The sequence below is a fragment of the Methylomonas sp. LL1 genome (assembly GCF_015711015.1).
Classification (GTDB): domain Bacteria; phylum Pseudomonadota; class Gammaproteobacteria; order Methylococcales; family Methylomonadaceae; genus Methylomonas.
Map to the genome: position 1 here is coordinate 2,188,901 of NZ_CP064653.1, position 115,343 is coordinate 2,304,243.

The 115,343-nt window shown below is 50.9% G+C and carries 105 protein-coding genes and 1 tRNA gene (2 of these 106 running past the window's edge); 52 read left to right on the plus strand and 54 right to left on the minus strand.

What is annotated here, in order from left to right; all coding sequences use genetic code 11:
- Positions 1–460, plus strand: the final stretch of a protein-coding gene (gene recG, locus IVG45_RS10225; protein WP_196437704.1) for an ATP-dependent DNA helicase RecG. The gene continues 1,652 nt to the left of window position 1, outside the view; 460 of the gene's 2,112 nt are visible here — the last part of the coding sequence; its start codon lies beyond the left edge, outside the window; it ends in the stop codon at positions 458–460.
- A 5-nt stretch (positions 461–465) separates the two neighbouring features.
- Here the strand turns inward: recG and IVG45_RS10230 are convergent, their stop codons facing one another.
- Together IVG45_RS10230 and IVG45_RS10235 are read right to left on the minus strand one after the other, a co-directional pair.
- The gene (locus IVG45_RS10230) at positions 466–1,830 is read right to left on the minus strand and encodes a hypothetical protein (protein WP_196437705.1); all 1,365 of its coding nucleotides are present in this window, start codon (positions 1,828–1,830) and stop codon (positions 466–468) included.
- Positions 1,827–4,367, minus strand: a complete 2,541-nt coding sequence (locus tag IVG45_RS10235; RefSeq protein ID WP_196437706.1) for a DUF2339 domain-containing protein — start codon at positions 4,365–4,367, stop codon at positions 1,827–1,829. The genes IVG45_RS10230 and IVG45_RS10235 overlap by 4 nt, the downstream gene beginning before the upstream one ends.
- Positions 4,368–4,565: 198 nt before the next feature.
- Between IVG45_RS10235 and IVG45_RS10240 the strand changes: the two genes are divergently transcribed.
- The 5 genes from IVG45_RS10240 to IVG45_RS10260 all read left to right on the plus strand — a co-directional run bounded on the left by IVG45_RS10240 (position 4,566) and on the right by IVG45_RS10260 (position 14,284).
- Positions 4,566–6,101 (plus strand): DUF1175 family protein, encoded by a 1,536-nt coding sequence (locus tag IVG45_RS10240; protein ID WP_196437707.1) that lies wholly within the window; start codon positions 4,566–4,568, stop codon positions 6,099–6,101.
- On the plus strand, positions 6,071–7,759 hold the full coding sequence (locus tag IVG45_RS10245) for a hypothetical protein (protein ID WP_196437708.1): 1,689 nt from the start codon (positions 6,071–6,073) through the stop codon (positions 7,757–7,759). Before IVG45_RS10240 ends, IVG45_RS10245 begins: the two co-directional genes overlap by 31 nt.
- 872 nt (positions 7,760–8,631) lie before the next feature.
- A complete protein-coding gene (locus IVG45_RS10250) occupies positions 8,632–13,437 on the plus strand; it encodes an alpha-2-macroglobulin family protein (protein WP_196437709.1) in 4,806 nt (1,601 codons plus the stop codon).
- A gap of 96 nt (positions 13,438–13,533) precedes the next feature.
- Positions 13,534–13,971: a hypothetical protein gene (locus tag IVG45_RS10255; protein ID WP_196437710.1), complete on the plus strand. Its 438-nt coding sequence runs from the start codon at positions 13,534–13,536 to the stop codon at positions 13,969–13,971.
- Between the two features lie 76 nt (positions 13,972–14,047).
- On the plus strand, positions 14,048–14,284 hold the full coding sequence (locus IVG45_RS10260) for a toxin-antitoxin system HicB family antitoxin (RefSeq protein WP_196437711.1): 237 nt from the start codon (positions 14,048–14,050) through the stop codon (positions 14,282–14,284).
- A 238-nt stretch (positions 14,285–14,522) separates the two neighbouring features.
- On the opposite strand, the gene IVG45_RS10265 is transcribed toward IVG45_RS10260, so the two are convergent.
- Positions 14,523–15,371, minus strand: coding sequence for an IS3 family transposase (locus IVG45_RS10265; protein ID WP_230874777.1), 849 nt, complete (start codon positions 15,369–15,371; stop codon positions 14,523–14,525).
- Between the two features lie 17 nt (positions 15,372–15,388).
- On the minus strand, positions 15,389–15,703 hold the full coding sequence (locus tag IVG45_RS10270) for a transposase (protein ID WP_196437050.1): 315 nt from the start codon (positions 15,701–15,703) through the stop codon (positions 15,389–15,391).
- 52 nt (positions 15,704–15,755) lie between these two features.
- Here IVG45_RS10270 and IVG45_RS10275 point away from each other — a divergent pair, with 52 nt between their 5' ends.
- The gene (locus tag IVG45_RS10275) at positions 15,756–16,886 is read left to right on the plus strand and encodes a DUF3732 domain-containing protein (RefSeq protein ID WP_196437712.1); all 1,131 of its coding nucleotides are present in this window, start codon (positions 15,756–15,758) and stop codon (positions 16,884–16,886) included.
- A gap of 101 nt (positions 16,887–16,987) precedes the next feature.
- On the opposite strand, the gene IVG45_RS10280 is transcribed toward IVG45_RS10275, so the two are convergent.
- Positions 16,988–17,176 (minus strand): Rho-binding antiterminator, encoded by a 189-nt coding sequence (locus IVG45_RS10280; RefSeq protein WP_196437713.1) that lies wholly within the window; start codon positions 17,174–17,176, stop codon positions 16,988–16,990.
- Positions 17,177–17,279: 103 nt separating this feature from the next.
- Positions 17,280–17,356: transfer RNA gene (locus IVG45_RS10285), tRNA-Pro, on the minus strand.
- 188 nt (positions 17,357–17,544) lie between these two features.
- Between IVG45_RS10285 and IVG45_RS10290 the strand changes: the two genes are divergently transcribed.
- Positions 17,545–19,659 (plus strand): hypothetical protein, encoded by a 2,115-nt coding sequence (locus IVG45_RS10290; RefSeq protein WP_230874830.1) that lies wholly within the window; start codon positions 17,545–17,547, stop codon positions 19,657–19,659.
- Positions 19,660–19,673: 14 nt separating this feature from the next.
- On the opposite strand, the gene IVG45_RS10295 is transcribed toward IVG45_RS10290, so the two are convergent.
- The 3 genes from IVG45_RS10295 to IVG45_RS10305 form a co-directional block, all read right to left on the minus strand.
- A complete protein-coding gene (locus IVG45_RS10295) occupies positions 19,674–20,183 on the minus strand; it encodes a hypothetical protein (RefSeq protein WP_196437714.1) in 510 nt (169 codons plus the stop codon).
- A 251-nt stretch (positions 20,184–20,434) separates the two neighbouring features.
- Positions 20,435–22,144, minus strand: a complete 1,710-nt coding sequence (locus tag IVG45_RS10300) for an AAA family ATPase (RefSeq protein WP_196437715.1) — start codon at positions 22,142–22,144, stop codon at positions 20,435–20,437.
- A 4-nt stretch (positions 22,145–22,148) separates the two neighbouring features.
- Complete coding sequence (locus tag IVG45_RS10305) at positions 22,149–23,504, minus strand: (Fe-S)-binding protein (protein WP_196437716.1); 1,356 nt, start codon at positions 23,502–23,504, stop codon at positions 22,149–22,151.
- A 238-nt stretch (positions 23,505–23,742) separates the two neighbouring features.
- Between IVG45_RS10305 and IVG45_RS10310 the strand changes: the two genes are divergently transcribed.
- The gene (locus tag IVG45_RS10310; protein WP_196437717.1) at positions 23,743–24,042 is read left to right on the plus strand and encodes a DUF6156 family protein; all 300 of its coding nucleotides are present in this window, start codon (positions 23,743–23,745) and stop codon (positions 24,040–24,042) included.
- Positions 24,043–24,129: 87 nt separating this feature from the next.
- On the opposite strand, the gene IVG45_RS10315 is transcribed toward IVG45_RS10310, so the two are convergent.
- From IVG45_RS10315 to fur, 5 genes are all read right to left on the minus strand, one after another.
- Positions 24,130–24,999 carry a transglutaminase family protein gene (locus IVG45_RS10315; RefSeq protein WP_196437718.1) on the minus strand — a complete coding sequence of 290 codons (870 nt, stop codon included), beginning with the start codon at positions 24,997–24,999 and terminating at the stop codon, positions 24,130–24,132.
- 5 nt (positions 25,000–25,004) lie between these two features.
- Complete coding sequence (locus IVG45_RS10320; RefSeq protein WP_230874831.1) at positions 25,005–25,778, minus strand: transglutaminase family protein; 774 nt, start codon at positions 25,776–25,778, stop codon at positions 25,005–25,007.
- 159 nt (positions 25,779–25,937) lie between these two features.
- Positions 25,938–26,615 (minus strand): lipoprotein-releasing ABC transporter ATP-binding protein LolD, encoded by a 678-nt coding sequence (gene lolD / locus IVG45_RS10325; RefSeq protein ID WP_196437720.1) that lies wholly within the window; start codon positions 26,613–26,615, stop codon positions 25,938–25,940.
- Complete coding sequence (locus tag IVG45_RS10330; RefSeq protein WP_196437721.1) at positions 26,608–27,855, minus strand: lipoprotein-releasing ABC transporter permease subunit; 1,248 nt, start codon at positions 27,853–27,855, stop codon at positions 26,608–26,610. The genes lolD and IVG45_RS10330 overlap by 8 nt, the downstream gene beginning before the upstream one ends.
- A gap of 11 nt (positions 27,856–27,866) precedes the next feature.
- Positions 27,867–28,283: a ferric iron uptake transcriptional regulator gene (fur, locus tag IVG45_RS10335; RefSeq protein ID WP_196437722.1), complete on the minus strand. Its 417-nt coding sequence runs from the start codon at positions 28,281–28,283 to the stop codon at positions 27,867–27,869.
- 114 nt (positions 28,284–28,397) lie between these two features.
- On the opposite strand from fur, the gene IVG45_RS10340 reads away from it, so the two are divergent.
- The 5 genes from IVG45_RS10340 (at position 28,398) to IVG45_RS10360 (ending at position 34,513) form a co-directional block, all read left to right on the plus strand.
- Positions 28,398–28,943 carry an outer membrane protein assembly factor BamE gene (locus IVG45_RS10340; protein WP_196437723.1) on the plus strand — a complete coding sequence of 182 codons (546 nt, stop codon included), beginning with the start codon at positions 28,398–28,400 and terminating at the stop codon, positions 28,941–28,943.
- Positions 28,944–29,009: 66 nt separating this feature from the next.
- Positions 29,010–30,440: a two-component system sensor histidine kinase NtrB gene (locus tag IVG45_RS10345; RefSeq protein ID WP_196437724.1), complete on the plus strand. Its 1,431-nt coding sequence runs from the start codon at positions 29,010–29,012 to the stop codon at positions 30,438–30,440.
- Between the two features lie 14 nt (positions 30,441–30,454).
- Positions 30,455–31,678 carry a response regulator gene (locus IVG45_RS10350; RefSeq protein ID WP_196437725.1) on the plus strand — a complete coding sequence of 408 codons (1,224 nt, stop codon included), beginning with the start codon at positions 30,455–30,457 and terminating at the stop codon, positions 31,676–31,678.
- 10 nt (positions 31,679–31,688) lie between these two features.
- Positions 31,689–32,909 (plus strand): SpoIIE family protein phosphatase, encoded by a 1,221-nt coding sequence (locus IVG45_RS10355; RefSeq protein ID WP_196437726.1) that lies wholly within the window; start codon positions 31,689–31,691, stop codon positions 32,907–32,909.
- Positions 32,906–34,513: an HD domain-containing phosphohydrolase gene (locus IVG45_RS10360; RefSeq protein WP_196437727.1), complete on the plus strand. Its 1,608-nt coding sequence runs from the start codon at positions 32,906–32,908 to the stop codon at positions 34,511–34,513. The genes IVG45_RS10355 and IVG45_RS10360 overlap by 4 nt, the downstream gene beginning before the upstream one ends.
- A gap of 177 nt (positions 34,514–34,690) precedes the next feature.
- On the opposite strand, the gene IVG45_RS22995 is transcribed toward IVG45_RS10360, so the two are convergent.
- Positions 34,691–34,798: a DUF6924 domain-containing protein gene (locus IVG45_RS22995; protein ID WP_442923357.1), complete on the minus strand. Its 108-nt coding sequence runs from the start codon at positions 34,796–34,798 to the stop codon at positions 34,691–34,693.
- 169 nt (positions 34,799–34,967) lie between these two features.
- Here IVG45_RS22995 and IVG45_RS10365 point away from each other — a divergent pair, with 169 nt between their 5' ends.
- Positions 34,968–35,225, plus strand: a complete 258-nt coding sequence (locus tag IVG45_RS10365; RefSeq protein WP_196437728.1) for a DUF2934 domain-containing protein — start codon at positions 34,968–34,970, stop codon at positions 35,223–35,225.
- A gap of 99 nt (positions 35,226–35,324) precedes the next feature.
- Here the strand turns inward: IVG45_RS10365 and IVG45_RS10370 are convergent, their stop codons facing one another.
- From IVG45_RS10370 to IVG45_RS10410, 9 genes are all read right to left on the minus strand, one after another.
- Positions 35,325–36,362, minus strand: a complete 1,038-nt coding sequence (locus IVG45_RS10370) for an IS110 family transposase (protein ID WP_196434802.1) — start codon at positions 36,360–36,362, stop codon at positions 35,325–35,327.
- Positions 36,363–36,798: 436 nt separating this feature from the next.
- A complete protein-coding gene (locus IVG45_RS10375; RefSeq protein ID WP_196437729.1) occupies positions 36,799–38,397 on the minus strand; it encodes a DUF3592 domain-containing protein in 1,599 nt (532 codons plus the stop codon).
- Between the two features lie 164 nt (positions 38,398–38,561).
- The gene (locus IVG45_RS10380) at positions 38,562–40,985 is read right to left on the minus strand and encodes an exo-beta-N-acetylmuramidase NamZ domain-containing protein (RefSeq protein ID WP_196437730.1); all 2,424 of its coding nucleotides are present in this window, start codon (positions 40,983–40,985) and stop codon (positions 38,562–38,564) included.
- A gap of 42 nt (positions 40,986–41,027) precedes the next feature.
- A complete protein-coding gene (locus IVG45_RS10385) occupies positions 41,028–42,290 on the minus strand; it encodes a putative glycoside hydrolase (protein ID WP_196437731.1) in 1,263 nt (420 codons plus the stop codon).
- Positions 42,291–42,348: 58 nt separating this feature from the next.
- Positions 42,349–43,140: a polysaccharide deacetylase family protein gene (locus tag IVG45_RS10390; RefSeq protein WP_196437732.1), complete on the minus strand. Its 792-nt coding sequence runs from the start codon at positions 43,138–43,140 to the stop codon at positions 42,349–42,351.
- 282 nt (positions 43,141–43,422) lie between these two features.
- Positions 43,423–43,734 carry a YdhR family protein gene (locus IVG45_RS10395; protein ID WP_196437733.1) on the minus strand — a complete coding sequence of 104 codons (312 nt, stop codon included), beginning with the start codon at positions 43,732–43,734 and terminating at the stop codon, positions 43,423–43,425.
- A gap of 43 nt (positions 43,735–43,777) precedes the next feature.
- The gene (locus IVG45_RS10400) at positions 43,778–44,512 is read right to left on the minus strand and encodes an SDR family NAD(P)-dependent oxidoreductase (RefSeq protein WP_196437734.1); all 735 of its coding nucleotides are present in this window, start codon (positions 44,510–44,512) and stop codon (positions 43,778–43,780) included.
- The gene (locus tag IVG45_RS10405; RefSeq protein ID WP_196437735.1) at positions 44,512–45,090 is read right to left on the minus strand and encodes a beta-class carbonic anhydrase; all 579 of its coding nucleotides are present in this window, start codon (positions 45,088–45,090) and stop codon (positions 44,512–44,514) included. Before IVG45_RS10405 ends, IVG45_RS10400 begins: the two co-directional genes overlap by 1 nt.
- Positions 45,091–45,101: 11 nt before the next feature.
- Entirely contained in the window at positions 45,102–45,755 is a 654-nt protein-coding gene (locus tag IVG45_RS10410) for a DUF938 domain-containing protein (protein WP_196437736.1), read from the minus strand.
- A 225-nt stretch (positions 45,756–45,980) separates the two neighbouring features.
- Between IVG45_RS10410 and IVG45_RS10415 the strand changes: the two genes are divergently transcribed.
- A complete protein-coding gene (locus IVG45_RS10415; protein ID WP_196437737.1) occupies positions 45,981–47,531 on the plus strand; it encodes a sigma 54-interacting transcriptional regulator in 1,551 nt (516 codons plus the stop codon).
- Positions 47,532–47,670: 139 nt separating this feature from the next.
- Here the strand turns inward: IVG45_RS10415 and IVG45_RS10420 are convergent, their stop codons facing one another.
- Positions 47,671–47,964: an inner membrane CreD family protein gene (locus tag IVG45_RS10420; RefSeq protein ID WP_196437738.1), complete on the minus strand. Its 294-nt coding sequence runs from the start codon at positions 47,962–47,964 to the stop codon at positions 47,671–47,673.
- 315 nt (positions 47,965–48,279) lie between these two features.
- On the opposite strand from IVG45_RS10420, the gene IVG45_RS10425 reads away from it, so the two are divergent.
- Positions 48,280–49,902, plus strand: coding sequence for a methyl-accepting chemotaxis protein (locus IVG45_RS10425; RefSeq protein ID WP_196437739.1), 1,623 nt, complete (start codon positions 48,280–48,282; stop codon positions 49,900–49,902).
- Positions 49,903–50,079: 177 nt separating this feature from the next.
- Here the strand turns inward: IVG45_RS10425 and xrtA are convergent, their stop codons facing one another.
- The gene (gene xrtA / locus IVG45_RS10430) at positions 50,080–51,576 is read right to left on the minus strand and encodes an exosortase A (protein WP_196437740.1); all 1,497 of its coding nucleotides are present in this window, start codon (positions 51,574–51,576) and stop codon (positions 50,080–50,082) included.
- An 87-nt stretch (positions 51,577–51,663) separates the two neighbouring features.
- On the opposite strand from xrtA, the gene IVG45_RS10435 reads away from it, so the two are divergent.
- The 19 genes from IVG45_RS10435 (at position 51,664) to IVG45_RS10525 (ending at position 72,112) form a co-directional block, all read left to right on the plus strand.
- Entirely contained in the window at positions 51,664–52,611 is a 948-nt protein-coding gene (locus IVG45_RS10435; protein ID WP_196437741.1) for a glycosyltransferase family 2 protein, read from the plus strand.
- A gap of 62 nt (positions 52,612–52,673) precedes the next feature.
- Positions 52,674–53,909 (plus strand): glycosyltransferase family 4 protein, encoded by a 1,236-nt coding sequence (locus IVG45_RS10440; protein ID WP_196437742.1) that lies wholly within the window; start codon positions 52,674–52,676, stop codon positions 53,907–53,909.
- A gap of 18 nt (positions 53,910–53,927) precedes the next feature.
- On the plus strand, positions 53,928–54,737 hold the full coding sequence (locus IVG45_RS10445; RefSeq protein WP_196437743.1) for a hypothetical protein: 810 nt from the start codon (positions 53,928–53,930) through the stop codon (positions 54,735–54,737).
- 78 nt (positions 54,738–54,815) lie between these two features.
- The gene (locus tag IVG45_RS10450) at positions 54,816–55,634 is read left to right on the plus strand and encodes an ABC transporter permease (RefSeq protein ID WP_196437744.1); all 819 of its coding nucleotides are present in this window, start codon (positions 54,816–54,818) and stop codon (positions 55,632–55,634) included.
- A 111-nt stretch (positions 55,635–55,745) separates the two neighbouring features.
- On the plus strand, positions 55,746–56,963 hold the full coding sequence (locus tag IVG45_RS10455; protein WP_230874832.1) for an ABC transporter ATP-binding protein: 1,218 nt from the start codon (positions 55,746–55,748) through the stop codon (positions 56,961–56,963).
- Positions 56,964–56,972: 9 nt separating this feature from the next.
- Entirely contained in the window at positions 56,973–57,755 is a 783-nt protein-coding gene (locus tag IVG45_RS10460; protein WP_196437746.1) for a class I SAM-dependent methyltransferase, read from the plus strand.
- A 99-nt stretch (positions 57,756–57,854) separates the two neighbouring features.
- A complete protein-coding gene (locus IVG45_RS10465) occupies positions 57,855–58,841 on the plus strand; it encodes a glycosyltransferase family 2 protein (RefSeq protein WP_196437747.1) in 987 nt (328 codons plus the stop codon).
- A gap of 158 nt (positions 58,842–58,999) precedes the next feature.
- The gene (locus IVG45_RS10470) at positions 59,000–60,184 is read left to right on the plus strand and encodes a glycosyltransferase family 4 protein (RefSeq protein ID WP_196437748.1); all 1,185 of its coding nucleotides are present in this window, start codon (positions 59,000–59,002) and stop codon (positions 60,182–60,184) included.
- Positions 60,185–60,250: 66 nt separating this feature from the next.
- Complete coding sequence (locus IVG45_RS10475; RefSeq protein WP_196437749.1) at positions 60,251–61,279, plus strand: glycosyltransferase; 1,029 nt, start codon at positions 60,251–60,253, stop codon at positions 61,277–61,279.
- Positions 61,276–62,307 (plus strand): glycosyltransferase family 2 protein, encoded by a 1,032-nt coding sequence (locus tag IVG45_RS10480; protein ID WP_196437750.1) that lies wholly within the window; start codon positions 61,276–61,278, stop codon positions 62,305–62,307. The genes IVG45_RS10475 and IVG45_RS10480 overlap by 4 nt, the downstream gene beginning before the upstream one ends.
- A 274-nt stretch (positions 62,308–62,581) precedes the next feature.
- A complete protein-coding gene (locus tag IVG45_RS10485; protein ID WP_196437751.1) occupies positions 62,582–63,181 on the plus strand; it encodes a tetratricopeptide repeat protein in 600 nt (199 codons plus the stop codon).
- A gap of 149 nt (positions 63,182–63,330) precedes the next feature.
- The gene (locus IVG45_RS10490) at positions 63,331–64,137 is read left to right on the plus strand and encodes a polysaccharide deacetylase family protein (protein ID WP_196437752.1); all 807 of its coding nucleotides are present in this window, start codon (positions 63,331–63,333) and stop codon (positions 64,135–64,137) included.
- Complete coding sequence (locus IVG45_RS10495) at positions 64,134–65,066, plus strand: glycosyltransferase family 2 protein (RefSeq protein ID WP_196437753.1); 933 nt, start codon at positions 64,134–64,136, stop codon at positions 65,064–65,066. Before IVG45_RS10490 ends, IVG45_RS10495 begins: the two co-directional genes overlap by 4 nt.
- Positions 65,067–65,140: 74 nt before the next feature.
- A complete protein-coding gene (locus IVG45_RS10500) occupies positions 65,141–66,001 on the plus strand; it encodes a glycosyltransferase family 2 protein (protein WP_230874845.1) in 861 nt (286 codons plus the stop codon).
- Positions 66,002–66,016: 15 nt separating this feature from the next.
- Positions 66,017–66,931 carry a DUF6492 family protein gene (locus IVG45_RS10505; RefSeq protein WP_196437755.1) on the plus strand — a complete coding sequence of 305 codons (915 nt, stop codon included), beginning with the start codon at positions 66,017–66,019 and terminating at the stop codon, positions 66,929–66,931.
- Positions 66,910–67,896 carry a glycosyltransferase gene (locus IVG45_RS10510; protein ID WP_196437756.1) on the plus strand — a complete coding sequence of 329 codons (987 nt, stop codon included), beginning with the start codon at positions 66,910–66,912 and terminating at the stop codon, positions 67,894–67,896. The genes IVG45_RS10505 and IVG45_RS10510 overlap by 22 nt, the downstream gene beginning before the upstream one ends.
- Entirely contained in the window at positions 67,896–68,759 is an 864-nt protein-coding gene (locus tag IVG45_RS10515) for a sulfotransferase family protein (RefSeq protein WP_196437757.1), read from the plus strand. The genes IVG45_RS10510 and IVG45_RS10515 overlap by 1 nt, the downstream gene beginning before the upstream one ends.
- An 18-nt stretch (positions 68,760–68,777) precedes the next feature.
- Positions 68,778–70,040, plus strand: a complete 1,263-nt coding sequence (locus IVG45_RS10520) for a putative O-glycosylation ligase, exosortase A system-associated (protein ID WP_196437758.1) — start codon at positions 68,778–68,780, stop codon at positions 70,038–70,040.
- 2 nt (positions 70,041–70,042) lie between these two features.
- On the plus strand, positions 70,043–72,112 hold the full coding sequence (locus IVG45_RS10525) for a sulfatase-like hydrolase/transferase (RefSeq protein ID WP_196437759.1): 2,070 nt from the start codon (positions 70,043–70,045) through the stop codon (positions 72,110–72,112).
- Here the strand turns inward: IVG45_RS10525 and IVG45_RS10530 are convergent.
- The 7 genes from IVG45_RS10530 to IVG45_RS10560 are packed head-to-tail and all read right to left on the minus strand — an operon-like array spanning position 72,093 to position 78,327.
- Positions 72,093–72,521, minus strand: coding sequence for a YcgN family cysteine cluster protein (locus IVG45_RS10530; RefSeq protein WP_196437760.1), 429 nt, complete (start codon positions 72,519–72,521; stop codon positions 72,093–72,095). The genes IVG45_RS10525 and IVG45_RS10530 overlap by 20 nt on opposite strands.
- Position 72,522: 1 nt before the next feature.
- Complete coding sequence (gene ftsX, locus IVG45_RS10535; RefSeq protein WP_196437761.1) at positions 72,523–73,485, minus strand: permease-like cell division protein FtsX; 963 nt, start codon at positions 73,483–73,485, stop codon at positions 72,523–72,525.
- A gap of 2 nt (positions 73,486–73,487) precedes the next feature.
- Entirely contained in the window at positions 73,488–74,144 is a 657-nt protein-coding gene (gene ftsE, locus IVG45_RS10540) for a cell division ATP-binding protein FtsE (protein WP_196437762.1), read from the minus strand.
- 45 nt (positions 74,145–74,189) lie between these two features.
- Positions 74,190–75,008, minus strand: coding sequence for a hypothetical protein (locus IVG45_RS10545; protein WP_196437763.1), 819 nt, complete (start codon positions 75,006–75,008; stop codon positions 74,190–74,192).
- 26 nt (positions 75,009–75,034) lie between these two features.
- On the minus strand, positions 75,035–77,002 hold the full coding sequence (ftsY, locus tag IVG45_RS10550; RefSeq protein ID WP_196437764.1) for a signal recognition particle-docking protein FtsY: 1,968 nt from the start codon (positions 77,000–77,002) through the stop codon (positions 75,035–75,037).
- Positions 77,003–77,006: 4 nt separating this feature from the next.
- Positions 77,007–77,597, minus strand: coding sequence for a hypothetical protein (locus tag IVG45_RS10555; RefSeq protein ID WP_196437765.1), 591 nt, complete (start codon positions 77,595–77,597; stop codon positions 77,007–77,009).
- Positions 77,581–78,327: an SURF1 family protein gene (locus tag IVG45_RS10560; RefSeq protein WP_196437766.1), complete on the minus strand. Its 747-nt coding sequence runs from the start codon at positions 78,325–78,327 to the stop codon at positions 77,581–77,583. The genes IVG45_RS10555 and IVG45_RS10560 overlap by 17 nt, the downstream gene beginning before the upstream one ends.
- Before the next feature lie 85 nt (positions 78,328–78,412).
- On the opposite strand from IVG45_RS10560, the gene IVG45_RS10565 reads away from it, so the two are divergent.
- The gene (locus IVG45_RS10565) at positions 78,413–78,682 is read left to right on the plus strand and encodes a twin transmembrane helix small protein (RefSeq protein ID WP_196437767.1); all 270 of its coding nucleotides are present in this window, start codon (positions 78,413–78,415) and stop codon (positions 78,680–78,682) included.
- Positions 78,683–78,741: 59 nt separating this feature from the next.
- On the opposite strand, the gene IVG45_RS10570 is transcribed toward IVG45_RS10565, so the two are convergent.
- The 10 genes from IVG45_RS10570 to bioB all read right to left on the minus strand — a co-directional run bounded on the left by IVG45_RS10570 (position 78,742) and on the right by bioB (position 88,212).
- Entirely contained in the window at positions 78,742–79,617 is an 876-nt protein-coding gene (locus IVG45_RS10570) for a cytochrome c oxidase subunit 3 (RefSeq protein ID WP_196437768.1), read from the minus strand.
- Positions 79,618–79,631: 14 nt separating this feature from the next.
- Positions 79,632–80,174 (minus strand): cytochrome c oxidase assembly protein, encoded by a 543-nt coding sequence (locus tag IVG45_RS10575; RefSeq protein ID WP_196437769.1) that lies wholly within the window; start codon positions 80,172–80,174, stop codon positions 79,632–79,634.
- 152 nt (positions 80,175–80,326) lie between these two features.
- Positions 80,327–81,943 (minus strand): cytochrome c oxidase subunit I, encoded by a 1,617-nt coding sequence (gene ctaD / locus IVG45_RS10580; protein ID WP_196437770.1) that lies wholly within the window; start codon positions 81,941–81,943, stop codon positions 80,327–80,329.
- Positions 81,944–81,996: 53 nt separating this feature from the next.
- Positions 81,997–82,995, minus strand: a complete 999-nt coding sequence (gene coxB / locus IVG45_RS10585; protein ID WP_230874833.1) for a cytochrome c oxidase subunit II — start codon at positions 82,993–82,995, stop codon at positions 81,997–81,999.
- Positions 82,996–83,369: 374 nt separating this feature from the next.
- Positions 83,370–83,765, minus strand: coding sequence for a bacteriohemerythrin (locus IVG45_RS10590; protein ID WP_196437772.1), 396 nt, complete (start codon positions 83,763–83,765; stop codon positions 83,370–83,372).
- Positions 83,766–83,854: 89 nt separating this feature from the next.
- Positions 83,855–84,514, minus strand: a complete 660-nt coding sequence (gene bioD, locus IVG45_RS10595; RefSeq protein ID WP_196437773.1) for a dethiobiotin synthase — start codon at positions 84,512–84,514, stop codon at positions 83,855–83,857.
- A gap of 2 nt (positions 84,515–84,516) precedes the next feature.
- Positions 84,517–85,308 carry a malonyl-ACP O-methyltransferase BioC gene (gene bioC, locus IVG45_RS10600; RefSeq protein ID WP_196437774.1) on the minus strand — a complete coding sequence of 264 codons (792 nt, stop codon included), beginning with the start codon at positions 85,306–85,308 and terminating at the stop codon, positions 84,517–84,519.
- Complete coding sequence (gene bioH / locus IVG45_RS10605) at positions 85,305–86,066, minus strand: pimeloyl-ACP methyl ester esterase BioH (protein ID WP_196437775.1); 762 nt, start codon at positions 86,064–86,066, stop codon at positions 85,305–85,307. Before bioH ends, bioC begins: the two co-directional genes overlap by 4 nt.
- Positions 86,063–87,223 carry an 8-amino-7-oxononanoate synthase gene (bioF, locus tag IVG45_RS10610; protein WP_196437776.1) on the minus strand — a complete coding sequence of 387 codons (1,161 nt, stop codon included), beginning with the start codon at positions 87,221–87,223 and terminating at the stop codon, positions 86,063–86,065. Before bioF ends, bioH begins: the two co-directional genes overlap by 4 nt.
- Positions 87,223–88,212, minus strand: coding sequence for a biotin synthase BioB (bioB, locus tag IVG45_RS10615; RefSeq protein WP_196437777.1), 990 nt, complete (start codon positions 88,210–88,212; stop codon positions 87,223–87,225). Before bioB ends, bioF begins: the two co-directional genes overlap by 1 nt.
- Positions 88,213–88,284: 72 nt before the next feature.
- On the opposite strand from bioB, the gene IVG45_RS10620 reads away from it, so the two are divergent.
- A complete protein-coding gene (locus IVG45_RS10620) occupies positions 88,285–88,983 on the plus strand; it encodes a ComF family protein (RefSeq protein WP_196437778.1) in 699 nt (232 codons plus the stop codon).
- Between the two features lie 116 nt (positions 88,984–89,099).
- On the opposite strand, the gene IVG45_RS10625 is transcribed toward IVG45_RS10620, so the two are convergent.
- The gene (locus IVG45_RS10625; RefSeq protein WP_196437779.1) at positions 89,100–89,261 is read right to left on the minus strand and encodes a hypothetical protein; all 162 of its coding nucleotides are present in this window, start codon (positions 89,259–89,261) and stop codon (positions 89,100–89,102) included.
- Between the two features lie 241 nt (positions 89,262–89,502).
- Here IVG45_RS10625 and IVG45_RS10630 point away from each other — a divergent pair, with 241 nt between their 5' ends.
- A complete protein-coding gene (locus IVG45_RS10630) occupies positions 89,503–90,318 on the plus strand; it encodes a DODA-type extradiol aromatic ring-opening family dioxygenase (protein WP_196437780.1) in 816 nt (271 codons plus the stop codon).
- 63 nt (positions 90,319–90,381) lie between these two features.
- Here the strand turns inward: IVG45_RS10630 and lnt are convergent, their stop codons facing one another.
- The 8 genes from lnt to IVG45_RS10670 all read right to left on the minus strand — a co-directional run bounded on the left by lnt (position 90,382) and on the right by IVG45_RS10670 (position 98,900).
- Positions 90,382–91,953 carry an apolipoprotein N-acyltransferase gene (gene lnt, locus IVG45_RS10635; protein ID WP_196437781.1) on the minus strand — a complete coding sequence of 524 codons (1,572 nt, stop codon included), beginning with the start codon at positions 91,951–91,953 and terminating at the stop codon, positions 90,382–90,384.
- A 132-nt stretch (positions 91,954–92,085) separates the two neighbouring features.
- On the minus strand, positions 92,086–94,437 hold the full coding sequence (locus IVG45_RS22890) for an oxidoreductase (protein WP_196437782.1): 2,352 nt from the start codon (positions 94,435–94,437) through the stop codon (positions 92,086–92,088).
- Between the two features lie 15 nt (positions 94,438–94,452).
- A complete protein-coding gene (locus IVG45_RS10645) occupies positions 94,453–95,004 on the minus strand; it encodes a hypothetical protein (protein ID WP_196437783.1) in 552 nt (183 codons plus the stop codon).
- Between the two features lie 2 nt (positions 95,005–95,006).
- Positions 95,007–95,510, minus strand: coding sequence for a GNAT family N-acetyltransferase (locus tag IVG45_RS10650; protein ID WP_230874834.1), 504 nt, complete (start codon positions 95,508–95,510; stop codon positions 95,007–95,009).
- 107 nt (positions 95,511–95,617) lie between these two features.
- Positions 95,618–96,253, minus strand: coding sequence for a DUF6928 family protein (locus IVG45_RS10655; protein ID WP_196437784.1), 636 nt, complete (start codon positions 96,251–96,253; stop codon positions 95,618–95,620).
- A gap of 168 nt (positions 96,254–96,421) precedes the next feature.
- On the minus strand, positions 96,422–96,913 hold the full coding sequence (locus IVG45_RS10660) for a DUF4240 domain-containing protein (protein WP_196437785.1): 492 nt from the start codon (positions 96,911–96,913) through the stop codon (positions 96,422–96,424).
- A 136-nt stretch (positions 96,914–97,049) separates the two neighbouring features.
- Entirely contained in the window at positions 97,050–97,508 is a 459-nt protein-coding gene (locus IVG45_RS10665) for a single-stranded DNA-binding protein (RefSeq protein ID WP_196437786.1), read from the minus strand.
- 36 nt (positions 97,509–97,544) lie between these two features.
- Positions 97,545–98,900 carry an MFS transporter gene (locus IVG45_RS10670; protein WP_196437787.1) on the minus strand — a complete coding sequence of 452 codons (1,356 nt, stop codon included), beginning with the start codon at positions 98,898–98,900 and terminating at the stop codon, positions 97,545–97,547.
- A 182-nt stretch (positions 98,901–99,082) separates the two neighbouring features.
- On the opposite strand from IVG45_RS10670, the gene IVG45_RS10675 reads away from it, so the two are divergent.
- The 9 genes from IVG45_RS10675 (at position 99,083) to IVG45_RS10715 (ending at position 108,630) form a co-directional block, all read left to right on the plus strand.
- Positions 99,083–99,424 carry a coiled-coil domain-containing protein gene (locus tag IVG45_RS10675; RefSeq protein WP_196437788.1) on the plus strand — a complete coding sequence of 114 codons (342 nt, stop codon included), beginning with the start codon at positions 99,083–99,085 and terminating at the stop codon, positions 99,422–99,424.
- A 106-nt stretch (positions 99,425–99,530) separates the two neighbouring features.
- Positions 99,531–100,028, plus strand: a complete 498-nt coding sequence (locus IVG45_RS10680) for a hypothetical protein (RefSeq protein WP_196437789.1) — start codon at positions 99,531–99,533, stop codon at positions 100,026–100,028.
- 111 nt (positions 100,029–100,139) lie between these two features.
- Positions 100,140–102,956: an excinuclease ABC subunit UvrA gene (gene uvrA / locus IVG45_RS10685; RefSeq protein WP_196437790.1), complete on the plus strand. Its 2,817-nt coding sequence runs from the start codon at positions 100,140–100,142 to the stop codon at positions 102,954–102,956.
- A 167-nt stretch (positions 102,957–103,123) separates the two neighbouring features.
- Positions 103,124–103,477, plus strand: coding sequence for a helix-turn-helix domain-containing protein (locus tag IVG45_RS10690; RefSeq protein WP_196437791.1), 354 nt, complete (start codon positions 103,124–103,126; stop codon positions 103,475–103,477).
- A 95-nt stretch (positions 103,478–103,572) separates the two neighbouring features.
- Positions 103,573–103,800: a CopG family transcriptional regulator gene (locus tag IVG45_RS10695; RefSeq protein WP_196437792.1), complete on the plus strand. Its 228-nt coding sequence runs from the start codon at positions 103,573–103,575 to the stop codon at positions 103,798–103,800.
- A gap of 468 nt (positions 103,801–104,268) precedes the next feature.
- Positions 104,269–104,634: a hypothetical protein gene (locus tag IVG45_RS10700; protein WP_196437793.1), complete on the plus strand. Its 366-nt coding sequence runs from the start codon at positions 104,269–104,271 to the stop codon at positions 104,632–104,634.
- Between the two features lie 21 nt (positions 104,635–104,655).
- Complete coding sequence (locus tag IVG45_RS10705) at positions 104,656–105,804, plus strand: hypothetical protein (protein ID WP_196437794.1); 1,149 nt, start codon at positions 104,656–104,658, stop codon at positions 105,802–105,804.
- A gap of 292 nt (positions 105,805–106,096) precedes the next feature.
- The gene (locus tag IVG45_RS10710) at positions 106,097–107,068 is read left to right on the plus strand and encodes a hypothetical protein (protein WP_196437795.1); all 972 of its coding nucleotides are present in this window, start codon (positions 106,097–106,099) and stop codon (positions 107,066–107,068) included.
- A gap of 62 nt (positions 107,069–107,130) precedes the next feature.
- Entirely contained in the window at positions 107,131–108,630 is a 1,500-nt protein-coding gene (locus IVG45_RS10715) for a hypothetical protein (RefSeq protein ID WP_196437796.1), read from the plus strand.
- Positions 108,631–108,860: 230 nt separating this feature from the next.
- Here the strand turns inward: IVG45_RS10715 and IVG45_RS10720 are convergent, their stop codons facing one another.
- Positions 108,861–109,001, minus strand: a complete 141-nt coding sequence (locus IVG45_RS10720; RefSeq protein WP_196437797.1) for a hypothetical protein — start codon at positions 108,999–109,001, stop codon at positions 108,861–108,863.
- Between the two features lie 426 nt (positions 109,002–109,427).
- On the opposite strand from IVG45_RS10720, the gene IVG45_RS10725 reads away from it, so the two are divergent.
- From IVG45_RS10725 to IVG45_RS10740, 4 genes are read left to right on the plus strand one after another with little or no spacing between them, the layout of a single operon-like run.
- Positions 109,428–110,792 (plus strand): hypothetical protein, encoded by a 1,365-nt coding sequence (locus IVG45_RS10725; RefSeq protein ID WP_196437798.1) that lies wholly within the window; start codon positions 109,428–109,430, stop codon positions 110,790–110,792.
- On the plus strand, positions 110,789–112,264 hold the full coding sequence (locus tag IVG45_RS10730; RefSeq protein WP_196437799.1) for a hypothetical protein: 1,476 nt from the start codon (positions 110,789–110,791) through the stop codon (positions 112,262–112,264). Before IVG45_RS10725 ends, IVG45_RS10730 begins: the two co-directional genes overlap by 4 nt.
- Positions 112,264–113,634 (plus strand): CHAT domain-containing protein, encoded by a 1,371-nt coding sequence (locus IVG45_RS10735; RefSeq protein WP_196437800.1) that lies wholly within the window; start codon positions 112,264–112,266, stop codon positions 113,632–113,634. Before IVG45_RS10730 ends, IVG45_RS10735 begins: the two co-directional genes overlap by 1 nt.
- Before the next feature lie 34 nt (positions 113,635–113,668).
- Positions 113,669–115,081, plus strand: a complete 1,413-nt coding sequence (locus IVG45_RS10740) for a hypothetical protein (protein WP_196437801.1) — start codon at positions 113,669–113,671, stop codon at positions 115,079–115,081.
- An 86-nt stretch (positions 115,082–115,167) separates the two neighbouring features.
- Here IVG45_RS10740 and IVG45_RS10745 read toward each other — a convergent pair whose 3' ends face one another.
- Positions 115,168–115,343 carry the 3' portion of a M15 family metallopeptidase gene (locus IVG45_RS10745; RefSeq protein WP_196437802.1) on the minus strand. Its footprint extends 886 nt past the window's final position, so only the last 176 of its 1,062 coding nucleotides appear in the window; its start codon lies beyond the right edge, outside the window — the gene reads right to left on this strand; its stop codon occupies positions 115,168–115,170.

Consider the following 115,343-nt stretch of genomic DNA (forward strand, 5'->3'; position numbering starts at 1 on the left):
CACCACCGTGATAGAAGTCGGGGTCGATGTAGCCAACGCCGGTTTGATGGTGATCGAAAACCCGGAACGCCTGGGACTATCGCAGTTGCACCAGCTGCGCGGCCGGGTGGGACGCGGCAGCCTGGAAAGCTACTGCCTGTTGCTGTATCAATCACCGCTATCGTTGAGCGGTAAACAACGATTGGGGATTTTGCGCGAGAGCAGCGACGGCTTCGTCATCGCCGAAAAAGACCTGGAATTGCGCGGACCCGGCGAAATCATCGGCAACCGTCAAACCGGCCAAATTCAATTCAAGATCGCCGATTTGAGCCGCGACCGCGAGTTGCTGGATCAGGTGCAAACCGCCGCGCAACTGATCTGCCGCCAACATCCGCAAGCGATCGAGCCGCTGGTCCGGCGCTGGACCGGCGGTTCGCTGCAAAATCTGGACGACTTGTTTGCCACCGTTTACAGCCCCTAACACTATCACCTAGGCAAGTCTCCTACCTGCTTGCCGACCCGATACAAGCTCCAACCCAGCACCAATACCATCAAGCCTATCGCTACGCCCAAAAACCATTTGCTGTTCAGCAACGTGCCGAAATCCGGTTTGTCTTCGGCAGGCGCTACGGCGGTTTCCGGGCCCAGTCCGGCGGCGGTACTTTGGTAACCGCGGCGCAACAGCTCCCGAATCGGCACGGTGTCGTAGCGTGAAGGTTCGGCCTGGTCCGAACCGTAGCGCAATTGGTAATCCTGGCCGGCTTGCGGCAGGAATAACAGCCGATAGCCGGAGCCGGTGCCGATCACGCCGTCGATCGCCAGCGGCGGATTGTCCTGATTGTGGATAATAATTTGATATTTCGGTTGGCGTTGTTCCGGGAAAGTCACGCCGGTTTGTTCGCGGTTGATGTCCTGAAAATGCAGTGCTTCCAGCGTAGCACGGCCCAAGGTTAGCATGCGGGTTTCCAGGCCTTGCTGCAACGGGATTTGCACTTCGGCCAAGCGGCTGAAGTTGGGCGTGGCGGTTTTCAGGGTAAGGCCGGTTAAGGGTTGGCGCAGGGTTTCGATGGCTATCAGCGTGGTTTTATGCTCCGCATCCTGACTGACTTTGAAACCGGCGACCGGGTATTCGAAGCTTTGTTCGGCTTCCGGCAACGTTTCGGATTGTTTGTGCCAGAAATCGATGCGTTCGATGTGCAGCGGCTCGTTATGCAATTCGGTTTTTTCGTTGCGTTGCAGCTCTTCCGCGCCGTGTAGCGTTCGGGTCAGTTCCAGCAATTCCGCAGTGCGGGTCTGGCTGGCCTTGGCGACCACGATCTTGAATTGGCGGTAGTTATTAGCGGGCAATTCTATGTCGCGCTTGCCCACCGCCATGTAACGCGAATAATCGTAAATGGCGCTATTGTTGACCAGTTTCTGCCAATTCTCGCCGTCGTTTGAACCGTGAATCTGCAGGTTGTACTCGAAATCGCGCTGCGAGGTGACCACGCTCAAACCGTCGGCGTTGGCGGCGTCTTTGTCCAAATCGACCGTGATGACGATGCCGTCTTCGTCGATTTTTTCCAAGCCTTTAGTTTCGCTGCGGCTGGGCAAACGCCGAATTTCGGTTTTGCTGCCGGCAATTTTTTGCAACAGATACGGTATCTCGACGCCATTCCGATCGGTCAGGCGCAAGTCGCGAAAATCGGTGGCACTACTGGCATAGACGGCAGTGTCCAAGGGCACCGCCAGCAAGCTTTGCTGTCCGCCATCTTGCCAGACAACCGGCCGGCTAAACCGATAAGCGGGGGATTCTGCGGCGATGGCTTGGCTTAAAAACAAGCCCGCGATCAGGGCGATTTTAGCGATCATGAAGTTTTCTCGTCGGCATTATTGCCCATAAAAGTTTGTTGATAGCGCATATAGAAAAACGCGCCGCCCAGGGCCAGCATACCCAGCACGATGAAGGCAACGATACGGTAAATCTGTTCCAGCCGTGCCAGATCGATGAAAAACACCTTCCAGGCCACCAGCGCAAACAGCGCCAGACCGGTCAAGCGGAAGGCCGAAACTTGGTGCTTGATACCGGCAAACACCAGACTCAACGCAAAAATCGACCACAGAATCGACACGCCGCCGGAACGCAGACCGGGCACGTATTGATACAGCAGCGAGTTGATCTCCAAGCTGAGGAAGGCGAACAGCAACACCAAGGCCGCGCCGCCCAGCCATTGCCGAATGTTGCCTGCCTCTTCGCCGATAGACGCCAAGCGGCGAAACGCGAACAGCAAAAAGCCTATGATCGCCGCAAAATCCAGCAAGCGCATCAGCGCCATCTGGAAGGAATAGGCGCCGCCATAGCGCAAAGTCCAGACGCTATCGTCATAAGCTATCTGTCCCAAATCGATGTCCCAGGACGGCAGGTCAAACAGCAGCAACTTGATAGCCACGCCGATCAAAAATAGCCGCAAGGCTTGCAACAACCATGCACTGGGGCCGGACAGATAGCGCAGCAACAACAGCATACTCATCGCCAGCCACACCAGCGTCAACACCGGCAGTTGCAGCGGCGGATACAGATAGCCGAAACTGCGGTAAAGCTCCAGTTGCAGCACCACGAACAGCATGCCGGCGACGATGATCAGTGTCGCCTGCAACAACCAGTTATCCTTCAGCCACAACGGCACATCGTTGCCGGCTTCGCAGGCCAGCTCGGAAGCAGGCGCCGGCTTTTCGATCAAGGTGTACGCCAGTGCCAGCGAAGCAATCGGAATGCCGAAACTGATCACCCGCTCCAGCAAACTCAGCAAAAATTCGCCGAACGCCTGATCGCCGTCCATCGCCACGCCGTATTGTCCGGGCAAATCAATGAAACACAAGCGAACCACCACGATCAGGTACAGCAGGTAGGCCACCTGCCGTAAAAACGCGCTGCGCAATTTGCCGGCCATCCATAGCATCACCAATGCCTGCAACGACCAGCTGACGGTGATCCATTGGTTCGACAGCAGCAGCGGCAAGGTAATGGTGACGAAAAACGCCGCCAGACCGATGAAACTGACCAGCAACTCGCGGTCAGCCACCCGCCGCGCCAGGCAATAATAGACATGGACTACATAAAACGCCGCCAGCGCCACGGTCAGCATCGCCGTCCAGATTTGTCCGTACGCATCCTCGATCAAATCGTAGGCGGTCATGAAGAAAATCGCGGCATTGACGATCAGCGCCAGCAAATCCAGCAGCGTCGATTTAGTCCGGCTGACCAGGCAGAACAGAAACACCGTAGTCGAATACAACACAAAAAAGCCGCTCAAGAACGGCAACACCTGCCAAAAATAGCCGATTTCGTATTTCTGCATCGAACCGAAAAACAGCAGGTAGTTGAAGAAAAAGCCCAGAAAATTCAGCAAATGCCACTGCTTGTACCAATTGACCGCCAGGATGCCGACACCGAGCAGCAGCATGTAGCTGAACAAACCGGGGAAATTAACCTGGCCGGTGGACAGCAATATCGGCGTGCAATAGCCGCCGATGATGGCGAATATCGCCACCAGCATCGAATCCAGGCGTATCGCCAATACGGCGGCGCAGGCGGTGACCAGGATCATCAAGGCAAAGGTCGGATAGGCCTCTATTAAATGATAAAAACTATGGGCGGCAAACACGCTGAAATACAGCACCGCGATGCCGCCACCCAGCAAGCCCTGACTGAACAGATGATACTTGCCGCCAACCAGTCTTACCCCGCCGATGATCATGCCGACGCCGGCCAGCACGGTCAACGCCACCCTGGCCTGCTCGCCGAGCAGACCGTTATCTATCGAATATTTCAGGAAAAAACCGATGCCGGTGACCAGAATCAAAACGCCGATCCGCAACAGCCAGTTGCTGGCCACCGCGTATTCCATGGCCACGCCTTCCGGCCTATGGCCTTCGCCGACGATGATCCAGTTCCAGATTTCCTTCAATATTTTCTGAGCGGCCAGCTCGAAGCGGCTGGGTTCGGCGGGTTGCCAATCGGCTTGGCTCCAGGAATTTTCGGGCACTACTGCCGGTTCGGCGGCGGTTTCCATCATGGTTTCGGCTAAAGTTTCCGTGGCGAATTCCGTAGTCGGCGGAGCCGGTTCGATAGCGGCAGCCGGCATTTCGGCCAGCACTCGCTCAATCGACTGTGTGTGCGACTCGAATACCGCCGGCCTCGATGTTTCCGCGACCGGCGCGGCAACCCGCTGCGACAACTCGCGCAGCAATTTAGCGTTCTCGCTTAACGACTGCTCGATCTTGCGTAGCGCCTGCCCTATCTCATCGCGATAGCGATTCTGTCGCGACATGATCACCGCCAACATCACGACCAGCGCCACCGGCACAATAATCAGTAAAAACACGATAAAACCCCAAAAATCGTCCACGGCAAAACTCCCAGGCTAAGCATCAGAAGATGGCTTTCATGCCCAAGCATAGCCGCTCGCCGGCAAGATTACCACGTAGGGCATCCGGCGAGACGCTAGCCTTGGTTGATTCTAAGTCCGACAGATTTGCCGTTAGCTCGTTTCATTGTTACATTTCGGTATTCGATAAAATCCTGATAGCCGAATACGGAGGCCTTGATGCGGATTTTTAACTTTTCTTTAGTCCGAACGCTCGGCCTGTTTATGCTGCTGTGTGTCACGCACAATCAGGCCTCCGCCACACCCAGCGACGACCCGGACATCCTGGCCCGGCGCGGCCAGCAAAAGCCGCCGCAAACCGCGTCCGAACCGCCGACCTTAACATTGGATAAACCGGCCGGCGGCTGGACCAGCGCGATGCAAATCACGGTGGCGGGCACTTGTTCCGACCCGGCGGCCGATCCGATCGTGGTCAACATCAACGGCGTCCGCTACTACGTGCGTAACGCCAACGGCGGTTTTTCCCGCGCCTTTCCGGCCGCCAAGGGCAAGAATAGCGTGATCGCCGAATGCAGCAACAGCTCCGGTGTCGCCAAGGCCTCCACGGTAGTGGATGCGGTGATTTCACCTATTCCGTTGAAAGTGGTGCTGACCAGCGACAGCGATGGCGTGTATACCGATCTGCATATTTACGAACCGGATAAAAGCCATGTTTATTGGGCAGATACCAACTCGGACAGCGGCGGCATCTTCTTTTTGAATCAAAACGGCGACAGTTTCGATCAGGCCGGCTACGGCCCTTATCTATACGTGCATCCGGCCCCGCCCGTCGGCGTATTCAGGATAGACGCCAACTATTGGCCGGGTGGCGCGGTACAACATACTCTAGCCAACTTGGACATCATCCTCGACGAAGGCCTGCCGACCGAAAGCCGGCGCCAGATACAAAAACCGTTGGCCAGGCCCGGCGAAACCAAGACTTTGGCCTACGTGGCAATCCAGGGCAACCGCCAGCCGGCGAAAATCTATGTGCCCGGCCAGGACGCCGAGCGCGACATGCCGGCCGAAATACGGGATTACATCAGCCACGAACCCAAACGCGAGGGCGAGGATAACGGCGAGGCAGCAGGAGAATTAGGTTACTTGCTACCAGAAGACGAAAGCGCGCTGAGGCAGGTCGTCACCAACGTTGCGCTACTGCAGGCGCGCAAGCTCAGCCCGCTATGGGAACCCAAGCAACGCGATTGCGCGGGCCTGGTGCGTTTTGCTTACCGCACCGCTCTGGAACAACGCGACGCCAAACGCACCGCCAAATTAGGCATCCCGGCCAAGCTGAATCTGCCGCCCTTGTCCGAGCAGGCCCGGCAATTATTGCCCCAGTATCCTCGAATCTGGCAAACCGGCCTGGATAACGGCAATCCGCGCTACGGCCATTTTGCCGATGCGGAAACCCTGATCGGCTACAACTTTCGGCTGAAATCGCGGGAATTGGCGTCGGCCCGTAGCGGCGACCTGCTGGTATACCAAAAACCGCTGATCAACGATGAACCTTATCATTTGATGCTGTTCGCCGCCGGCCGCGCCGAAAATCTGGCCGTTTACCATAACGGCGCCCAGGGCGACGAGGCCCAGGTGCGAGTGGTGCGGGTCAGTGAATTGCTGGAATCGCCCGATCCGGTGTGGATACCCCGCGCCGAAAACCCCTACTTCCTTGGAGTATACGAATGGAACCGCTTACGCCCTCAAAACGCCTGATTGCCATCTCGTTGGCGGTTACGTTGACCGCGACCGCCGGCATCGTCGCTTACTTCCAACTCTCGAAAAAGCCGCTAAGCCAGATGACGCGGCCCGATCTGCCGATGCTGGATCTGACGGTGAAGCTGCTCAATGTCGATGATCAGGAACTGGATGCCGCCGGCTCGCGAATCGGCGATATTGAGGAAGTACCGGCCGGCGACGAACGCTGTCCGGCCTTGAGCGGCGGCGATATTAGTTCCGCCACTGTAGTTTCGTCCGACCTGCGGCGCCCGGCCGACTGTCCACGCAAGGCCACCTGGACCATCAAAAAACATCCAGTAGCTTTTACGCTGTATTTCAATCAGGGCCAGACCTTTCTGAACTGGTGGGATAGCCAGCCGCAAATCAAAACACTGCTCGACAACCGTTTCTCGCGCGGCCTATTTTTCGGCTTGCTGCAAAGCCTGAAAGTCAAAGCCGAACAGCTCAACCTACAAGGCCTGCAAGGCGAGTTTCTGGCCCACCTGTTGCGCGACGCCATCGCCGCCAATGCCGAATTGCATTACGACATGGCCCACGGCAATCGGGGCTGGGTATTGAGTTATCTGCGCCACGACAGCGCTTTTGCCGAACAGGCCTTGCCGGCGATGGCCGGATTGCTGGCCGGCAGCGGTTACAGGGTACCCAAACTACCCGAACCCATCCTGGAAATGAAAATCGGTTTTCAGCAATTTTTCCTGACCGAATACCAGCACCGGATTTATCTGGCGCAAAGCCTGGAAGCCATGTTGAACGTGATCGACAGCGTGCTGCCAATGTATGACCACGACCCGGCCCCGCTGAACCTGACGGTTCGCACCGAGGCCTTCATCAACCATCTGTTGCCGGTGCTGACCGGCTCGCCGACCTGGAATGCGCAATTCAATTTCGATCTGAAGGACGGCAAGTTGGGCGGATTGGTGCTGCCGGCCGGCCCATGGACCCGGCAACTACACGGCACGCTGTTCGAAGGCGTGCTGGCCAGCATCCCGCATGACGCCTTCGCCGCCGTTGCAGCCAGTTTGCGCTTGCCACCGACATTGACCGTTGACGACTGGCGCAAAGTCGCTAGCGAAGGTCCCTCGACGACGACGCCCGGTCCCGAACCGGGTGGCTTGGCGCTGGTCTGGGACTTCGACGCCGACAATCCGCGCGGCGCCATCGGCGTGATCGTCGCCAACCCCGCCGAGCCGCAAGCCAGCCAGGCTTATCAACAATATCTGCGCAACGCCGAACTTAGCGCCGAATGCGCCGGCGGTAGTGTATTCCTGGCCGCCACCTCGCAAGGTTTACTGACCCGAATGAAGGAAGCTTGCGCCCGCCAATCCTTGAGTATTCTGGATTGGCAACGCGGCAGCGACAAACAACGTTTTTCGTCCGCGCAATTGATGACCTTCGTCAACCCCGGCGCCGGCATCCGCGAACTGTTCCTGGCCGGCGGTGCCGGCAATGCCCAGGACGCCAACGAGTTTTCCCCGCGCTGGCAACAGGATTACGAAAAAGCCAAGGCGGCGATGCGGCAGGATGGGGATAAATTGTTTGATAGTTTGCCGATTTTTAGTTATGCGGGGAAAGTTTCCGGCGATTCGGAAGTGAGTTTGGAGGGGAAATGGGTGGCGCGGGAGGTGGTGAAATGAACTTGATTTTAGGATGGTTTATAGTTGTTAATCGGCTGTTTGTAGAAGGTTTCGCTGCCGCGACAGCTATTTTAAAGTCGGTTCTCGCACCGACAAGCGAGATACTTTTCTTTGCTTGTCCAAAGAAAAGTATCCAAAAGAAACGACACCCGGATGCCGCTTTGATCCTACGCTCCTCGCTTTTGACGAGGGTCGGCAGAAGGGGCTCCTGCCCCTCCGCCGACGAGCGGCCTCCCTGCCGCTCCCCTTTCGGGCAGTTCTCGCCAAAAGCTCCGGTGCTCGGCGCGGCATACGGGAGCAACCCCAATCTACTCCACCGCTGGCAATGCCGTATTAATAGCCTCTATATCCGAAGTCCGAATAACCAGAAACAAAAAACAGGTTGGGCTGAATGCAATGAAGCCCAACGATTTGGTTTTGTTGGGTTACGCTACGCTTTTATGCCCTTAAGGGTAAACCCAACCTACATTTTCGATTTTTTCCAACAAATCGGATTCTCAAGTTCTCGGCGCAATAAAAATAATAAACACAATTTTGTTCGCACCCTTGGAGTAGGCGAGGGTTTTCTCCCGTTTGCCGCGCCGAGCACCGAAGCTTTTGAATGGAATTGCCCGACAGGGGCGAGGCAAGGATGCATCGCGTTGGCGGAGGGGCAGGGAAGCCCCTTCCGTCAACCCCGTTCAAAAGCTTCGGCGCGCAGGATCAAAGCGGCATTCGGGTCGCCTTTTCTTTGGATACTTTCTTTTGGCGACGCAAAAGAAAGTATCGCGACTGTCGGTCCGCGAACCGACTTCAAAAACACTTTCGCGACAGCGACACATTATTCAAACATCCGAATACAAACCATCTGTTTATTGCTCACGACACTGCTAATGCCGCTAAGCACCTGGGCCGGCAGCCCTTTCTATCTCACCGCCGAACGCAGCTTCAACAACACAGAATCTCCCAGCATCCGCCTCGACTACACCGTCACCGATCAACCGATGCTGATTCGGGTGCTGAAAGCCAACAACCTGGAAACCTTCCTGGACGGCCAGTTCAACGTCAGCCGCAGCTACGAGCAACCGGTCAGCGAGCTAAATCCCGGCCATTATTTCGCCAAAGGCCTCAACGCCGCGCAATCACCGCTGAAACTGTTTCGCGGCATGCTGGATGTGGAGTTTCGTAAATCCTTGAAGGAAACCAACTTCGGCGGCTCGGTGATGACCGTCACCGAAAAGCCGCTGGTGTTGGTGCCGCAGCAAATTCTGGTCGCTCCACCCGGCGGTTTTCAGGTGGTCAAGGAAAGTTATCTGGATTTGCAACACAACGGTCAAGCCACCCAAGACTTGGGCTGGTGGTTCGATCAAGATGCCTGGAGCGAAAATCGTTACAAAATCCGGCAACTCACGCTCGACCCGCTACCCGACGGGATTTATCTGTTGCAGGCCGTGCAAGGCAAGACCGAGGCCCAATGCCTGATTCAGGTCAGTAGTCTGTCGGTACAGGTCAAGCAATCCAGCGAACAATTGCTGGTGCGGGCGATGAACCGCGACCTGCAACCGGTCGCCAACGCCAAGGTCAGCTACCGCGACGGACGCGGCCGCTGGCAAGCCGTGCCGGAAGCCACCAACGCCGCCGGCGAACTGAGTTTCAACAATCCCGAAGGCGTATTGGACGGCAAATTGCTGGTACGGGTCGATGCACCCGCCGCCAAGCCCGGCGAAGCGGTGCGCACCGCGCTGACCGCCACCGATTTCCTGCCGACCCAAGCCAAGGACGACTCGGTATTCGTCCTGACCGACCGGCCCATCTTCAAGCCCGGCGAGACTTTTTATTACAAGGGCATCGTCCGCAATTTGCAGGACGGCCAGTTGAAAATACCGGCCTTCCAATCCAAACAGACCGGCGTCTCGCTGATCCGCGCCGACGGTAACGCCACCGGTTTGCAAGGCCAAACCACATTGACCGATTTCGGCTCGTTTTCCGGCAGCTTCGATCTCGATCCCGGCCAGACACCCGGCCTGTACCGCTTGCTGGCCGAGATTGACCACAAGGCTTACGGCGGCGAATTTAGAGTGCGCGATTACATCAAGCCGACTTTTTACCTGGAATGGCTGGATAGAAGCCCGGTCGTGCAAGCCGGCCAACCGTTCAAGCTGAAATTCCGCGCCAAGCGTTACAGCGGCGGCACGCCGCAAAACGTCAAGTTCGAAGTGTTTTTGTACCGGAAAAAATTCGAGGCGCCGCAGTTCGTCGCCGAAGCCGGCGCCGGCTTGGCGGCCGGAAACGACTATTTCGGCCAAGTCAAATCCGCCGCGCCCTTGACCCAACCCAAGCGCCTGTATAGCTCCATCGAGGAACGCCAGGCCGTCGAACTGAGCAATCCCTGGGAAACCGCAGCCAAGTTGGATGAAAGCGGCGACGGCAGTTTCGAATTTACCGTTCCGGCCGGCGATAAGGAAAAAGCCGATCAGGAATGGATTTATACGCTGATGGTACGCGCCCAGGATCAAAGCGGCGGCACGGCAGTATTAACCGATAACCTCTACGCTACCCTTTCGGAAGCCCAGCCGGCGCTGAGCTTCAATAAAACCGTGGCGGCGGTCGGCGATCAGGATTTGCAGTTGCTGCTGCAATCCAGTTATGCCGACGGCAAGCCTGCGCCTAAGGCCGGCGGCGTAATCGATGTGTTAATCGAGCAGCCGGGCACGGCCAAACATAGTTTAGTGAAACTGGATTTTGCCACCGACGAGCACGGCCGGCAGAAATTGACGATCCCGGCCTTGAAGGAATTCGGCCGCCTTACCGCCGTGGCCCGCCTGGAAACCCTGGACGGCCGCAGCCTAAATCATCCGGCCAGTTCTCAGCCCAGCACCTTGATCGTGGCCGGCAACGGCGGCGAAGCGGTGGCCGATAATCCGGAACTGGAGCTGTACACGCCGACCACCATCCTCAGCCCTGGCGAGCAAGCCAAGGTCTTCGCCCTGCTACCCAAATCCTGGGGTAACAACGAGAGCGGCCCGGTCTGGGAAACCGTGGGCGGCTCCCGCTTGTTCGACAGCCGAGGCACCCAAATGCAAGGCCGCAGCCGCTGGTTCGAAATCACCGCCAAACCCGAATACGGCACCGGCTTCTACCACACCGTCACGGTGCCGGTGGCCGGCGGCAAATACAAGGAGCAAACCCTGGGATTTAGAATCGTACCCAAGGAGAAGCGCCTGCAGATCGCGATCCAACCGGAAAAGACCGAAACCGAACCCTTGAAACCCACCAAAGTCAGGCTGGAAGTGAAACGCGCCGACGGCAGCCCGTCAGCCAATACCGAACTGGCGGTCTCCATCGTCGACCGCGCCGTGTATGCGGTGCAAGCTGAATTTCGCCCCGGCATCTTCGACTTTTTCTATCCGCTGCAACGCAGCAACCTGTCGACTTACTATTCCGACGACCTGCAAGGCTACGGTTACGCCGACTTGCTGCGTAAACCCAACTTCGCGCTCAGCGCCCTGAAAAGCCAGAGCAAGCTGGCGAAGAAAGCCATGCGCGACACCGCCGGCTGGTTTCCGCATGTGATCACCGATGCCAACGGCGTCGCCACTATCGACGTCGACATGCCGGCCAACATCACCGAATGGCTGGTCACAGCGGTCGCCAGCGACAAGGACGGCCGGATCGGCGAAACCACCGGCCAGTTCCGCAGCGTCACCGACGTGGCGGTGGACATGGTCGGCCCGCAGTTTCTGCGGCAAGGCGACGAGGTGGAATTGGCGGTGAAGCTGACCAACCATCTGACCGAGCCGGTTAAGGTTTCGGGCAACATTGGTGTACCGCAAACCCTGCAACTGCAAAGCGGCGACACTGCCCCGCAAACCGAGCTGGCCGGCAAGGCCGAACAGTTATGGCCGTTGCGTTTGACCGCTAACGACCATAACAACGCGGCGGCACTGCAAATTGGCTTGACCGCGCCCACTGGCGTCCGGGTTGGAGGAACCGAGGAATTCGAGATCCCATTAAAAGCCGCCGCATTGCCGCAAGTCTATAGCAGCAGCCAGCAGGACAATCTGTTGCGTATAGATTTGCCAGCCCAGGCCGAACCGCGCCAAGTCAGCGTCCGGGTTAATTCCGGCCTACTCGGCGCCTCACTGCAAGCGGCGGCAATGCTGGTGCAATACCCCTACGGCTGCACCGAGCAACTGGCGCACAGCACGGTGCCAAATATGGTGCTGATGGATCTGATCGAGCGTGCCGGGCTGAAACCCGAACAATTAGGGCCTCTGGAAAACATCTTGAAACGCGCCAAGCAAAACGCGGCGCTGGGTATCCGCAAACTGATCCAGAACCAAAAAGCCGACGGCGGTTTCAGTTTGTGGCCCGGCGACGGCGAAGCCAGCGTGCCAGTGAGTTTGATCGCGATGCAGGCCTTGAAATACGCCAACGACTTGCAACTGGAAGGCGTTAACAACGCCTATTACAAAGGCATGGAATGGCTGGCGACCCAAGCCGAAAGCAACGCTCCGGTCGACGGCTTCCTGCTGGCCGGTTTTGCCCAGGCCGGCACCATCTATCGCTCGCCCTGGCAACAACAGGCCGACTTCGTCGCCAAGACCGCCGCCGACGCGAATGCCGGCGCGGCCGACCTGGTCGCCGCGTTACGCCTGATAACGGCCTACCAAGCTCAGAACTGGCACAGTTTCAACCAGCAATTCAAGGATCAACCGGAGCTAAAAAACGAGTTGGTCAAACGTCTGCAGCTAGCCTTGGAATCCATCGACCCCGCCAATTATCAGCAAAATCGTGGCGAGCTGTATCAACAGCTAGGCTTCGGTTTCGGCCTACCCAGCCTGATTTCCTCCGGTTTGGGCGCGCTGTACGATGCCCAAGCCTTGCCGCCGACATTGGAAGCCAAGCTGAAAAAGCTATTGTTGCAAATCCAGAAAAACGGCTACTGGACCTCGACCTACGACACCGCCCAGGTGATCTTCAACAGCCGTGAACTACTCAGCAAGGAAGCGGCAACGGCCGCTAAACAAAAAGCCCGCACGATAAGCGCAAGCACCAAGAACGGCTTTGCGCTGGGCAATTTGGAACGTATTCCGGGCGGTTATTTGGGCAACTTCAGCCAATTCGGCGACAGTCCCGACCTGACCGAAATCCGCGTCGCCGAACTGAATACCGACGAAATCGCCAGCGCCACGGTTGCGGTCGAAGTGCCCTATCAGGCCTTGGCGGCCCGCGCCGCCGGTTTGGAGGTGCAACGCAGCTTCCGCCGCATCACCGCCAACGGCAGCGAACTGTTCGACATGAGCCAGGACCTGAAACCCGGCGATGCAGTGGTCAGCGAAGTGCGCGTCAAACGCAATGCAGACGCTGGCCGGCCTATGCCAGGCAGCGAGTTCGTGGTAATCGAGGACGGTATTCCAAGCTTGGCGGAAGGCCAGGAAAATGACCAAACCTACCTGGCCGACGCCAAAATCCAGCCCAAGGAAGACAGTTACTGGGCCAACATCAAGGAAACCCAACGCTTCCCGGACCGCATCGTCCGCGTCGCCAAACTACAGTCCGGCGGCGAATTGACCTTGTATCAGGTCTGGCGGGTGGCCCGTCCCGGCAACGCCGCAATTCCTCCGGCTACAGGGTTTGATATGTATAACGAGGCGGTGCAGGGGAATAGTTTGGCGGGGAGGGTGAGTGTCAGGTAAGGGAGATAGCTAGATTAGGCGTGGCCGCTAAGGTCGAACCCTACCAAATAAAACACCATACAGATGACAATACTTTCGTGATTTTGAGCTTAGCCGGTGAAACAGTTTTTAATTTTAATTATCTTTATTTACTCGACTGCTTCTTGGGCGGAAGGTTTTTGTCTATCAGGGAAAACTCTCTCAGGTTCTTACATTTTGGATAAAGGCAAAGGCTTTCTACCAAGCAAACTAGATATACACCAAGCAAGCGCCAACCCAACAGCTTATTCATTTGATCTTGAGTCCTACTGGTCGCCGCGGGCAAACGACGACGGATCGTCCACGACACAAGCAATTTTTAAAGGCAACATGAAAATTGATGGCTGTATTGCTACTTATTTTTCAGCTGAAGATGAATGCACTCTAAATTTTGCCATCTCTAAAAATACTATTAAAGTTACTCACACTGGTGCCTGTATGTATATTGGTCACAATGCTTCTCCTGAGGGAATTTACGTTAAAAAACGGAAAATAAAACAAGCCAAGGAACGATGAATTTCAAAGATTTGACCTACGTCGAGAACCTCGGCGTCGACGCCATCACGCCAAAAACCCTGCTGGAGCGATTAGTATGAGTGCATTAAGTCTACGTTTGCCGGATTCCGTTCACCGCCATATTAAAGAACTGGCGAGTAAAGAAGGCGTGTCCATTAACCAATTCATTGCTAGTGCTGTTGCTGAAAAAGTGTCGGCAATAGCCGCCGAAGAATACTTGCAAAGTCGAGCGGAACGTGCCGACAAATCAGCCTTTCAGGCTATTTTGGCCAAAGTGCCAAAGCGTGAACCGTTGCAAGGGGATGAGTTGTAATCTTTATTTGTAAAATGTCAGGATTAGAGGCATAACGTAAAAACGAGCAGATAGAATTATGGTAACCGTCGGTGCTGGCCCCAAAATCGCTGGCTACACTTTCCAGTTTCAACGAGCATTATATCGTTTGTTTTCGAGTGAATCGGAGGCCACAACCATAGGCATCGAAACGGATGATGATGTAGTGGAAGTGAAGCGTGATGCATATTGTAATGGTCAACAAAAACCGGACACCTGTTTAGGCAGCGTCTCTCGAAAATTCCCGCTCGAATTCGATCGGGGATTGATAACCCAATGTTGAGTGGGATCGACGGCCATTGTAAAAAGCTAAGTAGTCGATCACGCTCAGTTTCGCCGCCTCTTGGGTTTTGAATTTTTCGTAGTTGAGCTGTTCATGCTTCAAACTACGGAAAAAGCGTTCCGTCGGCGAATTATCCCAACAATTGCCTTTCCGGCTCATGCTCTGCTCCATGCGCATCACCGCCAGATGTTGCCGATATTCCCGACTGGCATACTGGCTGCCTCGATCCGAGTGATGTAGCAGACTAGGCGGCGGTTTGCGGCGCCAGAAGGCCATTTGTAATGCCTTGATACAGAGCGAGGTCCGCATATGGTCGTCAATGGCCCAGCCCACCACTTGGCGGGAGAACAGATCGATAACGACCGCGACATACAGCCAGCCCTGTAACGTCCAGACATAGGTAATATCCGTGGTCCAGACTTGGTTCGGCTGAGCGACCTTGAATTGGCGATCCAGCCGGTTGGGGGATATGGTCTCGCTGTGGTTGCTGTCCGTGGTCACTTTAAAGCGTTTGGGGTAGCGAACCTTCAGCTTTAAGTCTCGCATGATCCGCCGCGTTTTAAAGCGGCCGACGGCAAAACCTTGTTTCTGCAAGTGATTCGCTAAACGACGCGAACCAAAGCACTGCTTGTTGTCGGTAAAAATCTGCCTCACTTTTTCGGCAAGTTTTTGATCTTGGCGTTTGTTGTCGTCATCTTGCAGAGCCTTGAGCCATGCGTAGTAGGCACTGGTGCTCACCTGCATGACTCGACACAGCACGGTCGCTGGGTACGTCTTCTGTTGCACCTGAATAAACCCGTACTTTATTCGGCTTCTTTCGCAAAGAAGACGGCGGCCTTTTTTAATATCTCGCGCTCCATCCGCAGCTGTTCGTTTTCCTTGCGCAATCGGATCAATTCGTCATGATCCCCCAGGTTCAGGCAGGACTTTTTTACCGCCGATTCGTTGGCCGAAGGTTTGCGTTCCGCTCGTACCCAGCGTCCCAGGGCGCTTTGCGAGATACCCAAATGATCGGCAGCCTGCTGTTGGGTATAGCCTTTTTCCAGAACCAGTCTGGCGGCATCTTGTTTGAATTCCAGGCTGTATTTTGGTCGATTGTGTTTTTTGTCGTTACTCATGGTCACCTCTGCTAGCAGTATAAATTCTGCCTTTAGAAGTGTCCGGAGTTATTTGACCATTTCAAAGGAAACTCAAGCGTTGGAAGAGACGCTTCAGGCAAAAGCCGATACGCTTCGCCGAGAAATTCGAAATTATGAGCGAATGGCCCAGCGGGCTATCGATTTTACCGATGCAGTCCAACTCGAACAAAGAAGCGTTGTCAACTTGGATTGGTTGAAGGGGTGCCTAGGCAGTGAGAACGAATGTATTGTCTGTGGCTCTCATACAAATCAATTAAATGCGGTTGTGTCGCGGCTCGAAGCTGAGGTTGCTCGTGTTAATGGGTTATCTCAAGCGCTATTTGAAAATCCAATTGTTGACAAGGAAATCGAGGCAGCTAAGAACCGTCTCTTCGAGGTGCAGAGCCAACTTCATGCCACTCGTATGGATAGACTGAAACTTCAACAGATAGAGTCCGCGACTAAGGACTCGCTGAGTCAGGTCTATGTTCTGATTGGAAGGATACAGGCTTTGCTTATCACGTTTGCGGCAATGAACAATGTCGACGACATGGGTAGCAGGATTGAAGAAATTGCAGCGGAACTCCGTAAATTGGACGCCTACTTTAGAAATTCTGGCAAAGCGGTACGAGAAGCCATGGTCGATAAGGAATTGAGCGGATTAATCGAAGAGTACGCAGAAAATTTCAAGTTAGAGCGCCGAGGAATCATCAGCTTGGACAAAAACGAATTGACTCTCAGTTTTCGGAGGGACGATAAAAAGGAATATTTGTGGGAAGTTGGAAGTGGAGCTAACTGGATGGGCTATCACATAGCTACGTTTCTGGCATTGCACCAGTTCCTGTCGAAAGATGAACTGTCTCATTCCCCTGTATTTAGCTTCATAGTGATCGATCAACCGAGCCAAGTGTATTTTCCCAGTGCTGCATCAGGGGCCAACCAACTCGACGCTGACGCAGAAGGCCTGAAAAAGCTAAGAGTTGAAAGAGATGTAGATGTGCGAGCAACCAAGAGAATCTTTGAGATGCTTGAGGCCGGTCTCAGAGCCGCCAGTTATCGATACCAGATTATCGTGCTAGAGCATGCTGATAACTCAATCTGGGGTGAAATTCCAAACACAGTAGAAGTTGAAAATTGGAAAGCAGATGGGCAGGGATTAATTCCTAGTTCTTGGCAACGATGAAAGAAGCACTAGAGCCGAATAGCCACTTAAAAAGCAGACATTTCCGGCAAATTTATCCCGCCGGAAACGCCTGTCTGCATATTCCGGCCTACCCTTCTGTCTCAAAATACGACCTCGCTAAATTTGGCATTGGGCGTCAACACCTGTAGTTTTTTGATCCAGTTTAGCTCGATTTGCTGATGGTCGATAAACAGATATTCGGCGTTTTTCGGCGGTAGTGATGGTATCGATCGCCTTGCCTTCCAGGGTTTGAGGTCTGTTAGGGTTAACTTGACCCGATAACCGTACATACAGGCAATTTCAAGGTAATCGTGGAGTTCGCGGGAAATGCGGCAGGCGTTGCGTCATTTTTGATTGGTCAAACGGCTTGGAAGCATCCCCAAGACAGCGAAGTGGTCGGAGTGAGAGGATTCGAACCTCCGGCCCCTGCCTCCCGAAGGCAGTGCTCTACCAAGCTGAGCTACACTCCGATAAATGATCGGTAACGGCGTTTATTTTAACAAAGCCGATAACGGAAATACAATGTGGCAGGCGCTCGCTTGAACACAAATCACATTGGTTCATCGTTCGCATTTGCCGAAAGCGCTGACGGTGGACTACGCTTAGGGCCATCTTAATTCATCCCTGCTGGACCACAAACACCTGGATTACCATCGCCTTGAACATTTTCCAATCAACATGTGGGCGCAGACTTCGCGCCGGACTTTTTTTCGAAGCCGGCGCCGCAATTCTGTTTTTCGGCGCCCTCGCCCAGCAAGCCGATTTGCGGCAAACTGGCAGCAGTGCGCTCGCGGAACTCGCGGCCATGGGTTATCACATACCCAGCGAGAACAATCCGGTACGGGTATTTGCGGCGTTGACCGGCGGCAATTTCAGTGGCGGGCATGCCGGCGGCTGGCGACCGGGCGGCATTTATCTGCGCCGGCAGCCGCAAGGCGGCTTGAATGAAGCGGTTTACCTGCGCCACGAACTTTTCCACGAAGCCAGCTATCGCAGCTGCGGCGACCGCTTACCTGCCTGGGCGGAGGAAGCGGCGGCGATGCATTTCAGCGGCGAACTAGCCGGGCAGGAAGCCGGGATATGGCCGACGGAAACCGAGCTACAAGGGCTTAAAGCCCGTATCCAACAGGGGGCGGAGTTGAACGGCAACGACCGAACCTTGTTGAGCCGACTGGTAATCAATGCCGGCTGGCCAGCCGAGCCGTGCGCGCTGTCACCGAAGCTGGGCGAACTGTTGGGTTCGGCGTTTAACGAAGCCGGCACCAGCGGCTACTTGCTGATGAGTCTCGTATCCGGGCGGATACTGGAAAGTGGCGGTGATATAGATAGCCCGTTACCACCCGGCTCCTTGCTGAAAATCCCTTACGCGGCGGCACTGAGTCAGGCCAATCCCGAGGTATTGGCCGCCGAACTGGCCGCCAGCGATACCGATAAATTGCTGCAGCGCCGCGAGCAGCTCCGGCCCGAGCGTTACCGCTTGCTGCTGTCGGCGATCAACGAACAAGGCTTGATTCAAGCGCCTGCCCAAGTTCAGGATTGGCGGTCTTATCTGGGCGAACGCGATACGGCCGGCAATTTTGCTTTGCAAACAAGCTTGCCGGAACTAGCGCTGGCGATGCGGGCGGCGCTGCTGTCTCAACCTGAGTATTTCCGAGGCTTGACGCAAAACGGCGTAGCGCCGAACTCGACCCTGGCCGGGCAATGCGAGGCGGATAAAAAACTGCTGCGGCAACTGCTGGCGCTGGCGAAGACCGGCACGGTATCGAGCGCCGACGGCCAGCCCTTGGCCGGGCATTTGCTGGTGGCATGGCCGGCTGATCATCCGGTTTTTCTGGCGCTATTCAGGCAACGCGGCGTTAACGGCGCGGCGGTGTTAGCGAAAGCCGCCGCCTTGTTGAAAAACTGGCGAAAAACCCACCCTATCCGCTTCGCCGCCGTCCGCGTCCACTTATTAGCGCCGACCGACCGCGCCAGTTGGGAAGCCCAAACCGATTGCCCGGAAGTCACCTGGCAGAACAGCCGTTTCACCACCTGCGGACAATTCCGCATCGTGTCCTCCGCCCGCGGCAGCCGTTCCGAGCGTTCGGTCAGCGGCATTCTGCATCAATCCGGCGCAGGACCTACGGTACTGGAAACCGATGTCGACAGTTATGCCGACGCCGTGCTGGCCGCCGAAGCCCAAACCCTGACCGGCAGTGCCCGCGAGGCAATGCGGGCGGTGATTGCCTGGAACGGTAGCCACGGCAGTCATCGCCACGCCGATTCCGAATCGCTGTGCGACACCACGCATTGCATGGTGTTTCTAGGCCAATTGCCCGATGCCAAGCCGCGCCGTGGCGGGCAGGTCGATATTGAATTACTGCAATGGCTGGATAAGCTGGCGTCGGAAAATGGCTTGAACTGGCTGCCGTTCGCCAACGGCGGTGATCAGCGCTGGCAGCGGCAAATCGCCGCTGGCGATATGAATTTGCTATTTGCGGAAAACCGGATTCTGGACATACGCCGGGAGCGCCGCAAAGACGGCGAGTTATTCATCCATCTGTATTACCCAGACAACGAGGAAAGCATCAGCTGCGAGATTTTCCGCAACACGCTGAAACTGCCGTCCTGCCCGGATACGATTAGCGCCCACCCCCAATACGAGACCTGGGAGTTTCGCGGTATCGGCGCGGGGCATGGCCAGGGATTGGCGCTCGCGCAGGCTCAGGCCTTGGCCGAAGCCGGCCGCAATGCGAAGCAAATATTGCTGGATGCTTACGGCAAGGACGAGTAAGCGCGGATCACGAACTACACGACACTCTTAATCGATTGAAGGAATTTACCCAGCACGATTTTGCTATTGTTGAACCCTTCAATCAGGTTGCGGCCGTCAAGCGCGCTTGCCGATCCGATAACAGCCGACAAGCGCGATTCGAGCCATCGCGCCAGTCTCGCGACATTTTCAGGCAAGGCACTAATCGATTGTCCGGCTTGATTCTTGACCCAATCAAGTGGCGGCACACAGGGTGACTGAGTATTCCCGCCCCCATCAGCCAGCGCCTCAATGACTAGAAAATCCCTGATTTTTTGAATGACCCGCCGCAGTATCCGTTCGGCGGCGACGGTAACCACGGCTCTAGCGTCGATTCGGTTGGCGGCTATCGCGACAAAATATAAGGTCATCAACAACAACGCCGTGACATACGCCATCCCGGCCGAATTTGCCAATGATAGGATGACGCCGGCGCTCACCGTTCCGGTCAAGACCGGTATCCAGCCTTGCTGCATTAACCTCAGCATCGTGATACGTTCTTTCATAGAGCCCCCCCTAAGGCAAGGTTTCCCGATAACCTATCGCCCTAACAATCAACTTGATCGGCTAATGGACGAATCGGATTCTCTGCCATACTACCTAGGAAGTAAAGAACGATTTTATTGCCGGCAGTTAATTTAGCCGCTATTGCAGGCTGGAAACCTGTCGATGGCAGAGCAAAACTAGGCTTCGGCTACTTCGGCTTCGCTCAGCACAAGTCCGCTCAGCCGTCGGCATGATGCTGATAGACGGCATATTAACTTACCCGCGCCTCGACAATTTCCAAGCCTCTAAAAACCGAGCAGCGCTTGAATACCTCGATCTCCGGCAATAATTGTTTTTGCTGGCAAAACTTGGCCACCAGCTTGGTCAGGCCCTTGATGTCTCGGCCGCTGGCTCCGGGAAACAATGCCGCCAACTGCTCGACCACGCCATCGGCCACCGGTAGCGCAAACTGTTCGGTCATCACCCGCCAGATTTTGCAGCGGTCGGCATGATCGGGCGAGTGATAGCGGATCATCGCGATGCAGCGGGAAATAATGGCTTCATCAATATCGTCGACCCGGTTGGTGGTCATGAACAGCAGGCCGTTGAAATATTCCAACACCCGCAAAAACACCCCGACTACCGCATTCGAAGCCAGATTGTCGGCCCGTTTCTTGATATAGACATCGGCCTCGTCGATCAGCATCACCGCGCCCCAGCGCTGAGCCCGGATCAGAGTCTCCTTTAACGTCTTTTCCATTTCGGCTACATTCAAGCCCAATTGCCCTGAATGCACCCGGTATAGCGGCCGTTTGATGATTTCGGAATAGACTTCCGCGGTCAGGGTCTTGCCCACGCCGGCCGGCCCGGCGCATAACACGGTAGTCCCGCCCGATTTTCCTTCCACGATGTCGTCGGTCAACATATCCATTTCGGCGGTCAGAATGTCGATCAAATCGGTCTGCTCCGGCGGCAAGATCAGCTTCTGTTTCAATTCCGGTTGATAAACATAAGGCTGCATATCGTCGACGTGCACCCAGACATGATGATGCAATTCCAGATGAAAGGTCAGGATATAGCCGTGTACCGGCAACTCGGTGAACAAACCGGGCGGAATCTCGTCCTTGAATGCCTCCACCGCCGACTCGGTCTTGCTGTCGTAGCGCATGCTCTTGCCGGCCTTGCGTAGATAATTGCCCAAAATATCGCCCGAGGCATCCAGGCTCAAGGCCCGTTCGCTCAGAATGTTTTCGTCGTTGACCAGCCGGCAGGCACCGCCGCCGGACGACAGCACCACGGTATTCTTGCGGGTCCAGTCGCTGCTGCGATGGCTGGCGGTCGGGTCGTCGGCATAAACCCCGGTGCCCCAGCCGGAAAATTGTTCGCCATAGCGCGCCCGCCAATCAAAGTAGCGGCCGGCGGCTTCGTCATAACCGGCAATCAAGTCCTGAGTTTCCTTCAGATAACCCTTGCCGGCAAAAATTTCGGGTATGGTCTTACCGGCCAAATCCTTGCTGCGTATGATCAGGGTTTCATTGACGATCTTACCCTTGCTGTTGGCTTTCAGCTCGATCAAAATCCGTCCGGCTTCTTCCTCGCCCGGCGGCGTGTAATCCAGACGCGTGATCAGATAAGCCAGGGTTCTACCGGAAGCTTCGACATGAAACAACCAGCCGCGTATTGCCCCTGTTAACAAATACCGGGCAATATCGGGCAGCAGAATTTCCAATTGCTCGGCGCCGTAACGGGTGCTGTTATCGGCTAACGCGCCGATCAGGGCGTTGATCAAGGCCGCCTTCTGCTGAAACGCTTCACCGGCATGCAGATACATTCCCGCCAGACTGGCCAGTTCGGCTTCGCTGAGCTGATCAAAGGAAACCTGAGCCTTGCCGCCGAAACGCAATTGCTCGTTCAAGGCATTCAAACGCGGATGCGCCGCCAACAAGGGTTCCAGATAGGATTTTTCGATATGTAATTTCATGACATCACTCCGATGACGGTAAGGCCAGGCACAAAACTTCGGCAAGATGCAACGGCTTGCCGAAGCCGCCGTTTTCGATTTGTTGCTGGCAGGAAAATCCGTTGCTGACTAACAGCGCGCCGGGTTCGGCGCGCAGAGCCGGAAACAAAGCCAACTCGGCCATGGCTTGGGAATGGGCGTAATGCTCGGCTTCGACGCCGAAATTGCCGGCCATGCCGCAGCAGGACGCTTCGATCAATTCAAAATCCAGACCCGGCACTTGCTTCAGCAGCTTACGGACCGATTTGATCGCGCCGACCGCTTTTTGATGGCAATGGCCATGCAGCAGCAGGCGCGGCACGCCGCTCAAGGTTTGAAACTTTAAAGTCCAACGCTGGGCGGTTTGCTCCTTGACAATGAACTCTTCCAGCAGAAACACTTTTGCCGCCAGCTTTTGCGCCGGCTCGCCCAAACCCAGTTTCAGGTATTCATCGCGCAAACTCAGTATGCAGGATGGCTCCAATCCCACTATGCTGTAGCCGGCTTGCACATGAGGCTCCAAGACCTTCAACAATCGCCGAGCTTCATCCCTGGCCCTGTCTAGCCTGCCATTGGAAAAATAGGTACGCCCGCAGCATAAAGGCCGCTCGGGTTCATCGTCGGCGGACGGCATCGCGACATGCACTTGATAGCCGGCGGCGGTTAACAGCTTTTGCGCAGCCTCGGCCGCTTCCGGATTGAAATAATGATTGAAGGTATCGACAAACAGCACCACTTGCTTATCGATGTTTTCGGTTTTAAGTGCCTGTTTGAAACCGGCGGGATACTGAAACGGCCGTTTCGCCGGCACCGGCAGGCGAACTTTGGCGCTGATGCCCAAACCCGCTTCCAGCAATTTCGCCAACCAAGGTGAACGGTTACGCCATGACAGCGCCGGCTTCAACACAGGCCAGCGCAGCCACTTCGGCAAATCCGCCCATAAGCGCCGCCGCAGCGACAGGCCTTGTTTCGCCGCCTGTTGCGCCAGAAACTCGGCCTTGATCAAGGCCATGTCCACTTCGTTTTCGCACTCGCGCTTACAGCCCTTACAGGACACGCATAGCGCCATCGCATCGGCCAAGGCCGGATTGAAAAACGCCGCCTCGTCATCGGAATTCAGCGCGGCTTTCAACAATTTTACCCGTCCACCCGGCGATAAAACCGGATTATTGCTGATCCGAAAGCTGGGGCACATGACGCCTTTTCCGGCTTGTTCGCACTGTTTGCTGCCGATGCAGACCGCCACGGCCTTGGCGTAATCCCCGCCCTTTTTGGGGATGTCGGCATAAGCATCGCCCATGCCGGCATTTTCATAAGACGACCAATCCAAAAACAGTTTCATAAGCGCCGATCAGGTTGAAAACCCTGATCAAGCAAAATCGGCGCCAGAAATTAAGCAACGCTATTCCAGGGCTTCGCAACCGTTCACCGGCATCGGCTATGTCGCAAAGCCGACAATAGCCGATGCCGGCGCGCAATTTATGACAGGCCATGCCAGGCCCAAGGCCCGCCGATTCAGGCCCTATACAGCCGGCATAAACCTTGCTTTTTGTAAGTTTTAATTTGGATAAATCAACACCATGAACTTAGAACAATGCGAAAGCCGTTATTTCGTCAGCTATAGCGGCGTGAAACTCCCCTTGAAACTGGTCAACGAATTGCAAGACAGCGACCGGGAAAACCGCAATACTTTTTTTCGGGGCTATTTTGACGCGGAACAACGCTTGCTTCGTTGCGAGAAACTGGTGTATGGCGAAATCGAACTGCTGCACGATTACCAATACCACGACAACGGCGTACTCAGCCAGGCCGACATCACCGACGCCGACGGCGAATTGACCTCATTACGGTTTGATGCGGAGGGTAAACCGCTGGGTTAATGCCATTTCGTCGAATACACTTGACCCTGCACGGCATGCGGCTTGCCGAAACTGTCCTCACTCGACCGAAATGCAGTAGTACCGTCGTTACAAGAGTCGATCCAGCAGATTGACCTGCACATTGACCAACATGGTCGGCATGGTCGGTCCCGGACCGATGAAACTGCCCGATACCGGCGGTATGGCTTCGGGGTTACGGGCGACGGCCACCGCGATGTGCCGGTTGCCGGTCAATTCGCCCACGGTCGGGTCGAAGCCTTGCCAACCTCTACCGGGCAGATAGACTTCCGCCCAGGCATGAGTCGAGGCATTGCCGATTTCGGTGGCCGGCGCATGCAGATAACCGCTGACGAAGCGGCTAGCCAATCCCAGGCAACGGCAGGCTTCTATAAACAAGGTGGCATAGTCCCGGCAGGAACCGCTACCGATGCGCAAGGTCTGCTCGGGCGACTGAACCCCGGCTTCCTCGCGCATTTGATAGCGAAACTGACTATGAATCGCCTGATTGAGCATCGATTGCAATTCAAGCGTTTCCATGCTGCGCGTGCGCAAACCAATATCGTTTAACCAGCTTACGATCGCCGGCTGATCGTGAATGAATACCGATTGTTGGTATGCCGCCAGGTCGGTGCGCTCCCCTTCCTTGTAGACAAAGGGATAATTCAGCGCATATTCCTCCACCGAAAAATTCAACGGCGAATCCTCGTAATGCTGAATCACTACAGTGCTGGCTATATTCAGCCTATCGGCCGGTTTCAGAAAGTTAACCACGGCCAGGGAATTATCGAAGACATCCCGATACCATTTGATAATGTATTCAGGACTGATCTCCAATTGGGAGGATTCGATACGCACATCATGGCCTTCGCGCGGCCGCAACAATAATTGATGCTGGTTCAGCGTGACGGGCCTGGAAAAGATGTATTCGGTAACATGCCGTATGCGTATGCGTTGCATCGGCTTTACTCCGGCGGACCGTTCAGCCGTTCAACGCTGACCGACATCTGCAAGGGATGCAGCGCCGGACCAAACTGGGTGAAAATAGCGACATCGGCGGCATCATGGCCATAGGCGACGATCACTCTGCCGCCGCGCGGCTCGGTCTGAGTCGGATCGAAGGTGTACCAGCGCCCGCCCACATAAGCTTCAAACCAGGCATGAAAGTCCATCGGTTTCAAACCGTACAAATAACCCACCACCATGCGGGCGGGGATGCACAGGGCTCGGCACAAGGCGATGCCCAAGTGCGCCAATTCGCGGCAAACCCCTTCTCCCGCTTGGTTGACTTCCACGGCCGACATTTGAAAATAAGGCGAATCGGGATTGAAACGGATATTATCCCGCAACCATTGGTTGACGGTCACCACCTGATCATAACCGGGCTTTACACCCTCGACGATCTCCTGGGCAAGTTCGATGAAGCGGTCCGATTCGCAATAGCGGGTCGGCAACAAATAGGTCAAGACCGAATTCGGCAGATTTTGCACTTCATCAAACCGCGCCCCTGGGCAAACATCGATCTGTTCGCTGGTATGAATATCGGCGCTGGTACGCACGAAAAACTGACCCGGCTGGGCAATCAAACGCTGGCACAGATTGCCATAATCGTCGGTATATTCAAACACCGGCACGGTCGGCTTTAAGGTATACGACTCCCTTGCCACCCATTGATTCGCGCCGTTTCGGGGGCGCAACATCAAAATAAACGGCGTGGGAACAATGACATCAAAGGTCATTTCACAGCTTGTACGCAGCCACATCACAATAATCTCCCCTCGCCCGATTAAGGACAGCTTCGGTTTAGCCGACTATCGACAAGCAATGCCTGCCGTTACCGCGGGCATAAACAACAAAGGTAACAACTGATCAGGCGTTTTCGCCTGTCGCCTGTTGTTTTAAACAATCAAACCATCTTCCATATGCAGCACATGATCCATGCGCCCCGCCAGATCGGGGTCGTGCGTCACCACCAAAAAGCTGACCTGTAATTCCTGATTCAACTCCAACATCAATTGATAAATCTGGTCGGCGGTTTTACTGTCCAGATTGCCGGTCGGCTCATCGGCCAACACACATTTGGGTTTGTTGATCAAGGCTCTGGCCACCGCCGCGCGTTGACGCTCGCCACCCGACAATTCGCCCGGTTTATGCTCGATCCGATGACCCAAGCCTACCCTTTTCAACAAATCGGTCGCCTGCTCCCGCGCCTGTTTGATCGACTGCCTGCCGATCAGCAACGGCATCGCCACGTTTTCCAAAATGGTGAACTCGCCCAGCAGGTGATGAAACTGGTAGATAAAACCCAGGGACTGGTTGCGCAACTGGCTGAGTTTGCCGGCGCCGACCTTGTTCAAATCGTAACCATCCAGCACCACATCGCCGGAAGTCGGTTTTTCCAAGCCGCCCAGCAAATGCAGCAAGGTGCTCTTGCCGGAACCGGAGGCGCCCATGATGGCGACGCGTTGTCCGGCATGAACCGACAGGTCGACGCCCTTCAACACCTCGACATTCAAATCGCCTTGGACAAAGCGCTTGGTCAGTTGCCGGCATTCTAAAATCACGGGCTTACTCATAACGCAGCACCTCCGCCGGATTGATGCGGGAAGCCTGCCAGGCCGGATACAAGGTAGCCAGCAAGGACAAGAAAAAAGCCATGGCGGCAATCCAGTAAACGTCGAGCCAGATCAATTTGGACGGCACTTCGCTGATGTAATAGACATCGGCGGCCATGAATTGCACGCCAAAGGCTTTTTCGATGGCCGGCACGATGGTTTCCACATTGAGAGCTAGCGCCACGCCGCCCAAGGTACCGAGTAGGGTGCCTATGCTGCCGATTACGCAGCCCAGCACGATGAAGATACCCATCACCGACAGATTGGTCAGGCCCTGGGTTTTTAATATGGCGATATCACCGCGCTTGTCGGTCACCACCATCACCAAGGTCGAGACGATGTTGAATGCGGCCACCGCCACAATCAGCAGCAAAATAATGAACATGGCCCGTTTTTCGGTTTGGACGGCGCGGAAGAAATTGCTGTGCGCCAGGGTCCAGTCGCTCACCCGATAGTCGGAGCCTAATGCGTCGGCCATGCTCTGGGTAATCATCGGCGCGTTGAACAAGTCATCCAGCTTCAAGCGCAAGCCCGAGACCGCCGGTTCTATCCGGAACAATTTGCCGGCGTCATCCATGTGTATCATCGCCATGTTGCGGTCGTATTCGTACATACCGACCTTAAATACACCGACCACGGTAAAGCGTTTCAGGCGTGGCAAGATGCCGGCCGGGGTGGAATTGACCTGCGGCGTGATGATGGTGACTTTATCCCCCATGAACACACCCAAATGATTCGCCAGTTCCGCGCCCAAAATGATGCCGAACTCGCCGGACTTGAGGCTATCGAGACTGCCGTATGTCATTTTACCGGCCACTTCCGACACCTTGGGTTCGTAGTCCGGCAGGATGCCTTGCACCAAGGTGCCGCTGACCTGCCTATCGGCATTGACCATCACCTGGCCTTGAATGAACGGAGCCGCGCCTTCCACATGCGGCATGCCGAGGGTGCGTTCCGCCAGGCTTTGCCAATCATCCAGCTGGCCGGAGCGACCGCTGATGGTGGTATGGGCGGTCATGCCCAGTATGCGTTCGCGCAATTCGGCTTCGAAGCCGTTCATCACCGACAATACCGTAATCAAGGCCGTCACGCCCAGCGCAATGCCAAGGACCGATGTCAGGGTAATGAAGGAAATAAATTGAGTACGGCGTTTGGCGCGCGTATAGCGCAGCCCTATATAAAGTATAAGAGGTTTAAACATGCGGAATCAGATTAAGAGCTCTTGCAATTAGCGCAATAGCCGTAAAGATAAAGACTGTGCTCGACCAGTGTGTAGCCCAGCCGGTCGGCGATTTCCAGTTGGCGTTTTTCAATCTCTTCGTCGGTAAATTCGTCGACCTTGCCACATTTCATGCACACCACATGATCGTGATGGCTTCCGCTATTCAGTTCGAAAATGGAGTTGCCGCCCTCGAAATGGTGGCGGTTAACCAAGCCGGCGGCTTCAAACTGGGTCAAAACCCGGTAAACCGTGGCCAAACCGATTTCCTCGCCTTCCGCCAGTAGAATTTTGTAGACTTTTTCAGCCGATAAATGCCGGTCATCCTGTTGTTTTTCAAGAATCTCCAGAATTTTGACTCTGGGCAAGGTGACTTTTAAGCCGGCGTTGCGTAATTCCTGTGTTTCCATAAGCTTATACTCGTCAATCGAAGTAGCGGGCCATTGTAGCGTTTTTTGCCCCGAGCCGCTGCCGGAATTATGGGATAATGCCGATTCGTTTTTCATCAGGATTGACCTCAACTCATGAAAAGAACCGTTTTTCTGCTGGCCGTTGCCGCCCCGCTGGCGCTGACCGCTTGCGAAACCATTCTGACCAACCTGCCGGGCGTCTATACCATCGACATCGAACAAGGCAACATGATCGATCAATCCATGGTCGACCAGTTACGCCCCAACATGACCAAGCGTCAGGTGCTGTACATCATGGGTTCACCGATGTTGACCGACACGTTCCACGAACAACGTTGGGATTATTTGTATTCCGATCAACCGGGTGGCGGAGACCGGATGCAAAAACGCCTGTCGCTTTATTTTAACGGCGACAATCTGGCCGGCGTCCAAGGTGATTTTCACCCCAGCGCCCTGCCGGTGATCAAGGAATCGGCGGAAACCACGGTAGACATACCCAAGCGCGATCTTGACACCACCATGTGGGAAAAAATCACCAGCCTGTTTAGCGACGATACCCCGCCTACCCGTCCGGTCAAACCCGACACCCCAAGCGCCGAGCAACCTTCCGAAGCCGATCCAAAACCGGCCGAACCGACGGCAAACACGGACACCCAATAGCCGTATACCCTTTTCCGGATTTTGACTACACTGGGCGTTTGAGTTCCTTCGCCAGCCGCCCAGTCCATGATCAATCTGATACAGCGCAATCCCTATTGTTTCCCGACCCTTGTTGCCGCGCTGATTGGCCTGCTATTCCCGCTATGCGCAATAGGATTATTGGTTTGGCATCAAAATCTCAGCCTCGGCTGGCATGACATTTCAAGCCTGCATCGAAACAATTATGCCTTATTGATTATCTGGAGCGCTCCGCTGGTACTCGGCGTGTTTGGTTTTCTGGTCGGAAAATTCAACGGGCTGTTAAATCAGAAAATGGATAGTCTGAAACACCAGACCACCCAACTAAACACCATACTGGATACCGCGCCCAGCGCCATCATCACTATCGATCAGCACGGCATCGTGACTAGTTTCAATAAGGCCGCCGAAAAGATTTTCGGTTACAGCCAAGTTGAAATAATAGGTAAAAATGTCAGCTGCCTGATGCCGGACACTATCGCCCCCCAACACGACGGCTATATCCAACGCTACCTTCAAACCGGCCAAGCCACCATCATCGGCAAACGCAGGGAGGTGGAAGCGCGACGCAAAAACGGCCAGTTTTTCCCCGCCCTGTTGCGAGTCAAGCCCATGCGGATAGACAACGAGACCTTTTTTTCCGGCGTCATAGACGACATCAGCGATACCAAGGCACTGCAAACCCAGCTGGTCCAGGCCCAAAAACTGGAAGCCATCGGTCAACTGGCGGCCGGCGTTGCCCATGAAATCAATACACCGATTCAATACATCGGCGATAATTTGTCCGCATTGAAGCAAAACTTTAGCGACCTCCTAGCCTATCATCAGGCCTTGAATGCATTGGCCGACGATACGTTAAAACCCCGGCTTGCGGAGTTGGACCAGCAATACGATATAGACTACATTCTGGAAGACAGCCCCAATGCGATTCGGCAATCGCTGGAAGGCATCGACAGGGTGGCGGAAATCGTCAAGGCCATGAAGACCTTTTCGCATATCGACCAAGGTCAAAACAAACAGATCATCAACCTGCATGAAGCACTGAAGGGAGCGCTGACCATCAGCCGCAACAGCTATAAATATCTGGCTAACGTGGAGACCGACTTCGCCGATGACGTGGGCGGCATTGAATGTTACGCCAGCCAACTCAACCAGGTTTTTTTGAACTTGATCATCAATGCCGCGCACGCCATCGAGGAAAAGCAAGCCGGAACCGGCCTGATACGGATCGTAACCCGTAATCTCGGCGACAGTGTCGAAATCCTGATCCAGGACAATGGCGCCGGCATCCCGGAACCGATCCGGGAAAAAGTGTTCAACTTGTTTTTCACCACCAAACCGGTAGGCAAAGGCACCGGCCAGGGACTCAGCCTGGCCCACAGCATCATCGTCGAAACCCATCGGGGCAAATTGTTTTTTGAATCGGAAGCCGGCCACGGCACCACCTTCCACATCCAGTTGCCGATCAAGCTTGCCTAACGCGAGTAAAAACCATGAACAAGAAAAACATTCTGTTTGTCGACGACAACGAACAAGTCATTAACGGCATCCAACGCCAATTGCGCCCGTATCGCGAACAATGGACCCTGTTTTTTGCCCATGGCGGCGCCGAGGCCCTGCAACTGATGGCTCAACAACCGATCGATTTGATCGTCAGTGATATGCTGATGCCGGAGATGCGCGGCGATGAACTGTTAAAAAAAGTCAGCGAGCTCTACCCAGGCACCGTCCGTATGATACTCAGCGGCTATGCCGACGAAGAAACCCTGAAAAGCGGCCTGGAAGTCGCTCACCAACATATAAGCAAACCCTGCGGCGCGGAAACGTTGCGCGAAGTCATCTCCCAGATATTCAAAATTCAGGCCTGCGTCAGCAACCCGCGCATCATAGACGGTATCGGCGACCCTAACAAATTACCTAGTTTGCCGAAAATCTATCGAGAACTGAACGCTGCGATGGCTGACGAAAACACGACTTGCGGCGACTTGGCCAACATATTCGCCCGCGACATGGTGCTGTCGGCTAAATTGCTGCAACTGGTCAATTCACCGTATTTCGGGTTGAAACGGGTGGTTTCCAACTTGACCGAAGCCATCAATTTAATCGGTATCAAAAAACTAAATAATCTGGTGCTGTCGGTGCATGTCAAAGCGGCGTTTCCGGTCAATTCGCCGGAAACGGAACGCTATATGCAATATATCTGGCAGGATGCCGGCCGCACCGCCGAACTCGCCCGCCTTATCGCATTGTCCGAAAATCAGCTGGAAGACCGTCCCGATCAAGCCTATCTGGGCGGTCTACTGCACAACATGGGGCTGTTGATTTTTCTATCGCGCGGCGGCGATCAGCTTAAAACCCTTATGGAACAAGTAAAGAACACCGACACCGCGCTTGAACAACTGGAAATGGCCATCTTCGGCTTTACCCGCTCGGAAGCCGCCGCTTATTTGCTGAGCCTGTGGAAAATTCCACCGCGCATCATCGAAGCCATACTGCTACAAAACACTCCGAACGATACCGCTTACGACGGCGTCAACGCACTGACAGCGGTACATGTCGCCGCCTGCTTACTGAAACCTCCGGTGACCGAGGGCTACGACCGCCTGTTCGATATGAAGCTGGATACCGACTATCTGCAACGCATCGGCAAAATCGAGCGCCTACCGGACTGGGAGACCTTAGCCGACAAGATCATCAACCAATTCGCCACCCCATAAGGCTATCCGCATGACTGCCACGGACAAGATTCTCTGCGTGGATGATGAAGCCAATATCCTGCACATGTTTCAGCGCACGCTGGGCCGCAAACATCAGCTGTTGACCGCCGGTTCCGCGCTGGCCGGGCTGGATTTGCTACGCGAACATAGCGATATTGCCATCATCATCTCCGATTACAACATGCCGGATATCGACGGCGTTGAGTTCCTGAAACAGGCGCATGCGCTATCGCCCGACAGCGTCCAGATCATGCTGACCGGCAATATCGACCTCGGCGTTTCGATCAGAGCCATCAATGAAACCCATATTTTCCGCTACCTGCCCAAACCCTGCCCAAGCGATGTGTTGCATAAAGTAGTGCTCGATGCGCTCGACCAACATCATCTATTACTCGACAAGCGGCGCCTGAGCCTGGAACTGGCACAAAAAAACCAGGAATTGGCCGACCAAAACGCCAGATTATCGAAAAAGAAATACCTGCTGGAATATGAGCTGGAAATGGCCAAGGCGGTGTACTGCAACGTGGCCTCCTGTGAAAACAGTAGAATGACCGGGCTGGATTACCGGGTTCATGCCAAGGACGCCGTCGGCGGCGATTTTTTATTGACTCATATCAGCCCGGACAGGCGAGCGTTTTATCTGATCATGGGTGATTTAACCGGCCACGGATTGGAATCGGCGCTGGCGGTATTGCTGGTGGCCGAGAGTTTCGACCTGCTGTGCGGGGAACAACCCTCCATCGAGCATCTGGCGCAAGCCATCAATGACAAAATGTGCGGAAAATTACCAACCGGCTTGTTCTGCGCCGCCTTCCTGATCAAACTGGATTTAATCCAACAGTGCCTGCATATCTGGCAAGGCGGCATGCCGGATGGCTATTTTTTGGACGCCCAAGGCGGTATCGTCAAAACCCTGCATTCCAACAACCTGGCGCTGGGCGTACTGGCCGGACAGGATTATTCCGGCACCGCCAGCCGTCACGCCATTACCGACGCCCAATCCCTGTTTTTTTACAGCGATGGCGTTATCGAACAACTCGGCGTCGATCAAACACTGTTTGGCGATGACCGTCTAAAACAGGCGCTACTCGACACACCGACCGATTGCCGGCGGATTGATTTTGTGATGACGGCCCTCGATCGTCACCGGCAACAAAATGCGCAAACGGATGACATTTCCCTACTTGAACTCAAACTGCCCGACATTTGCAAAACCTTGGAGCGCGCATGACCAAATCGTCTAGCGGTATCAGCCAAAAAATCCTGTTCGTTGACGATGAAACCTTGTTGTTGGAAGGAATCAAGCGCCAACTGCGACGCCAATTCGAGGTCTCGGTTGCCGACGGCGGCGAGACGGCGCTGGCGTTATTAGCCGAGCAAGGGCCTTTTGCGGTGGTAGTCTCCGACTTCAACATGCCGGGCATGGACGGCATTGCTTTTCTGAATACGGTCCACCAGCAGCATCCGCATACCGTATTGATGATGTTGACCGGACGGGCCGAACTGGACCTGGCCGTCAACGCCCTGCACAAGGCTCACATCGCCCGATTTTTGAACAAACCCTGCCCCCAGGAAATATTACGGGAAACCCTGCTCGATGGTTTGGAACAATATCGGCTGCGAATGTCCGAGCAATTGCTGCAAGCGCAATTGCAGCAAGCCAATCAAGAGCTCAACCTACTGAACAACCAATTGGAACTGCTGGTAGCACAAAAAACCAAGGCACTGGCCTTGCAATATCGGCATGTGGCCGGCATGGCGCAAATGACCAACTCGCAAGCGGTCATCGCTGGCTTGATCGATGCGGTCCGGGAACTGACCGATGTGCCGGACGTTGCTTTATGGCTCAGTCCGCAACAGGACGGGCAATTTAGCCGCCACTATCCGCCGGAGCAAGACCAACCTGGCTTCGACGCCAAACACTGCCCGGACGGCATAATCGCCACTATCATCACCGGCAAACAAATCTGGCTGCACGATCCGGCGGCCGAAACCGCGCTCGGCGCTTTCGATGCCTCGCTGTTCCCAGGCCAACCGATGCTATCGCTACCTTTACGGAGCAAACACAGCTTGATCGGGCTACTCAATCTTGCCGGTGATGCGGTCAAACTTGAATCCCATATTTTGGATGCATTAAACGCCATCGTCGACGTCACCGCCACCGCCCTGCAAAGCCATTGGCACCGGGAAGCCTTCGAAGAAGCGCAGGACGCCATTATCAGCGCGCTGGCAAAATTATCCGAATACCGCGATCCCGAGACCGGCGCGCATTTGCTCAGATTGAAAAAATACTGCGGCTTGATCTGTCGGGCATTGGCCGAAACCGAACGTTATCGAGGGTTGATCACACCGGAATTCAGCGCAGACTTGGTACGCTCCTCGCCGTTACACGACATCGGCAAGGTCGGTATTCCCGATGCCATTTTGAAAAAACCGGGCCGATTGAACGCCGACGAATTCGAAATCATGAAAAACCACGCCCGGATCGGCGGCGACACTCTGCGCACGGTTTACGACCAATATCCCTCGCAAAGTTTCATCAAATGCGGCATGCAGGTAGCCTACGGCCATCACGAAAAATGGGACGGCAGCGGCTACCCGTTAGGATTGCAGGGCGAGGCAATTCCGCTGGCAGCCCGGATTCTGGCGTTGGTGGATGTTTACGACGCCCTCACCTGCCGCCGCATCTACAAACCGCCCTTCCCACGCGAACAGGCCAAAGCCATGATTGTCGAAGGCAGCGGCGTGCATTTCGACCCCGCCATCGTCGCCGGCTTTTTAAGTATCGAAGCCGAATTTCACCAGATCGCCGAACAGTTTGCCGATTTGGTGTAAGGGCGAGTAACACTCGGCTGATCAAAAGGCCAGAAGAGCAAGGGCCATAATTGCGGGCATTTGCCGGCTATGAATTACACCTTATCGCGTTGTTTTTGATTTGTAAGTTCTCATGAGCTTTATGGGCCCCGCGCTTTTGCGCAGTCCCGATTCAGCGTAGGAGTTGGCGCCGCCGAATCATTCCGGCTGATCAGGAAAGCCCCGAATAATGCCGTCGTCCAGCGCAATAGCAAACTCCTCGAAGATCATATTCATAAGCGAGAGATTGTTTTCGATGGCCCACATCGGTAGCGGACCGGTGCATAATGGCGTAAGACACCAATATCCGTGAAAATGACCACTGTAGTCTTTGTTACCATTGACAACGCAGACTAGGAACACAAAGTAGCCAACCCCGGCGTAACGCCACACCGTCGTTTTTTATCAAGGGCCGTATTCAAGTGAGGATATACAAATGGCTGAATTTAATTTTGAATTTGATTTCGATGAAGAGATATTCACTCCCGTATCCTTTCACGACAAGATCGAAAAACAAAAGCTGAAAGAATTTGAACAAGAAATGCAGACGAAAAACGTTTCCGAACGCCACTGTTGGATTTCCGAATGCGCCTACTATAAAGCCGAGCACCGGGGATTTGAGTCCGGCTTGGAACTCGATGACTGGCTTGCGGCGGAAGCGGAGTTTATGAAGCGGAATAATAAGCAGAGCTAAAGGGTGTAATCGGCGTTTGGATTGCATCAAAAATAAGTTCCAGATATTCGAATGTCTCGTAGATACTCTGTTCCAAGTCAACAAAATTCCATCACTTTTTCACTCAGCGATGATGGGTGTCGGAATGACATAAAACCGTGTGTTATCGAACGGCTGGTCGTGCTTTAGCATGCCATGGATCGCATGCAGTAATTTACGCATCACTGCGCAGACGGCCTGTAAAGGTTTCTTGCCGTTGTCGACCAAGTGCTGGAAATAAGCGCTGACATGGGGATCATGCTGTTTGGCGCTCAAGGCCGGCATATACAATGCCGAGCGAATATGCCGGTTACCCGCCTTGGACAGCCGCATTTTCTTATGTACGCTTTTGCCGGATTCAAAGGCTTTGGGATCGAGCCCGGCAAACTTGACCCATTCGCGATGCGACAGGTTGGGTGGCAATAACAGCAGTTCGCCCATCAAAGCAATGGCGCTGGTTTGGGCAATGCCTTTGATGCCGGTCAGCAACTCAAAAACACGCTTGAGTTCCGGGTGCTGGTTGATCAAGGTCATCGCTTCGGCGGCCAAGGTATCGATGCGTTTTTCCAATTGACTGATCGCCAGCTTGGCATCGCGCAGCAACGCCTTTGGAGTTTCCTGAGTCGCACTCAGTGCATGCAGATGGTTTTTCGCGGCAGCTTTCTGACCGGTCAGCGCATCAATGCGGCGGGCAAACCCGCGCAAAGCCAGGGTCTGATTCGATGGCCGGGTCCAGGCGACAAAGTCCATGCGCTCGACGTATTCGGCCAGGGTATTGGCATCAACGGCATCGGTTTTGCTGTTTCTCATCAACACCTTGGCGAAGTTATGCGAGGCCTTGGGATTGACGACCATCACGGGAATACCGGCGTCATGCAACGCAATTGCCAGGTCGAAATGGTAAATGCCGGTGGCTTCCAGGCAGACTTTGATGCCCGGCAGCTTGATCAGCTTGTTGACCAAGCGGGCACGGTCAGAGCGGGTATTGGCATATTTTTGTGGATCGAACGACTTGCCGTTCTTGCGGATCACCAGCACCAATTCATCGGCTCCGACATCCACGCCGGCAAACAGGCGGTGGATAGATTCAGCGATGGCATTGATTGGGAGGTTCGTCATAATCGTTTTTTAATTCAGTTAAAGGTTAAGTACACTATTCACCGGTTCCCGACCCTGCGCATGCACCTACCTTCCTTGTGTATGCAGGCTCTAAGCCTCGGATACTCCACGGTATGGGTGAATAGGGCGGGGGCCAATCTACAGCACAGGCTCTGGTATTTACCAGTCCTCAGGGGCGAACGGCCTCCCAATGAACGATGACAGCTTAATCGGTTCTTCTAGGCTATCGGTTGTTAAAATTCATCATACAAGGGGCGAATTCATTCGCCTTGGGCGATTAAAATCGCCCCAATCAATTCAGACAAATTATTTGCAACCAAATCATTAGCTCCGGATGATGATGCAAACCCATCGCTATTCCCCGCATGACTCTTCCATACCAATGATGTCCGCCGTGAACGTAACGTAATATTAACGTCCAAACTAGCCCAAACAGCTATAACTTGGGCATCGGCGCGGTCAAGCCTCGGCCAATGAGCACCGCCGCCAATAGAACGATCACGGTGAAACCGCCCATAATCAAGGTGCCTAACCATATCTCCAAAAACAGGCCTATTCTGGCGTTTTCGGGATTACCGGCTTCATAATAGACGGTCAAGCTATCGCCAATTTTGAATCCGCCGTAAGCTTCGGTGCCATCGCTTTCTATTTGCAATACTTCACCTGACGCGGGCCGGTATTCGACGACCAGAGAGGGCAAAACATCGCGTTTGACTTCAACGACTTGGCCTAGTACGCGCTCGGCGCCGTAGCTGAACCAAAGGCTTTGATAACACAGATAAGCCGTGCCAAGCACAAACGGCGCCAGCATCAGCACCAGACCCATCAATGCGCCCCGATGATACGGGTCGAGCAGGCTCTTGCGAGGTTCGCGCATCGAACCCGTCATTCGGTTCCATTCGGACTCAAAATCATCCCGGCTATCGCCAGGCGTTTGGAAACCGGCGGAGATAGCCGGCGATTCAGTTGCCGCCGGCATTGGGTCGTCATTTGACCGGTTTTCTCGATCGGTTCGCCCCTGCAAGCGCGCCAGCAAGGCGTTAAAGGCAGGCCGCGGCAGCATGGTTTCGCTGAGGCTCAGAATTTCACGCCCTTGTTTATCGGTGACCTTGTAAACATTCAGGGTTTGCGGGCGACTGTCCTTGGCCGAATGAGAGCGGTCGTAACGCTGTTGCGCCTCCCGATTCAGGTTGACCAAATTGACATCGGCAACCCCGGACCATGGCACTCGCTTGATACCGAAAAAACTGCTGTCCACCAAACCGGTTTGATCCTGGCAGAGGATACGGCTGAACGTGCTGACGGCGGTAAAAAGCGCCAGCAGCAACATGCCCAATCCGCCGATTATCATGACCATGGATAGCAACGGATCGCTCGACATCTGGACGATGGCTGCCGGCACCGCCAACAGCGCAATGAACAAAAACAAAACACTCCAAAAAATCACGGCTTTGCGGCTGCCGGAAGTTTCCGTGATCGGTTCGGCATCCATGCCGGTAAAGCCAATGCGTAGCGGCGCGGATTCGGTCGCAATCCAAGCGCCATTCAGCCAAGTCCTATCCTCGCCCCAACCCGAACGGGCCAACCATCTCCAAGCCGCCGCCAGCAACAAGACAAACAAAAAATAGCCGCAGACGGGAAACCAAAGCCCGGTCAAACTGAGTATTTCCAATTGCTCGGGCCGGTTCGGGTTTTGCAAAAGCTCGACCTGGTCAAACACCGACAACCAGGCGTAGGGATTGCTTGGCAGCAACAGGCAAGTATTGCCGGGTTGGTGGGCATAGCAATTTTCGGGAATTTTTTTTGTGGGTAAGGCATCGGCAAATTCAATTGCCACCTCAATTTCGACCTCCGTTTCGCCGGCGAGACTAAAAATCTCCGCCGGTTGGCGCGGCCACTGCGTCAGTTTTTCAACATTGAGGACTGTCCCCATCAGCGTCAGATACAGGTTCAGCAAACCCAGCGCCAACAGAACAAATGACAGAACAAGCTTGATGCGTTGTATGGTTTTCAAGCCGCGACATTCGATCATCATGTTTCACTATCCAAGCAGGTTAGAAACCAGCGCCGATGGTCGGCGGATTCTTTTGGGTGTCTTGATTATGTCAGTTCACTATAGCGCCAACCACACCGATCATTCCGCCATAACCCAATCGGGTCTGGATTGAGATTAACCATGGACTTTACCTTGGGCCTGGCCTAATACAGCAGATATTTGGCGCGCAATATCCGAAACTGGTCCAGCCCTGACTGCCAGGTTTGGCGAATACCTTGCGGCTCCTTGCCCTGCTTGATCGCATCCAAAACCTCCCGCGCACCGAACATCGACAGCGTCCGGTCAATCTCGAATGTTCCCGAATACAGCCGTTGCAGGGCTGACGCTAGTTCCAGGCCCAGCAGCGGCCCGTCAAATAGTTCCCTATCGATCAACCGTAGACGCACACCTTGGCAGCGTTGCAATCGGAATCGGTCCACGCTGGGTTCGAAGCTCGCCGCTTCGAAAGCCAAGCCGGGTATTTTCCGCCGGTTCAAATATTCGGTAAGTCTATCGCCAGAAATCCAGGGAGCGCCGACGATTTCGAACGGCGTGTCGGTGCCTCGACCGACACTCAGGTTGGCGGATTCGACCAATGCTACTCCCGGATAAAGGAGCGCCTGGGTTAGCGAGCGGATATTGGGCGAAGGGTTAACCCACGGCAATCCGGTTTGGTCGAACCAGGTATCCCGCCGATAGCCTTGCATCGGGACAACATGCAGCTTGGCGCCGATACGGTTTTCGCTATTGAACAACCCGGCCAGTTCCCCCACCGTCATGCCGTAACGCACCGGCAAGGGGAAGTAACCGGTGAAGGATTTCAAAGAACGATCCATCACCGGCCCCTGAATCATGGAGGCATTGATGGGATTGGGCCGATCCAGCACGTAGAAGTCGAGACCGGCTGCCGCCGCCGCCTCCATTGCGTAAGCCATTGTGGTGATGTAGGTGTAAAACCGCGTGCCCACGTCTTGGATGTCGTAAACCAGCGCATCCAAGCCTTCCAGCATTTTGACCGTGGGCCTTTTGCTGTCGCCGTAAAGGCTATACACCGGCAAGCCGCTGGCTGAATCCCGCCCGGAAGCGATCTTCCGGTCCTGCTCCCCACTCAATCCATGCTCGGGACTGAAAATAGCCCGCAGCTTGATGCCGGGAGCCAGCCGCAGCAACTCGATCGTGGTGCGGCCGGCGGCGTCGAGTCCGGTGTGATTGGTGATGATGCCGATATTCTTGCCGGCCAGCGGGGCAAATCCGCTTGCCGCCAGCACATCGAGTCCGGTTTGTACCCGCGCCATATTGGCCGCCCCACCGCTACTGGATTTTTGGCTAGGGATTTCCGCGGCCGGCCCGATGGACAATGCAGCCGCAACCGCTGCCGCGGCTTTGGCCCGCAACGGCTTGACCGTACCCTTTGCGTCGGGATAAAGGCGGCTGGTCAAGATAATCAGGAAAGTACCGGACTGGGGAGCCAGCCAGATCGAGGTACCGGTATAACCGGTGTGCCCGAACGATCCGATCGGAAAAGCATCGTTATGCTCCGTGCTGTACGGCGAACGGATGTCCCAGCCCAAGCCGCGCAGGATCGAGCTACCTGGGATGCGATAAGCCGAAGACAAGGCGGCTACCGAGTGACTGGCCAGAACCGATTGGCCTCGCGCCATTCCGCCGCCGAGCAGCATCCGGGCAAAAACGGCCAGGTCGTCGGCCGTGGAAAACAGGCCCGCGTGTCCCGCCACGCCTCCCATCCGGTAAGCCGTGGGATCTTGGACTTCTGCCCGGCGTTGTCCGGATGGCGCCACTCGGCTACGCAAATGAGGCTGCGGCTTGAACATCGTATCCTTCAACCCCAGCGGCGCGAAAATATTCCGGGCACAATAGTCGTCCAACGGCAACCCCGACACACGGAGAACAATCTCGCCCAGTGCGACAAAGTTGGCATCGCTGTAACGGAAACCGGTTCCGGGCCTATCGAGCGGCCGGTCGGCCACGATGGCCTCCAAGGCTCCCTGGTAACCGGACCAGCTTATCTTGTTATTGACTTCGGCCCGTAAACCGGAATTATGGGTCAGCAGTTGTCGAAGGCTGATGCGCTCCTTGCCGTTTCGGCCGAATTCCGGCCAGTAGCTTGCTACGGGATTATCCAACGCCAAAGAGCCGCGTTCGGCCAATTGCAGGATGGCCGTGGTGGTTGCCACAACTTTGGTCAGAGAAGCCAGATCAAAGATCGTGTCCAGCGTCATCGCCTCGGCATGGGGCGGCGGCAAAACTTTATGACCGAAAGCCTTGCGGTAGACAATTTCGTTGCCCTGCCCGACCAGAATAACCGCTCCGGCCAGGTGTCCTGCAGCTATTTCCTGTTGGACGGCCTCGGTGAGGCGGGCAAAACGCGGGCTATCTGTTTCACCCGGCAGCGGTTCGGATACGGCCGGTTTTGCCAGCTCAGGAACGAGCGGGGGGCTGGCATCAACCCTAGGCGGCACACTGGCGCAACCGGTGAACCAAAAGGCACCGATAACCGCGATAAGCAGAACAAGGATCAATCCGGAATAATGGCTAGGAATCAACATCATCAAAACCCGACTTCGCATTCGGTAAGGCTCGTTAGCGGCAGTGGAAGCGCTTCCCGCGTTTCATTGCTCGCGGCCGATGTCTGAAAAAACCGCCTCGGGATAAACATTACGCGGGTTCCAAAACATCCAGCCGCTGGCGCCAAAATCCTCCGCGGCCTTGATCTGAATCCGCATTCTCTCCTCTTTAAAGTCTCCGCCGCGAAAAGCATAATCGCGGAAAGCTTGCAGCCAAGGCCGGAAACGCAAGGGCGAAACGCCGGTGCGCTCCTGGGCCTGCTTCAGGGATTGGTAGACGATTTGGTACGGATTTTTGACCGGGTTGCGGTACTTGGGAATCCCCAAATGATAGCCGGAGGGATATAGCATCGGGGAAATCACATCCACCGCCTGGCTGATCGGAACGATCTTCTGGCCGATGTCGGTATCGTTGCTGTTCCACACGACATAGCCGAAGATGTCCGCCGCCACCAAGACGTTATAGGGAATCAGGGCCTGGTGGGCGGCTTGCAGGAAGCCGGTGATGGCTTCGGTGCGGTTGTCTTCGGTGGCGGGTTTGGAAAACGCCCCGCCCCGCGTATCGGGAAAACGGACATAGTCGAATTGGACTTCATCGAAGCCCAGTTCGGCAACGGTCTTGGCGATGCCGATGTTATAGTCCCAAACCTCCCTGCTAAAGGGATCCACCCAGCGCAGATGTTCCCGGTCGGTGTAGATACCGCCGGACTTGGTTCTAACCGCCAAGTCCGGTCTGGCCTTGGCCAGTCGGTCGTCCTTGAACACCACGATGCGAGCGATCAGGTATAACTTCTTTTCCTTGAGACTAGTCAACAGCGACTTCATGTCCTTCACCAAAATAGTATCTTGCGCTCCGATCTGTTCGGCCAGCGGCAAGTCGACCTGGAAGGGGATAAAGCCCCTATCGCCCTTGACGTCGATGACCAGAGCGTTGAGATGATTGGTTTCGATGGTTTTCAGGGCAGCCTCCCTCAGTTTGGTACTGGCGATGCCATAGACGGTAAGATAAAGTCCCTTGACCGTGAACGGCGTCAGGCCGATGTCCGCGCCGGGGCTGCCCAACTCCGTGCCGGCAATTTCACGCCGCGCATAGCCGGCGGCCTTGAGTTTCAGCGTTTCTCCGCTCCCCTCCAACCGAAACATGCCGTCTTTGTCGGTGCGCACCGCCTGATCGCCCATGCTGACCAGCGCTGCCTCTATCGGCAAGCCGGTCGCCGCGTCGGTTACCCTGCCTTCATGGGCTAGCGTAGCCGTGGCCCAAAACAAAAACCCGATCAGGAGAGCTAAACACCGTCCTTGATTCTTCATGACTCGTACTCCGTTGGTTGCAATAATACGTCCATGTCCGGGGACTGGACCTTGGCTTTTAGCGTTTCCGCGATGTGGCCCGGCCGCTGATGATTGCGGAAAAGCCCTGGGTGCCATCGGCGTTCACCATCAAATAGCGGGGCTGGGACATGATGTTTTCGTCGACATCGGCATGGCGGCGGTCGATGCTGAAAGCGGCGATATAGCCGGCTTTTTCGGCCGCCTTTTCCAGATCGCCATCATAAATACCGAAAGGCCAGGCCAATAGATCCACCGTTCCGCCCAGTTTGTTCTCCAATACAGCCTTGGATTTTTCCAACTGTTCTTGCACAAATGCATGATAGGCATCGCTGGAGAGTCTCTTCCGGTCTTTATTGAAATTGGGGCTCCACAGGGTGTGCGACTGAATATCGAACAGGCCGGTTTGCCGCATGGTTTTCAATTGATCCCAGGTCAGCGCGTAGGAAGCATTGGAGATGGCCGAAGGATAAATGAACAGCGTGACCGGTATCTTGTATCGCCGCACGATGGGCAGCATCTCGCTAAAGACCGATTTGTGGCCGTCGTCGGCCGTGATCACCACGGCTTTAGCGGGCGGAGGCGGGCCGTCGCCGCGCAGGTAGTGCACCAGGCTCTTCAAGGGTATCACGCTGTAACCGTTGTCCGCGAGCCACTTCAACTGCGCCTCGAATACCGGCGTGGTTACCGTCATACTGTCGGCCACCTTCGGGCCGAACCGGTGGTAATTCAACACCGGAACGCCGGCCCAGTTATCTGCCTGGGCAATCGGCCCAGGCAGACACGCCAGAAAAAGCACAACACCGATGATGATAGGGATCGTGGCTGACATCTGAAAACCTCCTGTTAACCGGTATGGTGCTGGCGATAAAGCCGGCTCTGTCGAACGCGCGGCCGGTATCGATTGGCGGTTAATTCGCCTGATACGTGCGGTTATTGATTATGCAAGTGTAGGCCAAGTTTGAGGCGACGACATGGCTTAGGCTTGATAAACAAACTCGGATGCGTTGAATTTGCGCCTCGGCTATCTCCTGTATCGACAGACTCCGGTTGTAGAAAACTCGGAGGACTGCCCCGTGAATATATGGGTCAGTGCTTCCAGTTTAATGCTGGCTTATTCCGCAGGGTAAAATGGAGAATGCATACCGATATTGGCAGCTTGGGTGATGTCGCCGTCGAACAGCTTGACCGACAGATTGCCGTTGACCTGTTTGGTAAAAGGAATCAGCAAGCCGTCGATATAATTTTGCGCGTTCTCGATCGAATCGAATTCGTAAAAACCACCCACGGTTTTATTGTTGACGCCGCTTAACCAGGTTTTCGATTTCAAACCCGGATACTTTTTCATCTCGACATTGATAGGCTGCCAATCGATTTGATCGAAAGGAATAGCGACTTGAAATTCCGCATACAAAAATATTTTCATCAGTCAGTCTCGGTAAGTTATTGAGTTATAGCCATTTGAATGCTCAAAATGGCTCTTTGAAGGGTCTTAAATCCAGTTCATGGGTCCAGGCGCTGGGATGTTGCCGATGCAACTGCCAATAGGTTTCGGCGATCGCATCGGGTTGTAACAAACCATCCGCTCCCTTGGCGGCAACGAACCGGGAAAACTGCCGGTGCGCGCGTTCGCCGTCAATCACCCCATCAATGACCGCATGCACCACATGGATGCCTTGCGGCCCAAACTCCCGTGCCATGCCTTGCGCCAATGCCCGCACCCCGGCCTTGGCAGCCGAAAACGAGGTAAATGGCGGTTTGGCTCGCAACGACGCGGTGGCGCCGGTAAAAAACAAGCTGCCCTGTTGTTGCGGCAACATGTGCTTGATGGCCTCGCGGCCGAACAGAAAAGCGCCGAGACTGTTTTGCCGCCACAAAGCGGTGAACATCTCCACGTCGGTTTCCAGCAGCGGCGCGGACAAATTACTGTCGACATTGTAGGCAGCAATTTCCAAAACCTGGCCGTCGGCGGTGGCTGTCTCGAACAAGAGTTTTACGTCGCTTTCGCTGGTCGCATCAGCGACCACCGGGATTGCCATGCCACCGGCGTCGGCGATGGCGTCCGCTACCAAGGCCAGTTTCGCCGAACTGCGCCCGGCGATTACCACTTGCAAGCCTTCCGCCGCAAAACGCCGGGCCAACGCCGCGCCCAAGCCCTGTATCGGACCAACCCCCAATACCAGCGCCATTCTGTTCGTCGTCATCAGCTTGCCCGTCCGGCCTCGGTGGCGGCGGATACTTCAAGCAAGCGTCCGGATTTAACGTCGTAAATAAAGCCGTATACCGGAATATCCGCCGGTACCAATGGATGAGATTTGATCCGTAGCACATCTTCCAAAACACTCTCCGCCTGGTCTTTGATGGTCAGCCAGTTGATGTACTTGCCTTCGGAGCAGCCTGGACCTTCACAGCTATCGTGCCAGCCAGTCGCATCGACGCTGGCGGTTTTCAGGCTCTTGCTCAACAAGTCACTCATGATCTCATTGTTGAAGGTTTCCATGCCGCAATCGGTGTGATGGATCACGAACCATTCACGGGTGCCCAGCAGTTTGTAGGAAATCACCAGTGAACGAATGGCATCGTCGCTGGCTCGACCACCGGCATTGCGAATCACATGAGCATCGCCTTCCGACAGGCCGGCATATTTGGCCGGGTCCAGCCGCGCATCCATGCATGTCAGAATCGCAAAACGGCGGCCCGGCGGCATCGGCAAATCGCCTTTGTCGAAACCGGTGCTGTAGCCCTGGTTAGCGTGTAAAACTTCATTCAGTATTGTGCTCATGTTTGTTCCTGTTAGCCTCGGCCGAAAACCAAGGAAAAGTTATTGGCCGGCATATCGATGATTTCTTTTAACACCATGCCATGGTTGGCGGCGGCTTGTTTCAGATCGGCGACGTCTTTTAAACCCCACTCGGGGACTTGGTGCGAGGCCAGGGTTTTATGAAATTCCTCGTTGGATTCGGTGGTGAAACCGCCTTCGACTTTGAACGGGCCGTAGATCAGCAAAATACCGTCGTCGCCGAGCAAGTGCGAAGCGCATTCCATCATACCGTCGGCAATTGAGATCGGCGCGACTTGAAAAATATTGATACAGAAGATGGCGTCGAAACTGCCTTTATCGCCGGGGTTGAACCAGGTATCGGGATCGGTCAAATCCAGATGTACCGGATCGGCGATGTTGTCGTTACCGTGATCGGCGGTCAATTGTTTGATGTTATCGAACACTTCCTGATCCTTGTCGGTCGGATGAAAGTGTAAGTGATCGAAATGCGGCGCGAAAAAGTTGATATGCATGCCGCTGCCGCTGGCCATTTCCAATACCCGACCCTTGTCTTTGGGTAACTTCTCTTTTAACACGCCCAAGATCGGTTCGCGGTTGCGATTGCCGGCCCAGGCCACGTATTCGCTCAGCGGGTGCGGGTTCAATGGCGGTTTGTTGTCACTCATGTTGATCTCCTCGAAAGATTATTTATAGTTTTATGAAAAACCAGCTTGATCGGTTTTCCGTGAAAGCCGCGCTATCGCGGTTTCTCCAAGGCATACTGCAATCCATGGGCCATCATGCATAAAAAATCTATTTATATAAATATCAATAGCTTACAAAATACGCATTGGACCAGCCGTGAATTCATGCTTCAATCAGTGAAAAATAATTTCATTTTAACGATAGCCATGAACACACATGATTTTTCCCGGATTTCTCCGGTGTTTTTCCTGCAAACCTTCATCCTGGAACTGATGCATGCCTGCGAGCAGGAAGGCGGCGATTATTGCGAATCGTTGATCGAACGCATCGCCAAGAGCGCCGGCCTGTATTTCGAACAGACTTATCGCGACGAATATCAACGGCTGGGCGAATTGGACCAGGAGGATTACATTGATTTGATACTGGCGTTAAAAAACCACATCGGCGGTAATTTTTCATTGGCCTCGGTCGAGGCCGGCACCATTACCGTGGTTAACAACCGCTGCCCTTTCGGCGACGGCGTGACTAATTTCCCCGAATTGTGCCGGATGACCTCCAGCGTGTTCGGCGGCATCGCCGCGCGCAATTTCGGTTACGCAAAAGTCGAAATCCGTCAGAGTATCGCCAGGCAAAACGGTAGTTGTGAAGTTTGCATTCACACCCAGCGCGATAGCGCCATCGACAAGCCGGGTCTGGAGTATCGCCGCGCGGATCAGCCGGAAGACAAACTGGAAATGGCCGCGCTACATTCGCGCATCGAAGAGCGGATGCGCAACGTCTGGTGGAGCAAACCCAGGCAGCATGCCGCCAAACCGGCACCGGCAATCATCGCCAAATCGCCGGCCATGCAAAAAGTCCTGCAGCAAGTCGAAATCATTGCCCCGACGTTGGCAACGGTGCTGATCAATGGCGAAACCGGGGTCGGCAAGGAATTGATCGCGCGGGCCATACACGCGATGAGCGAACGCGGTCATAAACCATTCGTGGCGATCAATTGCGGGGCAATCCCGGAAAGCCTGATCGAAAGCGCACTGTTCGGCCACGAAAAAGGCGCGTTCACCGGCGCCATTGAAGTACACCAAGGCTTTTTCGAGCGCGCCGAGGGCGGCACCTTGTTTTTGGACGAAGTGGACGCCTTGTCACCCGCCGCGCAGACGCGCTTGCTGAGGGTGATCCAGGAAGGCGAGATGGAACGGGTCGGCGGCAAGCACACCTTGAGCGTCGATGTCCGCATTGTTTCGGCCAGCAATCGCTCCCTGGAACAACATGTCGAGCAAGGCTTATTCCGCCAGGACTTGTTTTATCGCTTGAATGTAGTGCGACTGTGGATACCGCCCTTGGCCCAGCGCCCGGAAGACTTGCCGCATCTGGTACAGCTGATTCTAAAGCGGCTGAACGACAAATACGGCAAGAATGTGCAATCGGTCAGCCGCGAAGTGATGGGGCAAATCCGCGCCTATAGCTGGCCCGGCAATGTACGCGAATTGGAGAATAGCTTGGAACGCTGTGTGTTGTTCTGCAAGGGCAACGAACTGACCGGGCTGGAATTGGATCAAAAGCCGGTAACCACGACCGGCAACGACTGGCATGCGCACAAACAACGGATTCTGGCCGAAGCGGAACAAGTCTTTTTAAAGCAAGCAATGCAAACCTATCGCGGCGACGTCAAACAGGTGGCCGCCGTTATGGAGCTAACGCCCAGAGCGGTCTACGGCAAGCTGAAAAAATACGGTTTAAGCTCCGGCCAGTTCAAATAGCCAAAATTACCCGGAACAAAATAGCCGCCGGAGAACGGCGGGATTTATCATTCCCCTAAATCGATCATTTGAGCGGTAATCATGGAATACTGCAAACCGGGTTGGCGAAGCAGCGGTGGGCTCGCTGCTTCGAAGAGGCTTACAGCGCGGCCGGCCTACTGTTTTCTCCGGCACCGGCCGTCTGTCCAAGGCCGTACCAATCCAACTTGCGAGTGGTCAGCATCGCAATGCCCAACAACACAAACATCAGCAGCGAACCCAACACCAGCGCGTTGTCTTCCGATTCCAACAACACATAAAGACTGGCGAACAATCCGGCCAGCAAGGCGCCGGCGCTGAAGCCGCTATTTGCCAACACATAGATCAGCGTATCGGCAATGGCTGGTTCGTCCTCGACGATCAGGATGCGCTTGGATGAAATGGGCAAATTCACGGTACTAATACGTCATACAGGCGGCATCAACAAGCCAGCCACTTTTTCCAGGGGCTGTAAACAATAGTGCGTTTGTTCCGGCGGGATGACTGCGACATGATTTAGGTTGTATTTGTCGATCCATCTCGAAGGAGTCAAAAATAATCGACCAAGCATAGCCGCTAGCGGGCCGATTTGCAGAAAATATCGGCATAGCCCACCCGGCATAAGCCGTTCCGAGCGCCGTAAAGCGCCAGCCCCTGGTTTAAAAAAAATCCCTATGGGAGAATGGTCCTTTCTCAACCATGCTGAAAAGGTGGCACCGTGAATTGGTTCATGAATTTAAGCATTCGCTGGAAACTTCAGTTCAGTTTTTTTGCCGTGACCATGATTACAACGATCTACAACCGGTTGCTGGCATCTTTCGAACTGATAAAGATGGTTGAAATCGCCGAGTCGGGTCACGCCTCGCCTGAAGTCATCACCCAACTGCGAGCCAATCACAGTGCTTACATCTTCAATTCCTTTTGGGAATCCGGGCTGGAATTCGTATTCCAGTTTTTTCTAATTGCGTTCATCGCCAATATGTTTGCCCGCCCCATCATCCATCTGTGCTATTCGCTGGAATCGGTGGAAAAGGGAGACCTGACCAAGCACATTGCCAACACGTCCCAGGATGAAGTCGGCGTATTACAGAAAATATTCAACAATGTGCTCAACAAGCTGAATAACATCATGCGGGAAATCGATGCGAGCGGCAAGAGTATGGGACAGTCGGCCTTCCAGGTTGCTAAAATTTCCAATGAAATCGCCGACGTCAGCAAACGCGAGGAAAACCGTTCCGCGGAAGTGGCTTCCGCCATGCAGAGCCTGTTTCAGATATCCTCCGACGTACAAAGGCTAGGCATCGAAGCCTCGAACAAGGCTCGGCAGGTCGACAGATTAGCCCAGGACGGGATCGAATATGTGCATATGAATATCGGCGCCATGCAGGAGACCGTTCAGGAAGTGAATCGGGCATCCCATGAAATCCAGGAACTGGAAAATTCGGCCAAGCACATACACCTGATCATCGACACCATCACCGACATTGCTTCTCAAACCAACCTGCTTGCCCTGAATGCGGCGATCGAAGCCGCCCGCGCCGGCGAACAAGGCCGAGGTTTCGCGGTCGTGGCGGATGAAGTCAGGAAACTCGCCACCCGCACATCCGGTTCGGCCGATGAGGTCAACCAAATTATTCGACATCTTTCCGACGAGGTTCAGCGAGTGACGGACACGATGAGCGTCATTGTAGGAAAGGTGGACGCCAATCAGAAAGCGGCCGAAAAAACCACCGAGGCGATTGAGCAAATCTCGGGGAACGTGCTGCAAACCGCCCAGGCAAACCAATCCATCGCCGATGCCAGCAATCAGCAATTGGATCAGTTTCGGCAACTGCAAGCCACCATGGAAGGCTTGTTTGCCACGTTAAAGGAAAATGCGGCAAAAGTGGAAGGAACGGCCGTGATTGGCGAGGATCTGCGCCGGTTGGCCGCAGGGCTAAATAGTTTGATGGCCGGCTTTACATTTATTCCCGGCGTGACGATCGATCCCGCGCAGGACGAAAAACGCGAATATCCAAGGGCAAACAACGGCCTGTTGGTTAAAATCATCCAAGGCGGTCAGCAGGTTGAAGCCGTCACCCGCGACTTTTCGCTGATTGGTCTCAGCATCTGGTTGACGAGGTCCTTGAACTCGAATCAAGCTGTCGATATCGATCTTTTCCCAACTCATCGAGACATGGATCAATATATCAACCAAAGCCCGGTGCGTATCAAGGCTCGTATCGTCTGGCTACGCCAGGAGGGCAATCGCTACCTCTGCGGAGTGGAGTTTCTCGACAAAAACGCTTCAGCTCGGCAAAGAATTCAAGATTGCTTCGATTTTTTCAACAAAAACTCGGAATTTCTGCGCTAAGGATTGGGTTGCAAATAATTTCCCTGAATTTCTTGTAGGGGCGATTTTAATCGCCCAGGGCGAATGAATTCGCCCCTACAGGACATTCAAATAGCGGGAACTTATTTTTGGCGGAATCTACAAGGCCGAACAATAACAACGGCGCTGAATATAAGCGGATCCCCCCCCCGGTAAAAATCAGCCACAACAAGCTTCCGCAATGCTCTTGAGCTTTTCGCGCGCCGACTGGTTGTCGCCGTGAGGCGTTTCAACATACAGCACGATCAAAAGTTCCGGCGCGGCATTGCCCGATAGCCGTTTTAACAATTGCAGCCATTTGGCGTAATAATGATTGGCCGTGTTGGTGTCGCCAACCCGATACCAGCGCCATACCAGCAAATCCCGTTTATCGCTGCTCAACACCGCTTCCTCGACATCCGTTGTACCGCCCGGCCAAGCCACCGGCGTTTTTGTGTTATGAATCATGCGCCAAACTTTATGCTTTTGCCGTACCAGGTAGTTTTGCGAATTCACCAACTCACCGCCTTGGGATTCATCGCCGAAATTGGCGATATACATCGCTATAGTCGCATTCTGATCGCCGAAGTAATGCCTGGCATCCGCCATCACCCCTTTGAACTCGGGTTGCCAGTCCCAATCGGGAGCGCCAATGGATGGCACGTTCGCCGCGCCAATCAAATTAGCGGGAATGGCGGCCTGGACTACCTGCCGAGCATGCATTTCCATGGCCAGCAAGGGCCATATTGCAATACCCAGCAAAGTGACGGATAAAGCAGCCCAGTAACGTTCATATTGATACCCTGCAGTCGAAGCTTCGCTGGTTGGCTGTTTAACCGGCTCCGGTAATGGGTCCTGCCAACGAGAGCCCAGATAAAACAGCAGCAGCATCACTAAACCAAAAAACACCCAGCCATAGATAATGTGGTCGACGCCTGTCGCCAATTTCATGCTGCTCAAATGCCCTATCATGACGATCATATAAGCGCGCAATCCATTCGCCAAAATCGGCGTCAGGAAGGATGCCGCGATGAAGATAGCGCGTTTTTTGTAGCTGGTATAATTTAGATAAGCGAAAACGGTACCCAAGGTAAACGACGCAATCAGATAGCGCAAACCGCTGCATCCTTCGACAACCGACCATTTGCCGGAGGTTAAGGTAAAAAAAGTGCCTTCCCGATAAACGCTAATGCCGGTCAGGCGCAGCATGGTCACGACAAAGGTTGCCGTATAGTCCATCAGCAAGGGGATGAATTCCTCTCCGAACGGAACCATCAAGAATAAAAACAACAGTGGAAACAACATTCGAGAGGCCGTGCGATTGCCCAAAACCGCCCAGAAGCCGCTCACCAAAATCCCCACTACCGCCCATTGCCGAATCACCAAAACCGACACCAAATCGGCCACCAGCCAGGCAAATCCGCATCCGAAGATAAAAAATAGCGCGATTAGGCTGAAGGACGGGCGTAAATCGCGATAATCCTCGCGCCGCATCCAGATCAGCCATAAACTGATAGGCCCCACCAAATAACCGTGGGTAAATGTTTCGGACCGTTCCCAAATCGAAACGATGGAGGCCCAGGTTTGATAAAAAGCAACAATCGAACCGATGGCAACTAAAACCAAAGCCAGCAACGGCTTTTGCCAATGCCTGGGTAAATTGACAATGTTTAGCATTTTTACTCCTTGAAACAATGCAAATCATTGTAAACTTGAATCATGCAAATCATGTAATCGCCTTAACAAAAACTCTCTGGATAAACCATGAAAATTAGCGCCGTCATTCCCGCCTATAACAGCGCAAGATTCATCGCGGACGCCGTAGCCAGCATTAACGCACAAACCACGGCCATCGATGAAATCATCATCATCGATGACGGCTCCACCGACAATACCGAACAAATCGTAGCCGATTTGCCCGGCAATATTGTTTACGTCAAACAGCCTAATCAAGGCCCATCCGCGGCACGTAACAGGGGCATCGAAATGGCAAAAGGCGACTGGATTGCCTTTCTCGACGCCGACGACCAATGGACACCGGATAAAATTGCCAGACAACGACAAACGCTAGAAACCTATCCCTCGTTGCATCTCATCGCCGGCGACATGGCGGAAATCGACAATCAGGACAAAGTGATCGTCGACTCGGTGTTAGCCAAACATCATCTGCTCGATACGTTTAAAACGATGGCCGGCAAGCCGATTCCAAACGCACTCTCCCAATTAGTCAAAAAAAACTTCATCCCTACCGGCACCGTTCTGGCCAAACGCGGCACGTTGATGGAGGCGGGATTATTCAACCCTGGGATTCGTTTTGGCGAAGACTTGGAATTATGGGCAAAAATTGCCGCCCAACATCCGATTACCTGCTTGCCTGATGTATTGATGCTACGCCGGCAACACGGAGAAAATGCCACGCAAGCCTCGGAGAACATGCTGATCGACTTGACCAAGGTCATGCGTTCCCTGTGCAGGCATACCGGAACACAACTGCAACAACAAGGCATAGCCCCAAACCGGCTGGTCGCCAACAGCTATTGGACCCTGGGTTACTGGTATTTTGCCGAGGGCGAAAGCAACAAAGCCAGGCAAGCATTCCGCAATAGCTTGCGGCAACGCTTTAGCCTGCGTTCGGCGCTGTATTTTCTGGTATCACTGTTGCCGCCCCATTCGATCGCTAGACTACGGCGCCTCAAACAAAAATTCTCCTAAAAGCGATTTTATGAGAATATCCGCCTAAACTTGCTGTATCACAAAAGAGCAATATCACGCCGATGACCCGACAAGATCAGCCTAAACACATCCTTTACGTAGAAAACGGCATAGGCTACGGCGGCGCGATTATCTGCCTCCGCCATCTAGTCAGAAATCTGGATCGCGGCAAATACCTCCCGATGGTCGTCACCGGCCGCACCAGCCCGCAATACCGGGAAATCGCCGAAGAATCACTCTGGAAACACATACCCGACCGGCTTGTCGACATCGTCGGCCTGCAGAGAAGATTAGCCAGCCAAACCTGGCCCGACCAACTGCCCGGTTTGCGCTTTCTGAGCGAACAAATACTGGCGCGCATGGACGACTTGTTCAATTTCCTACCTTTTTTTATCCGGCTGTGGTGGACGGCATGGCGCTTTAAAGCCGACCTGATCCACGCCAACAACGAACCCTTGTGTAACCGCGCCGCCCTGCTGGCAGCAAAATGCCTGAAAATTCCAAGCGTTTGCCATGTACGCGGCGACCAAAAAGGCTCGCGTGCAATGCGCTGGGCTTATTCGTTGCCCGACCATTTCATCTCGGTATCCAACTGGGTGGCCAACAGCATGTGCAACAAACTGGATATTCCGCGCCAAAAAATCAGCGTGGTTTACGACGGCATCGCGCTGGAAAAACTGGATATCAACGCGGACGGCGGCTTGTTCAGGGAACAATTCAATATCCCGCAAAATGCATTCGTGGTCGGTTTAGTCGGGCTGTTGATTCCCTGGAAGGGACAGGAATTATTTCTCGACGCTGCCAAGATACTGAAAAACCAGATACCCCATCTAAAAATGCCTATCATAGGCGGGACGCCCGATGATTGCATTGAATACGAAGACCACCTACGCCGCCGGGTCATTGATGAAAATCTCGAGGACACGATCCTCTTTACCGGCCATATGTCGAACATGGAATTAGTCTATAACGGCGTCAATATCGTGGTTTCGGCCTCGACCAATCCGGAACCCTTGGGTACGGTAGTCATTGAAGCCATGGCCATGGGACGCCCCTTGATCGCACCGAATCACGGGGGCGGCGCCGAAATGATAGATGACAACATAACCGGCCTGCTGTTTGAAACCGGAAACCCCGAAAGCCTGGCCGAATCGATCTTAACCCTATTCCGAAACGGGGCATTGGCCGGGAAAATCAGTGATAATGCCCGAAACAAGGCATTGCAGATATTTTCCGTTACCCGGCATACCGCAACGATAGAATCGATTTACCAGCAAATCCTGGCGGATGCCCAGTAAAAATAGAATAATAAAAAAATGATCAACCAACTCAAAAAACATTGTTTTTTATTAACTAAAAAAGCCCGTCACAGCATCAATCCCTGTCCCGTCGAAAAACGCCAATCCCGCTTAATTGCCGGCGCCCAGCGTTCCGGCACCAATCTGGTCATGGACATACTGGAAAATGATTGGGACACCGACGTTTATCATGAGCGCGACCCGCGCGCCTTCGATAACTACGTCATGCGCCCGATCGGCGAGATACAGGCCCTGCGCGAAAAATCGCAATCGCCAAAATTCGTGATAAAAGCTTTATGCGAATCGCAAAATCTCGACGCCATCATGTCCGCATTGGCACCGTCCAAGGCCGCATGGGTGGTTAGGCACTATTCCGACGTAATCAAATCCATGCAAATTTCTTTCCCGACAGTATTGAACAGATTGCGCCTGATTGCCAATGACAAGGAAGACGGCCAATGGGTCTCGGATGGCATGTCGGATGACACTTATCAATTATTATTAAAGCTGATAGATCAATTGGACACGCCCTCCGCGTGTGCTTTTCAATGGTATTTAAGAAACATATTATTTTTTGAAAAAGGTTTCGACCAAAATCCCAATATAAAAATAATATTTTACGAAAATTTGATTTCCAGCCCCGAAACCACGACCCGCGAATTATTCGATTTCTTCGATTTGAAATACGCCCCTAGCGTACATAATATGATCAATAGTCCATCAAGCCGTAAAAACCATTCCATAAAACTGCTGCCGGAAGTCGAACAATTATGCGACCGGCTATGGCAACGATTTTTGGCGGCAGCCCCATCGGCAGCTATATCCTAAATGCCTCTACACCGTTAAACATAGCTGCTACCCAATCAATCGCAATAAAGCCCACTCAGCATCCGCCAAAACCTCACTATGCTTAAAGTCAGCAATAACATCTTCGCCTATCGTGAACTTATCGCCGCACTGGCTTGGAAAAACATCGTCATACGCTATAAACAAGCCTACCTCGGTATTTTGTGGGCGGTCCTGAAGCCGATCATGTTGATGTTGGTTTTCACATTGGTCAAAGGCTTTGTCGGGATCGAGACCAGCGGCCTGCCTTATCCGCTGATCACCTTTGCCGCCCTGATTCCATGGGTATTTTTTCAGGAATCGGTTTCCGAAGGCGTCAACAGCGTGACCACCAACGCGGCATTGATCAAAAAGATTTATTTCCCACGCGAAGTGTTTCCACTGACGGCGATGGTTACCAAACTGGTGGAACTAACAATCAGCTTTGCCATATTGGCGGGCATGATGGTTTACTACCGAGTCATCCCCAGCATCTATGCCTTATGGCTGCCCGCCTTTATCCTCTACACCATGGTCGTGGCACTCACCATCAGTTTTTTCGGCGCCGCGATGAATGTTTATTACCGCGACATCGGCCAGGCCATACCCATCGCGCTATCGCTATTGATGTACGGCTCGCCGGTAATCTATCCGCTAAGCCTGGTGCAAAAAAAACTCCTGGTAGAACAAGCCGCCGGCGAATGGTCGGATAGGCTCTACACCCTTTACACGATCAATCCATTGGTCGGCATCATCGACGGTTTTCAAGCCGTGCTGATCAAGGCGATTCCACCGGATTTTAATGCGCTCTACCCTGGCCTGATCCTGACCCTTTCTATCCTGCCTTTTAGTTACTGGTTCTTTAAGCGCGCCGAGAGCTGGTTTGCCGATGTAATTTGATCTAACCAGCCCAAGAACGCACCCTAAACGACAAGACTAATCACACAGAATATGGCGATCATTGAAGTCAATCATCTCACCAAGGAATATCAACTGGGCCACCTGACCAGCTTGAAAAAAACCGCGCTCAACACCTTAAAACGCCTGACCTTCCAACCCACCCAAGAGCGCGAACAATTCAAAGCATTAGACGATGTCAGCTTTCATATTAAAGAAGGCGAAGTAGTCGGTATCATCGGCCACAATGGCGCCGGCAAAAGCACCCTGTTGAAGCACTTGGCCTATATCAGCAAACCGACCAAAGGCGAAGTCATCGTCCGCGGCAGCGTCGCCCCGTTGATCGAAGTCGGTGCCGGCGTCAACCCGGAATTGACCGGACGGGAAAATATTTTTCTGAACGGTGCCATTCTCGGCATTCCTAAAAAAGTTATTCGGCAAAAACTCGATGAAATCATCGAGTTTTCGGAATTGGAACAGTTTATCGATACGCCGGTAAAACGCTACAGTTCCGGCATGACGGTGAAACTGGGCTTTTCAATAGCCACCAGCATGGATGCGGATATCTTGATTATTGATGAAGTGCTGGCCGTGGGCGACTTGGCATTTCAACGGAAATGCTTTGATCGGATGGAAGAACTGATCAAAAGACAGAATTCTACGGTACTGATTGTCAGCCATAATATTCGACAAATAGAACGACTTTGCAGCAGAGCCATAATGCTCGATCACGGAAAGGTCGCAATGGATGGCGATAAAACAGCGGTATGCGAAAACTTTTATCAAACAAGCAATACCAAAATCGCGGAGCAACTCGCCAAAACTCATGCAGATAACAGACACATCCGTAAAACCGGCGAAATTGAATTAGACACGCTGACATTACATAACCAGGAAGGGCAATTAATTACGGAAATCCCCATGGGAGAACCATTAACAATTCGTTGCACTTTCACCTCCAACTGCGATGTTAAAACTCCGGAAATAATATTCGGGTTCCATACAACCGATTTTTTCTATATTGCATCCATGGGCGACGGCCATATTGCTGAGCGCCCGGATATTGTGAAAGGTCGAAATGTAGTCGAATGCCATATTCCAAGCTTGCCGCTTATGCCCGGAGTTTACGCTCTAAGACTCGGTATACTGAACAGTGTACCGCGTGAATTATTCTATGGCGAAATGTTAACCACATTTACAGTTCATGCCGGCAATATTCCCAAATCCAAACTTCCGTCATTAGGTATCGTCTATATTCCAACCCAATGGAGATTCGATCCGACCCCTAGTGCATCACAAAACGAATTTAATCTTGACGAAACTATCCAATAGGCAATATCCATGCTTTTAACAATACTGCTGTTAGTACTCTGTATTTTTTTTACACAAATCTTTATTGGTCTAAAGCTACGAGCCAGATTTCAAGATACTGACCGGAGATTTGAAAAAATTGATTTTAGTTTTCTGAAAAATAGTACCGAAATAAAAAAACTAAAGGAAACTAGCTCAGAGATTCAAAATACACTATGTTTATCACCAATAAACTTCGAATACCCAGTATTTTTTGGCGGCTGGAGCATCGATAGCTATCTCGGAAAGTTTTTAACACAACATTTATTAGAGCAACGCCCTCAAGTTATTGTAGAACTGGGATCCGGCTCATCAAGTTTACTCATTGCAAAATGCACACAAAAACTAGGTTATACTCCCGAACATATTGTTATAGATCATGAAAAACGTTACCTAGAATTAACAAGACTACTCGCAAAACAAAATGGGGTCGATAGTGGGATAGAGTTTAATGAATGCCCTCTAGGCAAAATTGACCATCACGATGGACCTTGGTACCAAGGCGTTCAAAATGTTGTTGGTGACCGAAAAATCGATTTATTGATTATTGATGGCCCACCGGAGAGCACTCATCAATTAGCACGATACCCTGCCCTGCCGGTATTACATGAACATTTGAGCCAAAATTGTGTTGTGATACTAGATGATGCAAACCGCAATGATGAGAAAGCCATAATCAAAAAATGGATGGAGCAATTTCGAGAATTTGAACTGACATTAATACCCGAAGGACATGGATTGGCAATACTGAACAGACAAAGCAATCAGGCATAATTATTTATATTTTGCAATCGGCCTCGCCAAGACCATTACCAACGCCCAATAATTATAAATTGATCATGTTTTTGAAAAAATTCAAATAAACAATATTAAATGAATTCATTTGTATCAACACCATCACCACGCGTAACTATTTTCATACCAGTTTACAATGCAGCAGACTTTATCTACGAAACAATTTCAAGTGCATTAAATCAAACCTATGAAGATTTTGAAGTATTAATAGTGGACGATGGTTCTACTGATAATTCAGTAAAAATCATAGAGGAATTTGGTGATAATCGGATAAGAGTTGTCAGAAACAACACAAATATGGGCCGACCATACACCAGAAACCTTGGAATTGAGCTAGCAAAAGGAGAATTTCTTGCTGTACTAGATGCCGACGATATAGCGATGCCAGAAAGAATATCTCGACAAGTTGAATTTCTCGATCAACATCCTGATATTGTTGCCGTAGGAACTTCAGCCTATTACATTGATAATTTTGAAAAAAATGAAATATTATGTGAAGTAATTACAGATAGCGATGATATCAGCACTAGAATATTTCAAACCAATTGTTTTATTCACTCGAGTGCCATGTTTAGAAAAAATATATTAGTTGACATCGGCGGGTATAATTTAGAATATCCGCAAGCCCAAGATTATGAACTTTTTTTACGTCTTTGTGAACATTACAAACTAACCAATATTAATAAGCCTCTTGTAAAATATAGAATCCATTCAAACCAAGTATCACAAACAAAACTTGCATCACAACGCCGATTAGCTAATATAGCAAGATTAAACACATATAGACGCCAATTTTTGAATGGCAATCTCCCCACCGGAGCTATCGAACCTCGTGTTAGTTTCTTTGATAAGTTATTTGCCAAAAATGGCACATTAGGCTCTGACTTTTTATTTTGGATTAAGCTCTATCGTCAATTGAGACAACATAAAAGCGCTGACAGCTTAATTTTTCCAGCTTTATTAGCAGCTCCTCTTAGCGCTGAAATATACAAAGAAATATACTTTTGTATATTACGGTCATCACTAGCCAATAAAATACGCTGGTATTTAAAACGCCTAAATTAAAAACCTCAATTTTCCCTAAATAATGAACGAAAAACAATACCACAACAACACACAAAATTTGCTTTTATAATAGACATCATTTAACTCAAGAAGTATTGCACAGAAACAGTAATTCAACTACCCAACAGTTTTAGCATAACAAACATCATGACTTAAGCATGAATAAACTAAATATATTATTCATTTCACATGCTAGCGGTAGTGGAGGGGCTGAACAATGTTTATTTGACCTCATAGCACACATAAACGATGAAAAGATTAAGGTTTACGTCAACACACCCTATCGCGATCATTTAACTGCAGAACTGGACAAAATTAATATACCTTATTTTGTTTCGTTTACAGATCAATGGATTGCCCCAATTGATAAGTGGGGGATTAAGCACTTTTTCAACTTCATAGTAGGATTACGTAGCCGAATTTGGTCTATTCAATCAAAGATCAAAGAGCATAATATCGACTTAGTCTATACGAACTCGCTTACCTGCATAGACGGCGCAATAGCAGCATGGCGCATGGAAGTGCCTCATATCTGGCACATCCATGAAAACCTTATCGGAAACCACAGTATTAAGTCCTATCTACCGACACAATTGACTTATAAAATTGCCAATTTTTTTTGTAAAAACTTTATCGCACCATCCAATGCTCTTGCTCATATACTTACAAATCCCACCATTAAAGTTCACACAATTTTCAATGGAATTGATTTAAAAAAATTCAAATATAAGACCAATGATCGCATTAAAACTGAGCTTGGTTTATCCACATCGACTCACATTGTTGGCCAAATTGGTTCAATAATACCCATCAAAGGAGTAATTACGTTCATAGACTCCGCCGAAAAAGTGCTGGCTACAACATTGAATAAAGACTTAGCATTTGTTTTAGTTGGCTCCGGTTCTAAAGAGTACACAGCAGTCATACAAAATAAAGTTGCCAAATCTCCATTTCGCCAGCATTTTCATCTGCTAGGGCAACGACAAGATATTCCACAGATTATCAATGAATTAAATATTGTAATTCTTGCATCTAATTCTGAAGGACTGCCACGTGTAGTCATAGAAGCCATGGCCGCCGGTAAACCCGTTGTTGCCACTCGGTGCGGAGGACCAGAAGAAATTATTGTTGATGGCGAAACAGGATTTCTCGTCCCGGTTAAGGATGCTCAAGCAATAGCGAACAAGGTTACATACTTACTTGAACACCCCAATCAAGCCCAAGCAATGGGAGAAAAAGGCCGTTTACGCGCGCAAAAACTGTTTAGCATGGATCAGTATATACAAAACATTGAAAAGGTAATCATTGAAACTGTTTCACAAACACACCCAAACAGTCAATAACAAAACTCTTAATTGATCGATTAAAAACCCATTAAAACTTTTATCTTACCCAATACCATATCCATTATGCCAAATATTAGCATCTGCATCCCGACCTATAACGGCGGACAATATTTGGAAGAAACATTAACCAGTGTATTAAATCAAACCTACAGTGATTTTGAAGTCATCATTATCGACGACCAGTCTACCGACAATACGCTTGAAATAGCTAAAACGTATTCGGATAAGGATAACCGAATATGTTTTTATCAAAATGATAAAAACTTAGGCTTGGTTGAAAACTGGAACAAATGCGTGGAGTTGGCTAGGGGAAACTGGATAAAATTCGTATTCCAGGACGACTTATTGGCTCCGGACTGCCTGACCCAACTTGCCACGGCAGGTGAAGAAAGTAATTGCCCTATCGTATTTTGTAAGCGCGAACTGATTTACACGGACGATTGTGATCCGGAAATTTTAAAATTCCTACAAACCCTACCTTCATGGGAAAGCGTATTTGGCGAAACCGGATATATCGCGCCTGACGACGTCTCGACCACCGCCACCCATTATATGGCTCTCAATCTTTTTGGCGAACCAACCTCGGTATTGCTGCGTAAGGATTGCTTCGAGCGTTTCGGATTTTTCAATCCGGATTTAAAACAGCGCTGCGATTATGAGTATTGGATACGTGTCGGCCATCATACCGGTATTGCCTTAGTCCATGACCCACTAGCCTTTTTTCGACTCCATCCCGATTCGACTACTTCGAGCAATAAACGCAATAAAAAAGAGATAACGGAAATGGGCGACAAACTTTTACTTTTACACGAGTATGCCAATTCAAAACTTTATGCCGGGTTTCGCCGGTTTGCATTAAATCAAAATCCGCCATTTAAAGTTGATATTGAACTAAATAAATATATGGATTGGATGTTTATGTCGCTATATACCAAGGACCATCAAGGCCAGGCTAATTTTCAAGAAGTCCTGTCTCAAATTATTGAAAATCTATCCAACTATCCTAGACTGGTTAAACAAATACGTCATAAAAAACGTTTTTTCCCTTATCTAAGATGGCTTGAACAAAATTTGACCTGGCGTTTGAAATGAAAAACGAACTTTCACAACTCAAAACCACTACTTCTAGTGTCGACATTATCATATTAAACTGGAATGGCGCCGATGATACGATTGACTGTATTGGCTCTATCGAAAAATCGCAATACCGTAATTTTCGTATCATCGTTGTGGATAACGGTTCCAGCGATGGTTCAGTCGAACGCATAAAAAACAGTTTTTCAAATATTATCCTGATAGAAACCGGCCAAAACCTAGGCTATGCCGAAGGCAATAATGTCGGCCTACGTTATGCGCTGGAAGGTAATCCGGATTATATTTTGGTGCTAAATAATGACACGATTGTCCAACAAAATATGATCGGATCGTTGGTTGAAACCGCTGCTAAATATCCGGATAGCGTGCTAGGCCCGCTTACCTACTACCATGATCAACCTAAGGCAATATGGTGGGCCGGCACCATCTGGTTAGCCGACCAATTAAGTTTTACCCATAGAGGCGAAGGCCAGATCGATCACGGCGATAACTTTACTATGATTTCGGAATGCGACTATGTGGTCGGCTCGGCCCTGTTTGCTTCAAGTAGGATTTTCCAGCAAATTGGCTTATTCGACGCCCGCTTTTTCCTGACTTTTGAAGAAACCGATTGGTGTTACCGCGCAAAGAAGTTTGGATATCGTTGCTATTGTGTACCACAAGCCCAATTATGGCATAAGGTGTCTTCTACCATGGGTTCCGGATCGCCGTTACAGCACTATTTTTACATGAGAAATGCGCTGTTATGGGCCGAGCGCTATTTAGATAAAATGTCTTATCTCAAACTTTTAAAAAAATCGGCTAGCTATGCTTTATCGTTATCCATCCATGCCAGCCCAAACCTTACGGGAAAAATAAAAAATGTTTATTGGGCAGCTAAAGGCCTCATCAATAGAATAACCGGACACTCGGCTCATCCGATTTCAAGAGCCAATTATCTGGGGCTGCGCGATTATATACTACGCCATTTCGGGGATTGTCCGGATGAAGTCAGGAATTTAGCCAAACCCAAACAGGAAGGCTAATTTTTAATATATGGATTTGGTTGGAAATAACTCCCTGAATTCGCCCCTACAGGACATTCGAATAGCGGGAACTTATTTTTTGTTTTTTATTTATTCAGTATCGATTGACTTGAATGAGATATGGGATCGAGTTTACACGCCCTTGTACATACGCCGAGAGAGACTGCGGAATATATCCGACCTACCATGAAGCTTGCTAAATAATTACCTGTACTCAACCAATCAATGACTGACGCAAGAAAATCATCCCGCTGATTTTCGAGGATTTTTTAAGATGCCAAAAAGATATTCCGCTTATTTTTCATTAATTTGTTTATTGCTAGTTCACCCGGCTTCATTTGCGGACTTTCCGCAAACAAAGCTCCATTTCACCATGCTGCCGCCATACTGCTTAGCTCAAATGCGACCCCATTGGGCTCCGCCGGGTGATCCCAACAAGTGGTCAAAAAAGCTGGGCTCCGGTTTCGCGCACTTACACCATTATTGCGCGGCGCTTCATTCCTTGAGATTGGCGCAAGAAATCGCTGGGATCAATAAAAAACAAAAAGAAACCCGCTTAAGCAAACTTCGGGAAGTGATGACCAACATTCAATACATGGAAGATAAGGCGGAACCCTCTTTTGTTTTGTTTTCACATATCTATACCACAAAGGCCGAGGCACTTTTCGAACTTGGCCATCCTAACGATGCCGTAGACTCCTTGAATATGGCCATTGAACGAAATAAAAGATTTCCCAAGCCCTATAGGCTTTTAGCGGATTATTATATTAAGCAAGGAAAGCAGAATGAGGCGCGCGATATATTGCAGGAAGGGCTAAAACACTCCCCCGACTCCAAAATATTAATGAAGAAACTACAAAAGATTGGTAAATAAATTTTCGGCCCAAGAAATCAACCGTTCGCCGAGCGGTAACTAAGCCAAATATTCGCTTCGACGCTGCTCAGCGAACGAGAGAATATTGCATTGGCTATGAATAAAATATTTTCAAAATCGCCTTATATATACACCAACAATTAAAAATCATGCTAATCGATCCATTGTCCAGGCGTTTCATGCTTAATATCGGTCAAAACGGCCTAATTGTTTTGATGTATCATGCTATTGAAGATAATAATATTAAGCCGACCTGGCCTTATGCGGTTTCCTTGCAACAGTTCAAAAATCAGCTTGACCTGTTAAACGATCAAAACTGGACAACCATTGGCTCCGACAGCTTAAGCTCCGGAATTACCAACCTACCCGACAAAGCAGTTTTAATTACCTTCGATGACGGCTACGCCAACAATTTCATAGCCTTTCAAGAATTAGCCAAACGGAACATGAAAGCCAGTTGGTTTGTGGCCACTCGAGATATAGGCCAAATGTCCTCATGGATTGATGACAATACCCCATCCTACCCGTTACTGGCTGCATCGCAACTATCTGAAATGCATGCCGCCGGCATGGAAATCGGCTCCCACACCCATTCTCACAGCCGGCTCACCCAACTCGGCGCCGAGCAAATCGATCGGGAACTCCGTGAATCGAAAACGGCTATCGAAACATTATTGAATACCCCGGTGATCAGCCTGGCCTATCCTTACGGTCAATATAATGCTTCAGTGGTTAGCGCCGCACGATCGGCGGGCTATCGGATTGCCTTTACCACTCATTCCGGCTTTGGATTGGTTAACGACGATTTGATGCAGGTTAGGCGCATTTCAATTATGGCTGGCGATTCATTATCCATATTCGCTCGCAAGCTGGCTTTTGCCGATAACGATGTGAGTTGGCCCCACTTAGGCGCTTATGTGTATGAGCGCTTAAAAGATCGGATGAAAACCTTATGAGCAACGCCTACCCTTTGATTTCGGTAATCATGCCCTGCTTTAATGCTGAACGCCATCTTTTACAGGGCATTGAGAGCGTGTTCGATCAGACTTATCCCTGTTTGGAATTGATCGTTATAAACGACGGCTCAACGGATAGCAGTTTACAAATTCTCCAGTCCATAAACGATCCCAGGCTGAGTGTTTTAGATCAAGCAAATCAAGGTGTTTGTAAAAGCCGTAACCGGGGGATATTGGCCGCGAAAGGTGATTTGATCGCGTTTCTGGACGCCGACGATACCTGGCATCCGGATTGTCTGTCTATGCTCTACCAAGGCTTAATAAGTGACCCATCCGCCCTGTTGGCCTATTGTGGCTGGCAAAACGTTGGCCTGCCCGGAGCAGCGGGAAAACCTTACATACCGCCCGATTATGAAAACGAGCACAAATTAACCTCTCTATTCGAACATTGTTGTTGGCCGATTCATGCATGCCTCACCCGCAAAAATGCAATCATCGACGCGGGAATGTTCGATGAAAGCTTGATCACTTCGGAGGATTTTTTGTTATGGCTAAAAATCGGCTCCCAACACAAAATCATTCGGGTTCCCGAGGTACTAGCCTTTTATCATTTCCATGGCGGACCACAAGCGACTCAAAATAAAGAACAGGCTGCGTTAAATCATTGGTATGCGCAGCAAAACTTTCTTCAACGTCATCCTGAAATAATATCTATACTAGGCCGACAGCATCTCAGGCACCTGATGCATGGCGAGTTATTGCATCGTGGTTTTGAGTGCTATTGGAAACGTGACCTTAAAGCCGCTCGAGCTATTTTTAGAACGGTTATGCGGCAAGGTTATGGCTCCATCAAGGATTGGTTTTATATGCTACCGGCTTTATTGCCTTTTGCTATCCATCGTTCGTTAATACAACTGCTTAGCCGATGACTCATAAAATTAAAATCACGTTTGCTTTTTGCACCTACAACCGGGCGGCTCGTTTAGAAAAATTAATCACGGCAATGCGTGCTCAAACTTGCTCTTTTCCGTTTGAAATTCTAGCGATTAATAACAATAGTCAAGATAACACGCTTGAAGAACTCCAACGACTGGCAATTCAATCCGGCGCACCATTGCGATTCGTGACCGAGACCGTTCAAGGCATCGTTGCCGCCAGGAACAGAGCGATCGATGAAGCTATGGGCTCCGATATTTTGATTTTTATCGATGACGATGAAATTCCTTTGCCCGGATTACTGGAAGGCGCCTGCCAATCTATCCTGCACGATGGCGCGGATTGTGTCGGAGGCCGTGTCATTGTCGACTTTTCCGACCAAAAAAGACCCGACTGGTTGAGCGATGACTTATTAGGCTTTTTAGCCGAAGTAAACCATGGTGATCAAGATTTTTGGATTAAGGATGAAAAAACCCCAATCTGGACGGCTAATGTCGCTTACAACATGGACATCTTTACAAATAACCCCGAGATCAGATTCGATAAGCGCTACGATAGAATAGGCAATGTTATAGGCGGCGGCTCGGACCTAATGTTGTTCAAGTCGTTAGTCAATAAAGGTTTTAAACTGCGTTACTGTTCAAACATGGCTGTTTTGCACTCAGTCGAGCCATGGCGATTGCATAGACGCTACTTCCTTAAGTTGCATTTTTTATCGGGTTACCGCACGGCTTTTTACGAAACGCTAGAATATAAACAAGGCATATTCGGTATTCCTTTTTATTTATTCATTCAAACCTTTAAACAATTCTACCTAAGCTTGACGCTGTTGCTTAAAAGCAAACCCTATATGCGTCAAACCATGAACTTTACCCATGCCTTAGGCCTGATGTATGGCTGTTTCTCCAGATGGAAATCCGCCCATTAAATCGGAGAAACATGAATGGATTATTGTTTTTTTACGCCATCCTATATTGGCGACATTGAGCGAGTATATTTATTAAGGGAATCCATCCGTCACTTTGTTAAAGAATCATTACCCCACTATTTGATCGTTCCCAAACAGGATTATCAAACATTCAGAGATAAATTCAGTTTGGATAAGAATGTCATAATCCTCAAACAAAACGATTATGTTGCCGATTATTTTTACTCAACATTCTTATACCGCTTGCTGAATAGAATAGCACCTCAGCAGTCATGGCGCTTACATACCCAATCGGGAAGACCCGGCTGGATTATTCAGCAAATCGTCAAATTGAGCCTTCCCGATATTATCGACGAGGATGCCGCTTTTATCATCGATTCCGATGTATTTTTTATCAGGCCCTTCTCAATCCATGAGATAGTCAGTCAATCGCCCGATGAAAGAATTTTGATGCGCCGCCAATCAACGGATCAGAGACTAATACACGAAAAACACATACAGAGATCCAAAGAAATACTCGGATTGGAAACAGGTACGGCTGAATTTAATTATATGTCGTGGCCGGCTATATTCTATAAAGATTGGGTTAAAAACCTTCAATCATATTTAGAGAAAAAGAATGACTGCCATTGGCAATATACGCTGTTTGAAGCAAATACTATTTCAGAATATAGTATTTACGGAGTATACATTGATGAAATTGCTAAATTTAAGAACTGCAAGATAATTGCAACCCCTCTGCATCAAGGTATCTGGTCTTATGAGGATTTTATTGACTTCATCAATCGGAAAACCAGCTATGGTGCCGACAAGGTTTGTATTGTCATACAATCAAATCTAGATATTTCCGTTGAACAGTATAAGAAACATTTTTATTCATTTTTAAACAAGTCAGGCTCAGAAGAACCATGCAACCTAGAATCTCAGTAATAGCAACGGTGCGGAATGAGGCGGACTCGATTGCTGTGTTCGTTGAGTCGTTATTAACTCAATCCAAACCAGCCGATGAAATCATTATCGTCGATGGCGACAGTCATGACGGAACGAACGAGATATTACAAGAATACGAACATAAAGGAAAAGTCAAACTCATCACAAAAAGCTGTAATATCGCGGAGGGAAGGAATATTGCTATCCGAAATACCACGAGCGACATCATTGCCGTCACGGATGCGGGATGCCGGCCGGATACCGATTGGCTTTTCAAAATTACTAAGCCATTATTAGACGACCTTCAAATCCATGCCGTATCGGGTAAGATAATTCCTGAAACTGAAACATACGTCGAATATTATTGCGGCTTACTCTCTTTACCGGACCACACAACCGACGAACAAGCGAATTTATTTTATGGGCGCTGTAGCGCATTCAGACGCCTGTTATGGGAAAAAGTCAATGGTTATCCTGAATGGCTTTATACCGCCGAAGATTCTTTATTTGCCCTAGCGGCGCGAAAACAGGGTTTTAATGTCGCCCACGCTGAAGATGCAATCATATTTTGGAAGCCGCGTGACAGCCTAAAGAAAATTGCAAAAATGTTTTTTTTATATGGAAAAGGAAACGGCCGTATCAACTGGGGCAGCATTAATGGAACTCTGTATTGGCTAAGAAATCACGCCTGTTTAATAGCGAGCATCATATTAAGTTTGTTTTATCCAATTTTTTGGTTAGCATCCATCGCAATAGGCTTCTATCTATACCAACAAATTGCAAAACCATCACTGACAAAAGTCCGAAAAATCGATCATGGCTGGCGTAGGGAATTGTATGTTCCGCTGATTACATACCTAAGAAATTTATCGACAAATCTCGGTTTTTTATATGGTTATTTCGAATACAAGAAAAACCCCGTCTTTAAAAACAAACTTGATAACTATCTAAATTTAGAGAACTAATGCATATGATAGAACAATGCATAAAAAACACTATTGGCTACTTTCTCTCGAAACATTGTATTGATAATCCTATATTTATCGTCGGTTCGGGAAGATCGGGGACCAGCGTTCTATTGCAGGCTTTAGGCAAGCATGACAAGATAATTGCATTTCCAGGTGAAGCCCCTTTTTTGACGACAATCGGCGGGAGCGGTAGTTTACTGAGTAGCGAAAATCAACAATATTATCTTTCTTCGCTAAAAATAAGCGTAAATTATTTTTACAACTCTCTCGCCAAGTTTGGTATCGAAAGCTCGGGAGGGGAAAATTACGCTCTAAAAGAATTTGCCAAGTCTATCTTAAGAACAAAAAAAATCACCCTAAAAAAACATTGGTGCGCAAAAACATTTCCCCCTGAATCAGTAGCACACGGGCTTGCGAAAGTATATCCCAACGCCAAATTTATTTATATTGTTCGCAACGGCATCGAAGTTGTTCACAGCATGACAAAATTTCATGGCTTCAAACAAAATGATTTTTCTAAACAGTGCCATATTTGGAGTGATTCAGTTGAAAAATATCACTATCTACATCAATGGCCCAATGCGCTATGTCTTCGCCACGAACAATTAGTCCACGACCCCAAAACATTCTTTAATGGAATTTTTGATTTCCTTGACTTACAACTTAATCCAGACTGTATCGATTTCGTTTCGACAAATCTTATTCACCCTCTCGACGAACCTGACCAAAAACAGCAGGATGCAATTACCCAACTAAAACAGCGACAAAGCCCTTTTTCAAATTGGCCGGAAGAGCAAAAAAAAATATTCGAGTCAATCTGTTCCAACTCAATGCAACTGATGAATTATCCAATAGAGTAAAGAAAACCATACATCTTCATGCGTGACATAACTGTTTTACTCTTTTTAATATTTCTTATTGTAATTTCTATAAGAAAAGCCTGGTTGGGTGTCTTAGCGCTATCTATTTTTGGCTACATGAACCCACATTCTTATGCATGGGGTTTTGTTCGTAGCCTGCCGGTTTATTACACTCTTTTTCTTGTCGTTTGCTTTTCATATTTAAAAACAAAAGACAAACAACCGATATTTTTCGACTGGCGGGTAAAGTCATTCTTATTTCTATGGTTTTATTTTTGCATAACTACCGTATTCGCCTGGGTTCAATTTGCCGCCATCCCAAAGTTGATTGAAGTTACTAAAATATATATACCATTCTTTTTTACATTGGCTCTAATTAATACCAAGGAAAAACTTTATTACCTGATCATTACTATTGCCTGCTCAATTGGCATAATTGCATTCAAAGGCGGACTATTTGCACTTGCTACCGGATTCAGTTATCGGGTTTGGGGTCCAAGCGGTACTCAATATTTTGGCAATAACGAGTTTGCCTTGATGACAATTATTGCCATCCCTTTACTGATACTTTTCCGCAACGAAACCCAAAACAATTCAATTAAGCTTTTTTTATTAGTGGCCATTCCGGTTTGCGTTGCTTCAGCTATTTCATCCTGGTCTCGGGGCGCGCTATTAGCGCTTATTGGCAGCAGCACTTATCTGATATGGCATAGCAAACGTAAATTTTTACTCGCCCCCGCCGTTGTCGGTGGTGTGATTTTTTCCTTGCCTTATCTTCCCGAGAAATGGTTTAACCGTATGCAAACCATCGAAACATACGAAGAGGATAAATCCGCGCTCGGCCGACTGGAAGTGTGGCGAGATGGTTGGAATTATGCGCTTGATCATCCGTTCGTCGGTGCCGGATTTGAAGGTTGGCGCATGGTATCCATGCGCGATTGGCATAGCGCATATGTCGAAATATTCTCGGAACATGGTTTTATCGCTTTCGGCATTTGGCTTTCAATGATTTTAGGCAGCTTACTCAGTCTTACACGCTTACAAAGCATGACAAGAAACTATCCCGAGCTTAAATGGGTTAATACCTATTCTATATCCCTCAAAGCCTCGCTTATTGCCTATATGATAGGCGCGGCATTTCTTGGCGTTTCTTATTGGGATTTGCTTTATCACTTAATCTTTATTGCCGCCTTGACTAAAAAATTCGCGCTGGAAGAACTCGATATTTTGTTGAAAAACCAATTCGATTCCCGGAACAAGCATCTTAGGCACTTGTATTAAACATGGCCGACATTTTTTATTTCTTGATATTTACCCCGTTGGTAATTTCATGTTTACTGACTCTGGCATTAGCAACAATCGCACTGAGCAGTTACAGCCGGACGGGACCAAAGATCAAACATGCTATTGAAAATAATTTCCGCTTATACGCGATTTTGGCTTTTCTTCGACTTTCGGCTTGGTCCTTAATCATATTTTTTTTTCTTGCGCTACCCGGCCCCATTGTTTTATTTGCCGCGGCAAAATTTGCACATTCTGAACCATTGACGCTATCGAACAGCATTTTCGCTTCATTAACCGCTATTGCCCTATCATCTGCCTATGCGGCATCTGATCACCTTTTATATATTCCTGCTTCTTTACAACTTTCTTGCCAATTTCGTTTTTCCAGACTATTACCATTATGGCGCAGGCTAACACCTAACCGTCTGTTATTATTCAAATCCTTGCTCATAGCCATCACTCTGCCATCATCAATAGTCTCGGCTTATTATTCTTATTTGGGAAATAATAATTTATTGACTTATTATTTTATAGTATTTACCGGCCTTTATACGTTTGTGATCACCTGGAACAAGTATCGGAGCGACAGGCTTCCCGTTACCCAATCAGGTTCAAATAAATTCAATATTGTCATGATCGGCGTTGATACTCTTCGGATTGATAAGATTGGAGAATATGCTTACCATAGAAAATTAACACCCAATATTGACAAACTCTGCACTCGGGGTGTTCTGTTCGAAAACTGTATTACTCCCTTGGCCCGCACCGCGCCAAGCTTGACGTCCTTTCTTGCATCTTTATGGCCACACAATCACCAAATCAGGGACAATTACCCTGATTCCGCTCAGACAGAGTTACCACAAGATAACTTAATACGAATTTTGAACAAGCAGGGTTACTTGACTGCCGCTATTTCCGACTGGGCCGGAGCTGATTTTAAAAAAATCAATTTTGGCTTTAAACATATGTCTGTACCCGAAGACCAGTGGAATTTAAAACTTTTACTCAGACAGGGACCGGCCTATTTGCGGCTTTTTTTATCCCTATTTACCCACAATCGTTTCGGCAAACACTTTTTACCCGAATTATATTATCTGGCCGGCGTTCCCTTGACCAGTCACCTTGGCCTAGAGTGCCGCGACACCATTACCCGTTTGACTGAAAATGACCAACCCTTCCTGATCAACCTTTTCACATCATCCACCCACGTACCTTTCGGCTCCGAATACCCTTACTATAACTTGTTCACACCCAAGGATTATGCTGGCGATTCACGCTTTATCATGGGCGACCTCAGCACCGCGGAGCGTATTGTCGAGAGCCAGGAGTCCGGCCTGGAAACGCATGATCTCAGTCAGATTATTAATTTATACGATAGCTGCGTAAAAGAATTCGACGACGAAGTCGGTAAGATTATCGACCATATCGAAAAATGTGGTTTGAGGGATAACACTTACATCGTGCTATACAGTGATCATGGTACGGATTTTTTCGAAACCGAGTGCTGGGGGCAAGGTAATACCCTGATTGGCAGCGACCCCAGTAGCCGGATACCGCTGATTATTTGTGGCCCCGGCCTACCGGAAAACGTCAAATTCAGCCATGTCTGCCGTTCGATCGACTTTATGCCAACCATGCTGGATATATTGGGCATGGAGATACCGAAAAATATCGATGGCGTGAGTTTGCTGCCTTATTTGAAGGATAATTCAAACCCTAATTTGTACGCTTATCAAGAAACCGGTGTATGGATGGGAAAAATACCGGGTCTACATCCGGATCAGATTACTTACCCGGACATTATCGAATTGCTGACTATTCCGGATATCGAGTCCGGCACCTTGGTCATAGACGAAAAATATTACCCAACGGTGATTGAAGCCAAGAACCGTTCCATCCAGAATGACCGTTGGAAACTACTCTACATTCCGACTTACCACGGCCCGGTTTATCAATTATACGATCTGAAAAATGATCCTTATCGCGATGTGATTGACCTGTACCCGGATATTGTTGCCGAACTCAGACCTAAACTGGACGAATGGATATTCAGTCCAACCATTCAATGATGTGATCTTCCAGATCGTCCACCTGCGATTCCTTGATCGCATAACTACTGATAGCAACGCCCGCATCTTTCACTGACTCAATAGTGCCGGAGTTCAGCGGATGCCAGTCGGGTAACGGCTTGCCATCGGTCAGCAAGCGATAGGCACAGGTAGCGGGCAGCCACTTATATTCGGCGAAATCATGCTGTTTTAAATCGATACATTCCGGCACCAGGGTGCAACGTTCGTTGTAGCGATTGCAGCGACAGGAATCCAGGTCGATCAGGTCGCAGACCACGCTGGTAAAGGCAATTTCGCCGCTATCTTCGTCTTCCAGCTTGATTAAACAGCATTTGCCGCAACCATCGCATAAGGATTCCCACTCGTCGGTGGTCATTTGCGCCAGGGTTTTTGTTTCCCAGAATTTCATATTACTGCGGTTTGATCTGACGTAATTGATAATGCAGCACTGCCCACGATCCCAGCACGGCCAGAGCCGAAGCTATCATCAACAGCAGAATAAACTCAGAAAAACTCAAAAACAGCAACTCGAAGGAACTGTTATACAAGGATGAAAGCTTTTCCACCGGCGATTCCAGGATCAACAACATGATGGTGATGATCAGCCAGGCGGAAAACCCGGCGATAAATCCCAGCCAAAATCCTGTGTACAAGAACGGCCGCTGAATGAATGCGTGGGTAGCACCGACCAGTTTGGATATGAATACTTCATCTTGGCGATTTTGCAGTTCCAAGCGGATGGTATTGCCGGTGATGAAGGTTACCGCAAAACCGAGCAACACACTCACCAACATCACCCCGCGACTGGCAATCAACACGATGGTTTGCAAGCGTTCCACCCACTGCATATCGACCTGCACAAACTCCACTTGCGGCAGTTGTTTAAATTCGGCCATCAAACTGTCCAGCGCTTCCCGGCTATCCAGTACATTTTTCGGCAGCACCTGGATCACATTGGGTAAGGGATTGTTATCCAACGAGTTCAAGGCATCGCCGAAACCGCTATTGGCTTTGAATTCATCCATCGCCTGATTCTTGCTGATGAATTTTACCGATTCGATATTAGCGTTTTGAGTTAACTGCTCGGCCAATTTTTGCCCGGCCGATTCGGCCACATGCTCTTTTAAAAACAGCGACATCTGATTGCTGGCTTCCAGATTACCGGTCAACTGCTGAATGTTGGCCACGATAATATAAAAACAACCGGCCAGCGAAATGGCGATCGACAGTACTAAAATCGTCATGGTCGAGGTAAACGGCGTGCGGGTCAATCGTCCCAGGCTGGAAAACAAGCCATGGGCATGATTAATCAGATAGGCCTGGAATATTTCCAGCAATCGTTGTCCGGTATGTTTGCGGCGTGTCTGTTTCATGCTCAACTCGCTACCAAGCGGCCTTTATCGAGCGACAATACCCGATGCCCAAGCCGGTTGATCAATTCAATGTCATGGGTGGCGATCAACACCGTCACCCCCACCTGCATGAATTGCTCAAACATCGACATCACCTCGGCCGACAAATCGGGATCCAGATTACCGGTGGGCTCGTCGGCTAATATCAGTTTCGGCTTATTGACGATGGCTCTGGCGATGCCTACCCGTTGCTGCTCGCCGCCCGATAGTGCCAACGGGTGTTTTCTTTCCTTGCCCAGCAAGCTGACTTTATCCAAAGCCGCCCGCACCCGGCGCGCGACCTCCTGATGCGAATATCCCGCCACAACTAAAGGCAAGGCCACATTGTCGAACACGGTTCTATCGTTCAGCAGTTTGTAATCCTGGAAAATCAATCCCAAATTACGCCTTAAGTAAGGAATTCTGCGATCACCGATACGAGTGATATCCTTACCATCCAACAACACGTTACCGCGCGTGCATTGCTCCATCATGGCGATTAATTTGAGCAAGGTACTTTTGCCCGCCCCGGACCGACCGGTCAAAAACGCCATTTCGCCACGATTCAGATGAAAACTGACGTCGATCAGTGCGTCGCCAGCATCGGGATAACGTTTGCATACGTGTTCGAATCTGAGCATGACTTTATGAACTTGTAATAGACACTCGAATTTTTTCCGGCCAAATTATGAAATCAATTTTTCTATTTCAGCCGGTTCCAATTCGGTAATTTGGGCGACCTGTTCAATCGGCATGTTCAGCGATAACAGGCGTTTTGCGACTAGATAAGCCTTGCGCTTTTCGCCTTTTTCCATTCCTTTTTCCATGCCTTTTTCCATGCCTTTCTTTTCGCCCATTACAAAACTGGGTAATTTTTCTATTTCTACGTGTAACATTTCAAACTCCTGCTGTATATCGATATCAATATTCCGGTTACTCGCCAGAATTTCCAGCATGCTGATGTATTCTCTAAGTTGTTTGGCATCATGTTGTGTCAGTCGGATCAATTTAGTCAATAATCCGTGAATCACCTGCCTTGCGGGTTGACCTTGAAAATCGCACAAGATAGCCATCACTATAGCATCCGGCGTATCCTGGGCCATGAAGACTTTATAATCTATATCGTGCATATCGACCACGACATAATGGTAATCCAATTGTCGGGTTTGAATACCGTCAGGCATGGTTAAGCGTTCACGGCCGATATACAGCAGGTATTGAAAAACCTCTTCGCCCGGATAATTCAACCGAATATCGGTCAAATATCTCAACATTCTATCCGGCATATCGCTTCTGTTTCGATTTTGGATTTCGATATGCAGGATAAAGCAACATCCCTTTATGTCGCTGACTTTAGCGGTCAGGTCTGCGCGCCTATCCTCGACGCGCTGCTGCTCGGTTTCTATCAACTCGACCTTGTCCAGCTCCAATTTGAATACGTAAGTCGCAACATCGATTAAAATCCGTTTAAAAACTTGCTTGGAAATGATGTCTTTGTGGCCCACGCAGGTATCTATCCGGCGGCTCTAACTTAGTCTTTCACAAACAACGCATCAACAAAGGCTTTTGCGTCAAAATCCTGTAAATCCTCTATGGCTTCACCCACTCCGATAAAACGGATCGGGATATGCAATTGATTAGCCAACGCAAAAATCACCCCACCCTTCGCGGTACCATCCAGCTTTGTTAAGGCAAGCCCGGTCAAATCGACAGCCTCGTTAAACAGACGTGCCTGCGACAAGGCATTCTGGCCGGTGCCGGCATCCAACACCAACAACACCTCATGCGGCGCCGTCTGATCCAGTTTTGCCATGATGCGTTTGATTTTTTTCAACTCGTCCATCAAGTTGGACTTGGTATGCAAACGCCCGGCCGTATCGGCAATCAACACATCCACGCCCTTGGCTTGAGCCGATTGCAACGCATCATAAATCACCGAGGCCGAATCGGCGCCGGTATGTTGCGCCACCACCTGCACATTATTACGCTCACCCCAGGTCTGCAATTGTTCCACTGCCGCGGCACGGAAGGTATCACCCGCCGCCAGCATCACGCTATGGCCTTGGGCTTGTAAACGATGGGCCAACTTACCGATGGACGTGGTTTTGCCGGCACCATTGACGCCCACCACCAGTATCACATACGGCCCGTCCTGCTTGCTGATTCGTAACGGTTGGCTGCATGGTAGCAACATATCGAACAAGTTTTGCTTCAAGGCGTCGGTCAATGCATCGACATCTTTCAACTGATCTTTTTCCAGATTTTCTCTCAGATGCTGAATGATCTGCGTTGTGGTGTCGATGCCGATATCGGCCATGATTAAATTGGCTTCCACATCGTCCAACAACTCGCGGGTGACCCTGTCTTCTCCCATGGTCAAACTGCTTAAAACGCCGCCTATGCTGCCACGGGTTTTTTTCAGCTGAGACTTCAGCCTCAGATACAGTGATTCCGGTTCCGCCGGAATGACGACCTCAAGTCTTTCGGCCGGAATTTCACCCAGTGCTTCCGCTTCGGCCTGCTCTTCACCGGGCAAGGCATATTTGCTGAAGAAATAGATTCCCAGCAATGGCAGCATCAATAGGGCGGCAACCGCGTTGTGCGCGACCGCCAGCACCAACGGTATGCCGTGCTTGACGCTGAAAATCCCCAACACGATCTGCACTAATAGCAACATGCTCAACAGCACCCCGCTACGCCTTACCGACTTGGGATTCTGTTCCGACGTGGCTGACAGCATCAGCAGCGATAATACGATAAAGGTGATCAACGCCCCTATCCTGTGCAAGGCATGTATCGCCACTTTCCCGGAGGCGGACAATGACCCGCCATCCTTGGCCATAATATTAAAAGCGTCGGCGAAACCGGTTTCCGGAAACCATTCTCCCTGGCAACGCGGAAAATCTGTGCAAGCCAGCGCCGCATAGTTGCTGCTGACCCAACCGCCCAAACCGATTTGCATGATCAGCAGCAACATGCCAAACAATGCAAACAGAGCCGGACCGGATTTTGCCGATCGAATGCCGACATCCCGATTGCTGCTCAAATAAGTCCAGGCGATCGCCCAAAACGTGATAAATCCCAGCAATAAATGCGCGGTCACCACCACCGGCATGACTTTCAAATGCACCGTCCACATGCCCAAGGCCGCTTGTGACGCGAGCAAAACCAGTAAAACGGCTACCCAGCTCAACATGGCCGAACACTGCTGCCTCAAACGCCAGGCCAACGGCACCAACGCCAATATCAAAATACCCAGCGTTGCCGCCAGATAACGGTGGCTCATTTCCTTCCAAGCTTTGCCGGTGTCCAATGGGCTATCCGGAAAAGCCGCTTGAGCATCGGTCTTGAACTGAACACTATCGCTGACCATGGCCTTGCCGTAACAACCAGGCCAATCCGGACAGCCGAGTCCGGCATCGGACAGCCTGACATAGGCGCCCATTACAATCACAAGCAACGCCAACAACGCGCAGACTAAAGTCAATTTTCTAAACATGTGTCTAACCGATTTGAGAGATTCGTAATAACTTGCTTAAGTCGTTTCTGACGTTATAAGGATCGTAGCCGGGTGCATATTTCATCATCAGATTTCCCAATGGATCCATCACCAACAGACCACCTTCCTCGGTATTGCTAACTATTTTAGCCAGGGTTTCCCGTAATTTTAGCGATGGCACGGTTTTCAACAGACGGGCATCGTCTTGCCATTGCTTGGGCAAGGGCTGGTCGGCTTGATTGAATATCACGGCCAAGCGACGAATGCGGGCAATATCCTTGCCCATCATCAAGCTAATTTGCTGGGTTTTATACAAGCCATCCTGACAAGCTTGCGCGCACTGCGCTTTCGGCATCAGATTGATTAAAATCCAATGGCCTTTTAGCTCATTGATGTTTTCCGCGGAAAAACTATCGTGGCCGCTAAAATCGGTTAGTTCCGTGGTTAATGGCGGCGTAATCAGATCGCCTTTATTGGTGCCTAATTTAATTTTGCCGGGGTTATCGGCCAGATACCAGGCAATGCCAAACGGGATTATCGACATCGCAAAAACCACCAAAATGGTGATGCGATTTTTTTTATGCTGTGTGTTCACTCGATTTTTTAATGCTGATCCAAATAAACAGCGCGGTTAATGTCAGCGCCAAACCGAACCATTGTACTGCATAGGCCAGATGTTTTTCAGGTGGGATTGGGGTATTGATTTTCCATTCCCGTTTGTAACCCTGTTCCGCCGCGGGCTCCAGCTCGATTTGAAAGCTCGCCAGTTCGTAGCCCAGTTTTTGCGACAACACTTTACTATCTATCACTTGCACCACCGACGGCCAGTTGTCGGTTGGAATTTCAGCACCCTTGAGTTTGATTCCGACCGATGGAAAATGATTGATACGGCCAACGACTTGAGCTTGTTTGGTTTGAATCTCAACATTAGGTAATTGATTTCTATTGTTACCCAGCGCCAGCCAGCCGCGATTGATCAACACCGCCCGGCCCGGCCCATCTGGAAAAAAAGGCGTTAATACAAAATAGCCGTTCTTGCCGTCGATTATCTGATTATCCAGCAGAAATTGATGCGCGTTGTCGTAACGACCTGTCAGCGTGGCTTTTTGATAACGCACCGAGTCAACGTCTGTAATGGACTGCCGATTCAAATCGACACTACCCGCATCCAACGCCAGTTGTTGCTGCATTAACAACTGCTTTTTTTGTTCCGACCGATCCAGTTGCCAAAAACCCAAGCTGCATAACAAAGCCATTAGCAACACATACAGACTCAAGCCGAGCAGGGAAAACTGAAATTGCCGGTTGAACAGTTTAATGGTCATATTGCTTATGATACGGGTTAAAGTGATTGGCAAGACGCCTTGAATCATCCAGAATGACAACTCCAGTTTCTTTTATATAGTTACCATGACCATAAAAATTGTTGCCGTTGTTATTTTTATCGCCATTATCGCAAGCTTGGGCTCGGCTTTATTTCATCTGGTTAAAAGCAGCGATCCGGAACAATCGCGTAAGACCGCAAAAGCACTGACTTATCGGATAGGCTTATCCTTGCTGCTGTTCATTTTATTATTCGTGGCTTTTGCGACCGGGTTGTTTAAACCCGAAGGCATCGGTTCCAGAATTCAACAAGCGCATTCGGCAAAAGGCGAACAAGCCTCCCCAAACCCTCGGTAACTTTTACACAAAAAAAAAGCGCGAACCCATGGGAACGCGCTTTTTTAGGGTAACAGCAATTACATGATGTAGACGAAAATAAACAAGCCTAACCAGACCACGTCGACAAAATGCCAATACCAAGCCGCCGCTTCGAAGGCGAAGTGATTTTCCGGCGTAAAGTGACCTTTCCAACTTCTGAACAACACCACCGACAGAATGATGGCGCCCACGCAGACGTGAAAACCATGGAAGCCGGTCAACATGAAGAAGGTCGAACCGTAGATACCTGAACCCAGGGTCAGGCCCATCTCATGGTAGGCTTCGTAATATTCGGTTGCTTGGAAAGCCACGAACAAAAAGCCCAAACCGACCGTCGCCAACAAGCCCTTGATCAATTGGTCGCGATTTTTTGCCAACAGCCCGTGATGCGCCCAGGTACAAGTTACACCACTGGACAGCAGCAGCAAGGTATTGAGGAATGGCAAACCGAATGCGCCCATGGGCTCGAACTCGCCACCGACATTACCTGGACCATTGGTCGGCCATACCGCCTGAAACGCCGGCCACAATACATCGTGGGTTGAACGGCCTGGGCCACTCAACATGCCGCTTTCGCCCAGATGCGGTATCGATATATTTCGCGCATACCACAGCGCGCCGAAAAACACACCGAAGAACATCACTTCGGAAAAGATGAACCACATCATGCCCATGCGGTAGGAAATACCCACGCCGTGGTTATACATGCCGGATTCACTTTCGGTCGATTGCAAGGCAAACCAAAAACCCAGCATCACCAGGAATGTGACGAAACCGGTCAGCATCATGCCCGAACCGATCGATGAACCATTTAAATAGTTTGCAAATCCAGCCAGCATAAACATCAAGCCGGCGGTAGCCATCACCGGCCAGACCGCCTTATGCGGGATGTAATAAGCGTCGTTTGTAGACATAACCTTCCCCTTTATTAGTTTTCAGTGTTGTTAGTTTTATCAAAAAAAGTATACGACAATGTAATGGTTTTATAACGTTCCGGCAGTTTCGGATTGACCACGAACCGAACCGGCATGGTCTTTTCTTCATGAGCCTCGAACGTTTGCAGTTCGAAACAAAAACACTGTATTTTTTTAAAAAATTCTTCGGCAAGTCCGGGCGAAATACTCGGAATGGCTTGGGCTTTCAGTTGTGTCGCCAGATTGTTTTTGGCATAAAAATTCACCGTGTAATATTGACCAGGGTGAACCTTCATACTGCGTGTTTCCACTCGAAAATCCAGCGGAGTTGATTCGTTAATCGAAGTCACAAACTCAACCGTAACCTCTCTACTTTCATCAACTACAAACTTGGATTCCGCCTCCGCCGATTCCTGCAACTTTACGTTTTGTCCGGTGATATCGCATAACACATCGTATAGAGGCACTAGTGCATAACCAAAACCGAACATCAGCAGGGCCACTATCACCAGTTTTTTAACCAATTTCGTGTTCTTCCGTTGCAACTCCTCGCTCATTGCGAAATCGCCTTCATCACGGCAAATACATATATCGTTAATGCCACCGCTATCAACAGCACGGCGGTCAGGATATTTTTTTTCTTGGTATCCATTTTTTCAGGAACCCCCAACTTTTAAGGATGGGGGTGCAGCCTCATTATTATCCAACCTTAAAAATGCTCGGTCGGAATGCTTGCAGGTGGGGTAGCAAAAGTATGGTATGGAGCCGGAGAAGGCACGGTCCATTCCAGACTGTGTTTGCTGGCATCTTCCCATACTTCGTCGGTTACTTTCTCGCCGGTACCGCCTCTAATGGTATCGATAACGATATAGACGAACAGCAATTGGCTGAAACCGTAAATGAACGCACCAATACTGGAGACCATGTTCCAATCGGCGAACTGGATGGCATAATCCGGAATACGGCGCGGCATACCGGCCAGTCCCAGAAAATGTTGCGGGAAGAACAAAATGTTGACCGAAACCGCCGACAACCAAAAATGCAGTCTACCGATTTTTTCGTTGTACATATTACCGGTCCATTTCGGCAACCAGTAATAACCCGCAGCCATCAGAATGAATACCGAAGCAGGTACCAAGGTGTAATGGAAGTGTGCAACGATGAAGTAGGTATCGTGATATTGAAAGTCAACCGGAGCCACCGACATCATCAAACCGGTGAAACCGCCCATGGTAAACAGCACCACGAAAGCAATCGAAAACAACATCGGTGTTTCAAAAGTCATCGAACCTTTCCACATGGTCGCGGTCCAGTTGAACACTTTCACGCCGGTCGGAATCGCGATCAGCATGGTGGCATACATGAAGTACAACTCGCCGGCAATCGGCAAGCCGACGGTAAACATGTGGTGGGCCCAAACGATGAACGACAGGAAGGCAATCGCGCCAGTCGCATACACCATGGAGGCGTAACCGAACAAGGGTTTACGGGCAAACACCGGAATAATGGTTGAAGCCACGCCGAAAGTCGGCAGAATCATGACATACACTTCAGGGTGACCGAAGAACCAGAAAATATGCTGATACAGCACTGGGTCGCCGCCGCCGGCCGCGTCGAAAAAGCTGGTTCCGAAGAAACGGTCGGTCAACAACATGGTCACCGCACCGGCAAATACCGGCATGATCGCGATCAACAGAAATGCAGTAATCAACCAGGTCCAGACGAACAACGGCATTTTCATCAAGGTCATGGCGGGGGCGCGCATGTTGAAAATCGTCGCAATGATATTGATCGCGCCCATGATGGATGAAATACCCAGCAAATGCACCGCAAAAATAGCGAAGGGCAGGGCTTTCCCGGTTTGCAGGACCAACGGCGGATACAGCGTCCAACCGGAAGCTGGTGCACCGCCTTCCATAAACAGAGTGCTGGCGATCAGTAGCACGCCGGCTACCAACATCCAGAAACTCATATTATTCATCCGCGGCAAGGCCATGTCGGGAGCGCCGATCATCATCGGAATCATCCAGTTGGCCAAGCCGACGAATGCCGGCATCACCGCCCCGAACACCATCACCAGCGCATGCATGGTGGTCATCGAGTTAAAGAAGTTAGGATCGACAAATTGCAAACCCGGCTCGAACAATTCGGAACGAATGATCAAGGCCATGGCGCCACCGACAAAAAACATCGCCAGTGCGAACACCAGATACATGGTACCGATGTCTTTATGGTTAGTGGTAATGATCCATCTTAAAACACCCTTTTCAGGGCCGTGATCGTGATGATCGTGGTGATCATCATGTTCAGCTACGACAGCAGTCATACGTTATACCTCAACAAAAATTAGAAAATGAGTTGGACAAGAAAGCTAAACTTTTACTCATCGTCGTCCCATTTAGGCGTGATTTTATTAGGCTGAATTTCATCACCCACTTTGTTACCTAATTCCGGTGCGTTTCTAATATAAGTAATCAGTTCCGCCAATTCATTGTCAGGCAGTTTACGGAAAGCCGGCATTTTGCTGGTTCCGGCCTGGATGAATCCAATCAATTGATCCATGTTGCCGGTCACTTTGGCGCTATTTCTCAGAGCGGGGAACCAACCGGAAATGCCATTACCGTCAATTTGATGACAAGCCACGCAGTTTTTCAAATAAACCGACTCACCTTTGGCCATTAAAGAATTGTAAGTCTGGTCAGCCAAATCAGCTGGCTGATTTTGTTTTTCGAGAGTTGCTTTGACCCAGGCGTCGTATTGATCCTGTTCCATCGCGATGACCACCACCGGCATGAAGCCGTGATCCCGTCCGCACAACTCGGTACATTGGCCACGATAAGTACCAGGCTTGTCAACATAAGTCCAAGCTTCGTTGACGAAACCAGGATTGGCGTCTTTTTTCCAGCCCAGATCAGGCACCCACCAGGAATGGATTACATCGCCGGAAGTAAACAGGAAGCGGATTTTCTTTTTGACCGGAACGACCAACGGCTTGTCGACATTCAACAAATAATTGGGAACCGAACGCGGGTCCATGCTGCTAACCCGGTGAACTTTTTCGCTGGCTTCGTCAAGATGGCTTTCAAAGTGAACACCGTTATCCAGGTACTCATAATCCCAGTACCATTGCTTACCGGTGACCTTGATGCTCATTTCGGACTCTTGCACCTTGTCCAGATCAATCACGGCTTTAGTCGCTGGAATTGCCATTGCCACCAAAATCAAGGTAGGAATGATAGTCCAGATGATCTCGACAGTGGTATTTTCGTGAAACTGCTCGGCTTTATGACCTTTGGATTTACGGTGATGGTAAATCGAATAAAACATGGTGCCGAATACACCAATACCAATGAACACGCAAATCCAAAGAATGAGCATATGTAGATCATAAACTTCATTACTAAGTTGCGTCACCCCTTTCACGAGGTTAAGTGTGTAGTCCGCCTGCGCGGTTCCGAGGCCCAGGGCCATCAGAACCAAACACGCGAGCAGTTGCTTTGTTTTCTTCACGGAGCAGCCTCCTCGATTGTAGTTATAAACTTGTATGCGTATATCTTATTGTAATTTTGCGGTCTGCAATCGAGCAGACGACTATTCCATTTACCGAAAATTATCACAAATTAACCGGTTAATTTTAACCCATGACTCTTCGCTAAACCAGAAGAGCTTTTCCCGATCTACTAATTAACATAAAAAAGGCCCGCGAATATGCCTATTCGCAGGCCTTTGTTTCCGATTATAAAACTATTTATTTACTTCAATGCTTCGGAATATGCCATATCAAAGGTTGGAATATGACTATCCAGCCAACTTTTCACCATTTGACCCACTTCATCAGTCACTTCTGCTTGACCCGCATGGAACTTTTTTTGCAAATCAGCGCAGATACCAATCAACGCTTCATGCTCTGCTTTATGGCGATCATAACCGCCAAAGCCTTTTGCGACCATTTCCTTTTCTTCGTGAGCAAAATGATCCACCACATAAGCGATCAATGCATCCAGCGATGCGCCAATGGTAGTACGAGGCGCACCGCCGGTGGCATCGTCATATAATTTGTTTAACAGGCCAAACAGGGTTTGATGTTCCTGGTCGGCAAAACCTACATTGGTTCCATATTGCGCAGCAGTCCAAGTGATTAACGCCATAGCATACCTCCGAGTTATTTTTTTAGGAGGCTGCATTGTCATCATAACGACGCCGTTAATTATTGATCTAAATCAAACAATTTTCAGATTCAGAGACTGACACGGGTTGCCAGAAAATCAAAATCAGGTTGTTCCAAATACGGCAATATACCCAGCAACGGCGCCCGGATATGGCCTTGCAAAAATACTACGTTCGCTTGAAGTTCCAACAGATACCGATCGATCCCAACCGCCACCCAGCCGGCACACACCAGTCCCGAAGCCACGATGGCTTGATAAGTTAACCGGGCATGATTGATACAGCCTAAGCGCATGCCGACCACCAAAACCACCGGCAGCCGCAAGGCCATCGCCAATCCGGCGTTGTCCAGTTGTCGGCTCAACGGCGACAGCCAGCCTCCGGCGCCTTCCACCAACACACTATCACTAACGGCATGCAGACTTCGATAGGCTTGCAGGATAACTTCAATTTCAACCTCGACATCACCACAGGCGATATGCGGCGAAACCGGCAATTCAAAAGCATACGGATTGACTGTCCGATAATCCATCGCGAGCGAGGCATGGCGTTGCAGCAATAAAGCATCCTGATTTTTCCAGCCATCCTGTTGCCATTCACAACCCGCGGCCACCGGTTTCATGCCGGTTACCGTCCGGCCTTGTTTCTGCAATGCGCGCATCAACGCCAGACTGGCCCAGGTTTTGCCGACATCGGTATCGGTGCCGGTAATGAAAAACCCTTCCGACATGTTCAGCTCCGAGCTCGCACAAATATAATCTCGTAACTGGCGATGATGTCTCGACCCGTCATTTGTTCTTGATACTGGCTGACCATTTTTTGCAACTGGGCTCTAGTGGTCAACTTGGGATTTCTACCGCGATTGACGTTGTGCGCGCCTATGCCTTTCAATTCCCGCATCAGCGCCCGCACGCTCGGATAAGCCGGTTGATAAAGCCGCCTTTCCAACCGAATATCGCTAAACCCCGCCGCCCGCAGAAAATGCTCCAGGTCATCGGCGGCATGGAAAGTATTGACATGGACAAAATCATCGACCATTGCCCACGCCGCCTTCAATTCCCGCAAGGTTTCGGGGCCGAAGATAGCAAAAACCAGCTGGCTATCGGCTTGTAACACCCGCTTAAAACCAGCGAATGCGGCCGGCAAATCCCGTGCCCACTGCAAGGCCAGATTGGAATAAATGCCCGCGATGCCATGCTTAACAAACGGCAGGTTTTCGGCATCGGCGCACAGATAGCTAGCCGGCATATCCGGGTATTTCCGGCGACTGGCCAGCAACATCGGCAACGCAATATCCACGGCAATCAATTGCCGACCGCCGATAATGGACGCCACCTGATGCGTCAAAAACCCGGTTCCACAGCCTAAATCGACCAACGCCCCTTGCCGCCGTTCCAACGGAAACCGGCGCAGCAATTCCAGCCCCACCCGTCGCTGCAGATCGGCCAAACCGTCGTAACTGTCTGCCGCGGCGGCGAACGAACGCCTGACCTTGGCTTTATCCAGATTCAATTCGCTGCTCATACCATCGGGCCGATGACCGAGATCAGTTGTTCCGCATGGGATAAAAACGGCGCATGCCCGGCCGACTCCAGCAGATGCAGATCGATGCCGGGATTCAGTCGCCGCAACAATAGCCCGCTGGCCGGCGGTATAAGCATGTCCTTGTCGCCCACAATCATGCTGACCGGCAGACGATTGCTCAACATAAACTCGCGCATATCGCTTGTTTTCAAAATCCGCAGACCGGCCAGTAACACTTCCGAACGCGGTGGCGGACATTCTTGCATCGCCAACTTCAATGTCTGCAGCAACTGTTTGCCATGCGACAAGCCGTTGACTTGCAATGCCAAAAATCGAACCAGAGTCTGCTGCACATCACCCTTCAGTAATTCGGCAAAACCGTCCAGAACATCCGCCTTAACTCCCGGCCAATCCTGTTTATCGACAAAATGCGGATTGCCGGCCAACACAATCAGACGTTTGACCCGTTCCGGATAGCGATCGGCCATATCCATTGCCACCGTCGCTCCCAACGACCAACCCAACAAAGTAAATTTCGGCACAGGAATGGCTTTCAGCAAGGCGTCGCTGACTTGGCGCAAGGTATACGGGGCAATCGCCTCGCTACGGCCATGCCCCGGCAAATCGACACAAATCACCTGACAATGCCCCGCCAGCCGCCGGGCGAACTCACGCCAGACGCCGCTATGCATGGCCCAGCCATGTATCATCACTAGAACCGGACCCTGTCCATAAGTTTCGGTATGAATTTGGGTCACGCCATCACCTTGCCCAGCGCATCCAGTAAGGCATCGACTTGCTCAATTTCATGCTCGGCCGACAGCGTCACCCGCAAACGGGCGGTTCCAGCCGGAACCGTCGGCGGCCGAATCGCCGACAACCAAAAGCCTTGCTCCAATAATGCCGAACTGATGGCTAGCGCTGTTTGGCTGTCACCGATCAATATGGGCTGGATAGCCGTGAAGCTATTCATCAATTCCAAACCTTGCTGACTAGCTCCGGCCCTGAAACGGTCAATCAGGCTGTGCAATTTATCGCGGCGCCAGCTTTCGGTTTGCAATAGGCGCAAACTGACCCGCGTCGCTTCAGCAAGCGCCGCCGGCATGGCGGTGGTAAAAACGTAGCTTCGGGCTTTCTGGATCAACAGTTCTATCAAGTCGTCGGAACCGGCCACAAAAGCGCCAAAGGTGCCGAAAGCCTTGCCCAAGGTACCCATCAGAATCGGCACATCGTGTTGGCTCAAGCCGAAATGTTCGACTACGCCAGCGCCAGATTTTCCAAGCACGCCAAAGCCATGCGCATCGTCTATCATCAATCCGGCCTGATGCTGTTTAGCCAAATCAGCCAACCTCGGCAAATCGGCCAAATCACCGTCCATGCTGAACACGCCATCGCTGACGATCAAGGTCTTAGCGCTACATTCGGCTAGTCTGGCTTGCAAATCCAGGCTATCGCCATGCCGGTAGCGCTTAAACTGGGCCCGTGACAACAAACCGCCATCGAGCAACGAGGCATGATTCAAGCGATCTTCCAGCACCGAATCGCGCCGTCCGATTAACGCCGAAATCACGCCCAGGTTAGCCATGTAACCGGTGGAAAACAGCAAGGCCCGTTCCCGTCCGGTAAACTCAGCCAATTCTTCTTCCAAGGCATGATGAGCATTGCTGTGACCGCAGATCAAATGCGCGGAACCACTACCGACGCCATACCGATCGGCGGCCTGTTGAAACGCCGCCACCACGCCGGGGTGGTTGGCCAAACCCAGATAATCATTGCTGCAAAAATTGACAACCCGCCGGCCGTCGACTTGCAACAACACAGCTTGCGCCCCCTCGACGACGCGGCGGCTCCGATATAGGTTTTGTTGCTTGAGCTGTTGCAGTTGGCCGGAAAAATCGTAAAAGCCGTTACTCATCAGGCGTAGCTGGAACCGCCCATCCGCACCCCCAAGCGATCGAACAATTGCCGATCGTGGTTGGTCATCGGATTGTCGGTGGTCAGTAGCTTGTCGCCGTAGAAAATCGAATTGGCGCCGGCCAGGAAGCACAAGGCCTGCATCTCGTCGCTCATATCCTTGCGGCCGGCCGACAGGCGCACCCGCGATTGCGGCATCAATATCCGGGCCACGGCAATGGTGCGGACAAATTGCAAAGGGTCCAACGACTCGACACCGTGCAACGGCGTACCCTCGACTTGTACCAACATATTAATAGGCACGCTTTCCGGATGCTTGGGCATATTGGCCAGTTGCAACAGCAACTTGGCCCTATCGGTTTCAGACTCGCCCATACCGACGATGCCGCCACAGCAGACATTGATGCCGGCCTCGCGCACTCGCTCCAGAGTATCCAATCGGTCTTGGTAAGTCCGAGTGGTGATGATTTCCGAATAATAATCCTCGGAGGTATCCAGATTATGGTTGTAATAATCCAGGCCACCGTCTTTCAGAGCCAGAGTCTGTGTGTCGGTCAACATCCCCAAAGTCACGCAGGTTTCCATGCCCAGCGCCTTGACGCCTTGCACCATTTCCACCACGCGTTCGATGTCCCTATCCTTCGGACTACGCCAGGCCGCGCCCATGCAAAAGCGGGACGCACCCTGCTGTTTGGCTTGCTGGGCGGCTTTTAAGACCGCATCCACCGGCATCAAGGCCTCTGGATTCAAATCCGAATCGTAACGGGCGCTCTGCGGGCAATAGCCGCAATCTTCCGAACAAGAACCGGTCTTGATGCTCAATAAACTGCTGACTTGTATTTCATTGGGATCGAAATAGACCCGATGCACGGTTTGAGCCTTGAACAGCAAATCGTTGAACGGCAACGCAAACAACGCTTCAATTTCGGCCAAGCGCCAATCATGGCGTAGCGATGCATCGACCTTAATCGATTCCGGGGTGACTGACATTCTGGTAATCTCCAAACAATCGCAGACAAAACGGCAAATTCTACCGCTTATCAACCTTTCAAAAAATATTAAGTGAACAACTGGCTGAATATTATACAGAACAAATTGCTACCGCCATGCTGTATCTTGTGTGGACAGGCGGGATTTGCCGGTCTGGACTTATGTAAAGCCTGTTTTGACGATTTGCCTAGAAACCTTGATTGTTGCTACCGTTGCGGCCAACCTTTTGACATGGCGATCAGCGCGCCGCAGTTGTGCGGCCGTTGCCTAAGGAAAAGCCCCAGCTTCGATGAAACCCACGCGCCTTTTTTGTATGACGACAGCCTGCGCTATCTGATAACCCAACTTAAATTTCATCGGCACTATAAACATGCCCGCCTGCTGGGCACGCTGCTGGCCCGTTATCTGGCCGAAACCGCCGAACTGCCCGAATGCATCATCCCGGTACCGCTGCATCGCAACCGTTACCGGCAGCGCGGTTTCAATCAAGCCATAGAAATCGCTCGCCATCTGTCCAGCCAATTATCGATCCCGCTACTTTTAAATGCTTGCATCCGCGACCGGGATACCGCCCATCAAACCGAGTTACCGGCCAAACAACGCCTAAAAAACATGCGGCGAGCATTTTCGGCGGCCAAGCCCTTAGCGTATCAACACGTTGCCATTGTCGACGATGTAATGACCACCGGTGCCACTATCGGCGCATTGGCGATCGAACTGAAAAGACAAGGCGTTAACCGGGTGGATGTTTGGGTTTGCGCCAGGGCTTGAAACAGCGCTTATCAACTCAACAGCTCACGCAAAAAAAAGCCCCCGATTTATACAATCGGAGGCCGCGGAGTGTAGGTACTACGAGGTAAACAACGAGGGTGTTACAGAAAAATCAATTACGAGCGCAACGCGTTATCCAAATTCAGGTTGCTGGAAAGCGAAGCCGCGCCGAATAACAAGGTGGAAATCATAAATTCACCCGACATGAAGCCGAACACGCCGATAGTAAAGAACAGGCCGGTCGCGATATCTCTATACAGGTTGTTTGATGTGTTCATTTCTGCGTCCAAGACTGAATTCAGTCGATTAGTTAGTGAAGACGACTTAACTATAAACCGTTTCAATTAATTTACAATACCAACATAAATGCATTAACTGTTTCATAATAAGAAATAAATAACTTTTCATCTCCCCGTCCTTGGCAAGCAGCGCTGCCAGCATTCGATTTCCATACACTTGAACAACGCTGCTGTTCAAGCGTAAGCTGCTGTAGTCAAACTAGCTTGCAAGGATACTGCAATGACATCGGCTTTAGATGATCGGCTGAGTCCGGTGTTGTTTATTCCGCATGGCGGCGGCCCTTTACCGCTGCTCGGCGACACCGGACATCGGAATCTGATCCGCTTTCTGCAAGGCATCACTTCCGACTTAGGCAAACCCTCGGCAATATGCGTGATCAGCGCCCATTGGGAAGAGCCTGTCGCCACCATTACCAGCGGCGAATCGCCTTGGTTGATTTACGACTATTACGGTTTTCCCGATCAGGCTTACGCTATTCAATATCCGGTGCAAGGCTTACCTAAACTTGCGACGAGAATTTTTGATCTACTGAAGTGCAACGGCATCGAAGCGCGCCTGGACGATCGCAGAGGCTTTGATCATGGCCTATTCGTGCCGTTAAAGATCATGTTCCGCAACGCCCAAATTCCTTGCGTGCAGTTATCACTGGTCCACGGCTTGGATCCCGAAACACATATCAAGATCGGCAAAGCGATTTCGGCGCTTCGCAAGGACAACATATTGTTCCTCGGCTCCGGATTTTCGTTTCATAACTTGAACGCATTTGTTACCCCCAACAATCATGCCTCCGATGCTAAAAATCAGTCATTTGAAAATTGGCTTATTGATAGCTGTACCAATCCGAAACTGTCGCCGCATGAACGAGAAACGCGACTGATCCGCTGGAAAGAGGCTCCTAATGCCGGCTATTGCCATCCCAGAGAGGAACATCTCTTGCCATTACATGTTTGCTTCGGACTGTCGAATGCCGCGCCCGCCCGACTAGTGTTTGATGGCGAAGTCCTGGAAAAAAAGACCAGCGCCTTTCTGTGGTAAGGTTTCGAAAACCGGTGAACTCGCGGAAATAAAATCGGTAGCCCCCATTTTTTCGCTCACGATTCACGACGCTTTGCCGCGGAATTTTTGGGCGGCAGCCGTGACCAACAACCCGAGCAAACCCAACCATAAAAGCCCCGGCATCAAGCCGATATGCCGCTGATAAAAAGTCGCTTGAGGCTGTGTTTGATAAGCGACACGATAAGCCCCCGCCCAACTGGTATCCATGGGCGATAGGGCCAAGACCTCGCCGTTCGCCAACGACACGGTCGAAATTCCGGTATTGGTGACCCGCAGCACCGGTCGTCTGAATTCTATGCCTCTCGCCAAAGTCATATATAGATGTTGATAAGGCTCCTGCCAGTTGCCGTACCACGAATCATTGGTCACATTGACGATGAATTGCGCGCCCAGATCGGCCAGCCCCTTGGAAAACTCGGGGAACAAACTCTCGTAACAAACTTGCGGCCCCATGGCGTAACCATTGAATTTCAACAACATGGTCGGACCTGGGCCTCGCCCGAAATGGCTCACCATCGGCAACATGGCTCTAAGCCAAGGAAAGGTTTCTTCACCCGGAATATATTCGCCCAAGGCCAGCAGAATGGTCTTGCTGTAATGCGGTTCGGTGACGATTCCCTGTTTGTCGATCGCAAACAGGGAGTTTGTAATCAATCCCGAGTCCTGATCCTTGGCATACGAACCCGTAATCAAGGCGACTTGATGTGTCCGCAAAAAATCTTGCAAGGATTGGGCGAGAACTGATTGGTTGTATGCTCCCCCCAGCATTGCGGGAAAAGCCGTTTCCGACCACATGACAAAATCGACTGTCGGATTTTTGACCAGGCCTTCGGCGGTGATCTGAAGATATTTTCTTAAAATTTCAAATTGAAAACCTTTACCGTGCTCCATGGCCTGCTTTTCCATGTTGCCGATATTCGCCTGTACCAGCAAGGCGGAAAAGGAGGCGTCCGGCTCCGGCAAACGGCTTTTTAGCCAAACACCGCCAGCATTAAGTCCTAAAAAAACCATCAAAATCGCTACGAAACCTAGTTTACCGATAGTTCGAGCGCGCGCTTGCCACGCCGCCAAAACCAGCAGATTGGCCAGTATGGTCAACATGCTCAAGCCGGTAAAACCGATGATTTCGGCCCATTGGTAAATCGGCAGGCCGGCGCCATACCAGCTATAACCGAAATTCCATTTGAACAACATCGGCACGTAGAGTTCGGTTAGCGCCGTGAATACGGCCATCAGTGCAAACGCAGCCCAACCATTTAAAGCACAAAGCTTGCGGCTCCAGAACCAGAGCATTCCAGCGACAGGCACGAACAAATGCCCAAACAAGGCAAACAACATCATACCGATGCCGGACACGAACCAATTCACCTTGGCGAATTCATGCAAGGTGAAAGTCACCCAGTTGAATCCGATCAAGGTATAGATAAAGCTGGTCAGCACCCCGCTCAGTAAAACAGCGCTCAGTTTTTGCTGTTGCCGCCAAAACAACCACAACGGTACAAAACAAAACAACGAAGCCCAGGGCGGAAAAGGAATATAACTGGTGCCTATGAAAATACCGGACAATACCGGCAACCACCATTGAGAGTTTCTAGCCGGCCAAAGCTTATGCATACTGATTCATCTTGTCCTAGGATTGAAAAGCCGGCATTGTACCTAATGGTGCCATCGAACGATCTTAAAACCCTCTTTGATAGCCCATGGTCCAACCAGATTATCAGCGCGATTTGAGCACGCTGAAAAAAGCTAACCAGGCTCTGAATCCCAACAAGGGTAATCGGTATAACCGAGGGTGGGGTCTTGTAACCCATAGCCATAAAAAGTATCGCTATGAAAGGGATTCAAAGGCAGATTAAGTTGCAGCCGGCGCACTAAATCGGGGTTGGCAATAAAGTCCTTCCCAAAAGAAACCGCATCCGCCTCTTCCGCCGCGATGACTTGCCGGGCCGTGTCTCGATCGAATGCTTCATTGGCAATCAAAACTCCGCCGAAACGTTTTTTTAAGAGTGGGCTGATGCGATCATCGCCCAGTGATTCGCGAGTAAAAATAAAGGCAATGCCACGTTGACCTAATTGTTCCGCCACATAAGCAAAAGTATGCACTGGATTCGAATCGCCCATGGAATGCGCGTCGCCCCTGGGTGCCAGATGTACCCCGACTCGCCCCGCGCCCCATACCGAAATGACGGCATCAGTGACTTCCAGCAGCAGTCGAGCGCGATTTTCTATCGAGCCGCCATAGCTATCGTTACGATGGTTGGTACTGTCTTGCAAGAATTGGTCGAGCAAGTAACCGTTGGCGCCATGGATTTCCACGCCATCAAAACCGGCCCGTTTGGCATTTTCCGCCCCCTTGCGGTAGGCCTCGATGATGCCGGGAATTTCATCCAACTCCAAAGCGCGTGGCGTCACAAATTCTCGCTGGGGACGCAACAAGCTAACAAACCCCTCGGGCGCAATAGCGCTGGGAGCGACAGGCAGTTCGCCGTTGAGATATTCGGGATGAGAAACCCTGCCGACATGCCATAACTGTAGAAAAATACGCCCGCAGGCCTCATGAACAGCCTGGGTAATTTTGGTCCAGCCCTCGACTTGCTGGTCCGACCAAATGCCCGGCGTGTCAGGATAGCCGACACCGTGGGGGCAAACACTGGTCGCTTCGGTTAAGATCAATCCGGCACAGGCTCTTTGAGCGTAGTATTCCGCCATCAGGGCATTGGGCACTCTTCCCGCACTCGCGCGGCAACGTGTCAACGGCGCCATTACGATACGGTTAGGTAGATTAATGTCGCCGACCTTGATGGGGTCAAACAGAATATTCACGGTGTTCTCCTTTGTTAAAGCGGTTTGAAATTGCCGCGCCAGCAACTCGATTGCTCGACCAACGCCATTATTTGCTTGCATTTGAGAGCCAATGCGTTGGGCTTGGCTACTATAGCAAGGTTCGGACACTATGCCGTCTATAGCCCGCGCCAATGCCTCGGCCGCCACTGTTTTTGCCGGCAGCGGTTTGCCCGCCACTCCCAATGCCTGAAGCTGCCTAGCCCAAAACAATTGCTCATCCATAAAGGGAATCACCACCGACGGACAACCCGAGCGGATAGCGGCATGCGTGGTTCCGGCGCCGCCATGATGCACGACCGCGACGCAACGCGCGAATACCGGCTGATGGGGATGTTTGCCGATAAAGTAGACATTGTCTTGCCGGCAATCCGCCGGATAGCGGTTTGAACTGGTTTGGATGATGGCCCGGCGGCCGGACAGCTCAACCGCCCGCAAAAACAAATCCATGCTCCATTCCGGTACGGCCTGTTGTAAGCTGCCAAAGGTCATATACACGGGCGGCGGACCGTCTTCCAGAAATGCCAGCAAGGCATCCGGCCATGTCCAGTGCCGGACATCTTCAGTCAAATTCAAAAAACCGCAACTTCGATGAAACGGCCGCCAATGCTCGCTACCACGGCAAAACACCGGATCGACCGCGACCAGATTCAATTGTTGCGAAGTCAGCAACTCGCTGAGCATATTGACCGGCGGCGTTTGACCAGCTTCTCGCCATAAACGCGTCAACGGTCGCCTCAATGCCCAGTTGAATACCGCATCCAGCAGTTTCCAGCTTAGCGGATTGATAAATTTTCCAAGGTCGGGAAAACCGAAGGGAGGCAACAGTGGATTGGGAATCGCGGCATGACAGAACGTCACGCTGTAAAACGGTTTATTTGCCAGCAGCGCGGCTAATTTCAACGGATACAGAAAATGGTGGCCTATCACGCAATCGTTTTCCGCCACCAAAGTTTGAGCGGCTTGATAGATCGATTGCTCGCTGGGAAAGAATGCCTCATCCAATAAAGCCCTCAACCACTGCAAGGGATGCATGCGAAATGAACGCTCGGCGAAATCCTGCATATCGAAGTCGATATGTTCCGGGACTTGCCGATAAGCAATCCGCATTTGCCCGCACAGCGTTTGATAGCTTTGATTGTCGATGCTGCTGACCACCAAGGTGACCTGATGCCCGGCTTTTTGCAAACCATCGGCCAATGCCAGCAAGGGCCGAACATCGCCATTGGATCCCCAGGTTTGGATGCCGATTTTCATGGCGCTTAAAGGCAATTAATGCTTAATTGGGCCGCTCTGGTTATAAATCGCTTCAAACAGCTGAATCACGACAAAAATCATCGTTTTACTGATTCGCACTGCTTCAATCGATGGCCGGTATTCCGCAACGTATTGGTCGATCGACAGGTTCATAAAGTTCACTAATCCTGTTTGCGCATTACTATCGATCATACGTCCGGCAAAACGATCCTGTAATTGATTACGGATTTTCGAATCCATTGGCTGATCAGTCATAAATGACTGTAACTCCGCCCCCAATAAACCCGCGAACTTTTCTATCCAATCCACCCCCATGCTTTGCTGAGTGGGTAAAGCGCCGAAAGCATTCTGAAAAACACATAGAACATCAAAACACAAGTCCATGAATAGGTAAGCCATATTTTGATCTTTCTCGGCGATCATTGATGGAAAGATACCCAAAATGGTATGCGCCAATGCCGGCTGGTTGTTCTGAAACTGCTCAAGCATTGCTCTGCCTGCATTTTCGTCCTGGCTTTTGGCATATTGCAGAGCCGAATAGAGTTGTTGGTCGGTTAGTTCTTGCATGGTTAATCGTTGTTATTGAAATTGTTTTTTTCACGGTCATGACTAAGTACGACGCGCATGATGGTAACTAAATGTCCGCGATACTCTTCTTGTTTAAAAATCCGCCAGCCCAGTTTTTGATAGAATGACACTCGATCCGGCGTAAAAAGATAAAGGGCATCAATACCGGCGTATTTGGCTTGTTGCATGACATGCTTAACCAGGCGGCCGCCTATCCCTCGATTGCGGAATTCCGGCGCCACGAACACACTAGCCAACCAAGGCGTCAGCTCGGGTCGGGTGTCCATATCATTCTCGATGATGGCGGCCGAACCCATGAGTATCCCCTGTTTTGCGATGAAAGTGCTGGGCACCAGATCATCGCTTAAGTAAGACTGCATATATTCGATGCGGTGATCGATGCTTCGGCCTGGATTCAGTGCTAACCACTCGTGATGATGCCAGGCTGCTAATTGCGGAATGTGGTGCGACTGGTCCCTGAGATTTAGGATTTGGATTAAAGACACAATTCAGCTCTGTATTTCATGGAGTTAATCAGATTGAGCAGCAAACCTTATGAATTTCGATTTGGGATCATGCCTCTGGCAACATGATCGAAGGTAACGAACGGCATCTACCAAAACTTCCACCACGAACGTGATCGCCTAAAGCGTGCCAAAGGGATGCTTTCGGGTTCCAACAGATTTGGATTGATCATCCCTTCGAGTTGATAGCCAAACAACTCACACAAAGCGGCCTCGCCCAATTCGAGAGGATGAAATGGAAATGGATAGTCGTCCTCCGGATCGCATGCGGGATGTCGGCCGGACCAGTAGGGTTCTTCGAATGCTAGTCTTGGGCCTATGTTCTCCAAAACTCCGCTGTCCGGCGAAAGGCTAACAGATCTTTCGAGTGTGCCATTAACCCATATTGCGTAAGCAAACCAATCAACAACGCTATGCATCGCGTGAAGATAAACGGTTTTATCCAATGAAACGTCGAGAAACCTGGTATCTAATTTGGAGGGATAGTCGATTCCGAATTCCTTTGCGGCAATAATGTTCAGTCCCGGAAAGCAACCAACGAGAAGTTCATTGTCTGGTGGACAGGTAAGGGACAGGTCGCCATCCTCAAGCATGACGAGTTTCTCGGAAGGGAACAGCTTTCTCGCAAGCGCGAAACTGGCTTGCCTATCCATTTGAGGATTCGATTTCAATATTTCGCGCGCGTTTCCATCAACGCACGCAAGCATCCAGGTTTTTGCGCCCATTTATCCCTCCCAGTAATTCCAAATTGCATCTAACGTTCGGCATAGTCGGAATCATTGACATCCAGACCGCTTGCGGCTGCAATCAACCCATCCGCGATCAACGGAAAAAATGCGGTACAAAAACAACAGCTCATTGATGGCGACAGCTTTACATTATTGAGCGCCAGGTCATGCGAACTTTTTGCTAAGCAGGGGATACAAATCATATACATCATCCTCGGCCCACTCTTCGCCGGAAGGTTCACTGGGGAAGGAAACCTCTCGCTTAGGAACGCTGCCTACCGCCGCCGCTACACCATCCGTCACGGCATATTGAAACCCCTCGTAAAACCAACTGTCTTCGTCGAAGTCTTCTTCGGCCAAGCTGTCAGGATCGGCAAGCGCGCTTTCAAACGCTCGGCGGCCGCGAGATATCAAGGCAGAGCAAAAATCGGAGAACGAATCATCGCCACAACCGCCGTGGATCACATAGGCAGCGCCCCACAAACGCCAATCATAGGCCCGCGCCATCATCAGGTCGAAGAGGCGCGCAAATCCAATGGCATCATCCCTTGACAGCTTCGAGATTATGGTTTTGATGACTTCGCATTTGTGGTCCATATCACCGCTCGACTGTTCATGGGCGCGCTGCACAATTTCCCAAAATTTAATTTCATCCACAACACTCTCCTATTGCTCATAACATTTGAGGCGAGAAGCATGATGGGGCGGCTCTCGGCCTGAAACTCACCGAGGGCCTCCCGGCCTTTTAGGCGTTGAATCTACTTTTCGACGCTAAACAACTCTAAGGTACGTTTCAAAACGGAATATCGTCATCAAAGTCATCATAGCTGGCCGGTGCTGGTTGCGAGCTGGTAGCCGGACCGGATGGCCGATTGTCGTAGCTGCTGGCGGGAGGCGCGTTGTCGGAATAATTGGCGGTGCCGCCGCTGCGACTGTCCAGCATGTTCATCTGTTCACCAATAATCCCGGTACGGTATACATCGACCCCGTCCTTTTGGTATTTGTCGGTTTTAATCCGTCCTTCGACATAGACCTGGCTGCCTTTTTTCAAATATTCGCCGCATACCTTGGCAACCGGACCAAAGAACGTCACCCGATGCCATTCGGTTTCTTCCTTGCGCTCACCGGAATTACGGTCTTTCCAGCGCCGACTGGTGGCGAGATTTAGCGTTGCGATGGGGTCTCCGCTCGGCATGTAGCGAATTTCCGGATCGGCGCCCAGACGGCCGATCAGCATGACTTTGTTCAACATAGTTGTCTCCGTATAAAAAATTTCAACGGCATTGGCTTACTGCCACTGCCTTAAAAAAATATTCAATTGGTCTTTGTTCAGTTGCTGGCTGTCGACCTTCAAATAAGCGGTATTTTCCTCGAAATGCAATCGCACTTCCTCGACACCGTTGATGGTCAGCAATTGCCTGGAAAACTCAGCACCGCGTTCCGGTTTGATGGCTTGCAGCGATAGCAGCAGATTGGCCAGATAACGCGGCGGAGACATGAACAACGCAATCAACGCCCAACTGGCGGCCACGATCGCCGAAAACACGAACACCGAAGCCGGACCAAATTCGGCATACAGCCAGCCGCCGCTGGCGCCGCCGATAAAGGCGCCGATGAATTGGGCACTGGAATAAATCCCCATCGCCGTGCCTTTCAAATCGCCTGGCGCGGTCTTGGAAATCAGCGACGGCAAGGTCGCCTCCAGCAAATTGAAGCCACAGAAGAACACCCACAAGCAAACGATCAAACCGATCAACTGCCCGTGCAACAGCACAAAACCCAGATTAGCAAGAATCAGCGAGACGATGGCACCGACAAAGACTTTTTTCATCTTCCGCTTTTTCTCGGCAATAATCACGAACGGAATAATCGCCGCCATCGACGTCACCAACACCGGCAAATAGACCTGCCAGTGGCTGCCACCGCCCAAGCCGGCGTCGCGCATCAGTAGCGGCACCACCACGAAGCTGGCCATCAAAATTAGATGCAATGCAAAAATACCATAATTCAAGCGCAGCAGATCGGGGTTCTTGATCACCGAACCCAGCTCCGACGGGATATATTCGGCATCGCGGTGTATAGTGATTTTTTGCGGGTTTGGCACGACGAACAGGATCACCAATACCGCCAGCGCGGCCAGGATCGCAATCAGCCAGAAAATACCGCTGATGCCGAAATGATGCGCAATCACCGGCCCTATCGTCATCGCCACCCCAAACGAAACCCCGATGCTGGCGCCTATGGTCGCCATGGCTTTGGTGCGATTGACCTCCTGGGTCAAATCCGCCAGCAAGGCCATCACCGCCGCCGAAACCGCGCCGCACCCCTGCAAGGCGCGTCCAACCAGCACGCCGTAAATATCGGTCGCCAGCGCCGCCACTACGCTACCCAGCAAAAACAGCAGCAAACCAATGACGATGATAGCCTTGCGGCTAAAACGGTCGGACAGCAAACCAAACGGTATTTGTAAAACCGCCTGAGTCAGCCCATAAATACCCATGGTCAAACCGACCAGTTTGGGCGTGGAGCCCGGCATTTGTTCGGTGAACAAAGACAACACCGGTAACAACATGAACAATCCCAGCATCCTGAGCGAATAGATACTAGCCAGCGAAACCGTCGCCCGCTTTTCCATGCTCGTCATTGCGCCCGAAACATCCTGAACCTGTGTCAAACCCCAACTCCCCTTTGCCTTGAATCGTTAAAGGTGGCTATAGTACCAGTTTATTGGCATCGCGCTCCAGCGTGGGAGTGCCACTCAAGCAGTATTTGCCAACGATTTTCGCATGTTAGAATGCTGCTAATTCCACCCATAGGAAACCAAATATGACCGCAATCATGTTCGATACCCATGAATTTATTAAAGAACTTAAAGGGGCGGGATTTAGCGAAGAACAAGCTGAAATCATCACCAAACTGCAAAAATCCGCTATTGCCGCAACCTTGGAGCAAGCAAAACATGATTATGATTTAGACGATCTGGCAACTAAACGCGATTTGAAGGAATTGGAATCCGGCCTGAAGCGGGACATCAAGGAACTTGAATTGAAGCAAGACGCCAAACTGGCCGAAACCAAAAGCGAATTGATCCGCTGGATAGTCAGCGTGGGCTTGTTACAGACCGCCTTGATTTCGGCGTTGTTGCTTAAATTGAGTGCGTTGGGCTAAGGCTAATAAATAGGATGTGCTGAACGCAGTGAGGCGCATCGGTCGCGATTAATTCTCGCTTTGCATAGGCAGCCTAGAGGGTACCCACCTTATTGAGTTGGAAGCCATGAGTAAAATCTTATCCTTGCTTAAAGCTAATATGGGCATAGTAATCCTATTTACTATTGCAACCCTTTTATGTAGTCAGCGACTCACGGCCTACATCATCATTCCAATTGCCATTCCCGCGCTGCTATACCAAAGCATCCAAATTCTGCGTTACTGGCATTCCCCCCAGCAACGCGCTATACGCCTGACTGCGATTGTCATTATTATTACGTCGCTAAGCAGCGTACTCGTTTTCCACATCTATCGACACTACAGCGTTCGGACCAAGAGCGAGCAAATCGCAAAAACTATCGAAATGTTTTACCTTAATAATAACCGATACCCCGATAAGCTTGAAGAAATGGGGATTGATCCCAAAGAAGTGCTCGATTGTTGCGGATTGTATTTTCATGTCTATAACGACTCACCGGCTCTGACATACGATGTAACCTACATACCCATGGATTGGTGGAACTACAGCTTTACGACCCATGAATGGATCTATATAGCTCCTTGAGCATCCCTTTACTGACCAAGCCAATGAGCTTCGATACCAAATCCCCCTTTGCCCAACCCCCACCATTCCCCGTATAGTATCGAGCTGTTCTAATTCCAGGAATTCACAGCAGTGGACACCATTAGTATTCGCGGCGCCCGCACCCATAATCTCAAAAACATCGATCTTGACCTGCCGCGCGACAAACTGATCGTCATCACCGGCCTGTCCGGCTCCGGTAAATCTTCGTTGGCCTTCGACACCATTTACGCCGAGGGTCAGCGCCGCTACGTCGAATCGTTGTCGGCCTACGCTCGGCAATTCTTGTCGATGATGGAAAAACCCGATGTCGATCATATCGAAGGCCTGTCGCCGGCGATCTCGATCGAGCAAAAATCCACCTCGCACAACCCGCGTTCCACCGTAGGCACCATCACCGAGATTTACGATTACCTGCGTCTTCTGTACGCCAGGGTCGGCATTCCGCGCTGCCCGCAACACGGCGTGTCCTTGCAGGCCCAGACCGTCAGCCAGATGGTCGACCAGGTATTGGCGCAGCCGGAAGGCGAGCGCTGGATGTTGCTGGCGCCGGTGGTCAACGACCGCAAGGGCGAACATGTGTTGTTGCTGGAAGACCTGAAGGCGCAAGGCTTTTTGCGCGCCCGCATCGACGGCGAAGTCTACGAGTTGGACGAGCCCCCTGCTCTAGACCTTAAGAAAAAACACACCATCGAAGTCATCGTCGACCGCTTCAAGATTCGCGACGACATTGCGCTAAGATTGGCCGAATCGTTCGAAACCGCATTGCGTCTCTCCGAAGGCTTGGCGATAGCGGCATCAATGGAAAAAAATCAGCAGCTGCTGTTTTCGGAACGCTACGCTTGTCCGCATTGCGGCTATAGCCTCAGCGAGCTGGAACCGCGCATCTTCTCGTTCAACAACCCCAAGGGTGCCTGCCCCAGCTGCGACGGCCTGGGCGTGCGCCAGCATTTCGACCCGCAACTGGTGGTGCATAACCCCGAGATCAGCCTGGCCGGCGGCGCGGTCCGCGGCTGGGACCGGCGCAACGCTTATTACTACCAACTCATCTGCGCGCTGGCCGAACATTATGGTTTCGATCCCGAGGCTCCGTTCTCCAAGATTTCCAAGGAAGTGCAAGCGGTTATTTTGTACGGCAGCGGTGACGAGAGCATCCGCTTCCAATTCCAGATGGGCAGTGCAAAGCCCAAAACCAGCCACCATCCATTCGAGGGCATCATCCCCAACATGGAGCGCCGCTACCACGAAAGCGATTCGCAGCTGGTACGCGACGAACTTTCCAAATATCTGGCTCAGCAAACCTGCGCGGCCTGCGACGGCGCCCGGCTGAATCTCGGCGCCCGCAATGTGTTCGTCGAGGACCAGCCCTTGCATCACGTCACCCGCCTGCCAATCAAACAGACGCTGGGCTTTTTTCAGCAACTGAATATTCCCGGCCATCGGGGCGAAATCGCCGCCAAGATCAACAAAGAGATTCAGGAGCGGCTGGAGTTTTTGGTCAACGTCGGCTTGGATTATCTGACTCTGGACCGCAGCGCCGACACCCTGTCCGGCGGCGAAGCCCAGCGCATCCGCCTGGCCAGCCAGATCGGCGCCGGCCTGGTCGGCGTGATGTACGTGCTGGACGAACCCTCCATCGGCCTACATCAACGCGACAACGAACGCTTGCTGAGCACTCTATTTAGATTGCGCGACTTGGGCAACACGGTGATCGTGGTCGAACATGACGAAGACGCGATCCGCGCCGCCGACCATGTCGTCGACATCGGCCCCGGCGCCGGCGTGCATGGCGGCCGGATTGTGGCACAGGGAACGCCGGAGCAGATTCTAGCTAATCAGGACTCGCTGACCGGTCAATACTTGTCAGGCGTGTTGAACATCGATATACCCAAACGCACCACGCCGCGCGATCCGGCCAAACAAGTCACCATCCGCAACGCCCACGGCAACAACCTGCAAAACGTCGACGTTAGTTTCCCGATCGGTTTGATGACCTGCGTCACCGGTGTATCGGGCTCCGGCAAATCCACGCTGATCAACGATACCCTGTACAGCCATGCCGCCCGTTTGATCAACGGCGCCAGTTGCATCCCGGCGCCCTGCGACGCTATCGAAGGCCTGGACCAATTCGACAAGGTGGTCGACATCGACCAAAGCCCGATCGGCCGCACCCCGCGCTCCAATCCGGCCACCTATACCGGCATCTTCACGCCGGTGCGGGAATTGTTCGCCGCCACGCCGGAGTCGCGTTCGCGCGGCTACACGCCGGGCCGTTTCAGTTTTAACGTCAAGGGCGGCCGCTGCGAAGCCTGCGCCGGCGACGGCGTGATCAAGGTGGAAATGCACTTTCTGGCCGACATCTTCGTGCCCTGCGACATCTGCCACGGCAAGCGCTACAACCGCGAAACCCTGGAAGTCCGCTACAAAGGCAAGACCATCCACGAAGTGCTGGAAATGACCGTGGAAGACGCCGCCCAATTTTTCTCGGCGGTGCCAAGCCTGGCCCGCAAGCTGCACACGCTAATCGACGTAGGATTAAGCTACATCACGCTGGGCCAAAATGCCGTCACGCTGTCCGGCGGCGAGGCCCAACGGGTCAAATTGGCGAAAGAGTTATCCAAACGCGACACCGGCACCACGCTGTATATCCTGGACGAACCCACCACCGGTCTGCACTTCCATGACATCAAGCAACTGCTGACCGTGCTGCACACCCTGCGCGACCACGGCAACACCGTGATCATCATCGAACACAATCTGGACGTGATCAAAACCGCCGACTGGATAGTCGATATGGGGCCGGAAGGCGGCAGCGGCGGCGGCATGCTGGTCGCGGAAGGCACGCCCAAGCAGATCGCCAAGCATAAGCAGTCGCATACCGGGGTTTATTTGAAACGATTTTTTGAGTGAGTCAGCCTGCATTACTGGTTACCAAGCTCCTGCTTGGTAACCGAGCCTTGAAAGCTCCAGCTTTCTTTAATTAGCCGGGAAGCAATAGCTTCCAAGACTGGGTATCCAAGCTGGAGCTTTCGTAGGCACCCATGCCCAATACGACCAAATCGATGTGGAGACCGTCAATGACTATTAAACCCATCCGTAACGATGAAGAACTAAAAACGGCGTTTCAACGGCTGGAAGCCATTTTCCAAGCCGCGGCAAACACGCCGGAGGCCGACGAAATGGAAGTATGGGTGACCTTGATCGAAGCCTACGAAAACAAACACTACGCCATCGCTCCGCCCGACCCGATCGAGGCCATCAAATTTCGCATGGAGCAGCAAAACCTCAGCGCCAAAGACCTGGAAAGCTATATCGGCAGCAGAGGCCGAGTATCGGAAGTTCTCAACCGCAAACGCCCGCTGAGTTTAAGAATGATCAAACGTTTGCATGACGGTTTGGCAATACCTTACGAAAGCTTGTTGGCCGGTTAAACGAGCCACGCGACTGGCCAATTATCCCCCACCCTGCCCGACTGTTATAAAATCAAGCAATCGATCCTTTCCCAACCTTCAATTCGGGTGCCAGCATGATGACTTTAAATATCGACGACGACACGGCGGACATGCTCAATCAATTGTCCCAGCGCCAACATATCAGCCAGTCCCAATTGCTAAAAAATTTGCTGACCGAATACCTCGAAGACATGGCCGATGCCGCCGCAGCCGACGCCGCATTACTGGAGCTGGCAAACGGCAAGAACGGCGTGATCAGCATGGCGGAATGGGAGCAACAGCTCAATGCCCTGGAGCATTAAGCTTAAAGCCGGTGCAGCCAAAGCCATCAACAAGCTGGATAAACCCGTTCGGGAGAGAATCAGAAACTTTTCCTGGTTACCAAGCTCCTGTTTGGTAACCGAGCCTTGAAAGCTCTAGCTTTCTTTAATTTGGCCGGGAAGCAATAGCTTCCGAGATTTGGTATCCAAGCTGGAGCTTGGATACCAGTATAAATTCCAAAGCAACTACTGACATTTAGCTTAATTCCTCGGCAGCAGTCGACCCCAAGCCGTCACACTCCAAAAAATCCAAATGTCAGCCTACCAACATATAACGGACCTACGAATTCGAGCTATATTACTATCATGAAAAACCTGATTGAGATTAATATAGACTCACGAACTAAAAACATACTCGTTGACAATATCGGCTTACTGGCAGCTTACCTAGGGACATGTTCAGTTGTAATGGTTTAAACTACAGTTATTGATTATCTAAAGAGAGAAATAATGGGGCACCCAGTAAAGCTGGTTTTTTTAATAATGCTCATTTTTTCCGTTTCAAGTTGCGGAATTTATTATCGAGATGAGGAAACCGGCGCTGAACATATATGGGGAATCGGTCATTTGGCTACAAAAGTTTCGGCGCCTGAGGACGGTAAGCAAGCAGTCATCAGCAAAGCGACCTTGGCGGGTATGGCGTTCGGCATAGAAGATGGTGCGGTAGGCACGAGTATCGGTTGGAATCAAAGAGAGAGAATCTCGATTTACGATGAAAATGCTGCGATCGCTATCCAACGACCTGAAGACGACAATTTATTTATGTTTAAATTTAGTTCCCGACCTTCCACACAGGAATTCCAAAAAAATAATTAAAGATCCCAGGAGGAGATAGGCATGAAATTCGCCGTTACACCTAATTTATCGCTTGTTGTTTTCTGCGCAGCCCTGTCAGGTTGTGCAGGGGATCGAGTTCTATTCGTAACAAAGACAAATGTGGGACTTGATGTTGATACAAAGCCGCCAACTGCGGAAGTAACAGTAGCCAGACGAGAACTTGCTATTTTGCCAATATTTCCGATAAATTCATCTGAAAAAGCACCTGAAAATAAGGATCAAGGTGAAATTATCGATAAAAACAAGGAGAAACAAGCCGAAAGTGACGGTAATCAAAATAGCGAAGAAGTCGCACTACCATTGCTTGGAGCGTTTGGTCTACGAGGAAACTTTTTAGACCCAAGAATAACTGCTCACTTTGCAGGAGGTGATGCAGCAGTTTATTTAGCTCAGGAATCAAATAAACCTGTTGAATCTTCAATATGCATGCAAAGTAAGCCAGGTGACACACGTGGTTGGCTTTTAAAAACATTACATTTTTTTACAGGGAAAGGGCCTGAGGAGTACCAAACTGAACCCCGCCCATTTTATTTTGCAACTGATACTTCATATGGGCTCAAAGTGGCCTGGAGCGGCACATCAGGACCCTATCCAGATTCATTAAAATTGGGTTATAACCGTAAAGAGTTTGCATCACCCCCAATTTTTGTCAATGAAGGTTGCGCGAATGGAAAGAACGGCTGGAATATCAAAATGCCTTCTTTTTATGCTTCGATTGATAACAAAAGTGGAATAGATGACGCAGCGAATCAAGCAGATCAGTCGAATATTTGGAAAAGCGCTACCAACCATGTCCAATTCTTTGCCACAGGTCAGGCAGCATCTGAATTTGCGAAAAGAACCTCTGTTCGTCAAGTGGCTTTTGAAAACATAGCGCCAGATGCAGCAATAAGTGAAGCAGGAAGCTTAAACCGCGACTTGATTGGCGAAATTGTAAAAACGTTTGATATGGATACGGCGGATAAAGATGCCATCTTGGCTAAAGCCGTCGAATTGGAGCTTGTCCCAAAAGAAACTATAACGATAGATTTCAAAACTAAGCTTATGGCAAATGCCACGGGAATCAATTATTCGGTAGCGACAAGACTTAATCAACTAAGAATTATTGCGGTCAACTTTAAAAAAGTCAGTGCTGGCTCGAGAACATAAAAAATGAAATTAATTTTTGATGAAGCCGCACTAACCCAGACACATTTTGTGAACTACCACCAGCTAAAAGCCGGTTGCATCAAGTTTCGGATTGAAGATGGATTTAGTGACTCATCTGAGCGGCTACTACACCCGAATATCATCGTCCGCCTTGTCTAGTTTGTTAAAGTGTGTAGAAATTATTCCAGTGATAGGCGTCCTGGTGAACTTATAACCATTATATAACAATGCCTTGATCAATTAACTGAAAAAAACTGGACAACCATTTTGCTCAAAAGTTGGAAAATTTTCGATGCCTATTAACACTCCACTAAAAGCACTCGACAGGCATGCATGGGACCAAAGGGTAATGGCTTTAACACTTGCTTTCGCGCTAGTTTTAATTGTCGGCGGCTGTAGCCATGGATCGAGTCATCACGAGGCACCTGAAGCTTATAAGCTCGATAATATTTTGTCTGAGTCGATTGTCAGTGCTAAAGAGAACATCGCGCATGATGTTTATTTTTTCCCAGGCCCTTCGAAGCAGGCGCCGCCGATATTGCTGTTGCACGAGCTACCGGGGTTATCGCCCAATACGCTGCATTTCGCTGAAACTCTTTCCAAGGATTTTAATGTCTATGTTCCCCTGTTGTTTGGCTCGCCCAACCAGGAGAATACCTTCTTCGGCACTTTGGCCTATTTATTTAACGGCGACTGGTATGAGCGAGCGAACCTGCAAGGTAGTCGCCCCATTACCAGATGGGCTTCGGCGGCGCTTGATCGGGTAAGCACCCATCATCCAGGGCAACCGGTAGGTGTCATTGGCATGTGCCTGACCGGGGCCATGCCCTTATCTTTACTTGATCATAAGGAAATCAAAGCGATTGTGTTGGCGCAGCCTACTTTGCCGATTTTCGGGGAAGATGATGATCTTGGAATATCGGCGCAAGAATGGGAAATAGCAAAACGACGCGCGATCGCCGGCGATATTCATATTTATGGCGTGCGCTTTGAGAAAGACACGATTGCGAAACGGGCTAAGCATTGTCGATTGAAAAGGGAACTTGGAGACAAGACTTTCCTGGACCGTGAAATTACAGCTCTGGAATATTGCCATAAAGACGCGGAGGGAAATTATACCGATTGTTCTAAATCGCACTCGACTTTGACCTATGGCTGGTCATCCAGTTTCCCGTCCAATCATCCTATGAATGTCCGCCGTTCCGAAGTGAGAGATTTTTTCAAAACTTGGCTAATCCAGGCCAAGGAAGAGAAAGGTCAATAACTGCATAAAAGCAGTTCTTTTCTGGCTACTCCAAAACAACAATAACAATAGGACAATATCCAATGGCACTAAAGAAACACTCTCAGCAATTAGCAATGCTATCTTTACTGCTGCTGTTGCTTTCCCTAGGGGGATGCGCCGATCTTAAGAATTATCATCCCAATGCCAAGTATCGTTCCGACGTTGCGGCTTGCCCTCTGAAAGAAGCCATTCCAGAGCCATCAGAAGTAATCGACTGCTGCAGCAGTTATGCCTTGCAGCATTATAAAAACGGTCAGGATGAAGGCTATTTGCTGGGCTTTGTTGAGCTTGATGAACAAGGTCAGCTATTCGACCGCCAACAGATGAACACGGTACTGGAAGAGTTCAGCCAATATGAGGACTTGCTGATGGTTGTGTTCGTGCATGGGTGGCACAATAATGCTGATCCTGCCAACGACAACCTAAAACGATTCCGTGAAGTTTTAATGAAACTCGGCAAACAGGAAGCCGCTTTAAGTAAAAGTGAAGGCAGACTAAGACGCCAGGTTGCCGGCCTTTATATCGGATGGCGTGGAGACTCTATCAGCGAAATCGATATTCCAGTCGTCAAGCAGGCAACCTGGGCACCGGTCAAATTATTACAGCAGTTCACCTTTTGGGATCGAAAAAACACAGCTCATAAAGTTGGGGATGCCGGTTTGACTGAAGTCCTTGTCCGCCTTGACCGCATCAAGAAAGTTAAAAACAAGATGCAAGAGAATGGCAATACCAAGTTGGTGGTTATTGGGCATAGTTTCGGTGGAGCGGCGGTATATTCAGCACTATCTCAAATACTTGTCCATGGTTTCGTCAACACTGTTTGTCCGGAAGGGATTGATAGCGGGATTACTGATTGCAATGCTAATGGTTTCGGCAATCTCGTATTACTGATTAATCCCGCCATCGAAGCTCAGCAATTCTCAGTCCTACATGATATGGCCATCGAAAGAGGGAATTATTTTCCGGACCAATTGCCGGTACTTGCCGTTTTGGCCTCAAGGACTGATGTTCCTGTAACGTATATTTTTCCTTTCGGACGGTGGTTTTCTACGATTTTCGAAAAAACACTGGATTTAGAACGCTACAATGCTACCACCCGAGGAACTGAATTGTTCGATGAGGAAAAAGCTAATAGATATGCTCTTGGACATTTCGAAGCGTATACCAATTATCAGTTAAATAATGGAGCTTGTTCGGGACAGGAAAGCTCAATGCGGACAGTAGGCTATGGAACAACTGCCTCTGAAAAGGCATTTACTTTTAATTTTCTGCAAACCGCCAGCGATGCCTGGGATAGCGGAGCGTCTAAAATTCCATTTAGTGGTGAAAAGTTTGAGGGCTGCCTTGAACGCAATAATAAAACAGCAGCGCGTAATCCTTACCTCATTGTCAGTGTAGATAAGGAAATCATTGACGGACACAGCGATCTATCCAATGACAATATGCGTGAATTTATTCGAGGAATGGTGCTGTTAGCGACGCAGAAACCAACCGCTAAAGAGAGGAAGGAAGTTAGAGCGATGATAATACGGTTGGAATGAAGATTTAATAGTTATTTTCCAATTGGGCGTACTTGTTACGGTAATTTTATGCATATGAGAAAATATTTCAGTTGCGCTACTTTATCTGAAGGGTAAGAGTTCGCATAAATTTCTGTTGGAATATTAAATCTTGAGGAAGCGATATCAGACGAAAAGTTCAGGAAATCAGCGATGTCGGGCCATTTATAGCTATATCAACGAAAAGATGTTGAACTGGGCGAGACGGAAATTCAAATCGCTAAAGCGCCGGAAATGGCGTGCCGGCCAATGGTTGCGAGAGCTATATCGGCAATATCCGACACTTTTTGCACATTGGCGAGTCTGGCGTTGGGCGGTTGAATAACAAGAGCCGTATGAATTGAGAGGTTCACGTATGGCTCCGTGAGCAGCTGAAGGGGGTTTTGGTTGACCATTACAGGTTGCTTGGGTAGTGATTGAGATGATGGCACGACAGGTCAGACCGTGGCTGGGTTAGTCTGTGGGAGACTTGGGACTTTGATCCCGTTTTCGTGATCAGACCCTGGTCAGCGGACTCCATCAGGGATAGAAGCAAAGGCTTTAGAAAAATCCGAATGTATGGCTGCAATCTTTTCCTGTCGAACCAGATTTAAAATTATTGCTTGGCAAACTGGGGCGTCAATGTAAGGAGACCTTTAGGTGGTATTGCTATGATTCTTGATATTAGTATGACCGTAGGAATTAAATATTCTATGATTAAGTCATTAACAAAATTGGTGCATATTTTATACGCGTGTAGACTGGTGCTAATGCATAAAAATCAAAATTAGGGATTTAACATGACCTCTTCTATTCCAACAGGGCCTTTTGAATTTTTCTCAACCAACAGTGGCCAAAAAGTTCCGCTATACCTGATTCCATTCGACAAAAAAGGTCGGTGCGAGGGGCCTCTGACGCAGGACGAACTACTCCATGCTGTTGCTTCCGGTGAATTTACCGACATTCATATTTTTTCCCACGGCTGGAATAATATATTTAAAGAAGCTCTTGAGCGCTATCGCAGTTTTTTTACTGGCTACCTTTCAATTCGAGATCAATTTGGCCTTAATAACCCCGAAGTCTATCGGCCATTGTTTGTTGGCATTCTTTGGCCAAGCACGGCTTTGGTTCTCCCATGGGAGGAAGGGCCTGACATTGCCGGTGCAGGCGGACAGGATCAGCCAATATTGGATGAGCAATTCGCGTTACGAGAACTCGCATCTGATTTGCCTGACGATCGGGTCAGCCGATTCTACGAACTCGCTCAACGGGGCCGGACATTGACGCGGGTGGAGGGAATTGAATTCGCAGAAATTTTATCCATTGTTTATAGGAAGTACGGCGATACCGAGCTTGGAACCGACGCGAACATCTCTGCAGACGACCTACTTAAGGTATGGCATCCGTCTATGGATGATAGTGGCGAGGGCGGTTTCGCTCCCGACGAAACGGAACCAAAATCTGATCAACCAGCGACTGCTGGCGTCCTGGATTTTCTCGATCCACGTAATGCCATCCGCATGGCGACTGTTTGGCAAATGAAGGATCGGGCTGGAACCGTAGGCGCACATGGCGTTGGCCCGATGTTGCACGATATTCTCAAGACACTCGAAGAAGAAGAAAAAGCCCGAAACACACGCGTCCATCTTATGGGTCACTCGTATGGAGCCAAGGTTGTACTGTCAGCGCTTTGCTATCCGTCCAATCTCCCCAGAAAGATAACATCGACCCTCTTACTGCAACCGGCGATCTCCTACCTATGTTTTGGAGAAAACATTGACGAAAATGGCAGGCACGGGGGGTTTCGGAAGGCACTTCAGAGTGTGGACAGACCGATCTTTACTACCTTCAGCAAAAACGATGCCGCACTCACCAAGTTTTTCCACCTCGCCGTGCGACGGGATTCCGATCTGGGCGAGCAGAAAATCGCTGGGATACCACCAAGTAAATTTGCCGCACTAGGAGGATTTGGACCAGGTGGGATGCAGAACGGCGAGAGCAAAACGATACCCATGCCGGAAGTTGGAACAAGATATCCGCTGGAGGGATTCAAGATATTAGGGATCGACGGTTCTGATGATAAGATCAAGGGACATGGCGACGTCAGTAATCGGTTCACTGAATGGGCACTGGTTAACTTGGTTTCTGGGGAGAAGCGGCCATGACTGAACGGCTAATGAGGGAAAACCAGTTATTTGTACTGAGATTGTCCTTATCGCTGACCGCTGAGGCAACCCGGATTGTATTCGATCTCTCTTTAGGAGGCGAGCCAATGGGACGGTTGCAGGCAACTCCGGATGAATTTGGCCTACCTATGACGTTAGATGAAGCCAATGCGGCTGATCGGAATCCGGATTGTTTCAGACTTCCTCAGTACATTGCCGCATCGGTAGCTGCCATTGCAGCACACAGTGAGGCGAAGAGTAAACCCCTCTGGTTATACATAGATTATCCCTCCGGTTATCTTCCTCTCATTCCGTGGGAGCGATTGTTTCAATCTATCCTTAAAATACCGATCCTCCGGTTGCCCTATCTTGATATTCAGCCGGTGACATCGCGCGCGTCGCTCGATGTGGTGATCTGCATGAGTTTGCGGGGGGCGCCTAATGAGGTCGCTCATGAAGCCATTATTGAGAAATTATTAAGTCAAATTCCTTCTGGCTTGACATCTGCCACTACCCTTCACCTTTTCGCTAACCAAGCTAGTCAGGCGGCTCTTCGCCAGCTCGCCGAGTCTTTCTATTCCCAATATCAGATCATCCTTTACGATCCCGCTAAGGCACCGAGCTATACCGAGGCTTATACTCAGGCAGTTGCATCATTAACTAGGGACGTGGAGAATCCCTGGCTCCTCTGGATAGCGAATGCCCTTCATGGCCGCAGTGCTGATGTCGTCCATTTCCTTTGCGAAGGCTACCTGTGTCGAGAGAAAGGTAATTTGTCACTGGGCGAGTCTCCGCTGGGCAAGGTTGACGCCTATTGGGCGAGTCGGGTTGACGCTCAACAGCTTTCGGTTTTTCTCAACCGTCTTGGTGCTTGGGCCGTGGCATTCAGTTCCCCGCCCGGAAACACGTCGCTAGGCGGCCTGCGCCTGTTACAGGAGCAACTCTCTCGACTGCGGCCTGGGCCGGTGTTGCTGCACGATATGGATCAAGATCGTGGTAGCAAACCGCTCGCCAACTGTTACCGCTTCCTCTTCGCTTCAAAACCAGGGCGTCCGCCACAATCCGCCGCTGTGGCCCTGAGCTGCCATCCCTTACAACTAGTTGGGGAAAAATCTGAGTCAGGCGATCAATCTATACTTGAAGAGCTCACAATGGCGACAAAATTGTCAGAAATTCTTCGTGGCTCGGAAAATACGCCCGCCTGGATTGCAGGATCGCAACGCTCCTTGGAACAGGCGGCGGCGGCCCTGATTCATCGGACTAAGGTTTCAGAGGGATTGCGCGGTCTGCAGGAAACCCTCGGAAAGACTCTTGAAGGAGGGGATTCGCCGCTGGAACATATACCTACTTTTGTTAATGAGTCAACTCGCAAGGCGGCTTTAGTGCATGAAGTCATCCGAAGCGGAACCGAAAATGCTTTGCGCTTTACCTCTAATTTGCTGGCGAAGGCTGTACTTGACAAGGAAATATAATGAATTCGCGCACTGTGATCTGGATTCAGGAGACCGACCAAAACAAACCGCAGATGTGTTTGCTTGAGCCACAGACCCATCCGGAAGCACGGATGGGGAAGCAGCTTAAGTTCAAAGCTAAACAACCATTTCAGAATTGGAAACAGGGTGACTCGGTTTCTGGTCCCGTTCAAAAAGCGGGTAGTCAACTTTACCAGTGCCTCACTTCGCACAAGGCAATTGAATATGAATTAGGCGTAGCTTCCGTAACAACTAATGGCAATAAACACCCTATCTATTTTTATCTTGATCCGCCCGAGATCGACGAATTGCCATGGGAAACTCTGTACGATGTCAAAATGGGATTCCTGGCACTCGACGCTCGCTGGCCCATTGCCCGATTGAAAATTCCCTTAGCACAGATCAAGTTGGAGTATGAATTTTCGCCGCCACTACGGATGCTTGCCGTTCTCTCCGCTCCTGGGGGAAATAGCGTTGCGCAGGTCCCTGCTCGTGAGGAGTGGGACTCTATTTACGAGGCCTTACAAGCTGCGAACTTAGAATTCAAACTTCGTGTGTTTGTGTGCGAAGAGTCGCTTAAACAACACATCGATAGCTTGAACGACGCAAGGGTTAAAGTTGATTATGTCATTGACAAATACGAATTAACCCAGGGAATCGTTAATTTTGCACCGCATCTACTGCATTTTTTTTGCCATGGAACGGCAGACAAGTTGCCTTATCTTCAAATTGGTAACAGGGCTGATTGGGAGGTGGAGCGTGACGGTAGCATCATTTTGGAGGCCAATGAGTTACGCCAGACAGCCGATCCAAACCAAAATGTCTGGCTTGTGACCCTTAATTGTTGCGAAAGCGCTATGCAAGCTAAGGATGCGCGCAACTTGGCCAGCGCATTGGTATCCGCAGGCTTCCCTTCCGCGGTCGGCATGCGTGAACCCGTGGCTAGCATCCATGCACATGCGTTTTGTAAATTGTTCTACCGGGGAGTACTTGAGCTGATCAATACCGCTCAAGTTGGGGGCGTGCCGACCACAATCGAGTGGGCAAGTGCATTATGGAAGGCACGGCAAAAACTGCTTGATAATTGTGCACCCAGAAAAGTACCAGCAACGGAGGCTGCGCCGAATTGCAGAGAATGGACGATTCCTGTCCTGTACACACGTAGAGAACCGTTTCTGCTCCGGCGTGCACAGAAGTCGAATGGAATGACGCTGCCGCAGCGGTTGGGCCGGCTGGCTGAGCTCGACGAATTAAAGAGGCAACGGGATGAATTTGCGGCCCGACCGGACGTTGATCCAGGTATCAGACAAAAAATACTCAACGAATTTGAAAATGAAATTCGCCGAATTGAAGATGAGCTGAAAAACTGACTCTCTGATGGTGACATCAACAAGAGGAACTCTAATGGATTTTGAATGGCCGACTACACTAACTATTAACGCATATACAGGCACCGGACAAGCGAACGGTATTGTGTCTGATGCTGCCAAACGGTGGGTCTTGACAAATGCCCCCGAAACTGTGCGGACTTTCTTAAAACCTCCTCCTGAAGCTGATCCGAATGATTGGCACGATCCACGAGTCGGATGGGGACTAGTGCTTCCAGAAAAGCCGGGTCAGTCAAATTCCGATCTCAAATCTGGAGACGATGCGCCCGAACCAATCCGACAATTATTGAAACAACGCAGCCAGGATCTTGGCTTTCCGGTACCGGTGCTGCGCTATCGTCCTGAATCGGAGAATCGGTACCGTTTTCTGCGTAATTATCGTGATGAGAAAGATATTGCGATTAGCGGGTCGCCCCCGGGGGTTATGCCGGGTTGCCTGCCTCGCTACCTCTTGATCTTCGCCTCACCCACGGAAATCCCTTGGGAATTGCAATACCTCCTAAATGCCAGTTGCGCAGTCGGACGTCTGGCATTGGATGGCCAAGCGCTCGAAAATTATGTTGGGGCAATGATGGATGACTGGAAGGATACCATGGCAAACCCCGCCAACGCGGTAGTGTGGGCAACTGACCACGGTCCCAGCGACATTACACGGCTTATGCGAAACAGCATCGCCGCCAAAGTTTACAATCGCCTTGCAGCCGATCCGCAGATTGGCACCAATGCAGTGTTTGTCGATGGATCATCCACCAACGCTAGCGGGGATGCGCTCACCTCGGCCCTCGCTTTGGCCTCTCCTGGGCTGGTGGTTACCACTAGCCATGGTCAGACAGGACCACTCGATAATCTTGAGCTGATGGGTTCACAACTTGGGCTTCCGGTCGACCAGAATTTCTTGCCTATCAATCCTCATAATCTGCTCGACAAATGGTCGCCTAACGGCGCCATCTGGTACGCTCATGCTTGTTGCTCGGCCGGAAGTGATTCACGTACGCTGTTTAATGGCCTCGTCGATAGCGGTTCCGAAATCGATCGAGTGTTGAATGGTATTGCTATGTTAGGTGCGCGAATCGCGCCGCTACCACAGATGCTGCTGGGTGGATCAAAGCCACTCCGCGCTTTCGTTGGGCATGTGGAACCAACGTTCGACTGGACCTTACGCCAACCTCCTACCGGGCAGCATTTGACCGATACGATTATTACAGCACTCTACGAAAAACTGTTTCAACCGGATAGGATTGGCAACGCCTTTCGAGATCATTATGGTCGGCTTGGTGCTCTTTACGTCTCTTACGAAGCAAGTCTGCGTGCATTTAATTCTGGCGAGAATACCAGGCCGGCCATGCTCCATGCTCTTCTCAGCGCACGGGACGTGCAAAGTATGGTCATTCTCGGTGACCCAACAGCATGCTTACCAGCGCTACCCTGACTGGTTTAGCTATAAAACGCTGTTAAAAGAATAAGATTTTAGTTTTTCGATATTTAAACGCAATCAACATTGTTGGGATCGGCGAATTACGATAGCAATCCTTCAAACTCTTCGACCGCATCACTGCGCAACCATGGATCAATTTCGTGCCTGGAGACTGGTCCATGGTGGCGAGTAGTGCGGCGCAGCAGTCGCGCCACGTACTCCATCGCTAGGGTATGATTCTCTTTCATTGCCTTCTGGAAGGCGTTTCCATCAAGCG

Bases quoted from the DNA above. Each gene is read 5' to 3' on its own strand.
- IVG45_RS10725 (WP_196437798.1), top strand. From the start codon at position 109,428: ATGACCTCTTCTATTCCAACAGGGCCTTTTGAATTTTTCTCAACCAAC.
- IVG45_RS10375 (WP_196437729.1), bottom strand. From the start codon at position 38,397: ATGATGATCGAATGTCGCGGCTTGAAAACCATACAACGCATCAAGCTT.
- ftsE (WP_196437762.1), bottom strand. From the start codon at position 74,144: ATGCTCAGATTCGAACACGTATGCAAACGTTATCCCGATGCTGGCGAC.
- ctaD (WP_196437770.1), bottom strand. From the start codon at position 81,943: ATGACTGCTGTCGTAGCTGAACATGATGATCACCACGATCATCACGAT.
- ftsX (WP_196437761.1), bottom strand. From the start codon at position 73,485: ATGAAACAGACACGCCGCAAACATACCGGACAACGATTGCTGGAAATA.
- IVG45_RS10440 (WP_196437742.1), top strand. From the start codon at position 52,674: ATGACCCGACAAGATCAGCCTAAACACATCCTTTACGTAGAAAACGGC.
- IVG45_RS10310 (WP_196437717.1), top strand. From the start codon at position 23,743: ATGAACTTAGAACAATGCGAAAGCCGTTATTTCGTCAGCTATAGCGGC.
- IVG45_RS10690 (WP_196437791.1), top strand. From the start codon at position 103,124: ATGACTATTAAACCCATCCGTAACGATGAAGAACTAAAAACGGCGTTT.
- IVG45_RS10625 (WP_196437779.1), bottom strand. From the start codon at position 89,261: ATGAACACATCAAACAACCTGTATAGAGATATCGCGACCGGCCTGTTC.
- IVG45_RS10710 (WP_196437795.1), top strand. From the start codon at position 106,097: ATGCCTATTAACACTCCACTAAAAGCACTCGACAGGCATGCATGGGAC.
- bioD (WP_196437773.1), bottom strand. From the start codon at position 84,514: ATGTCGGAAGGGTTTTTCATTACCGGCACCGATACCGATGTCGGCAAA.
- IVG45_RS10280 (WP_196437713.1), bottom strand. From the start codon at position 17,176: ATGTACGGTTATCGGGTCAAGTTAACCCTAACAGACCTCAAACCCTGG.
- IVG45_RS10560 (WP_196437766.1), bottom strand. From the start codon at position 78,327: ATGACCATTAAACTGTTCAACCGGCAATTTCAGTTTTCCCTGCTCGGC.
- IVG45_RS10400 (WP_196437734.1), bottom strand. From the start codon at position 44,512: ATGACGACGAACAGAATGGCGCTGGTATTGGGGGTTGGTCCGATACAG.
- IVG45_RS10680 (WP_196437789.1), top strand. From the start codon at position 99,531: ATGAGTAAAATCTTATCCTTGCTTAAAGCTAATATGGGCATAGTAATC.
- IVG45_RS10740 (WP_196437801.1), top strand. From the start codon at position 113,669: ATGGATTTTGAATGGCCGACTACACTAACTATTAACGCATATACAGGC.
- IVG45_RS10475 (WP_196437749.1), top strand. From the start codon at position 60,251: ATGCCAAATATTAGCATCTGCATCCCGACCTATAACGGCGGACAATAT.
- IVG45_RS10480 (WP_196437750.1), top strand. From the start codon at position 61,276: ATGAAAAACGAACTTTCACAACTCAAAACCACTACTTCTAGTGTCGAC.
- IVG45_RS10520 (WP_196437758.1), top strand. From the start codon at position 68,778: ATGCGTGACATAACTGTTTTACTCTTTTTAATATTTCTTATTGTAATT.
- IVG45_RS10525 (WP_196437759.1), top strand. From the start codon at position 70,043: ATGGCCGACATTTTTTATTTCTTGATATTTACCCCGTTGGTAATTTCA.
- IVG45_RS10505 (WP_196437755.1), top strand. From the start codon at position 66,017: ATGGATTATTGTTTTTTTACGCCATCCTATATTGGCGACATTGAGCGA.
- IVG45_RS10330 (WP_196437721.1), bottom strand. From the start codon at position 27,855: ATGTTTAAACCTCTTATACTTTATATAGGGCTGCGCTATACGCGCGCC.
- IVG45_RS10500 (WP_230874845.1), top strand. From the start codon at position 65,141: ATGCGTGCTCAAACTTGCTCTTTTCCGTTTGAAATTCTAGCGATTAAT.
- IVG45_RS10515 (WP_196437757.1), top strand. From the start codon at position 67,896: ATGCATATGATAGAACAATGCATAAAAAACACTATTGGCTACTTTCTC.
- IVG45_RS10230 (WP_196437705.1), bottom strand. From the start codon at position 1,830: ATGATCGCTAAAATCGCCCTGATCGCGGGCTTGTTTTTAAGCCAAGCC.
- IVG45_RS10340 (WP_196437723.1), top strand. From the start codon at position 28,398: ATGAAAAGAACCGTTTTTCTGCTGGCCGTTGCCGCCCCGCTGGCGCTG.
- ftsY (WP_196437764.1), bottom strand. From the start codon at position 77,002: ATGTTTAGAAAATTGACTTTAGTCTGCGCGTTGTTGGCGTTGCTTGTG.
- IVG45_RS10320 (WP_230874831.1), bottom strand. From the start codon at position 25,778: ATGACCTTTGATGTCATTGTTCCCACGCCGTTTATTTTGATGTTGCGC.
- IVG45_RS10485 (WP_196437751.1), top strand. From the start codon at position 62,582: ATGCCAAAAAGATATTCCGCTTATTTTTCATTAATTTGTTTATTGCTA.
- IVG45_RS10350 (WP_196437725.1), top strand. From the start codon at position 30,455: ATGAACAAGAAAAACATTCTGTTTGTCGACGACAACGAACAAGTCATT.
- fur (WP_196437722.1), bottom strand. From the start codon at position 28,283: ATGGAAACACAGGAATTACGCAACGCCGGCTTAAAAGTCACCTTGCCC.
- IVG45_RS10380 (WP_196437730.1), bottom strand. From the start codon at position 40,985: ATGCGAAGTCGGGTTTTGATGATGTTGATTCCTAGCCATTATTCCGGA.
- IVG45_RS10655 (WP_196437784.1), bottom strand. From the start codon at position 96,253: ATGGGCGCAAAAACCTGGATGCTTGCGTGCGTTGATGGAAACGCGCGC.
- IVG45_RS10435 (WP_196437741.1), top strand. From the start codon at position 51,664: ATGAAAATTAGCGCCGTCATTCCCGCCTATAACAGCGCAAGATTCATC.
- IVG45_RS10305 (WP_196437716.1), bottom strand. From the start codon at position 23,504: ATGAAACTGTTTTTGGATTGGTCGTCTTATGAAAATGCCGGCATGGGC.
- lolD (WP_196437720.1), bottom strand. From the start codon at position 26,615: ATGAGTAAGCCCGTGATTTTAGAATGCCGGCAACTGACCAAGCGCTTT.
- IVG45_RS10240 (WP_196437707.1), top strand. From the start codon at position 4,566: ATGCGGATTTTTAACTTTTCTTTAGTCCGAACGCTCGGCCTGTTTATG.
- IVG45_RS10445 (WP_196437743.1), top strand. From the start codon at position 53,928: ATGATCAACCAACTCAAAAAACATTGTTTTTTATTAACTAAAAAAGCC.
- IVG45_RS10570 (WP_196437768.1), bottom strand. From the start codon at position 79,617: ATGTCTACAAACGACGCTTATTACATCCCGCATAAGGCGGTCTGGCCG.
- IVG45_RS10345 (WP_196437724.1), top strand. From the start codon at position 29,010: ATGATCAATCTGATACAGCGCAATCCCTATTGTTTCCCGACCCTTGTT.
- IVG45_RS10715 (WP_196437796.1), top strand. From the start codon at position 107,131: ATGGCACTAAAGAAACACTCTCAGCAATTAGCAATGCTATCTTTACTG.
- xrtA (WP_196437740.1), bottom strand. From the start codon at position 51,576: ATGCTAAACATTGTCAATTTACCCAGGCATTGGCAAAAGCCGTTGCTG.
- IVG45_RS10245 (WP_196437708.1), top strand. From the start codon at position 6,071: ATGGAACCGCTTACGCCCTCAAAACGCCTGATTGCCATCTCGTTGGCG.
- IVG45_RS10735 (WP_196437800.1), top strand. From the start codon at position 112,264: ATGAATTCGCGCACTGTGATCTGGATTCAGGAGACCGACCAAAACAAA.
- IVG45_RS10465 (WP_196437747.1), top strand. From the start codon at position 57,855: ATGAATTCATTTGTATCAACACCATCACCACGCGTAACTATTTTCATA.
- IVG45_RS10390 (WP_196437732.1), bottom strand. From the start codon at position 43,140: ATGTCAGCCACGATCCCTATCATCATCGGTGTTGTGCTTTTTCTGGCG.
- IVG45_RS10250 (WP_196437709.1), top strand. From the start codon at position 8,632: ATGCCGCTAAGCACCTGGGCCGGCAGCCCTTTCTATCTCACCGCCGAA.
- IVG45_RS10590 (WP_196437772.1), bottom strand. From the start codon at position 83,765: ATGGCGTTAATCACTTGGACTGCTGCGCAATATGGAACCAATGTAGGT.
- IVG45_RS10425 (WP_196437739.1), top strand. From the start codon at position 48,280: ATGAATTTAAGCATTCGCTGGAAACTTCAGTTCAGTTTTTTTGCCGTG.
- IVG45_RS10565 (WP_196437767.1), top strand. From the start codon at position 78,413: ATGACCATAAAAATTGTTGCCGTTGTTATTTTTATCGCCATTATCGCA.
- IVG45_RS10405 (WP_196437735.1), bottom strand. From the start codon at position 45,090: ATGAGCACAATACTGAATGAAGTTTTACACGCTAACCAGGGCTACAGC.
- IVG45_RS10675 (WP_196437788.1), top strand. From the start codon at position 99,083: ATGACCGCAATCATGTTCGATACCCATGAATTTATTAAAGAACTTAAA.
- IVG45_RS10665 (WP_196437786.1), bottom strand. From the start codon at position 97,508: ATGTTGAACAAAGTCATGCTGATCGGCCGTCTGGGCGCCGATCCGGAA.
- IVG45_RS10355 (WP_196437726.1), top strand. From the start codon at position 31,689: ATGACTGCCACGGACAAGATTCTCTGCGTGGATGATGAAGCCAATATC.
- IVG45_RS10300 (WP_196437715.1), bottom strand. From the start codon at position 22,144: ATGAAATTACATATCGAAAAATCCTATCTGGAACCCTTGTTGGCGGCG.
- bioC (WP_196437774.1), bottom strand. From the start codon at position 85,308: ATGAGCAGCGAATTGAATCTGGATAAAGCCAAGGTCAGGCGTTCGTTC.
- IVG45_RS10410 (WP_196437736.1), bottom strand. From the start codon at position 45,755: ATGAGTGACAACAAACCGCCATTGAACCCGCACCCGCTGAGCGAATAC.
- IVG45_RS10450 (WP_196437744.1), top strand. From the start codon at position 54,816: ATGCTTAAAGTCAGCAATAACATCTTCGCCTATCGTGAACTTATCGCC.
- IVG45_RS10730 (WP_196437799.1), top strand. From the start codon at position 110,789: ATGACTGAACGGCTAATGAGGGAAAACCAGTTATTTGTACTGAGATTG.
- IVG45_RS10370 (WP_196434802.1), bottom strand. From the start codon at position 36,362: ATGACGAACCTCCCAATCAATGCCATCGCTGAATCTATCCACCGCCTG.
- IVG45_RS10365 (WP_196437728.1), top strand. From the start codon at position 34,968: ATGGCTGAATTTAATTTTGAATTTGATTTCGATGAAGAGATATTCACT.
- IVG45_RS10700 (WP_196437793.1), top strand. From the start codon at position 104,269: ATGGGGCACCCAGTAAAGCTGGTTTTTTTAATAATGCTCATTTTTTCC.
- IVG45_RS10360 (WP_196437727.1), top strand. From the start codon at position 32,906: ATGACCAAATCGTCTAGCGGTATCAGCCAAAAAATCCTGTTCGTTGAC.
- IVG45_RS10510 (WP_196437756.1), top strand. From the start codon at position 66,910: ATGCAACCTAGAATCTCAGTAATAGCAACGGTGCGGAATGAGGCGGAC.
- IVG45_RS10645 (WP_196437783.1), bottom strand. From the start codon at position 95,004: ATGCAAGAACTAACCGACCAACAACTCTATTCGGCTCTGCAATATGCC.
- IVG45_RS10415 (WP_196437737.1), top strand. From the start codon at position 45,981: ATGAACACACATGATTTTTCCCGGATTTCTCCGGTGTTTTTCCTGCAA.
- IVG45_RS10270 (WP_196437050.1), bottom strand. From the start codon at position 15,703: ATGAGTAACGACAAAAAACACAATCGACCAAAATACAGCCTGGAATTC.
- IVG45_RS10695 (WP_196437792.1), top strand. From the start codon at position 103,573: ATGATGACTTTAAATATCGACGACGACACGGCGGACATGCTCAATCAA.
- IVG45_RS10670 (WP_196437787.1), bottom strand. From the start codon at position 98,900: ATGACGAGCATGGAAAAGCGGGCGACGGTTTCGCTGGCTAGTATCTAT.
- IVG45_RS10630 (WP_196437780.1), top strand. From the start codon at position 89,503: ATGACATCGGCTTTAGATGATCGGCTGAGTCCGGTGTTGTTTATTCCG.
- IVG45_RS10460 (WP_196437746.1), top strand. From the start codon at position 56,973: ATGCTTTTAACAATACTGCTGTTAGTACTCTGTATTTTTTTTACACAA.
- bioB (WP_196437777.1), bottom strand. From the start codon at position 88,212: ATGTCAGTCACCCCGGAATCGATTAAGGTCGATGCATCGCTACGCCAT.
- IVG45_RS22995 (WP_442923357.1), bottom strand. From the start codon at position 34,798: ATGTGGGCCATCGAAAACAATCTCTCGCTTATGAATATGATCTTCGAG.
- IVG45_RS22890 (WP_196437782.1), bottom strand. From the start codon at position 94,437: ATGAAAATCGGCATCCAAACCTGGGGATCCAATGGCGATGTTCGGCCC.
- IVG45_RS10575 (WP_196437769.1), bottom strand. From the start codon at position 80,174: ATGAGCGAGGAGTTGCAACGGAAGAACACGAAATTGGTTAAAAAACTG.
- coxB (WP_230874833.1), bottom strand. From the start codon at position 82,995: ATGCTCATTCTTTGGATTTGCGTGTTCATTGGTATTGGTGTATTCGGC.
- IVG45_RS10260 (WP_196437711.1), top strand. From the start codon at position 14,048: ATGAGTGCATTAAGTCTACGTTTGCCGGATTCCGTTCACCGCCATATT.
- IVG45_RS10385 (WP_196437731.1), bottom strand. From the start codon at position 42,290: ATGAAGAATCAAGGACGGTGTTTAGCTCTCCTGATCGGGTTTTTGTTT.
- IVG45_RS10295 (WP_196437714.1), bottom strand. From the start codon at position 20,183: ATGAAAGAACGTATCACGATGCTGAGGTTAATGCAGCAAGGCTGGATA.
- lnt (WP_196437781.1), bottom strand. From the start codon at position 91,953: ATGCATAAGCTTTGGCCGGCTAGAAACTCTCAATGGTGGTTGCCGGTA.
- bioF (WP_196437776.1), bottom strand. From the start codon at position 87,223: ATGAGTAACGGCTTTTACGATTTTTCCGGCCAACTGCAACAGCTCAAG.
- IVG45_RS10705 (WP_196437794.1), top strand. From the start codon at position 104,656: ATGAAATTCGCCGTTACACCTAATTTATCGCTTGTTGTTTTCTGCGCA.
- IVG45_RS10470 (WP_196437748.1), top strand. From the start codon at position 59,000: ATGAATAAACTAAATATATTATTCATTTCACATGCTAGCGGTAGTGGA.
- IVG45_RS10495 (WP_196437753.1), top strand. From the start codon at position 64,134: ATGAGCAACGCCTACCCTTTGATTTCGGTAATCATGCCCTGCTTTAAT.
- IVG45_RS10395 (WP_196437733.1), bottom strand. From the start codon at position 43,734: ATGAAAATATTTTTGTATGCGGAATTTCAAGTCGCTATTCCTTTCGAT.
- IVG45_RS10315 (WP_196437718.1), bottom strand. From the start codon at position 24,999: ATGCAACGCATACGCATACGGCATGTTACCGAATACATCTTTTCCAGG.
- IVG45_RS10490 (WP_196437752.1), top strand. From the start codon at position 63,331: ATGCTAATCGATCCATTGTCCAGGCGTTTCATGCTTAATATCGGTCAA.
- IVG45_RS10530 (WP_196437760.1), bottom strand. From the start codon at position 72,521: ATGAAATTCTGGGAAACAAAAACCCTGGCGCAAATGACCACCGACGAG.